This is a genomic window from Streptomyces sp. NPDC019937 (assembly GCF_040631655.1).
GTDB lineage: Bacteria > Actinomycetota > Actinomycetes > Streptomycetales > Streptomycetaceae > Streptomyces.
Genome location: NZ_JBEYAL010000022.1, coordinates 1 through 115,343, shown reverse-complemented (window position 1 = coordinate 115,343; position 115,343 = coordinate 1). Strand labels below are relative to the sequence as shown.

The following is a 115,343-nucleotide window of genomic DNA, read 5'->3' as shown; positions in this document are numbered from 1 at the left end:
CCGCCCTGTCGGCTTCCTGGGACGACGCCCTCGCCTACCGCTACGGCGCGGTCATCGCCCAGGAGGCCCGTCGCAAGGGCGTCGACGTGGCGCTCGGCCCCACCATCAACCTGCACCGTTCCCCGCTGGGCGGGCGGCACTTCGAGGCGTTCAGCGAGGACCCGCTGCTGACCGGCAGCCTCGCCGCCGCCTACGTACGAGGGATCCAGGACAACGGGGTGGCCGCGACGCCGAAGCACTACATCGCCAACGACTACGAGACCGACCGCTTCACGGCCTCGACGGACGTTTCCGAGCGCACGCTGCGCGAGATGTACCTGCTGCCGTTCGAGAAGACCGTGACCGAGGCCCGGGCCTGGGCCGTGATGAGCGCCTACAACGCCGTCAACGGAGTCACCGCGACGGAGAACGACCTCTTGGAGACCCCGCTGAACTCGGAATGGGGTTTCGACGGAGTGGTGGTCAGCGACTGGACGGCCGTCCGCTCGACGAATGCCGCCAGGGCCGCCCAGGACCTGGAGATGCCCGGTCCCCGCGGAGCCTGGGGCGACGCCCTGCTCGCCGCGGTCGAGTCCGGTGCCGTCGACGAGGCGGACATCGACCGCAAGGTCCTGCGCATCCTCACCCTCGCGGCGCGCGTCGGCGCCCTGGAGGGGACCACGGCGGTGGAGCCGGTGACGGCCGACTCCGGCGCCGGGTTCGCCCGCGAGGCGGCGGCGGAGGGCATGGTGCTGGTGCGCAACACCGGGGTGCTGCCGCTCGATCCCGGTGCGGTGACCAGGATCGCCGTCATCGGGCACAACGCGGACCGCGCCCGCACCCAGGGCGGCGGCAGCGCCACCGTCGTGCCGGAGAAGGTGGTCAGCCCCCTCGACGGCATCCTCGCCGCCTTCCCCGAAGCCGAGGTCGAGTACGCGCTCGGCGCCGTCGCGCAGGAAGGTGTCGCCGAGCTGCCGCTGGACACCCTCACCAACCCCGCCACCGGTGAGCCGGGGGTGCGCGTACGTTTCCTGAGCGAAGGGCGGGCACTCTTCACCGAGGACCGCCGCGCCACCCGGCTCGTCTGGTTCGGCGGAGACGCGCCGGTCGAGCGCTCGGACACCCTGGAGATCACCACCCGCTACGCCGCCCCCCGCACCGAGACGCTGCGCCTCGGTGTCGCCGCCCCGGGAGTCTCGCGCATCTGGGCCGACGGGGAACTCGTCCTGGACGCCGATGCGCGGCTCGCCGACGAACAACTCGGCGCCGCGTTCCTGCACCCGCCGACCACGTCCGCGGCCGTCCCGGTGACCGCGGGCCAGGTGGTGGAGATCCGCGTCGAGTACGAGATCCCCAAGGACACCGGCCTCACCGGAGCCCTCGCGTACACCCTCGGCGCGGAGGCGGACGACTCCGACCCCGAGGGGCTGATCGAGCGGGCGGCCGCCGCGGCGGCGCGGGCCGACGTGGCGGTGGTCGTCGTCGGGACGAACAGCGAGGTGGAGTCGGAGGGCTTCGACCGGACCTCACTCGCCCTGCCCGGCCACCAGGACGCACTCGTCACCGCCGTCGCCCGGGCCAACCCCCGCACGGTGGTGGCCGTCAACTCCGGCTCACCGGTCGAACTGCCCTGGCGCGACGACGTCGCCGCCGTCCTGCTGACCTGGTTCGGCGGCCAGGAGTACGGCAACGCGCTGGCCGACGTCCTCACCGGGTCCCGCGAGCCCGGCGGCCGGCTGCCCACCACCTGGCCGGCACGCCAGAGCGACGTGCCCGTGCTCGACGTCACGCCGGTGAACGGCGTGGTGCGGTACGACGAGGGCGTCCACGTGGGCTACCGGGCCTGGCTGCGGTCCGGCGCCACTCCCGCCTATCCGTTCGGGTACGGGCTCGGCTACACCACCTGGGCAGTGGACCGGGCCACCGCCACCGCGGAGGTCGCCCCCGACGGGGCGGTGGAGGTCCGCGCCGAGGTGACGAACACCGGCGGCCGCGCGGGCAAACACATCGTGCAGGTCTACGCGTCGCGCACGCACACGGCCGTCGACCGTCCGGCGCGGTGGCTGGTCGGCCACGAGGTGGTCCGCCTCGCCCCGGGCGCCACGGAAACCGTGAAGATCAGCGTCCCGGCCCGCGCCTTCGCACACTGGGAGGAGGGCGCGTGGGCTTACGAACCGGGAGAGTTCACGCTCCACGTGGGCTCCAGCGCCGACGACCTGCCGGCCACGGTGCCGGTGCGCATGCGCTGACCACCGGTCGCAGCGGGGCCCGCGGCGGCCGGGCACCGCGCCCGGCCGCCGCGGACGACTCAACGGAACGCCTGGACCACCGGCTTTCCGGACTCATGGACCCGTCAGCAGGGACCGGCCGGGCGGCAGCCGGCGGCCGAGCGCGGCGGCCACGCCTGCGGATCGAGGATGCCCAGTACGTACGCCCGGCTGACCAGCGCCAGCCGGGTGGGTGCCGCCAGCAACTCCCGCAGCCGGCCGAGGTGGTAGTCCAGGGTCTGCCGGGAGAGCCGGAGCGAGGCGGCGATCTCGTTGTTGCCGTGCCCGGCGGACAGCAGGGTGAGGATGCGCAACTGCGCCGCGGTGAGCGGTGGCAGCGGCGGGTGCGGCAGGGTGTGGCGGGGGAGTACCGCCCAGACGCCGCGGGCCCGCCGCGAACCGCTGCTGACGGCGGTGAGCAGCACCTGGGCCCGCCACTCGTCGCCCCGGGCGTCGAGGAAGACCGCGGAGGTCTGGAACCGGCGCCGGCGCCGGTTCACCAGATCCCGCCAGGCGTGGCGCAGTCCGGCCAGGTCCTCGGCGGGGGCCAGATGGCGGTGGGCGGGGTGGCCGAGCAGATCGGGCACAGGGACCCGGAGCAGTTCCGCGGCCGAGGCGCTGACCCGGCGGATCCGGCCGCCCGGCGAGAGCAGGGCGCAGGGCAGACCGCTGTGTTCGGTGAGCGCCTGCAGGTCCTCCTCGGCGGCGCGCCGCCGGCTCAGGGCGAGGGTGTAGTCGGTGATGTCGATGTAGATCCCGGCCACACAGGTCTGGCCGCCCTCGGCCACCGGGAAGCGGTGGCCGACCGCGCGCCCGGGTGAGCCGTCGGGGCGGTGGTAGCCGATGGTGTGCCGCACCGGTTTGCCCGAGCTGAGCACCTGCCGGTCCAGGGTCTGGAAGGCCGTCACGTCCTCGGGGGCGTCGACATCGGTGACGCTGCTGCCGATCACGGCGTCGGGGGTGGTGCCGTACAGATGGGCGTAGGCGTGGTTGGCCCACAGGTAGCGGCCGCGGGCGTCGCGGATGAACGCCGCGGCGGGCGTCAAGTCGGCGAAGTCGGTGAACGCGGCGTAGCCGTGGTGTCCGAGCTCCAGGGCGCTGATGTCCACCGCGAGCCCGCTGACCCCGCCCCGGCCGTCACCGGCCAGTCGGCCGGAGTAGGAGGTGACGTCGAACAGCCGCCCGCCGAACCGGACCTGGCGGCGGTCGATCCCCGGCTCCCGGCCCTCGGCGGCCGCCCCTTCCGGCGCGGCGTCGGCCGTGCCGCCGAGACTGTCGACGAACCGCTGTGCGGTGCCGGGGTCGTGGAAGGCGCCCCCGCCGCAGTTGACGATGCGCAGCCCCTCATCGGCTTCCCACCATGACACGGGCATGCGCTCGAGCAGCGTACTCAGGCCCATATCGGACACCAGTCGCCTTTCCGGTCCGGCCTCCGGGTGCGGACGGCCGGAGGCATGACCAAGGATTGCCCAGGCCCCGCGCTCACATGCGGCGTAACCAGCCGGAACGCGAAACGTGCGGAGAAGGGCCGAAACTCATGCCCGGCGGTCTCGCTCACGGTGAGCCTCTCGTGACACTCAGGCATTTGCCTGAGCGCCCACCCCTGATTCGGGGGGTACGCGTCATGCCCGACTGGTTCGCTTGACGGGCCCGGATCGCGGCGGATGTGCCGGCCCGCCGGTTCTCGCTGAGCCATCGAGAAACTCTGAACCGAGGAGTCGTTGTCTGTGAGTAAGGTGCTGTTTGTCTACGCCAAGGGCGGGCCGCCGCTGGAATACGCGCTGTCCCGGGTCGCCGCGAAGGCCGAAGTGCATCTGCTCGTGCTCAGTCCCCTTCCGCCCTCCGCCCGCGAGGTGGTCACCCGGCTGTGCGCCTCGGTGATCACCCCCGTGGACACCGCGTCCCAGGACCTCGTCGCGCTCATCACGGCTCAGGCACAGGCCGTCGGCGCCGACGCGGTGTTCACCCCGTCCGAGTACGCCGTGGTGGCGGTGGCGGACGCCTGCGAGCGGCTGGGTCTCGCCGGGGCCGGCGCACACTGCGTGCTGGCCCGGGACAAGCGGATGATGCGCCGCACCTGGGACGCGCACGGGGTGCCCCAGCCACGGTTCCGCTCCGTGGCCACCGAGCGCGACCTGCACGAGGCCGCCGCCGAGATCCCGTACCCGATGCTGATGAAGGCGGCCTGGAGCGCCGGGTCCACCGCCCATCAGATCCTGCGCGGCCCGGAGGACATCGCGCCCGCCTGGTCCCGGGCCCGTGAGGTGATGGAGGACTCCGCCCGCCAGGGCTACGCCGAGCTGCATGTGGCCGGGGCGGACGCCGATTTCCTCGTCGAGGAGATCGTGACGGGCACGGCCGCCGACTGGTTCGAGGAGCCGGGCTGGGGCGATTACGTCAGCGTCGAGGGCGTCGTGGCCGAGGGCGTCTATCACCCGGTGTGCCTGAGCGGGCGGATGCCCACCGTCGAGCCGTTCACCGAGCGCGCCGGAATCACCCCCGCCCTGCTCCCCGAGGACGCCCAGCGCACGGTGGTGGAGCTGACGACGGCCGCCGTGGACGCGCTCGGCCTGCGCACCTGCGGCACCCACACCGAGATCAAGCTGGGCGCCGACGGACGGATGTGGGTCATCGAGACCGCCGCCCGGTTCGGTGGCGCGATGACCGTCCCCCAGATCGAGGAGGTCTTCGGGGTGGACGTCATCGGCATGCTCGTCGACCGGCTGCTCGGCCGCGAGGTCGACTGGCCCGATCCGGGGCCCGGTTCGGTGCTGGGCGCCGCGGACGCCAAGGGCGCGGCCGGCTCGCTGGTGGTGCTGGCCGTGGACGGCTCGGGCGTGCCGTGGCCGGATCGGCGGCTGTGGGACTTCGACGCCGTCCAGCGCTCCGGACTGATCTCCACCGGGGCGCGGCTGACGCAGGTGGCCGGGCACTCGCTGCCGGACGGCACCCCGGTGCCGGTCTACGACCCGGCGGCGGGCGCGAACACCATGGCGGCGCTGTGTCTGCTGGTGGCCGACGATCCGGTCACGGTGATACGTGACTTCGAAAGGCTCAACGACGCCCTGCCCACCGTCCTGCCGCCCGTCCCGGCCACCGGGAGGCCGTGATGACCGCCATCAGCGCGCTTTCCAGCCCGGCCACCGCGCCCGGCACCGATGCCACCGTGGTCGGCGAGAACCTGTCGCTGCCGCTGTTCCGGTCGCTGTCCGGAGTGCTGGCCGGACACCCGTATCTGAAGGTGGTGGTCGACCGCACCGAGCACACCTGGCATCTGCTGGACACCGCCGTCCACCCCTTCCACGTCAACTATGTGGCCACCCGCATCCTCGGGATGGACCTGGACGAACTCGACGCCGGGCTCGACGCGTTCAACGCCTCGGTGTACACCGACCCCGGCCGCCGCTTCCTGCTCGGTGTGCTGTCGCTGCACGCCGACGAGGACACCGAGGGCCGGGACCGGCCGTTCCTGGTTCTGGAGACCACCGAGGCCGACACCATGGACGGCGCCCTGCTCCAGGAGTTCTACGACTTCGTCCGGGAGCGGGTGGACGGTCGGCTGCCATTGCTGCTGAAACCCGCCAACCACGGCCAGGAGGCGGCACTCGCCCCCGTGAGCGACGTGACGCTGCCGCGGATCCTCAGCCACGAGCTGTTCGTCAGCCGCCCCCGCACCCCGCTGAACACCGGGGAGGCCATCGGCCGCCTCCGCTGGTTCGCCTCGCTCGAGGAGTACCGCGAGCACGCCGGGGACCTCGACTGGTCGGACATCGTGGCCATGGACCGTCTGCCCGACGATGTGCCACGGGTGGCCGGATTCATCAACGCCGCCCCCATCACCCCGCTGTCCCACACCAATGTGCTGGCCTCCGGCTGGGGCATCCCGAACGCCATCGTGCGCGACATGGCCCGGCTGGTGGAGTCGGAGGAGCTGGACGGGGCGTGGGTGCGCTACCGGGTCCGGGACGACGACGTGAGCCTGGCCCGGCTGCACGAGGTCCCGGAGCTGGACGAGCCCGCGTGGCACCAGCAGCGGATTCGGCTGGAGCCGCCGTTGCTGGAGGACATCCCCGTCCTGGAACTGCGCCGGCTGCGCCGCGAGGACCGCGACCGCTACGGCACCAAGGCCGCCAACCTCGGTGAACTCCACCATGTGCTGGACAGCCGCACCGCCGATCTCACCGCCTTCTACGGCCGCGCCCGGCCGCCCCGGAAGGACCTGTACGGCCATCTCGCCTCCCGTCTGACCGCGTCCGCCGACCCCGAGGCGCTGCGCCAGGCGGCCTCGGAGTTCGTGGCGGACACCGTCACCGCGCCCGACGGCGTGGCGCTGCCGTTCGCCCTCCAGCACCGCTTCCTGATCTCCTCGCCCGCTCTGCAACAGGGCATCGGCAAGCTGAAGATGGCGCTGGAGCTGGGAGCCACCGATGTGCTGGACCCGCTGTGCCTGAGCCTCCAGCAGCTGGTGCGCGCCACCCCGGTGCCGGAGGACGTGGCCGCGCGGATCACCGGCCCGTTCGCGGACCGGGTGTGCCGCAAGCGGCTGGTGGTGCGGTCCTCCTCCAATGCCGAGGACCTGCCCGGCTTTTCCGCCGCCGGGGTCTACGACTCCATCACCACGGTGCACGGCACGGACGAACTCCTCGACGCCGTACGGCAGGTGTGGGCCTCGCTGGTGTCGCCGCGCAGTGTCCGGCTCCGTCACGAGGCGGGCATCTCCCTGGACGACACCTACATGGGCGTCATCGTGCAGGAGTACACCCCGGCCGAGCTCGGCGGGGTGCTGGTCACCTGCAACCCCACGCGGCGCGAGGACTTCCGCAACGTCTACATCAACTGCACACCCGGTTCGCCCGAGAGCGTCGTCGACGGCACCGCGCTGCCGTTGCAGTACCTCTACAACACCGTGGAGGGCGGGGGCCGCACCGTGGACCTCGGTTCTTCGGGTGAGGACCTGCCGTCCTCGGCCCGGGCGCGGCTGGCGGATCTCGCGCTCACCGGGCGGCTGCTCCAGTCACACTTCGCGGACGATCCGGATGATCCGGACGATCCGCTGGACATCGAGTGGCTGATGACCGAAGAGGGCGGTTTCAAGCTGGTCCAGCTCCGCCCATACGCGCTGTGAAGGGCCGTGTGCCGTTCCTCCGCCGCTCCCCGGCGGAGGAACGGACCCCGCTCACCGCCGGGGCACGCCGGGTCATCGCCCTCAACAACGGTTTCCAGCTGCTGTTCAACCTGCTGTGGTGGATGCCGGTCTTCTACGCCTACCAGCGGCAGGCCGGGCTCTCGGACGCGCAGATCTTCGGCATCCAGTCCCTCTACTACATCGCGTTCTGCCTGTTCGAGATCCCGACCGGACTGGTGGCCGACCGGATCGGCGCCCGCAACTGTCTGCGCGCGGGCGCCGTGGTGATGACCGCGGCGAACCTGGTCCCGGTCGTCTCCCCCGACTACACCGGCTTCCTGGTCCACTTCCTCGCCATCGCCGCGGGCCGCTCCCTCACCTCCGGGGCGGCCAGCGCCTACCTCTACGACGCGCTGCACGCGGAGGGCGCGAACGACCACTATCTGCGCGCCGAGGGCACCGCGCGGGCCCTCGGGCTGGCCGCGAAGGTCATGTGCTGGCCCCTGGTGGGACCCCTGATGGCGCTGTCCCGGCCCACCCCGTACCTCCTCAGCGCGGCCAGCGCAGCAGCGTCGCTGGCCTGTGCCATGGCCCTGCCCCGGCTGGTGGGCGCGGAGTCGGGGACACGCCGGTCGGGGGTGTGGCGGGAGGCCGGGCGGGCGCTGCGCCGGCTGCGCGGCTCCCCGTGGCTGGCCCTGGTGATGGTGCAGGGCGTGGCGGTCTTCACGCTCTCCCGGATCTGTCAGGTGAACCTGTTCCAGCCGATCCTGATCGACCAGGGCATTCCGGAGCCCTCGCACGGCACCGTGCTGGCGGCGGTGACGGTGGCCGAGGCCGTGGGCGCGGCCCGGCCACAGTGGCTGGGCCGCAAGCTGAAACCGCTGACGATGGTGTCCGTCCTGAGCCTGGCGATGGCGGTGTCCCTGGCCGGGATCACCCTCGGCGGGCCGGTGGCGGCGGTGGCGCTGCTCTGCCTGTTCTCGGCGGTCACCGGCTTCGCGTATCCGATCCAGCGCAAGCTGGTGAACGACGCGGTGCCGCCGGGCGCTCCGCGCGCCACCCTGCTGTCGGTGGAGAGCATCATCGACCGCGCGGTGTGCGCCCTGGCGGCGGTGGCCGCGGGCGCGTACCTCTCGGCGGGCCGGATGGACGCGCTGCTGTGGCACAGCGCCGCCGTGACCGCTGTGGTGATGCTCGCCGTGCACCTGGCCGTGCTGATCGGACGGCCACGGCGCCCCCGCCCGCCACGGGCCGCCGGGGGTCATCGGCGCCAGACTCCGGCCGCCGCGCCCCGCAGGACGTAGTCCTCGAAGGTCCGGGGCGGGCGTCCCAGCACGGTGGCGACGCCGTCCGTCGTCCCGGCGATCACCCCGCGCTCCATCAGCACGAACATCTCGGTGACGTGATGGGCGTCGGCCTCGTCCCAGCCCTCCTTCACCAGCGCCGCGGTGTACTCGGCCGGGGAGATGCGGGTGTAGGCGATGGGCAGACCGGAGGCCCGGGAGATCAGCTCAACGGCCTCGGCGAAGGTCAGCGCGCGCGGCCCGGTCAGCTCGTGGACCCGTCCGGCGTGCCGGCCGGGGTCGGCGAGCACCGCGGCCGCGACGTCGGCGACGTCCTCGAGGTCGATGAACGGCTCGGGGACCGCGCCGGCCGGAAGCGCCAACTCGCCGGCGACCAGCGGCGCGTGGAAGAGGTCCTCGTCGAAGTTCTGGTTGAAGTTCGACGGGCGCAGGATGGTCCAGTCCAGTGCCGAGCCGCGCACAGCGTCCTCGGCGGAGCGCATGTCCAGCCCGAACGCGGAGTCGCCCCAGGTGTCGGCGCCGTGCCCGGAGAGCAGGACCAGGTGCCGCACACCGGCGGCCTCGGCCCGCGCCACGAACTCGTGCACCGGGCCCGGCACGGGCGGCGGCACCACGTAGGCGGCGGTGACGCCCCGCAGGGCCGGGCCCCAGCCGTCGGGGTCGGACCAGTCGAACCGGGTCCTGCTGGATCGGGAGGCGGCGCGCACCCGGGTGCCGCGCAGCCGCAAGCGGGCGGCGACCCGCCGGCCGGTCTTGCCGGTCGCGCCGAGGACGAGGACGGTGTCGTTGCTGTCGCTGTCGTTGCTCATGGCAGCAGTCAACGGCGCCCGCCCGGACGAATCCATGGGCGAGAAGCCGGATCGCCTTTGCCATCGTCTAGCCTCATGGGGATGGACGCGTTCGGTGACCTTTTGCGCGGCGTACGGGCCCAGGGCTCGTTGTTCGGCAGCTCGACCCTGTCCCCGCCCTGGGCGCTGCGCTTCGTGGACGGCGCGCCGCTGACGTTGTGCACCGTCCTCGTCGGCGGGGGCTGGATCGTGCCGGAGCATCGCCCGCCCGAAGAGCTGCGCGCCGGTGAGACGGTCATCGTGCGGGGCCCCGCGCCGTTCACCTTCGTCGACGAGGTCGGCACCCGGGCCGAACCCGTCGCGTGTGGCGAGCACTGCGCGACGCCCGAGCAGGGCGGAACCCGGCACCGGCGCGGCTGGAACGACCGCGGCGACACCGCCGACGGCGCGACGACGCTGATCGTCGGCGCCTATCCGGTGCACGGCGAGATCAGCCGCAGGCTGCTGGACGCGCTGCCCGTGGTGCTGCGGGTGCCTCCCGGCGGCGAATCCGATCCCATATGGGACCACCTCGCCGCCGAGGTGGCCGCCGACACCCCGGGCCAGCAGGTGGTCCTCGACCGGCTGCTGGACTGGATGCTGGTGTGCGCGCTGCGCGAGTATTTCGACCGGCCCGGCGGCGAGCCGCCCGCCTGGTACGCCGCCCAGCGGGACCCGGTGGTCGGCGACGCGCTGCGCCTGCTGCACACCGAACCGGCGGCGCCCTGGACGGTCTCCTCGCTGGCGGACCGGACGGGCGTGTCGCGTTCCACGCTGGCCAAGCGGTTCGCCGAACTGGTCGGTGAACCGCCGCTGACCTACCTCACCCGCTGGCGCATGACGCTCGCGGCGGACCTGCTGGCCGAGCGCGAGGCCGCCACCGTCGCCGAAATCGCCCGGGCCGTGGGCTACTCCGACGCGTTCGCCTTCAGCGCGGCGTTCAAACGGATCCGGGGCATCAGCCCCAGCGGGTTCCGGCGCACCGCCACCGCCGTAGCCCGGCAGCCGACCGCGACACCCACCGGGGCACACTGAACGGGCCGTACGCTCGAGCCCACGGAACAGCAGCCGCGGTCGGAGGAACCATGTCAGGCGCATGTTGCGCCCCCAGCTCAGGGGGCGGCCAGGAGATTCCCGAGCCGTCCGCCGCGCCGGGGCTCCGGGCACCGGAGCGCGACCGGGCCCAAGCGCTGCGCGCCATGCTGCGCATCCCCGGAGGGGCGTATCTGATGGGAGGCGACGACGCCGACGCGTTTCCCGAGGACGGCGAGGGCCCGGTCCGGGAGGTACGGCTGTCGCCGTTCCTCATCGACGCGACCGCCGTCACCAACCGGCAGTTCGCGGCGTTCGTGCGCGGCAGCGGCTACCGGACCGATGCCGAGCGCTACGGCTGGTCCTTCGTGTTCTACGCGCTCGTCCACCCCGGCGCCCGGCGCATGGTGCGGGACGGCACGGTGGCGCAGGCACCCTGGTGGCTCGCGGTGGACGGGGCGTGCTGGCGGGCCCCCTACGGGCCGGGATCGTCATGGACCGAGCTGGAGAACCACCCCGTCGTCCACGTCTCCTGGCGCGACGCGGCCGCCTACGCGGCATGGGCGGGCAAGCGCCTGCCCACCGAAGGCGAGTGGGAGAGGGCGGCGCGTGGCGGTCTGGAACGCTCCCGCTTTCCCTGGGGCGATGAGCTGCTGCCCCGGGGGAAGCACCGCTGCAACATCTGGCAGGGGAAGTTTCCGCAAGTCAACACCGGTGAAGACGGATATCTGGGGACCGCGCCGGTCAAGACCTACCGCGCCAACAACTTCGGCCTGTACAACACATCGGGCAATGTGTGGGAGTGGTGTTCCGACTGGTGGAGCACCACATGGCACGCCGCCGACCGCCCGGAGACCCGCCAGGACCCGGCCGGGCCTCCCACGGGGGAGGCGAAGGTGATCCGCGGCGGCTCCTATCTGTGCCACGCGTCGTACTGCAACCGCTACCGCGTCGCCGCCCGCACCTCCAACACACCTGACAGCAGCACCGGACACATGGGGTTCCGCTGCGCGGCGGACCTGCCACCGGTCCGCTGACGGCGCCTTGGTTGACACCGCCAGGGGAGCGGGTGAAACTTGCACAGCCTACTGGTAAGACCAGTTAACTGGAGCCTCCTCGGGAATAGGAGCGTCCTGCATGACCAACGCCTCCCCGCATCCGCCGTCCGCGAGCGGGACCTTCCAAGGCAAGATCGGCACCACCTACGACGAGTCCACTCCGTGGTGGCCCGAGCAGCGGACGCCTCCCGAGGACACGCCCAACGTCGTGGTCATCGTGCTCGACGACGTCGGCTTCTCCGACCTCGGCTGCTTCGGCTCGGACATCGACACCCCGGCCATGGACGCCCTCGCCACCGGTGGCCTCCGCTACGCGAACTTCCACACCACGACGCTGTGTTCGCCGACCCGTGCCTCCCTGCTGACCGGCCGGAACCACCACTCGGTCGGCATGCGCATGCTGTCCAACTTCGACACCGGCTTCCCCAGCGGCCGCGGCCGGATCACCACGGCCGCCGCGACCCTGCCCGAGGTGCTGCGCGACAGCGGCTTCAACACCATGGCCGTGGGCAAGTGGCATCTGGCGCCGATGGAGCAGACCACCCCGTCCGGGCCGTACACCCAGTGGCCGCTGTCGCGCGGGTTCGAGCGCTACTACGGATTCCTGGAAGCCGAGACCGACAGCTTCCATCCGGAGCTGTTCTACGACAACCACGCCGTGGACCCGCCGAAGACCCCGGAAGAGGGCTATCACCTCAGTGAGGACCTGGTCGACCGGTCGATCGAATTCGTCCGCGACCAGACGTCCGTCACCCCGGAGAAGCCCTTCTTCCTGTACTTGGCATTCGGCGCGGCGCACGCCCCGCACCAGGCACCCCAGGAGTACCTGGACAAGTACCGGGGCCGCTTCGACCACGGCTGGGACGCCGAGCGCGCCACCCGGCACGCCCGCCAGATCGAACGGGGCATCCTGCCGCCCGGCACCGAGCTGGCGCCGCGCAACCCCGGGGTCGTTCCCTTCGACGAGCTGTCGGACGACGAGAGGAAGCTGTCCGTACGCCTCCAGGAGGCGTACGCGGCGATGCTCGACCACACCGACCACCAGATCGGCCGGCTGATGGAGTTCCTGGAGCGGATAGGCCAGATGGAGAACACCATCACCATCCTGCTCTCGGACAACGGGGCCAGCCAGGAAGGCGGCCAGAAGGGTTCGCTCAACCCCACCGCGTTCCAGAACGGCATCGCCGAGGACCTGGACGAGATGGTCGCGCGGATCGATGACATCGGCACCGAGCGCGCTCACGCCAACTACCCCTGGGGCTGGGCGCAGGCCGGGAACACACCGTTCAAACGCTACAAGCAGAACACCCACGAAGGCGGTGTCCGCTGTCCGCTCATCGTGCGGTGGCCCCGGGGGCTGCCGCGCACCGGCGAGGTCAGGCAGCAGTTCCACCACGTCAACGACATCGTCCCGACCCTTTTCGACCTGCTCGGTGTGCGGGCGCCCGAGGTCTACAACGGCATCCCGCAGCTGCCGATCCACGGCGTCAGCATGGCGTACACCTTCGGCTCGCCGACCGCGCCGACGCGCAAGGAGGCCCAGTACTTCGAGATGTTCGGGCACCGCGCCATCTGGCACGACGGCTGGAAGGCCGTCGCCTTCCACCAGCGCGGTACGTCCTTCGACGCGGACGAGTGGGAGCTGTACCACCACGACACCGACTTCTCGGAGTGCAAGGACCTGGCACGGACCCGGCCCGAGCAACTGCAGAAGATGATCGCCCGCTTCTGGGTGGAGGCGGGGAAGTACGACGTGCTGCCGCTGGACGACAACGGATTCGCCTACCGGGCGAAGATTCCGCGCCCCGGCTCCCCGCGCAGGCGCAGCACCTTCACCTACTACCCCGGCATGGCCCATCTGCCCATCGCCGCGGTACCACCGGTGATGAACCGCGCGCACCGCATCACCGCCCACGTCGACCGGGCCGCCACCTCGGACGAGGGTGTCCTGGTGTCCCTGGGCAACATCAGCAGCGGATACGTCCTGTACGTCAAGGACAACCGGCTGGTGTACGAGTACAACTTCCTCGGCACCCGGTACACGGTGACCTCGACCGGGGAACTCCCGACCGGTCCGGCGGAGCTGACCTTCGAGTTCGTCAAGACCGGTGACATGCGAGGCGTCGGCCATCTGTACGTGTCGGGCACGCCGGTCGGCAGCGAGGACATTCCGCGGGTGCTCCCGCACTTCCTGGGATGGCAGGGCCTCGACATCGGCCGGGACACCCTGTCGCCGTCCTCGCCCAACTACGAGGGGGAGTTCGCGTTCACGGGCGCGTTCGAGAAGGTCGTGTTCACGGTCGCGCCGGACGAAGAGGGCACCGTACCCTTCGAGCGCATCGACTGATCCGCGCGCCTGACATCTCAAGGCCCCTCTTCCGGTGGTGAAACACCCGGAAGAGGGGCCTTGAGGTGTGCCCGGCGCCTGTCAGCTGGGGGGCGTATAGCGTCCGTCGATCGCCGTCCAGCCGCCGTCGACGAAGAGCTGGCTGCCGGTGACGAAGGACGACGCGTCCGACGCCAGGTAGACGACGGCACCGGCCAGCTCGTCCGGCCGGGACCAGCGGCCCAGGGCGCTCTTGGACGCGTAGGCCTCCGACCACTCCGGCACGGCCCTGATCTGCGCGGTCAGCGGGGTGTCCACGATGCCCGGGGCGACGGTGTTCACCCGCACCCCCGAGGGGCCCAGTTCGGCCGCCGCGGTCCGCAGCATCTGGACCAGGCCCGCCTTCGTGGCCGCGTACACGCCCTGTCCCGGCTCGACGGCCACCGCGCGGATCGAGCTGAAGCCGATGATGCTTCCGCCGCCGCGTGCGGCCATGCCACGGCCGAACGCCCGCACCAGGTCGAAGGAGGCGCGCAGATTGAGCGCCACGACCCGCTCGAACTCCTCGGCCGTGTAGTCGAGCAGGGGCTTGCGCACGTTCGTCGCCGCGGTGAAGACGAGCACGTCGACGGGGCCCAGCTCCTCGGCGGCCCGCGCCACCGCCTCGCCGTCGAGCACGTCGAGGGCGTGCGGGGAAAGGCCCGGCCCCATCGACGCCGTCTCCGTGGCCGCCGTCAGGTCACGGTCGGCGCACACGACCGTGGCGCCGTGCGCGGCGAGGGCCAGGGCGCTCTCGCGGCCGATTCCGCTGCCCGCGCCCACGACGACGGCCTTGCGGCCGTCGAGCCGGAACAGGCGGGAGTACGCGTCCACCGGATCGGTGTGGTCCTGTGCTTGCACTGTGGTCCTCACGGCTTCTGTGTCGTCGGGCGGATCACTGCCATACGGGTGACGGTCAGCTCTTCGATGGCGAACCTCGGGCCTTCCCTACCGGCCCCGGAGTCCTTGACGCCGCCGTACGGCATGACGTCGGAGCGGAAACCGGGGACCTCGTTGACGACCACCCCGCCCACCTCCAGGCGGTCGAGAGCGGTGAACGCCGTGTCCAGGGCGCTGGTGTAGACGCTCGCGTGCAGTCCGTAGCGCGAGTCGTTGACCACGTCGAAGGCGGTCTCCAGGTCGGGGACGGACCGTACCGCGACCACGGGGCCGAACACTTCCTCGTCCCAGACGGAGAGGGCGCGGTCCACATCGAGCAGTACGGTGGGCTCGATCACCCCGTCGGTGACCCGGCCTCCGGCCGCCAGTGACGCCCCCGCCTCCACCGCCTCCGCCAGCCACGCGCGCACCCGCTCGGTCGACCGCTCGTCGATGAGTGCCGAGACACGCGTCGCCGGATCCCGGGGATCGCCCACGGCCACCCGGGCGACTCGCTCCGTCAGCCGGGCCACGAACTCCTCGCGTACGGCGTCCACCACGATGACCCGCTGCACGCTGATGCACGCCTGGCCCGACGCGTAGTAGCCGCCGCGTACGACCGCGTCGGCGGCGGCGTCGAGGTCGGCGTCGGCGGCCACCACCAAGGCGGCGTTGGAGCCGAGTTCGAGCAGCACCTTCGTGGGGGCGGCGTCCCGGGCGATCCGGTGGCCCACGGCGGCGGAACCGGTGAAGGACACCGCCCCGATCCGGCGGTCGGTGGTCAGCGCGACACCCACCTCGGGCCCGCCGGTCACCAGCTGCACCGCCGCCTGCGGCGCGTCGTGGGCGCTCAGGGCCTCGCGGAGGAGGTGCACCAGCCACAGGGTGGCCAGGGGTGTCTGCGGGGCGGGCTTGGCGATGACCGGGCAGCCGGCGGCCAGCGAGGGCGCGATCTTGTGCGCGGCGAGCAGCAGCGGGTAGTTGAAGCCCGCGATGCCCACCACCACACCGATCGGCTTACGGGTCCAGAAGCCGAGCAGTCCCTCGCCCGACGGCAGCAGGTCCAGCGGCACCGTCTCCCCGTGCAGCCGGGCCACTTCCTCGGCCGCGGTCAGCAGGGTCAGCAGGGTGCGATCCACCTCGACCCGGCAGTCGACCAGCGGCTTTCCGGTCTCCAGCACCAGAAGCCGCTCGAAGTCCGCGCGCCGGGAGGTGATGGCCTCGTGGGTGGCGAGCAGCGCGGCCCTGCGGGTGTGCGAGGGGAGCCGTCCGACCCGCTCGCGTACCCGCAGGGCCGCGTCCACCGCCCGGCGTGCCAGGCCGGTGTCCCCGACGGGGGCCCGGGCGACGAGCGTCCCGTCGTAGGGGAAGCGGACGTCCTCGGTGGCGGCTGCCTCGACCCAGTGGTCGCCGATGGGAAGGCCCTCGGGGAACTCCTTCCCCACGGGGGATGCGCCGTCGGCGGAGGGGACTTGGGTGGTCACGGTCGCTACTCCCGGTTGAGGTCGGCCGCCGACACCCCGGACAGTGCCTTGCCCAGGGTCGGAACGGCGGCGATCAGCCTGCGTGTGTAGGAATGCTGCGGGTCCTCGTACACCTGCTCCGTGGACCCGGTCTCCACGATCTGTCCGGCGTGCATGACCGCGACCCGGTCGCACACATGGCGGACCACGGACAGATCGTGGGAGACGAAGACCAGCGTGAGGGACAACTCCTCGACGAGGTCGGCGATGAGGTTGAGCACCTGTGCCCGTACGGACACGTCCAGGGCGCTCACCGGCTCATCGGCCACGATGATCTTCGGACGGGGGGCGAGGGCGCGCGCGATCGAGATGCGCTGCCGCTGGCCGCCGGAGAACTGGTGCGGATAGCGGTCCGCCGCGTCGGCGCGCAGGCCGACCGCCTCCAGCAGCTCGGCCACCCGCTCCCGACGGTTCCCGTGCCCCTGCGCGACCAGCGGTTCGGCCACGATGTCGCCGACGCGCATGCGCGGGTCCAGCGAACTCATCGGGTCCTGGAACACCAGCTGGAGCCGCTCGCGGACGAACTTCAGCTGTCTTTCCCGGAGCCCGGTGATGTCCCGGCCGTCGATCGCGACACTGCCGCTGGTGGGCCGGTCGAGCCCGGCCAGGATCCGCAGCAGGGTCGACTTGCCGCATCCCGACTCGCCCACGATGCCGAACCGCTGGCCCTGGGGGACGGTGAAGCTGACACCGCGCAGGGCGTGCACCGGCGGACTGGGATGGCGCAGCGAGGTACGGGCCCGTCGGTAGTCGCGCGTGACGTCGCGGACGCTGACGGCGTCCACGGGGCCGGTCCGCGGACCGGACGCGAGGGGGGTGCTGGTCGGCTGCTCAGCCACGGCCGGCCTCCAGGTTCGCAGGGGTGCCGGTCCCCGGTGCGGCGCTCTCGGGTACCGGGTGGAAGCAGGCGTGGCCGGAATCCGGCCCGGTCGGGACCCATTCCGGCCGGGTGGCGCACACCTCGGTCGCCTGGGCGCACCGGTTTCTGAAGACGCATCCGGCGGGGAACTGCCCCGCCGGTGGAACCGACCCGGGGATCGTGGCCAGCCGCCCTCGGTCGTCGACCGCGGTCAGGTCCGACGCGCCGATCAGGCCCTGGGTGTAGCGGTGCCGGGGGCGCGTGAACACCTCCCGGACCGGGCCGGACTCGACCAGCCGCCCGCCGTACATGACCATGACCCGTTCGCAGGCGGTGGCCACCACGGCCAGGTCGTGGGTGATGAAGAGCATGGCCGACCTGCGGTCCTGGACGCCCCGCACGATCAGGTCGAGCACCCGCGCCTGCACGGTGACGTCGAGCGCGGTGGTGGGTTCGTCGCAGACCAGCAGTGCGGGGTCGTTCGCGAGGGCGATGGCCAGCACGATCCGCTGGCGCTGACCGCCGGAGAACTGGTGCGGATAGGCGTCGGCGGCGGTCTCGGGGTCGGGAAGCCCCACCTGGGCGAGCAGTTCCACGGCGGCGGCGCGGGCGGACGCCCGGTCGGGCCTGGTCCGGTGGATCAGCAGCACCTCGGCGATCTGCCGCCCGACCTTCATGGTGGGGTTCAGAGCGGTCATGGGCTCCTGGAAGACCATGGCGATCTCCTTGCCCCGCACCCGGGACATGCGCCCTTCATCGGCGCCCACCAGATCGTGGCCGACTCCGGCGAGCCGTACCGAACCGGTGGCACGGACCCCCTCGGGGAGCAGTCCCATGACGCTCAGCGCGGTCAGCGACTTGCCCGAGCCCGACTCGCCGATCAGGCCGACGCGTTCGCCCGCCCTGATGGTGAAGCCGACATCTTCGACGAGCGTGCGGCCGCCCACGGTCACATCGAGGTTCCGTACGGCCAGGACGTCTTCGGGGGAGCCCTGGGCGGCGGCGGCCGGTCCCGTCTCGGGTACCGGGGTCATCGGCGGTCCTCCAGCTTGGGGTCGAAGCGGTCGCGCAGCCCGTCACCGAGCAGGTTGAACCCGAGCACCGCCACCGCGATCGCGACGCCCGGGAACACCGCGAGCCGGGGAGCGATGGACAGCAGCTCCTGGCTCTCCTGGAGCATCCGGCCCCAGGACGGTGTGGGCGGCGGGGTGCCGAAGCCCAGGAAGGACAGCGCGGCCTCGGCGAGCACGGCGATGGCGAAACCCACCGACGCCTGAACGATGACGAGACTGCTGACGCCTGGCAGAACGTGCCGCACCGCGATCGCGAACGGCCCGCGCCCCGCCGCGCGTGCGGCGGTGACGTACTCGGTCTGCATCACCTGCAGGGTCCCGCCGCGGATCAGCCGGGCGAAATGAGGGATGGACGCGATGCCGATAGCGATCATCGCGACCAGCGTGCCCGCGCCGTACACGGCGGCGAACATGATGGCCAGCAGCAGCGCCGGGAAGGCGAGCAGCAGGTCGTTGCCGCGCATCAGCAGCTCGCCGAACCAGCGGGGCCCCATCCCGGCGAGGATGCCGAGGGGCACCCCGATCAGGGCGGCGACCCCCACCGCCACGAAGCCGACGAAAAGCGTGGTGCGCGAGCCGATCAGGATCTGGCTGAACACATCGCGGCCGAACTTGTCCGTGCCGAACCAGTACTCGGCCGACGGCTCCTGCAACCGCACCGCCGGATCGACCAGGGTCGGGTCGTGCGGGGTCCATGCGAAGGACAGCAGCGCCATGCCGAGTACGAGCGCCACGATGAGCCCGCCCACCAGGAGGCTGCCCGTGACCGGGCGGCGCCGTCGGCGGGCGGCGGGCCCCGCGGACGCGACGGTGGCCTCGGCGTCGAGAGCACTCATGCCGCACCTCCCCTGAGCCGCGGGTCGATCAGGAGATAGACCATGTCCACCACGAAGTTCACCAGCAGCACCGCCATTGCGATGATCATGACCACGTCCTGCACCACGATGAGGTCCCGGTTGGCGACGCTGTCCAGCAGCAGGCTGCCGAGCCCGGGGATGACGAAGACCCGTTCGATGACGACGGAGCCCACCAGCAGCGTGGCGAGCTGCAGCGCCAGAACGGTGACCACGGGCACCGACGCGTTCCGCAGCCCGTGCCGCAGCAGCGCCCGCGTCGGGCGGAGCCCCTTGGCGCGCGCGGTGCGCAGATAGTCCTCCCGGAGGACATCGAGCACGGCGCTGCGCACATAGCGGGTGAGCACCGCCGCCTGCACCATGCCGAGGGCCAGCGCGGGCATGGCCAGTTGTTTGACGAACAGCACCGGATCCTCCACCGGAGGTGTCCAGCCGTTCGCCGGCAGCCATCCGAGCCCGACCGCGAACACGGTGATCAGGAGGATGCCCGCGAGGAACGCCGGGACGGCCACGCCGACTTGGGAGACGGCCGAGAGGAGGAGCCCGGAGGGCTTGCGGTGCCGCACGGCCATGAGCGTGCCCATGGGGACGGCCAGGATCAGGGCGATCACCATGGCGGTGCCGACGAGCCACAGGGTGACCTGGAGGCGGTCGGCGAGCTGCGGACCGATCGGGGCCTGGGAAATGTAGGAGTTCCCCGGGTCGAAGGTCAGCAGCCCGTGTATCCAGTGGAGGTACTGGGCCACGAGTGGCCGGTCGAGTCCGAACTGCTCGCGCAGTTGCGCCACTGCCGAGTCCGACGCACTGGTTCCGAGGGCGACGCGCGCCGGGTCCCCCGGCAGCACCGCCATGAACGCGAACACCAATACGGAGCTCACGGCCAGGCTGGCCAGGAGGATCCCGGCCCGCTGTACGAGACGGACGATCATTGGTTCACGCCGCCTTTCAGGACCGGCCCAGGCCGGTGAGGTCCAGTGACTCGGTCACGGAGTTCACGGGCAGACCGGTGATGTCCTTGTCCGCCACCATCAGGTTCGGCAGCAGGAACAGCCAGTCGGCTGCCGCGTCCTTGGAGAGCAGCCGGGCGGCCGCTCGCATGTGGGTGATCTGCTGCTCCCGGGTGCCCTCGTCCGCCTTCGCCAGCAACGCCCGGAACGTGGGGCTGTCGTAGCGGATGTAGGACTTCTTGTTCCCGAACACCGTCTGCATGTCGCGGGGCTCCACGTGGCCGATGATGGACATGTCGTAGTCGGCGTTCTTGAAGACGGTGGACAGCCAGGCGGCGGGGAACTCCAGCTGGTCCAGCTTGACCTTGAACCCGACCTGTTCCAGCTGGCTCTTGACCACGGTGCCGCACGCGGTGGCATACGGCAGTGTCGGAATCCGCAGCCGCAGCGTACGCCCGGCTTCGCCGGACTCCTTCACGAGCTTCTTGGCCTTGTCGCGGTCGTACGGATACAGGTCCGTGAGGTTCTGATACCACGGGTCGGTCGGCGGGACCATGCTGCCGATGAGCTTGCCCCGGCCCGCCCAGCAGGTGTCCATCAGGGCCTTGTGGTCGATGGCGTAGCGGACCGCCTGGCGGGCCTTTGGATTCTTCATCGGGCCCGAGCCGTTGTTGAGGGAGAGGACCACCTCGCCGTTGGTCGTGCCCTCGATGACCTTGTACTTGGAGTTGTGCTGGAACCGGTACAGGGACTCCGGGGACTGCATCTGGCCGATCACGTTGATGGTGCCCGTGAGCAGCGCGTTGTTCATCGCCGTCGGGTCCTTGAAGTACTTGAGGGTGACCGACGCGAAGTGCGGTTCGCGCCCCCAGTAGCCGTTGCGACGGGCCAGCGTGATCGAGTCGCCGCGATTCCACTTCTTCACCACGTACGGGCCGGTGCCCACCGGTTCGGTGGCCAGCTTGCGCACGCCGGTCCGGCTGAACATCGCGCCGACGCGGGTGGTCATCCGGTACAGCCAGTCGTTGCTCGGCCTCTTCAGGGTGACCTTGAGTTCAGTGGGCGACACCGCCCGCGCCGAGTCCACGACATCCATCTGGGTCTTCTGCACCAGCGTCCAGTCGGTCTTGACGCGTTCGATGGAGAATGCGGCGTCCGCGGCCGTGAACCGTGCGCCGTTGCTGAACGTGGCGTTCTTCACCAGGTGGAACGTGTACGTCCTGCGGTCCTTGGACAGGCTCCAGGACGTGGCCAGTTGGGGCCGGATTTTTCCGGACTGGTCCAGCTTCACCAGGTTCTCGTAGACGTTGTTGAGCAGTGCCTGCGGAATGGCGGCACCTTCGGTCCTGGTGAAGTCGAAATTGGCCGGCTCGGCGGTGAGGCCGATGTTCAGGGAGTTCTTCCCCGCGCCGCCGGTTGCCGTGGACCCGGCCGAACAGGCTGCCAGCGGCAGGCATGCGAGCATGGCCGCTATCGCCCCGGGGCGCCGCGCCGGCCGCTTGTGAAGTCTCATCCGTGCTACTCCTGGCCTTCCATCGCGTGCAGAACGGCTGTTGCGACGTCCGCCGTGGTGGCGTTGCCGCCGAGATCGGCCGTGTGGTGCCTGGTATCTCGCAAGGTGTCCGCCACCGCCTCCCGGATGCGGCGCGCCGCGGTGGTGTGCCCGAGGTCGTCGAGCAGCATCGCGCCGGAGAGCATGCAGGCCACCGGATTCGCCACGCCCTTCCCGGCGATGTCGGGCGCGGAGCCGTGGACCGGTTCGTAGATGCCCGGCACATCCGCGCCCGGAAGGACGTTGGCGCTGGGCGCCATGCCCATACCACCGGCGAGCACCGCGGCGAGATCGGAGAGGATGTCGCCGAACAGGTTGCTCGCGAGCAGCACGTCGAGGGAGCGCGGCGCCTGGATCATACGGGCGGCCATCGCGTCGACCAGCACGGTTTCCAGCTCCACCTGCGGATACCGCTCGCCGACCTCGCGCACCACCCGGTCCCACAGCGGATAGCCGTACCGCATCGCGTTGGACTTGGTCACCAGGCACAGGCGGCCCGACCGCCGGCCGGCCAGGCCGAACGCCTGGTGCGCCGCCCGCTCGATGACCCGGCGGGAGTGCACGGCGACCTCGATGCCGAGGTCGTGTCCGCTGCCCGCGTGCGCCACCCCGCCGGCGCCGACGTATTCGCCCTCGGTGTTCTCGCGCACGATCACCAGGTCCACGCCATCGGTGTCGCGCACCTTGGTGGGGACGCCGGGGAACGCGCGCACCGGGCGCAGGTTCACGGCGAGGTCGAGCTGCTGCCGCAGCCCGATGATCAGGCCCCGGACCAGTTCGTGCTCGGGCACGTCGGGGCGTCCGACGGCGCCGAACAGCACGGCGTCCGTCTTCTTGACCTGGTCGGCCGCGTCGGCCGGCATCGCCGCCCCCTGCCGGAGGAACCGCTCGCCTCCCCAGTCCAACGAGGTCACATCGAGCCGGTGGCCGTCGGCCTCCAGGGCGGCCCGGATCGCGGGCACGGTCGCCGCGACGACCTCCGGGCCGATTCCGTCGCCCGGAATGACCGCGAGCCGTACGACTGTGGTGTTCCGCGTCATCGACGCCACCTTCCGCTATGACTGGCCTGACCAGTAAGCTCACTTGCCAGGTACCGTGGCGACTGAAGCTGTTCCTGTCAAGGGTTCGAGCGCCACGGGTATCGCGACCGAAGGAGAGTGCGGGTGCTCACGGAACAGAACCTGGCCGCCATACCGGCCGTCGAGATGGTCGCCGGATTCGCCGACCGCACGCTGTCGCCGGTCGAGGTGCACGACGCCGTCCAGTCGGTGATCGAGGCGCGGGAGGGTGTGCTCAACGCGTTCTGGGTGCGCGATCCGGACGAGTCCCGCAAGGCGGCGCAGGCCAGCGAGGCCAGGTGGGCCGCGGGCGAACCGCTCGGGCTCATCGACGGCGTGCCGGTGACCCTGAAGGAGAACGTCGCCCGCAGGGGCGTGCCCATGCCCTCGGGCAACGCGGGCACCGAGCCGGTCCTCCCCGAGGCGGACGCGCCCATCACCGCGCGGGTCCTGGAATCCGGCGGGGTGATCCTCGGGTCGACCGTGATGCCGGACTGGGGCATGCTCTCCTCCGGGGTCTCCAGCCGTCACGGCATCTCGCGCAGCCCCTGGAACCCCGACTGGACCACCGGCGGTTCCAGCTCCGGCGCGGGGGCGGCGGCCGCCGGGGGATACGGCCCGCTCCACGTCGGCACCGACATCGGCGGGTCGATCCGGCTGCCGGGCACCTGGCTGGGCCTCGCCACGCTCAAGCCCAGCTACGGGCGGATCCCGCTGGACGCCCCGTACCTGGGGCGCGCGGCCGGTCCCCTGACCCGCACCGTGGCGGACGCGGCCCTGTTCATGCGGATCCTGAGCCGGCCGGACCCCCGGGACTGGTCGAGCCTGCCGCCGCAGGACATCGACTGGTCGGCGCTGGACGGTGAGGTGCGCGGACTGCGGGTGGGGGTCCACCTGGAGGCGGGCTGCGGGGAGCCGTGCGACGCCGAGATCCTGGCCGCGGTGAACCACGCGGCCGAGGTCTTCGAGGCGGCGGGAGCCGTCGTGGAGCCCGTCGAGCGGTTCATGACCCAAGAGCTCCTGGACGACCTGGACCTGTTCTGGCGGGTGCGGTCCTGGAACGACTTCCGCGAGCTGACCCCCGAGGCCCGGATGCGCGTCCACCCCCACATCATCCGATGGTGTCAGGGCGGCGCGGACATCCCCGGCACGAAGGTCCTCCAGTGCTACCAGCAGATCATGCGCATCCAGGCGCGGACCGTGGCGGCGACGCTCCCCTACGACCTGGTGCTCTCGCCGGTCGCCCCGGTGGCGGCGTTCCCCGCCGAGCGGCCCATGCCGTTCCCGGGGGACGCGAAGACCATGGCGCACATCGGCTTCACCGCGCCGTACAACATGTCGGGACAGCCCGCGGCCACCGTCAACTGCGGTTTCACGACCGACCACCGGCCCATCGGGGTGCAGATCTCGGGCCGCCGTTTCGACGATCTCGGCGTCCTGCGGGCGGCGGCATGGTACGAACGGAACCGGCCTGCCGAGGCGGTCCCGCACTGGCCGGACCACGCCCTCGGGGCGTCCACGGGGGAGAAGAAGACCACATCGACCACGCCCGAAGGGGAGAAGCCTTGAGCGACGGGGCACAGTTCCGGCAGGTCTCGCCGGTACGGCTCTACCAGCGCATCGTCGAGCAGATCGAACAGGCGATCGCGCGGGGTGACCTGAAGCCCGGTCAGCGGCTGCCGAGCGAGCGGGAGTTGGTGACACAGTTCGGGGCGAGCCGGCCCACCGTGCGGGAGGCCCTGCGCGTGCTGGAGAGCAACGGACTCGTCCGCTCGCGCCCGGGGGATCCCCACGGCCCGGAGATCCTTCCGTTCTCACCGGCCGGTCTGACCAAGGAGATGACCCGGCTCGTCCAGTTCGACAACATGTCCATGGCCGAGCTGATCTCGTTCCGCATGATCCTCGACGGGTCGGCGAGCCTGCTGGCGGCCCGGCTGCGCTCCGAGGAGGAGCTGGCCGCCATGGAACGGACGCTCGCCGTCATGTCGGAGGCGATCGAGACCGGGTACGAGGAGTTCAGCAAGGCGGACATCGCCTTCCACGAGGCGGTGGCGGTGGCCAGCCGCAACTCCCTCATCGAGGTCTGCAACCAGGTGGTCCGGGGCGCCGTCCTCACCCTGATCTCGGACAAGGTCGTCCACGCGCACAACAGCACGGCGCTCATGCGCGAGTCGCTCCAGCACCACCAGGAGGTGCTGGAGGCGATCCGGCAGGGGGACGGCCCGGCGGCGGCCCGCATCTCGCGGCGCAAGCTCTACGAGTACTACGCCGTCTACGTCCCCGAGGACGAGCGGGAGCCGCTGCTCGCGCTCATGGACGACGAAGAGGCCTGAGCGGTCCCGCACCGTGCCCTGACCCGCTCAGGGCACGGGCGTGCCGCGTTGCCAGGAGTCGATGACGATCAGCGTCTTCGTCTGCAGCACACCGGCGCCCTTACGGCGCAGCCGGTTGACCACCTTCTGCAGGTCGTCGACGCTGTCGACGTGCAGCCGGACGAGCGCGTCCACATCGCCGGTGAGCGTCAGCACCTCGTCGACCTCCGGCAGCGTCGACGCGAACTCCACGATGTCGTGGATGTCCGTGTCCCCCGTGAATCGCAGCTCGGTGACGGCCTGGAGGCCCTGGCCGAGCTTGGCCTGGTCCGTGGTGATCGTGTAGCCGGTGATGACCCCCGACTCCTCCAGGCGCGCGATGCGCCGCCGGACCGGCGCCGGGGAGAGCTGCACCAGGCGTGCGATGTCGCGAACGGTGCGCCGCCCGTCGGCTCGCAACAACTCCAGGATCCGCAGATCGACCGAGTCGAGATGTACGGGTGCCGACATGCCGCAAGTGTAAGCGGCACTTCCCACAACGGTCACTCCCCGCCCGGGTGGTCTTCCCGCAAAGAGCGTCCGCGCATCGCTGTGCGCACTTTTGTTGTGCGCGGCCCGGACCCTTGAAACCGTGTCCTCATGCCAGCCGCACCACACTCAGCAACGCTCCTGCGCCTCGATGTCGCCGCCGTGCCCCTGGCGGTGGCCCGGGTCGCCTCGATCCTGGCGCACCGCCAGTTCGACCTGCTCACCATGGACGTCGCCGCGCCCGTCGACGGGCTGCGGAGGATCACCATCGAGGTGGACACGGCGGACGAGATCAGGGTGCGGCAGCTCGTCGATTTCCTGAACCGGTCGCTCGACGTCGTCAAGGTCGTCTGAGGGGCGGCTGCCGTACGCGTGAGGGTGCCGTCCGCGCCGGACGGCACCCTCACGCGTACGGCGGCTACGCCGTGGCGCTCATCTCGGCATCTCGGCGGCCGTGCCGTTCAGCGACCCCGGGCCGTGCCCGGTGCCGTTCACCGGGCCGGTGGCCCGGGCGGGGCGTTCCAGGATTCCGCGGTCGGCGGGCGGGGTGTCCGCGGTGGTGGCGCCGGGCGGCGGGCCGGAGGTCTCGGTGCCGCTCTGCGAGCCGCCCTGACCGGCCCCGCCGTGCGTGGCCCCGTTCTGACCGCCGTTGGGGGAGGGAGCGGAACCGTTGATCTTGTCGATGGCCTGGCGGGCCTGTTCGCCGGGGGAGCGGGGCGCGGGCTGCGCCGAGGGGGACGGGGTGGGCGCGGGCTGGTTCCGCTCCAGCTGGGGCGGCTTGGCGTAGGCCGCGCCCATGGCCTGGGTGCGCAGCCGGTGGCTGACCGCCTCGTCCAGGCTCACCGGCCGGTGCATCTGGGCGGCCAGCCGCCCGGCCTCCTGACCCAGTGCGGACACCACGTCCCACGGCAGATGGAGCACCAGACGGACTTCGGCATCCCCGTCCGGAAGGGCTTGGATGGGAGGAGTGAACCGTTCACTCATGAGCTGGTCCTCCGTAGGGTTCTATCGCGTCCGCGCCCCGCCTGCCAGGGCGCGTACAGAGCCATACGGACAACCGCCGCGCCCCGTTCACCGGAAGCCGGACGGATCGGGGCGCCGCGTCAGGTGCGCAGCAGGATCGTGACCGTCGCCAGGATCGCCGCGAGGACGAGCGCTGCCACACCGTAGCCGATCCGCTGCGACCGCAGGCCCGGAATGAGCGCGTCGATGGCGATCCGGCCCGACCCGGTCAGCGCGAGCCCGGCCGCGCAGACGCCGATGAGCAGCGGAAACTCAAATCCGCCGAAGAGTCCGAGTTTCCAGGTGGCGGCGACCGCGTTGGCCATCGTGCCCGCCACGGCGGCTCCGGCCAGCGGCGTGAGCAGCCCCACGGCGAGCCCCAGCCCGCCCAGGGTTTCGGTGAGCCCCGCGCAGACGGCCATCGCCCGGGGCGCCGGGTAGCCGAGGTGGGCGAATTCCACGGCGGTCCGGGAGATCCCGAGCCCGTCCCACCAGCCGAACAGATGCTGCGCCCCCCGCGCGGCGACGATCAGCCCCACCCCGAGCCGTACCACCAGCAGGCCGGCGTCATGAGCGCGCAGGACGCCCGGCGCGCTCCTGGGGGAGGCGTGGACGGGCGTACCCATCGGGGGAGTGTTCTCGTCGTCGTAGTACGACATGGCGCCCTCGTCGCGTCGGGGTTCGGTGTGCGGCCACCGAGCCGGATAAGGGATATGAGCCCTATGTTCACTTTGTCGCAATCACGCCACGGCTTCAATCCGTACGCTCACCGGAGGGGCGTCAGGCCGCGGCGCGCCCCGGCGGCGAGCGGCAGGGCGGCGGCCAGGCAGCTCACCCCGGCCAGGGGCAGGGACGTCCCGGGGGCGGGAGCGCACAGGGCCACGCCGAGACCGGCCGCGGTCGTGATGGCCGTCTTGGTCACGCCGGACGCCTCGCCCGCCAGCTCCGGGCCCGCGGCCGCCTGGGTGGCGATGAGCGTCAGAGCACCCGCCATCCCGAGCGCGGCCCCGCAGCCCGTGGCCACCAGCACATAGCCCGTCAGCGAGGTCGCCGCCGGCGCCGCGCACAGCCCCGCCCCGCTCAGGCCCAGACACCCGGCCATCGCCCCGACCGCCCTCGCCGGACCGATCCGCCCGGCCAGCGGACCGGCCACGGACATGGCCACGGCGGGGGCGAGGAAGGCCGCCCCGGCGGCCGCCGCCGACAGCCGCCACGGCCCCTGCAGCGACACCGGCACCACGAAGAGGAACACCACGGTCGCGGCATTGGCCACCGCGCCCGCCGCCGTGAGCGCCACGAAGGGCCGGTTGCGCAGGAGGGCCGGGCTCACCAGTGGGCTCGGCGCCGCCCGTTCGCACCGCAGAAAGACCAGGAACAGGGCGACGGTCAGGGTCAGGGCGGCGGCCGTACGGCCCGACGCCCAGCCCCACACCGGCCCGCGGTCGATGCCCGCCGCGAGCGCCGCCACCGCCGCGGTCGCCGCGACCAGGCCCTTCCCGTCCACCGGGCGCGGCGCGCTGCCGCCCCGGGGCTCCGCCGCCCGCGCCGCGCAGCCCGCCGCGAGAGCGGCGACCGGCACATTGAGCCAGAACACCGCACGCCACGACACGGCCTCGGTCAGCACCCCGCCCACGAACGGGCCGCACGCCGTCGCGACACCCCCGACGCCCATCGCCCACCCCAGGGCCCGCCCGCGCAGCGCGGGCGGATAGGTGTGCGTCAGCAGGACCAGCCCCACCGGCATGGCCAGCGCGCCGCCCGCTCCCTGGACGACCCGGGCGCCCACCAGTACCGGCAGCGAGGGGCTGAGCGCGCACACCAGTGAGGCGCCCCCGAACACCGCGAGGCCCACCGTCAGCAGCGCGCGCCGCCCCAGCACATCGCCCAGCCGCCCGGCGCCCAGCATCAGCGAGGCCGCCGCCAGCAGATAGCCGCTGACCACCCACGACAGCCCGCCGCCGGCCCCCAGATCCCGGCCGATCCGGGGCAGCGCCGGGTTCAGCGCGAAGGCGTCCAGCTGGACGCAGAACATGGCCAGCGACACGGCGGCCAGCGCCGGGCGCCGGACGGAAGCAGCGCTCCGTACCGTCATCAGTCACTCCTCATCAGCACCACGGAAGGGGGACGGAACAGGGGCTGATGAAAGAAGTGAGCGCTCGACGAGAGGGCTCGACGAGAGGGCTCGGCGAGAGGTGAGGGGAACGGGCGGATGGGTCACACCCGGGGGAACGGCGGCTTCAGCGGCGGGGCGGCAGCCGGTGCAGTTCCACGGCGGTCAGCCGCCCGGCCTCGATCGCGGCCGTCAGATACGTACAGTACGGCTGCCGGCGCCGGTCGGTGGGGGAGCCGGGGTTGAGCAGCCGGAGCCGCCCGTCGGCCGATGTGGAGTCCCACGGGATGTGGCTGTGGCCGAACACCAGCACGTCCAGCTCCGGGAACCGCTCCGCGCAGCGCCGCTCACGCCCTTGCGCCGCGCCCGTCTCGTGCACCACCCCGAAGCGCAGCCCGCCCAGCTCCGCGTACGCCACCTCCGGCAGTCGCGACCGCAGTTCGGGCCCGTCGTTGTTGCCGTACACGCCGATCAGCCGGTGCGAGCGCGCCTCCAGCAGATCGAGGGTGGCGGCGTCGACCCAGTCGCCCGCGTGGATGACCACATCGGCGCGGGCCACCTGGTCCAGCAGCTCCCTGGGCAGTTCCTTGGCCCGGCGCGGGAGATGGGTGTCCGACATCAGCAGGAGACGCACGCGTCGACCGTACCGTGTGGATCGGCATCCATTGACCATCGCACAGGGAGAGAATGTGACCGAGCGCCCGCCGCTTCCGCCGTTCACCCGGGAAACCGCGATCCAGAAGGTCCGTCAGGCGGAGGACGCCTGGAATTCCCGCGACCCCGAAAGGGTGGCCCTGGCCTACTCCGTCGACTCCCGCTGGCGGAACCGTACGGAATTCCCGCACGGCCGTCCGGATATCGTCGACTTTCTGACCCGAAAGTGGGCGAAAGAGCTGGAATACCGGCTCATCAAGGAGCTGTGGGTCCACGAGGGCCATCGCATCGCGGTGCGTTTCGCCTACGAATGCCATGACGCGTCCGGGAACTGGTTCCGCTCCTTCGGCAACGAGAACTGGGAGTTCGGCGCCGACGGGCTGATGACGCGGCGCCACGCGTCCATCAACGACCTGGCCATCACGGAGGCGGACCGTAAGTTCCACTGGCCGCTCGGGCGCCGCCCCGACGACCACCCGGGTCTGAGCGAGCTGGGGTTGTGACCCGCCCGATGACATAAATAATGTGCCAAGCGGACGATCGGAAGAAGGTGACGGTGTGACGGCGCAAGCGGGCGGGACGGCTGAGACGGCCAAGGACCGGTATCCGCGTCCGGTGGTGTCGGCCGCGGAGGCGGAGTGGATCTGGCGGCTGCTGTCGGTGCAGGCCCTGGAGAGTGGCGCGAAGCCGGAGACGGTGCGGCTCGCGGTGATCGTGGGCCTGGCCCGGGCCAGCGGCGCCCGCTACGGCGGCCTGCTGCGCTGCACCATGTCCTCGCTCGACCTGGACGCGGGATGGGTGACCATCGAACACGGCAAGCACCGGATCCCCCGGCGGCATGGTCTGGACGCGGGGACGATCCTGGTCCTGCGCCGCTGGCTGCTGGTGCGCGAGGAGCTGTGCACCGAACTGGAGGGATCCGTCCCGGACGCGCTGCTGCTCACGGTGCACCACACCCATGACAACGGGGTGACCGTCGCCGCCGGGCTCCCCATCACCCGGCAGGGGCTGGTGCTCTCGTGGCGCCGCTTCGTCCACCGTACGAACGCCCGGTACGCCGCGCGCCGTCCGCCGCTGCCGACCCGCTTCGAACAGGTCCGCCGGGTCTGGGACACCTGACGCCGGTGGGGGCGGGGCCGCCGTGGCCCCGCCCCCACCGGCCCGTTCACGCCGCGGGAGCCCCGCCCCGGGCCGCCGCCGTGACCGCGAAGCGCGCCTGCGCCGTCGCGCCGTTCACGGTCACCGTGAGGGTCGCCGTACCCGGGCGCAGCGCGGTGAGCTTCCCGGTCGCCGGGTCGAACGCGGCGACATAGCGGGCCGGGTGACGGGCGTGGGTCACGTCGCCGACGTAGAGGTGCGGCGAGCCGGTCCAGTCCGCGCTGAGCGGCCAGCCGACCGGCACCGTGCGGGCACCGGCGCCCTCGCCCTGGATCACCGACGCCGTGACGTCCGCGTCCTGCCCGGTGCGCACCTCGGCCGGGGCGGTGACCGTCAGCCCGTCCACATGGGCCCGGGTCTGCACCGACACCCAGTCGGGCCCGCCCCGCCACGGGGCGTGGCGCGCCGCCGCCCGCTGCCGGGGCGGGACGGGATCGACGCCCACCATCGACCAGCCGGTGAAGCCGCCCCGCGCGGCCGGAGCAGCCGGGTTCTTGCCCGCGTTGCCGTTGATCAGATACGGAACGCCGTCCACCCGCGAGGCGTGGAAGGCGCCCACGTGGCTGCCGATGAACGCCGCGCCCTTGCCCGTCGTGCGGCGGAAGTCGGCCAGCCAGTTCTCCAGCAGCGCGGCCTCCTTGCGGTCGCTGAGCTGGCTGCCCTGCTGCGGGGTGGGATCACGCGGCGGGACGTGCTCGATCACCATGACCGAGCCGATGGCGGGATCGGCGGCGGCCGCGTCCAGCCGCTCGCGCAACTCCTTGATCTGGTCGAAGCCGCCGCCCCGGAGCCGCAGGCTCGATGTGTCGAGGGTGATGAACCGGGTGCCCCGGTGGTCGAACACGCGGTGTGCGGGACCGAATTCGGCCGTGAAGTCACCGATCGAGCCGCCCATCACCTCGTGGTTGCCCGGCACGTAGGTCCAGGGCAGGTCATCGCCCAGCTCCTCGGTGAGCACCCGGTGGGCGAAGGCGAGATCGGCGGGGGACCCCTCGTCGACCAAGTCGCCGTTGACGACGAGGAAGTCGGGCTTCGCCGCCTTGATCTCCCGCAGGGTGCGGCGGGCCTGGGCCACGATCGGGCTGTCCGGGGCGCGGGCCACGAACTGGGCGTCCGACATCACCGCGAACCGCCAGTCCCGGCCCCCGGTGCGCGCGGCCGTGGTGATGAGCGGGTCGGGGCGTACGTCCTCCTTCGGCAGGTCGACGGCGGGCGGCACCCGCGCGGTGAGGTCGTCGAGGGTGACACCGCCCGTGTACTGGCGGCCGGCGGCCGTCTCCGCGAGGTAGAAGCGGCTCACCTTCAGCGGATACGCCATCCCGGTCGGAACCGCGAAGTCGACATGTCGCCAGCCGGTCCAGGTGATGTACGGGCCGCGCAGCAACTGGTCCGAGCCCGCCGCGTCCTTCAGGTGGAGCGTCGGCCACGCCCCCTTGCCGTCGCCCTTGATCCACAGGCCGAACGACTGCGGCTGACCGTCCACCGCGATCGGCTCCGGCGGGGTGACATAGGCGGCGCGGGTGGCGGTGGACCGGCTGAAGTCGTAGGTCAGCTCCAGCCCGGTGCCGCTGTGGCCGTCGGGCGTGGCCTGCGCCGAACCGGAGGCGCGGGCCTGGCTGAACGTCCACCGCCCGGCGTCGTCGAAGGACGCCTCCGGCTGGTCGGTGAGGCCCACGGTGACGGCGAGCACGGTGGCGGCGCCGCCGACCGCGACCTTGACCTGGCCCGCGGCCCGGTCGCCGCGGGCCTTGACGGTGAAGTTCCCGGTCGCCGGGTCCGGGGCGATGTCGAACAGCGCGTGGTCGTAACTCAGCCGGACGTCGGACGGCTCGATGGGCGCGCTGGTGCCGTGCGCGTCCAGGCCGACGATCCCGAAGCGGCCGGTGGCCCCGGCGCCGGCGAGCCCGATCAGCCGGGTGGTGGGCCGGATCCGGTCCAGCTCGTCCAGCACGCTCAGCCGGAGCGAGCCACGGGCGGCCCCGCGCCGGGCGACGACCGCCGTGTCGCCGCCGTGGCGCGCGGTGAACGTGCCGTCGGCGCCGACCCGTCCGACCCGGGGGTCGGCCGTCTGCCAGTGCGGCGCGCCCTCGGCCGGGCCGTACGTCTCGTCGTAGCCCGCGGCGGTGAGACGGCGGGTCAGCCCCGGGAACACCCGCTCCGGGTGGCCGCCCCGGACCGGATCGACGGTGGGCGCGTCGGCCGCGCCGGTCGCCGTCTCCACCCAGAAGCCCCGGAGCCGGCCGCTGCCGTCGGGGGCTGTGAAGGCGAGCCCGTTGGGCACGGGCCGCTCGCTGCCGTCGGACGGGCTGTTCTCCACCTGGCCCGTGTCGCTGCCGGGTTCGCGCGCCAGAAGCGTGGACGAGCCGCCGCCGTCGAGGTTGAGCGCGCTGTAGGAGCCCGCGTCCTTCATCATCCGGCCCAGCTCGGTCAGGGTGACCCCGCCGCTGTCCGCCTGCCGCCCGTCCACGGTGAGGACCTGCATCGTCCGCCCGTCCCGGGAGAAGCCGACGGCGGTGCGCGGCGCCGCGGTGTTGTTGCCCTCGCCCTCGTGGCCGACCGGCGCGCCGTCCACGACGAGGAGTTCACGGCCGCTGACCGCCGTGCGCGGGGTGTCGCCGCTGTCGGTACGGGGCCGGTACTCCCACGACACCGCGTCCCCGACCGCCAGCCGGCCGAGGGCGTCCGCCCCGGCGTCGCGGCCGACCAGCACGGTGGCCCCCTCCGGGATCGCTCCCTTGCCGGGCGCCGTGGCCGCCGTGGTGACCTTGCCGTCCGCGACCGTGACCTCGGCGGTGCGCCGCGCCCCGTCCACGGTCTGCGCCCGGTCCGCCTCGCCCCACTGGGCGTTGTACGCGCCGATGCCGCCCGCCGGTACGTTGGCGGCGTTGATCGCCGCGAGCGGACGCCGGCCGTCCGGGAGGGTCAGCGTGCCGTCGAAGTACAGCTGGAGGATGCGCCCCGCGGCGTCCGGACCGATGCCGACCGCGTTGCCGGAGCCGGAGGCGGCGGAGTTGACGATCCGGCCGTCGCCGATGCCCGTGCCCTCGGGGGCGCCGGTCTGGTTGATGTCGAAGAAGTCGCCGTTGATCGCGGCGACCGTGCGGCGCCCCGGCCCGGCGTCGTGTTCCTGGGCCAGTCGGGAGACGGGCTTGCGCAGGGCGACCTTGTCCGGGTGCAGATAGTCGACCTTCGTGCCGCCGGTGAGGTCCACCGACAGCGCGTCGGCGCGCAGCCACTTGTCCGACTCCAGCCGGTCGTACGAGGTCAGCCGCACCCCCGGGGCCACCGGCCGCGACGAGCCGGCGGTCCGGATGCCGTCGCCGTCGGCGATCGACCGCGCGCCGGGAGCGGGGTTGACGGCGGCCGGCGGGGCGACCGGCCGCAGCATCTCCGACGAGGAGCGGGGGAGGGGTTCGGGCGCCGGGGCCGGGGTGCCGTCGGCGGCGGCCTGGTCTACGGCACCCAGCACGAGGGCACAGGCGGCGGCCAGCGCCGCCACGGGTCTGGTGAACGCGACAGGGGACATGGCAACTCCATGGGGCCATGGGACGCGCGTGGTTCCCACGCACAGCGCCCCAGCATCGCCATGGAGGTGACGGCGCGCCAGAAGGCGTGGGCGACATCATGGAGAACAAACGCCGTTCGGCCGCCGCCGATGGGGGCGCGTCAGGGCAGGGGCACCCCGTCCACGTACACCCACGCGCCCCCTTCCCGGGTGAAGCGGCTGTTCTCGTGCTGCTCGCCCGTGCGCCCACCGTCCACGTAGTGCGCGCGGAACTCCACCGTGCCCGTCGAATGGAACGCGCTGCCGTCCGTCGTCCCGAGGATCTCCAGCCGCACCCACCGCGGCCCCGGGTCGAGTTCGAGCCGGGGCGGCCGGGTCGTCGAGTGCCAGCTGCGGAGCAGGTACGCCTCGTCCCCCACCGCGAAGGCGCTGTACCGGGAGCGCATCAGCTGCTCCGCCGTGGCCGCCCGGGCCTCCCCCCGGTGGAGGCGGCCGCAGCAGTCGGCGTACGGCGCGGGCAGTCCGCAGGGGCAGGTCACGGGGGCGGTACGGCGCGTGCGTCGGGACATGGACCCATTGTGACGTCCTCGGCGACACCCTCGGCGACGGCCCGGGCTCAGGCGGCGGACATCCGCAGGGGTTCGACGCGCTTGATGACCAGGCCGTAGGTGAGGGCGCCGACCACGCACAGCGCGCCGGACAGCATCAGCGGGGCGACGAACGAGTGGTTGAAGAAGCCCAGCAGCAGTCCGGTGGTGGTCGAGCCGAGCACACCGGCCAGGTTGGACGCGAAGTTCTGGATGCCGCCGAGCGAGGCCACATGGCGCGGGGTGGGCGCGACGTCGGCGGGCAGGCTGGCCACCGAGGCGGCGGAGAAGGCGAGGCTCGCGTAGCTGACGGACAGCAGCACCAGGGCCCACATGGCGCTCGGGACGAGCACGGCGAAGGCGATGACGGAGGAGAAGAGCATTCCGCACACCAGGCAGGTCTTACGGGCCCGGGTCACCGACCAGCCGCGGCGCAGCAGGGTGTCGCTGGTCCAGCCGCCGAGCAGACTGCCGCCGATGGCGACGACGCCGGGCAGGGCGCCGTAGAAGCCGAGCTTCAGCAGGTCGAAGCCGCGGGCGTCGACGAGGTAGCTGGGGAACCAGGTGATGAAGAAGTAGATCACGTAGTTGAGGCAGAAGAAGCCGATCATCATGCCCCAGACCGTGCGGTACCGGAACAGGTCGCGCCAGCGCACCGCGGGCTCTTCCGGCGCCGCGTCCTCGGGCTTGTCGGCGGTGTCCTCGGCAAAGGCCTCTTCCAGCCGGGCGCCGCCCGCCGCGACGTAGGCGCGCTCCTCGGCGCTGATCCCGCCGGCCGCCGAGGGCTCCCGGTACGCCTTCAGCCACAGCGCGACCCACAGCAGGGCGATCGCGCCGGTGACCCAGAACGCCATCCGCCAGCCCTGCCAGGCGATCAGCGCGGTCACCACCGGGGCGGCGACCGCGGTACCGGCCCGGGCGCCGTTGTCCCAGACGCTGTTGGCCAGCGCCCGTTCGCGGACCGGGAACCAGCGGGAGACGGACTTGGCGCACGAGGGATACGCCGGTGCCTCGCCCGCGCCGAGCGCCAGCCGCGCGAACAGCAGGCTGCCGATGCCCCGGACGAACCCGGTGGCGATGGTGACCACCGACCAGATCAGCCCGCCGATCGCGAACATCTTCTTCTCGCCGTACCGGTCGATCAGCGCACCGGCGGGCAGCTGGCCCAGCGCGTAGGTCACGAAGAACATGCTGAGGATGACGCCCTGCCACTCGGGGCCGATGTGCAGGTCATCGGTCATGTAGGGCAGGGAGATGGAGATGGTGGCGCGGTCGACGTAGTTGACGGTCATGCCGAGGAAGCAGAGGAAGACCATCAGCCAGCGGGTGTTGTGCCGCAGGCCGCGCGGGCGCGGTGGCGCGGCGGCGGCCTCGCCCTGGGGTGGTGGGCCGGTGGGGGCGGTGGCGGCTTTGGGGGTCTTCAAGGCGGCTCTCCTTCGAAGGTCCTCGGTGGGAGGGTGCGTGAGGTCAGCGCGTCCGGGCGCCGGAGGGCAGCTCCGCCGCCACGGAGGCGACCAGGGAGGTGTCGTCCGCCAGGTCCCCGGCGCCCAGCAGGCTCAGCAGACGGCGCAGGGCGTCGCGCGGGGGCCGGGCGTCCCAGGCCCGGCGCAGCGCTTCGGCCTCGGGGTCGTCCAGGGGGTGGTCGCGGGTGACGCGGGCCCAGGCGGCGAGGGCCGCCACCAGTTCCGGGGTGTCCCGTCCGGCGGCGCGCAGCTCGCGCAGCGGGGCCAGCCACCGTTCGGGGATCTTGCGAGATCCGTCCATGGCGATCTGCCGGATCCGGTGGTGCATGGCGGGGTTGGCGAAGCGGACGACGAGGCTGTCGATGTATCCGGCCAGGTCCAGGCCCTCGGCCGGCGGCAGGCTCTGCGCCGCCTCCGCGCAGTAGGCGCGCACGGCCGCCTCGCCCCAGGGCGTGGCGAGGACGTCCGCCACGGTCTCACAGCCCTCGGCGAGGCCGCGGTAGGCCAGAGCCGAGTGCGCGCCGTTGAGCAGCCGGAGCTTCGCGGACTGGTACGGGGCCACATCGGCGACGAACCGGGCGCCCGCCTCCTCCCAGCGCGGGCGGTCGGTGGCGAAGATGTCCTGGAGCACCCACTGGGTGAACGGTTCGCCGGTCACCGCGCCCTCGTCCGCCACGCCGAGCGCACGGGCCGCGGTCTCGCGGTCGGCGTCGGTGGTGGCGGGCACGATGCGGTCGACGACGGTGGCGGGGAAGGCCACCGAGCCGGTCATCCAGTCCAGGAGGCGATCGCGCTCGTCCCACGCGCTCGCCGCCACGAAGTCCCGTACCAGCCGCCGCAGGACCGCGCCATTGCCCGCCATGTTGTCGCAGGACACCACCGACAGCGGCGCACCGCTCGCCCGCAGCCGGGCGCGCAGCCCCGCGGCGAGCTGCCCGACGACGGTCGCGGGGGCGGCGCCTTCGAGGTCGGCCCGTACGAGCGGGTCCTCCAGCGCCAGACCGCCGCCGGCCGGGTCGCGCCGGTAGCCCTTCTCGGTCACGGTGAGGGTCACCACGGTGACGTCCGCCGAGGCCAGGAGCCCGGTCAGCCGGGCGCTGTCGTCGGCGGCGTGCAGCACCTCGGTCACCGCGCCGACCACGCCGGTGGCCGGGCCCTCGGGCCGCCGCTCGGTGAACGAGTACAGCCCGTCCTGCGGGCGCAGCGCGTCCACCACCGCGCGGCTGCGCTGGGTGACCCCGGCGATGCCCCATCCGCCGCCGTGCGCCGCCTCGGCGGTCTGGGTGGCGAGCGCCTGGTGGGCGCGGTGGAAGGCGCCGATGCCCAGGTGCACGATCCGCGGGCGCAGCGCGCGCGGATCGACCGGCGGGCGCAGGCCCGCCGGCACGGTGGGCAGGGTGGCCAGGGACAGCCGCTGTGTCGCGCTCACCAGTCGTGCACCGACCCGTCGGTACGGCGGCTCACCGGCAGGTACTTCGGGTCGTACGGGAAGCGGGCGGCGGCCTCCTCGTCCAGCTCGATGCCGAGGCCGGGCGCCTCGGAGGGGTGCAGCGCGCCGTCGCGCAGCTCGTACGTCGGCCGGAACACCTCATGGGTGAGCGGGTCGTGCGCCATGTACTCCTGGATGCCGAAGTTGGGCACGGTGACGTCCAGATGGACGGCGGCGGCCATGCTCACCGGCGACAGGTCGGTGGCGCCGTGCGAACCGGTGCGCACCTGGTACAGCTCGGCGAGGTGGAAGATCCGCCGCAGATGGGTGATGCCACCGGCGTGTACGACCGAGGCGCGGATGTAGTCGATGAGCCGTTCGGTGATGAGCTGCTGGCAGTCCCAGATGGAGTTGAACACCTCGCCGACCGCGATCGGGGTGGTCGTCGACCGGCGGATCTGCCGGAAGGAGTCCTGGAGTTCGGCGGGGGTGGGGTCCTCCATCCAGAACAGCCGCAGATCCTCCACGCTGCGGCCGAGCCGCCCCGCCTCGGTGGGGCTGAGCCGGTGGTGGACGTCGTGCAGCAGGTGGAAGCCGAAGCCGAACCGCTCGCGGACCGCCTCCAGATAGCGCGGCGCGAAGTCCAGATACGCCTCGGTCGACCACGGCTGCTCCTCGGGGAGGGCGCCGGTGGCGGGCTCGTAGACCGTGGCGACCGTGCCGTGGCGGATGCCGTAGGTCCCGGGTGAACCGGGGACGGCGGCCTGGGCGCGGATCGCGCGGTAGCCCATCTCCTGGAACTGGGCGACGTCGTCCAGCAGCTCGGGGATGTCGCCGCCGCTGGCGTGGCCGTAGACCATGGCCCCGTCGCGGGCCTTGCCGCCCAGCAGGTCGTACACCGGCATCCCGGCGACCTTGCCCTTGATGTCCCACAGCGCGGTGTCGACCGCCGAGATCGCGGTCATGGTCACCGGGCCGCGGCGCCAGTACGCCCCCTTGTAGAGGTACTGCCACATGTCCTCGATGCGGGCGGGGTCGCGGCCGATCAGCAGCGGTACGAGATGGTCCTCCAGGTAGGAGGCGACCGCCAGCTCGCGGCCGTTCAGTGTCGCGTCGCCGAGACCGGTCACACCGTCGGACGTGGTCACCTTCAGGGTCACGAAGTTGCGACCGGGAGAGGTGACGATGACCGTCGCCTCCGTGATCGTGGCCATGCGGCTGCTCCTCACTGCGCCGGCTCCGGGGTGGAGCCCGGGCTGCTGGTCGGCTACCATACAAGTACGTCAGCGAGTTCGGTCAAGGGTTCGGAAGGGGTCGGATGGGATCGGCGGAGGGACTGCACGCGGCACGCTCCCGGGGGCGCAACACCCGGCAGCTCGTCCACGAGGTGCTGCGCGCGCGCATCGTCGGCCTGGAGCTGGCCCCCGGCTCGGCCGTATCGGAGAACGACCTCGCGGCCGAGCTCGGCGTCAGCCGCACCCCGGTCCGCGAGAGCCTGATCCTCCTCGCCGACGAGGGGCTGGTCGACATCTATCCGCAGATGGGGACGTTCGTCTCGCGCATCCGCGAGCGCGATGTGGCATCCGCCCAGTTCATCCGGGAGGCACTGGAGCGCGCGGCGCTGCGCGACGCCGTCGGCCGGGTCACCGCGCGCGATGTGGCGGAGCTGCGGGTGCTGCTCATCGCGCAGGAGGAAGCCGACGCGCGGTCCGACATGGCGGGCTTCTTCCAGCTGGACGAGCAGTTCCACCAGCGGCTGATGGCGGTGAGCGGACACGGCTCGGCGTGGCCGGTGGTCAGCCAGGCCAAGGCCCAGCTGGACCGGGCCCGCCGCCTCTCGCTGCCCATGACCCAGCAGATGTCGCTGCTCATCGGCCAGCACCGGGAGGTGGTCGACCTGCTGGAGGAAGGCGATCTGGAGCGGGCCGACGGGGCGCTGCGCTCGCATCTGCGGCTGGTCTTCAGCGATGTGGAGAAGATCCGCGCCAAGCACCCGGAGCTGTTCAGCGATCAGGACGCCCCGCTCAAGCCGCGCCGCGACAGCGCCCGGCGCGCCGCCGCCCGCGGGGACTGAGCACATGACAGCGGGGCGGGCCCGTGGTGGACCCGCCCCGTGACCTGCCCGTATCAGCGCTTGGTCTTGATCCTCATGAACGTGACCGAGTCCGCCGGGAAGGTGTACGTGAAGGTGTTCGCCACCCCGTCCAGCTTCGACCGGACCGGTGTGACCGGCTGCTCGGAAGCGGTGTTGACCGCGTCCGGCGCGCCCTGGAGCGTGGTCAGCCGCGCCGTCCGCGCCACCTTCTCCCCGCCCAGGTCGATACGGGTGCGGGCGGCCGTGCTCTGCGCGTTGACGACCTTGACGATCAGCTCACCGGTGGCCTTGTCCCGCGTCACCACCTGGCGGAACGGCTCGGCCACCTTGTCGTCGGTGAAGCCGCCCCACTTCTTGCCGTCCAGGTACAGCGTCACCTGACGGCCGCGCACCTCGACGCGGGCATCGTAGGCGCGCCCGGTCTCGATCTTCGTGCCGTCCTCGACCATCGTCTGCTTGGCGCCGCCGACAGCCTTCTCCACGGCGGAGCGGGTGTTGCCCCAGCCGCCGAGGTTCCACCAGTAGTAGTTGCCGGTGTCCTTGACCCCGAACGCGATGAGGAAGCCTTCCTTGCCGGACCTCTTCGTCGCCTTCACCCGCAGGTCGTAGTCGCGCCACGTCTTGTCGCCCGCCGTGACCATGGGGTTCTCGGCGGCGGTGTCGGACTGGACGTACGCGCCGTCCCGGACCGTCCACGAGCCGGTGCCGGTGGCCTTGGCCCACTGCCCGTCATCGCCCGAGAAGTCGTCGCTGAGCAGCGTCGAGCCGTCCGCGGCGGTCACCTTGACGTCGTCGTACGCCGCGCTCGTGGCCCAGGTCGACAGGCCGACCGCGCCGCTGATCGGCTCGCTCGGGGCGGGGGTGGCGGACGCCTTGCTCGGCACCACCTCGTCCCCGACGTTGTTCATGAACAGCTTCTGCGTCTCGTAGCTGGTCGAGCCCCAGGAGGAGGAGTTGTCGAACCAGATCATGTCGGGCCGCCACTGCACCGCGTTCTCGTTCGCCAGCAGCGGCGCGTACGACGCCAGCTTGACCACGTCGGCGTTGCGCTCCAGGCCCGTCATGTACGCCGCTTCGGTGAGCGAGTTGTACCACTTGTTGTCCTGCGAGGCGTACTCACCGAGGAACACCTTCGGGCCCGAGCGGTCGTAGGAGTCGTAGCGCTGGTTGTTCTCCAGGAACCACTGCGGGCTGTTGTAGTAGTGCTCGTCGACCATGTCGACGCCCGCAGCCCGGTTCAGCGCCCAGGCGCGGTCGAAGGTCTGCCCGCTGTCGTCGGGACCCGCGTTGCTGATCACCGTGATGCCGGGGTACTCGGCCTCGATGGCCTTGCGGAACTCGGTGAACCGCGCGAAGAACTCGTCCGGCAGGTTCTCCTCGTTCCCCACCTCCAGGTGGGTCAGGCCGAACGGCTTCGGGTGGCCCATCTTCGCCCGCAGCTTGCCCCACGTCGAGGTCACCGGACCGTTGGCGAACTCGATGAGGTCCAGGGTGTCCTGGATGTGGCGCTTCAGCAGCGCCGGGTCGTCGGTGGCCTTGTTCTGGCCGCAGCCGGTGACCAGCGCGGGCACCACCGGCAGCGCCATCGCGCCGATGTCCTCGGCGAACTGGAAGTACTCGTAGTAGCCGATGCCGTAGGACTGGTTGTAGCCCCAGAAGTTGGCGTTGACGGCGCGCTGCTCGACCGGGCCGACGGTGTCCTTCCACTGGTAGGACCGCTTGCGCGGCCAGTTGGGCGCCTCGTACGCCTCGTGGCTGCCGGTGTTCACCAGGCAGCCGCCCGGGAAGCGCAGGAAGCCCGGCTTCAGCGCGGCGATCTTCTGCGCGAGGTCCTTGCGCATGCCGTTCGGGCGGTGCTTGTAGGTGTCGCGGGGGAAGAGCGAGACCATGTCGAGGCGGAGCGTGCCGCCGCCGCCCGCGGCCACCGTGAGCCGTCCGGCGGTGCTGGAGGCGGTGGCGGTGAGGGTCCCGGTGTACTTGGCCCAGCGGTCGCCGCGCACGGTCGTGCGCAGCGGACGCGCCAGCGTGGCGCTGCCGGAGCCGTCGCCGAGGCCGATGGTCAGCGGTGTGCCGGATGCCTGGTCGGTGCGCGCCCACACCGAGAAGTCGTAGGTCTCGCCCGCCTTGACGGCCATCCCGGTGGTGTAGCCGGAGTTGGTCACCCCGTACCGGGCCGCCGATCCGCCGCCGTCGAGCGACAGCCGCAGATAGCGCCGGTTGCGCTCGTTCAGCCGGCCGTCGTCGTCCACGACCTCGGCCTTCCCGGTCGCGCCGCCGGTCGCGGTCTCGGTCCACGCGGTCATGGGCCGGTACGAGGCGTGGTCGGCGGGGTCGTACTCGAAGGACCGGTTCTGGACCAGCTCGGCGTACAGACCGCCGTCGGCCGCGCGGTTGATGTCCTCGTAGAACACCCCGTACATCGAGTCGTCGATCGCCGGGCCCTTGGCGGCCGGGTCGACGGAGAGCGTGTAGTCGGTGGTGTCCGCCGCCGGGTGCGCGGGAGCGCCGGTGGCGGCTGTGGGGACGGCGGTGACGGTAGCGGCGAGCAGGGCGCCGATGGTGAGGCCGAGTCTCCGGCGTGTGCGGGGCATGCGTCTCCCGTTCCGAATCATGTCGTTCGAAATCCCGTACGTCGCTCAGAACTTCGAACGAAAGATATGGGGGAGGGAGGGGCGCGTCAACGCCATGGACAGCCCCTCAGCTCTGCCGCGCCTCCGACGGCTCCCGTGCCGCCAGCCGCCCGCGCTGCGGAACGACGGTGTACTTCGGATCCTCGGCCAACCGCATGCCGGCGTGGAACACACCGAAAGCGTGCACGCCGAGGCCGCCGGCAGGGCCCTGCCGCTGAGGACCGCGGCGGTACGGCTGCGGCGGCCCAGCAGCGCCCCGCCCAGCGCGCCCGCCGCGCCGAGCGCCTTCGCGGTGCGCAGGAGACGGCCCGCCGTCCCCTCGCGATATGTCTCGGCCACGACCCCGAGCCGCCGTTCCAGCGCCCGCACGGCCCCGGCCTCCAGCGCCGTACCGAACAGCGCGGCGCTGCGCGCCGGGGCGTTCTCCGCGCAGCCACGAACCGACGCTCATCGGCGACGTCGGCTCGAACACCCGCAGCATGTTGGCGAAGCGCTCGGGGCGTCCGAGGTCGTGGACCAGGGCCGCGGCGGACCCCGTGATGGACACCATTGACGAGACCTTCAGCGCCCGGGCCATGCGGGGGGCGGCCGGTCAGCCCGGCGCCGCCCGCGAGCACCGACCCGGCGCCCGCCAGACCGCCCAGGAAGAAGGACCCGGCAATGTCCCGGGCCTGCCAGGTGGGCGGATTGAGGACCGGCTTGCCGTAGTACGAGGTGAACTCGGCCTCCGGCACCATCAGCTGCTCGCCCCGGCGCCCCTTGCGCCCCTTGCGCTCGCCCATCAGCGCTTCCTCCCGTTTCCGGCCGTGCGCCGCGAACACCGCGGCCATTCCGCCGAGCAGGGTCAGCGCCACGGCCCCGGCGTGCCGCCACACCGGGGGGCAGATCGCGGGTGGTGACGACCGGGTCCGGCGGCAGCCCGTACACCTCCGGCTCGTCCAGCAGCAGGGAGAACGCGCCGTCGCCACCCACCCCGTCCTGCGGGTCGTGGCCGTACAGCCGGGCGTCGGACACGCCCGCCCCGTGCAGGTCCTCCCGCTCGGTGACCAGCACAGCTCGGCGGCCAGCTCGGGGGAGACCTCGCAGAACAACTCCGGCTGCAGCTCGGCGAGGTACGGGGTCCAGCGCGTCATGCCGCCCGCCGCGAGGTGGCGCCGCCGAGGCTGGCCAGCCCCGGGGTGCGTTTGACGCGGATGCCGTCCTGCTCCCACTGCCAGGTTTCGCGGCGGGTGCGGATGACCCGCTCGGTGACCATGTCCAGCGCGGTGTCCAGGTCCAGCGGCTCCCAATCCGTGCCGTACGGACGGCGGTAGAGCACTTGGTGGCGGCGGGACTCACCGGTGGTCAGCTGGAGGGTGGCCGACCCCTGGGGGCACAACCGGCCGCGGCTGATGGGCGAGTCGGGGTCGCCCTCGATCTGCACCACCCGGTCGTCCTTGACGTACACGTTCTGGGCGCAGCCCACCGCGCAGTAGGGGCACACCGACTTCACCACCCGGTCCGCGGTGGCGGTGCGGGGCCGCAGCTCACGGGTGGTGGCCGAGGCGGCGGCGGCTCCGCGGCCGAGCGGATCGGTTCCGGTCAGCTGCCGGTAGACGGGTCACTCCTGGACCCAGGTACGCACGCCCATCGCCTGTCCTTCCCACCGCCCGGGCCCCCTGGCATGGCCGGGTACGGCGCATGGGTTCCCGTCGCGACGGGTTCACACCCCGCCTGGCGCCGGATGCGTCCGCTCCGCGACCCGAAGGTGGGAGAGAAGATCATCGGCCGCCGGGTAGGGGCGCTCCTCGGGAAGAAGCCCGGCCGCCGTGTCGAGGTGACCCGCCCGCACGAGGGCGTGGACCTCGCGGGCCAGCGGCGTGACATCGGTGATGGACACCGTCCACTCGTCCGCGTACCGGCGGGCCGCCTCGCCCGCCAGGCCGAGCTGGAGGGAGCGGTACGGCAGCGGCCGCAGGTGGAGGTCGCGTTCCGGGTCCCACTGGACCCGGGTGGGGGACCGGTGCAGCCGGCGCTTCCAGGCCGCCTGGTCGGGGTGGAGACCGCGTACGTAATGGGAGAGGCACGCGTTGCGCAGCGCCCAGGCGAAGCCCTCGTGAGTGATCTCGACGGCCAGGACCGTTTCCTGGCCCTCCTTCAGACCCCAGCCGCAGCGGTACATCATCCACAGGAACGACGGTTTGATCCAGGTCATCCGGTCCCGCTTCCAGGCGGCGGGGAACCGGCCGTCGCGGGCCGCGGGCAGGCCGATGTGCGGGCCGTACGCCTGGTAGACGGTGACCGTGGTCGAGGTGTGCTGTGCGCGGATCTCGTGGGACGGGTGTTCCATGACCAGCAAGCGTGTCGGGGCGGACGGTGTCCGGCCACCGAATTTCCAGGCGGGCGTGCGTGGCCGGCCGACGGCGGCCGCACCGCCCTACGGCCCGTCAGCGACTGTGTACGGTGAGCCCCATGTCCGACGCGTCGCGCCACCCCGAGCCGTCCCGCCCCCCGGTTCCGCGCCCGGCCGTCGTCGGGGTGGACGCCTGCCGCTCCGGCTGGGTCGCGGTGACCCTGCGCGGTGGCGCGTTCGCCGGTGCCGAGACGGCCGGCGGGCTGAGCGATCTGCTGGCCCGGGTGGGGGACGTGGCCGTGGTCGCGGTCGACATGCCGCTGGGGCTGCCGCGGTCCGGGCGGCGCCGTGCGGAGGAGCTGGCGGCCGAGCGGCTGGGGGCGCACCGCTCGCGGGTCTTCCCGGTGCCGCCGCGGGAGGTCTGGGAGCAGCCCGGCTACGACGCGGCGAACGCCTGCTGCCGCCGGCTGACCGGCGCCGGGCTGAGCCGCCAGTCGTGGGGGCTGGCGGCGAAGCTGCGCGAGGCCAACGCCTGCCGGGACGGTGGCGACCACCGGCTCCACGAGGTCCATCCCGAGGTCTCCTTCGCTGCCATGCGGGACGGCGAGCCGGTCGGCTGGAGCAAGAAGGGCTGGAACGGCCAGGCCGTACGCCGCCGTCTGCTCGAAGGCCAGGGCATCGTCCTGCCCGACGACCTCGGCCCGGCCGGGCGGGTGCCGTCCGACGACGTGCTGGACGCCGCGGCGGCCGCCTGGAGCGCACACCGCGTCGCGCTCGGCACGGCCATGAGCCTGCCCGCCCCGCCCGAGGTGTCCGACACGGGGCTCCCCATCGCCATCTGGTACTGACCACGCCCTTCGGTGAAAGACGGCGGGAGGCCGCCCGAGCCGTGCCTCGGGCGGCCTCCCTTTCCCCCACCCCCGGAAATGGTCCTCAGGCGCCGATGCCGTACGGGCGCAGATGGTCGAGCGGGTCGACGTCCGACCCGTAGCGCGAGGTGGTGCGCACCTCGAAGTGCAGATGCGGACCGGTGGTGTTGCCGGTGTTGCCGGACCGGGCGATCCGGCGGCCCGCCTCGACGGCCTGCCCGCTGCGCACCGTCAGCGCCGACAGATGCCCGTACTGGGTGTACAGCCCCTCGGCGTGGCGGATGATCACCTGGTAGCCGAAGGCACCGGCCCAGCCCGCGGCCACCACGGTGCCCGGGGCGACCGTGTGCACCGGGGTCCCGACGGGTACCGCGTAGTCCACGCCGGTGTGGTGGCCGCTCGCCCAGCGCGGGCCGCGCACCCCGTACGCCGCGGTGATCGGGCCGCTGACCGGCGCCGCGAGCCGAGGGGCCGCGGACGTCCGCGCGGCGGACTGCCGGGCAGTGTGGCGGGAGGCGGCGGCCGCGCGCTGGGAGGCGGCCCGGTGGGCCTTGCCCGAGGCCAGGGTGAGCCGCTGCCCCGGGTGGATCAGGTCCGGATTGGCGCCGATGGTCCGGCGGTTGGCGTGGTACAGCGCCTTCCAGCCGCCGCTGACGGAACCGCGGGTCGCGATGCGGGACAACGTGTCGCCGCTGCGCACCGTGTACGAGCCGGACCCGGACCCGGCCGCCCGCCGGGGGCTGTGTTTACCGGATGGCTTGACCATGCGCTTCGGGTGGTGCTTGACGGGTGGCTTGGCGCTGCGCGCGGCGCCGCGGTTCGCCGCCTCGGCGGCGGGCGGACCGGACCGGGACAGCCGGCCACGCACCGAGCAGACCGGCCAGGCGCCCGGGCCCTGGGCGCGGAGCACCGCCTCGGCGACCGCGATCTGCTGGCCCCTGGTGGCGAGGTCGGCCCGCTGGGCGTACCGGGTGCCGCCGTACGCGGCCCAGGTGTGCTGCGAGAACTGCAGCCCGCCGTAGTAGCCGTTGCCCGTGTTGATGCGCCAGTTGCCGCCGCTCTCGCATGCGGCGACCTTGTCCCAGCTGCCGACCGGAGCCGCCTGGGCGGCACCGGTGTTGAGGAACGGCAGGACGATGCCGACGCTGCCCGCGGTCAGGACCGCGCACAGCGGGGAGACCCGGCTGGGCGATGCGGGGCGGCGGTGACTTCCTCGTACGGCCATGAGGCTGGTTCCTCTCCACAACGGCTCTCGACGTCGCCCCCGGAGGTCCCGGCGGGCTGTACGAGTACCGCAGCCGGGGGCGGCCGGTCACAAGGCGCGGGGGTGGTCACGGGCCGCCGCGCGCTCCCGGGATCCGCCCCCTGGTCGGGTGACGCTCCATCAGCTGTGCGAGGCAAGGCGCGTGGAGGACCGGGGGGCGCACGGACAGGTCCGGGGCTGACGGGACGGCCGGGGGCACGCGGCCCGAGATCACTTTCCGCCGCCTGCCGCGTGCGGACCCGCGGCGGCGGGAAATGATTCGTCGGGCGGCCCCGATGAGGCGTCGCTTTTCCGGCGGATTGGTTTCCTGTTGGACCAACGGCCGATCATCTTCGCGGGGGCGGCCGAATTCCGCGCCGGGGAGCGGCGGTTCGGCCCGGACCGGTCCATGGGCGGTCCAATGCGGGGGAGTGCGGCCGTTGGGCGTGCCGGGCGGATCTTGTGGTGCGGTAATGCGGCTGCCGCCGGGCCAAGATCGGTTGCTTGGCAGTACGGGGGACCGGGTGGGGAACAGCGCGTACGGCCCGGGCCCATCACCGGGCCCGGCGAAAGCAGCGAAGGGCGGGAGAAGGGATATGGAGGCAGGGCCGATGAAGCCGATGAAGCCGATGAAGAGGGGAGGGCGGCAATACGGGCGGAGAACGGCGGTCGCGGCGTGCCGGGGGCCAGGCCCCCGCTGTCGGGGTGCGGGGACGGCCTCGGGGGAGGGGGCCCGTGGACATCGGCCTCGGCGTCGTCCTGGGAGCCGGCTCGGACATCGGCCGGGCCCCCGCGGCCCGTCCGGCCGGGCACGCGGGGGCCCATCGGCGCGGGATACGGTACGCGGCGGCCGGAGAACCCCCGGCCGTAACGGCTCAGTCACTCACCCGGCTTTGCCCCAGCTGGTTCCGGCTCCGGACAACCCGACGCTTCACAAGCGGACTTGACGTGCCCTTTGCCGAATCTCCCGCCGCTCATCGCCTCCCGGACCGCCCGTGTACCGCTCCGGTTCTCCGAAAAGCGAGCTGTCCCGAGGCGGCGGGGAACTGGCGGAGAATCACGCGGCCTCCGTATAGCGGGAAGCGCGCCGACGGGCATACCATTGCCTTACATCGACTTCATCACGGTAGATCGCTCGCAGGAGCGGTTCCGAATAGTCACCTCTTGGCCCCGGATCGCCAGGAGCCCCCGCGGACGCCGATGCCGTCATTTCCGTACGGCATCGTCCGCCGCGTCGGCGGAATCGGTCGCGCGGCGGTCCGTAACCCAGGATGTGCGGTGTGTCTACGGCGCGTGCGGGTTGTCACCGCCCGTGCCCCATCGGCCTTCTGGCGTACCCGCCGCTCCTCCGCGCCGCTGGACGTCCGGCCGGGGGCGCACGCCGCCGCGGGGCGTGCCCTCGGACGCCGGTCGGCCCCCTCGGCCCTCGGCCCATGCGCCGCTGGTCCTCGGGCGTCAGCCCGCGACGACGAGCCGTCCGTCCTCGCGGCCGATCCAGTAGCGGCGCAGCACATCGAGCATCACGGACACCTCGCAGGCGGTGATGCCGGGGAGGGCGGCCAGGTCATGGGTGAGGAAGGCGGCCAGCCCCTCCTCGTCGCGGAACACCCCGTGGTGGATCACCGATGAGGTGCCCGCGACGATCGAGACGTACCGTGCGGAGGGATGCCGGGCGAGGGCGTCGGCCACCTGCTGGATGGCTCCGGGGGCCGCGTGCAGTTCGACCACCGCCTCCAGCGCGTACCCCAGCAGCGCGGGCTCGATTTCCACTCGGGGCCGTACGAGCCCGCGCCGCAGGAGCGACTGGGTGAGCCGGTAGGCGGTGGAGCGGTTGATGCCGAGTGCCCGGGCCACTTCGGCGGCGCTGGCCCGCCCGTCGTGGCGCAGCAGTTCGACCGCGCCCAGCTCCTCGGCGCTGAAGCCGGCCGCGGTGGCGGGTTCGTCCAGCGGATCGGCCACCTCGCGCAGCGCCCGCAGCTGGTCGTCGCCGAGCCGGCGCAGCCGCCAGGAGTCGGACTTGGCCGAGGCCCGCAGCACCAGTTCGGTGTGGGCCGACCGGACGCCGGGGACGGTCGGGATCCGGTTCATCAGCAGCTCCCGCGCCCCGGTGCCGCGCGTGGCGTGCAGGGAACAGTAGACGTCGGCGCGTCCCGTGATCGTCGCCACGAACGGGATCTCGGGCAGTTCGGCGAGCCGGCGGGCCACCTGCCGTGCCTGCCCCGGGACGGTCGCCACCCAGATGTGCATGGGGTTGCCCTCGGCCAGCATCGGCCAATCCACCTGCCCGATCACCCGCAGCAGCCGCTCGTCCGCGAGCCGGGTGAGCCGCCGGCCGACCGTGCTGGCCGAGCTGCCGAGCACATCGGCGAGCGCGCTGAGCGGGGCCCGCGGGGCCATCTGGAGGGCGGCCACCAGGTCGAGGTCTGCGTCGTCCAGGGGAGAGGTCTCGGACATGGACCGAATCTATCGTGCGATTGGTGCTCTATCGGTGAATCATTCTTGCGTTACAAGTCTTTTACTTGCCTCATTCCGTCAGAGCCATCTCTAATGGGCGACCACGCTTGCGTCATCCCGACGAAGGAAGTGCGGCCGGTGAGCTCGAACGACACCACGACCACGCCCGACAACACACCACCCGGAACGCCGCCCGGGACGCCCACGGAGGGTTCCGCGGCGCTGTCCGGTCTGCTCCGGGTGCTCGGCGCCATCGAACGGGCGGGCAACAAACTGCCCCATCCCTTCTGGCTGTTCGCCATCCTCAGCGCGCTGCTGGCGGTGGTGAGCTGGGGACTGGCCGCCGCGGACGTGTCCGCGAACAATCCGGCCGACGGCAAGTCCGTGGTCGTACGCAGCCTGATCTCGGTCGACGGCGTCCGTTCGATGATCACCGACGCGATCACCAACTACGCCACCTTCCCGCCGCTGGGCACCATCCTGGTGGTGATGCTCGGGGTCGCCGTCGCCGACAAGTCGGGGATGCTCACGGCGATGCTGCGGGCCGGGGTCTCCCGGGTGCCGGCGCGCTGGATGACGTTCGCGCTGGCCTTCACCGCGATGGTCGCCCACATCGCCTCCGACGCCGCCTATGTGGTGCTCGTCCCCCTCGGCGGCCTGGCCTTCCGCGCGGTCGGACGCAGCCCGGTCCTCGGCATCGTGGTCGCCTTCGTGGGGGTGTCCGCCGGATACGACGCGAGCCCGCTGATCACGCCGATGGACGCCGTGCTCTCCGGGCTGACCACGGCGGCCGCGCACACGGTCGACCCCGGATACACCGTCACCCCGCTGTCGAACTACTTCTTCTCGATCGCCTCCTCCGTGGTCCTGGCCTCCGTCATCACCCTCGTCACCGAAAAGGTGCTGGCCCGGCAGGTGGCGGCGCTGCCGCCCGAGACCGAGACGGCCGACGCCGGCGCCGACCCGGTCGCGCTCGACCTGCGCCCCGAGGAGCGGCGCGGACTGCGCCGCAGCGGACTGGTCTTCCTGCTCTTCCTCGCGGCGATCGTGGTGGCCATGATCCCCACCGGGTCACCGCTGCGCGGTGAGGGCGGCAGCATCGTCGAGTCGCCCGTGCTCTCCGGTATCGCCGTGGTGCTCGGAGTGCTCTTCGCGCTCCTCGGCACCGTGTACGGGCGGGCCGCGGGCACCGTACGCGGCAGCCGCGACATCCCCGACTTCATGGCGCAGGGCATGCGGGAGATGGCCCCGATCCTGGTGTTGTTCTTCGCCATCTCCCAGTTCCTCGCCTACTTCACGTGGACGGGCGTGGGCCAGGTGCTCGCCATCCGGGGCGCGGACCTCCTCAAGGACCTCGGGGTGACCGGGCCGGTCGCGTTCCTGGGCATCGTGCTGGTGTGCACGGTCATCAACCTGGCGATGACCAGTGGATCGGCCATGTGGGCGCTGGTCTCCCCGGTGTTCGTCCCGATGCTGATGTTCCTGGACGTCCCGCCGGAGGCCACCCAGGCGATCTACCGCATCGCCGACTCCTGCACCAACGCCATCACCCCGATGAGCGCCTACTTCGTGATGGCGCTCGGCTTCCTCCAGCGCTACCGGCGCTCCGCGGGCATCGGCACCCTCGCCTCGCTGACCCTGCCGCTGTCCGTGGCCATGCTGGTGACCTGGACCCTGCTGTTCTACGCCTGGTGGGCGCTGGGCATCCCGCTCGGCCCCGGCGCACCCGTCCGCTGAGCCACCGAACCCCCTCCCGGAAGGACCCCTTGATGACGCTCTCCGACATCGCCGCCGCGACGGAGCGGGCGCTGCCCGAGATGACCGAAGACCTGCGGACGCTGGTGGAACTGGAGACGCCGAGTGACGACAAGCAACTGCTGAACGCCGGGCTCGCCGCGATCCACGGATGGCTGGTGGCGCGGCTCGGCGAGCCGGACGAAACGGAGCGCCACGACTGCGGCCCGCACGGCGACGTGCTGGCCGTCACCTACCGCGGCACCGCGCCCGGCACCGCGTTGCTGCTGTGCCACTACGACACGGTGTGGCCCGCCGGAACCCTCGCCGAGTGGCCCTTCGAGGTGGCCGACGGCAAGGCGAGCGGGCCGGGCGTCTTCGACATGAAGACCGGTCTGGTGCAGGCCGTATGGGCGCTGCGGCTGCTGCGCGAGCTGAATCTGCCGCACCCGTCCGTCCGGCTGCTGCTCAACGGGGACGAGGAGATCGGCAGCCCCGCCTCCCGGCCGCACATCGAGCGGCTGAGCGAGGGCGTCCTCGCCACCCTGGTGTTCGAGGCGGCGCAGAACGGGGCGCTCAAGACCTCGCGCAAGGGCGTCGGGCTGTTCGACGTGACCGCGCACGGCGTCGAGTCGCACGCCGGGCTCGACCCGCTGGCGGGAGCCAGCGCGATCCACGCCCTGGCCGAGGTCATCCCGCACATCACCGCACTCGGCGCCCCGGAGCGGGGCACCACCGTGAACGTGGGGCTGATCAGCGGTGGCACCGGCCGTAACGTGGTCGCCGCCCAGGCGCGCTGCGGCATCGACATCCGGATCACCGAACCCGCCGAGATGGCCCGCCTCGATGCCGCTTTCGGCGCCCTCGCCCCCTCCGACCCGCGGGTGCGGCTGACCGTCAGCGGCGGATGGAACCGGCCGCCGATGGTTCCGAACGAGCCGTCCCGACAGCTGTTCAAGCAGGCCCACGCCATCGCGGCCGAACTGGGCTGGGAGCTGGAGGAGACCGCGGTCGGCGGCGCGAGCGACGGCAACTTCGTCTCCGCGCTCGGCCGCCCGGTCCTCGACGGCCTCGGCGCCCTCGGCTCCGGCGCCCATGCCCGCCATGAACACACCCTGCTCGACGCCGTCCCGGCCCGCACCGCACTCGCCGTGGGGCTGTTGCGCTCCCTGGCGTCCGACGCCTCGTAACAGCAGGTCGTGCGAACGCCGCCGCCCGCCGCCGTGATGGTCACATCCGGCGGCGGGCGGTCGGTTCCTGGGAGCGGGGTTCAGGACACCAGGAAGTCGGCCTTGCCCTCCTTGGCGCCCTCGATGAACGCGGTGATCTCGTTGCGGGTGTAGATGAGCGCCGGACCGTCCGGATCCTTGGACTGACGGATCGCGACCCGGCCGTCGTCCAGCTTCATGACCTCGACGCAGTTGCCGCCGTTGCCACCGCTCCACGGCTTGCGCCAGCCTTCGGTGCCGAGGTCGGTGGCGCGCATGCCGTTGTAGATGCGATCCATGCAGATCAGAGCTCCTTGCGGAAATCGTGGAGGATTTCCTTTGTGCGTCGTGCGGTTGCCGCCTGGGCCGCCATGCGGTCCATGGCCTCCAGATGTGAGGCCACCTCGATGCGTTCATCGAGGTAGACGGCGCCGGTGAGGTACTCGACGTAGACCATGTCCGGCAGTTCGGGAACAGCGAAGCGGAAGAGGACGAAGGGCCCGTAGGTGCCCGGATGGTGGCCGGAGGCGAACTCCGAGATCTGCAGCGTCACATGCCGCATCTCGGTGCTCTCCAGCAGCCGGTCCACCTGTCTGCGCATGACCGCGGGCCCGCCGACGGGTCTGCGCAGCACGGTCTCGTCCATCACCACCCACAGCCGTGGCGCCTCCGGGCGGTTCAGCAGGGACTGGCGCTCCATGCGCAGGGCGACATGCCGCTCGGCCTCCTTGGGCCCGGCCCTGCCGATGGCGCCGGTCTGCATGACGGCGCGGGCGTAGTCCTCGGTCTGGAGCAGGCCGGGGACGAAGTGCGGCTCGTACGCCCGGATCATCTCGGCCGCGCCCTCCAGGCTGACGTGCACGCTGAACCAGTCCGGCAGGATGTCGTGGAACCGCTGCCACCAGCCGGGTCGGTTGGCTTCCTCGGTGAGGGCGATGAACGCCTCCAGCTCCGCGCCGACGACCCCGTAGGCGTCCAGCAGCATCCGCACATAGGGCACCTTGAGGGCGACCTCGGCGGTCTCCATCCGGCGGACGGTGGCCGGGGCGACCCGGAGCACCTGCGCGGCCTGTTCGCGCTTGAACCCCGCCTTCTCACGCAGCTCCTGCAGGCGCTTGCCGAGGACGACCTGGCCCACGGTCGGAGCCGACCGCGGTTCGCTCACCTTGCTACCTCCCCTGTCCCCCGTGGCTGATGCGAGCAGTCTGCCACGTCCAGTGCGGCCCGGACACACTGCACAAGCAACTCTGCACAATTCAGAGTGCTCTTTGCCAAGTATGCCCGGCCATCGGGACAGTTGCTTCATGACAGCCCCGGGAGGGAGAACGGGACCAGGCGGACGCGGGATCGTGCCGTCTCAGCCGGACGTCGGCGTCAAGCGGCTCTCAGGACCATCGCCGTCCGCGCGGTGGGCCGGGGTCTCCCCGGCCCGGCCGCGCGAGGGACGGCGTGCCGGGTCATGACGTGCCGTCGTCCGTCTGCAGGTACGCGGCCGGGCGCGGGTAGCGCATCAGCGCCGGACCGGAGCCGTCCGGGTCCTTGTCGGCGTCGGCGGGCCGGGAGGGCCGGGCGGACCGGGCCGGGGCGGCGGCCCTCAGCTCGGCGGGGTCGTAGTCGATGACCTGGGTCTGCTCCGCCGGGGCCGGCTCCGGCACGGGGTTCGGCTCGGGCCGGTAGAGCGGGATCTGGTCGAGCGCGGTCTGTTCGGCGGGGGAGGGTCCCTGGGCGTACCCGGCCATCGCGCCCTGCGCCGGAGCCTGCGGCTGCACGACCGGGATCTGACCGGTCTCGGCCTGCGCCATCTGCATCTGCGGGCTCTGCATCTGACCGCCCTGCATCTGGCCGCCCTGTATCTGCGGGACCTGCATCTGGCCGCCTTGCATCTGCGGGACCTGCGCCTGCGCCATCTGCATCTGCGGGGCCTGGGCCTGCGGGGTCTGGGCCATCTGCATGTACGACGGCTGGCTCGGCGCCGCCTGGGGCTGCGGCGCCGGGGCCTGCTGCATCTGCCCCATCTGGCCCATCTGGGGCTGCTGCATCGCCGCCTGCTGCATCTGCCCCATCTGCGGGACCTGCTGCATCGGCTGCATCTGCTGCTGGGGCATCTGCGCTTGCGCCGGTGCCTGGTACAGGGGCGTCTGGACCGGGGGAGTGGCGACGTACGCGGGTGCCAGCTCGGCGGGCGGCTGCGACGGCGACTGCCCGGACGACACCGACTGCCCGTACGGGTCGGACTGCCCGTACCCGTCCGACGCCACGCCCTGCGGCGCGGGCAGAGCGTTCGCCGAGTACAGCTGCTGCTGCGGTACCTGCTGCATCTGCTGCATTTGCAGGATCTGCTGCATCTGCTCCGGGGTCTGCTGGATCGGCGGCTGGGGTTCGGGGGCGGCGGGCGCGGCCGGGGCCAGCTGCGGCATCTGCTGGTACTGGTACTCCAGCTGCTGGGCCGGGGCGGAGTAGAGCGGCGCCTGGAGGTCCCAGCCGCGCTGCTGCTCGTAGCTGACCTGGGGGGCGTAGTAGGAGGTCCCGTAGAGCACCGTGCTCAGCCCGGTCAGCAGCCGCTGCACATCCGGCTGGGAGCGCACCACCAGCCGCATGAACTGGCTGCTGCTGCCCAGCTTGTTGCCGCATTCGCGCACCAGGACACCGTGCTGGGTGAGGAGCTGGTCCCGTACCCAGGAGCCGTCCGTGCCGCCCGGCAGCTTGACGAAGACGAAGTTGCCCTGGGAGGGGAAGACCGTCATCCCGGGCAGCCCGGCCAGCTGGGTGGTCATCTCCTGGCGGTCGCGGCTGAGCATGCGCAGGCTCTGCACGTACTCCTGCCGGTACCGCTTGAGCATGAAGACGATGACCTCGGCGAAGGAGTTCAGATTCCACTTCGGCAGCCGGGAGCGGACCTGCACGGCCAGCGCCGGATTGGCGACGAGATAGCCGAAGCGGACGCCGTGCAGGCCGAAGCTCTTGCCAAGGCTGCGCAGGACGATGACGTTGGGCCGCAGGATCGCCTCGTCCACGACGCTCGGATACGCCTCGGCGTCGGCGAACTCCAGGAAGGACTCGTCGATCACCACCAGATCGAGATCGGACAGGGCGTCCATGAGGCCGATGACGGCCTGGCGGGAGAGCAGCCCGCCGTCGGGGTTGTTGGGATTGCAGATGACGGCGACCCGCGATCCCCGGGACCGGACGAATTGGACGAAGGCCTGTGGGTCGAGCGCGAATCCGCTCATCTCCGGGAGCTGGAACATGTCGACCCGCTTGCCGGTCTCCATCGGCTGGTCGGTCCACCGGCCGAAGGTCGGAATCGGCACCGCGAGGCTTTCCTTCACCAGCAGGTGGTCGATCCAGGTGATCAGCTCGGTCGAGCCGTTGCCCATCGCCATGGTCTGCGGCTGAAGGCCCAGCACATCGGCGAGTTCGGCGGTGATGGTGTCCGCGGAGCTCGGGTAGTACGTGAGGATCTCCCGCAGCCTGACCGCCATCACGGCGAACATGGCGGGGGTGGGGAAGTACGGATTGCAGGGGATGCAGAAGTCCACAAGCTCCTGTCCGCCACCCGTGATCCCGGCGCGGTTGAGCGCGAAGAAAGACGGGCTGTGGGCGGTGCCACGGAAGAGTTCCATGGCATCACCGGAATTGCCGACTGCGGCAACAGTCACGGCGGGACCTCCTCGGTCGCGTGGGTCGTGCAATCACGACCGTTGCGGCTCGTCCCTCGAGCCTGACGCATGATCCCAAAAACGTGGGGGACCTGAGGATTTTCGTGGTGTGTGAGCGAAACCGAGGGACAGGTGTGGCCTGATCGAATAAAATTCCGCCCCTCGCTCATCCTGTCGCCCGCTCTTCCGGCGGGGCGGCGGCGGTCGGAGCGTCAGACGGGATCGTCCGGCGGACGCTCGCCGTCGGTGAAGGCGGCCCGGTCCTGGTGCGCTACCCACACAGCTACCTGAGCACGCGAGGTGAAACCAAGTTTGCTCAGAATGTGCTCAATATGGCCCTCGGCGGTGCGCTGTGCTATGACCAGTGTCGCGGCGATCTCCTTGTTGCTGAGCCCCCGCGCGACCAGCTGGGCGATCTCGGCTTCCCGGGGTGTCAGCGGCGACGGCCGCTCGGGCACGGCGGCCTCCCCGGTGGGCAGTTCGTCCTCCAGGGCGTAACGCAGCGCCTGGTCGTAGCGGAGCCGCGCCCCCTGTTTGACGGCCGCGTTGTACGTCGGCCTGCCCAGCGCCCGGGCCACGTCCGCCTCGCACTCGTCGTGGTAGTGGACCAGGTGGCCGTAGCCGGACAGCGAGGCGCCGATCGACTGCCAGACCGTCCGTACGACGCCCAGCAGCCGCGCCGACCGCCGGTAGTCCCGGTCGGTGGCGGCGATCCAGGCCAGCACCTCCAGGTTGACCCCGACGCCGAGGGGGTCGTCGAGCGAGCGGTTGAAGGTCAGGCTGTCCTTCTCCAGGGCGGCCGCGCGGGCGGTGTCGCCCTGGCGCCACACCTCGACGCCGAGCGCCATCATCGTGTACGCCCGGTGCCAGCCCTCGCCGTAGGCGTCGCACACCTCCAGCGACTCCTCGCCCAGCGCGATGGCGCGCGGCGAGTCGCCGATGAAGGAGTGGGCCAGGGAGAGCCGGATGAGGGCCAGCGCGAGCCCGACCGGATCGCCGGTGGCCCGGTGGCGGGCCACCGCCTCCTCGTAGAGGGCGATCGCGGTGGGGGCGTCGCCCCGGTACATGGCGACCATGCCGGAGTAGAGCGCCGCGTACGCCAGGACCGGGGCCAGGCCGAGCCGTTCGCCGATGGCCCGGCTCTCCGCCAGCATGGCCGCGGCCGCCTTGGTGTCGGACTGGATGATGGCCAGCCAGCTGTTGGTCCACAGCGCGCGGGCCCGTACCTCGGTCGGCTCCGGGCAGGCGGCAAGCCCCTCGTCCAGCCAGCGCCGCCCCTCGCCGAGGTAGTAACTGGTGATCCAGTGGTAGAGGAGGTCGGCCGCGATCCCCAGACCACAGGTGGTCTCCTCCGGCTCGGCGAAGCTGGACTCCAGGGCGCTGCGCAGATTGGCGTGCTCCAGCTGGAGCCGGGTGAACCACTGCGCCTGGGCCGGGCCGAACAGCGCGGCGCGCGCGTCGGCCGCCAGCTGCCGGTAGTAGTCGCGGTGCCGCCGCAGCCGGTCGGGCTCCTCCCCGGAGGCGGCGAGCCGTTCCCGGCCGTACTGGCGCAGCGTGTCCAGCATCCGGTAGCGCACCGTGGTGTCGTGCTCCTCCCGGAGCAGCACCGACTTGTCCACCAGCTCGGCCACCAGGTCCAGCACGTCCTCGCGATCGATGCCGTCGCCCGAGCAGACCGCCTCGGCCGCCTCCAGGTCCAGGCTTCCGGCGAAGACCGAGACCCGGGCCCACAGCAGCCGCTCCCGCTCGGTGCACAGCTCATGGCTCCAGTCGATCAGCGCCCGCAGCGTCTGGTGGCGGGGGAGCACCGACCGGGAGCCGGTGGTCAGCAGCCGGAAGCGGTCGTCGAGGCGGTCCAGCAACTGCTGGACGGACAGGGCGCGCAGCCGTACGGCCGCCAGCTCGATCCCGAGCGGTATGCCGTCCAGCCGCCGGCACACCCGCTCCACGGCGTCCCGGTTGCTCTCGGTGACGGCGAAGCCCGGCAGGATCGCCCCGGCCCGTTCGACGAACAGCCGCACCCCGTCGCACTGGGCCAGCGCCGCGGTGGACAGCCGCGGCCCGGCCGCGTGGGGCAGTGCCAGCGCCGGGACGGCCAGGGTCTGCTCACCGGCGGTGCCCAGCGCCTGCCGGCTGGTGGCCAGGATCCGCAGCCGCGGCGCCGCCCGCAGGAGCCGGTCGGCGAGCAGCGCGCAGCCCTGGACCAGATGCTCGCAGTTGTCCAGGACGATCAGCGCCTGCTTGTCGCGCAGATGGTCGACGAGGACGTCCAGCGGCGGCCGGGCGGACTGATCCCGCACCTCCAGGGCCTCGGCCACGCTCTGGGCGAGCAGATCCGGGGTTTCCAGGGCGGCCAGTTCGACCAACCAGACCCCGTCGGCGAACGCCCGGCGGGCGTCCTCGGCGACCCGCAGCGCCAGCCGGGTCTTGCCGACCCCGCCCACTCCGGTGAGGGTCACCAGCCGGGACGCGGACAGCATCCGCTTGGCCTCGGCCGCCTCGTGCCGACGCCCCACGAAAGTCGTCACCTCGGCCGGCAACCGGCCTGTCTGCCGCCCGGTCGGGGTGCCCGTCGCCACCGCACCCATCGATGCCTCGCACCAGCTCGGGCGGGCGGGGTTCCCCGCTCGTCCCGAACGGTTACTGTCCAGGCTATGCCCGAGGGGCGGCCCTCGCAGCTCCCTCGCGGGTGCCACCGAGGGTGAGAGGCGGTCGCCCAGGGTGATCGCGGTGTCGGCGGGGCAGGTCAGGTAGCCATCCGGGGAGTTCTCCCCTCCTCCCGGGGCGGTCCGCCGTTCCATGCTGGTGACCTCGCGAAGAGTTCCGCCGAGCCCTCGGTGGAAAGATCGAAGGTTCGCCATGTGCCTCCACCAGCCCCCTTGTCCCCCCGCCGACGCACCCGATCACGATTCGGCGCGTCTGGTGGCCTCCCACCCCGAGCAGGGGTGGAGCCTGCTCTGCAATGGAGTGGTGATCTTCGCGGACACGGGGGAACTGCTCCCCGACGGGCGCGTCATCCCGGCGCCCCGCGCCTGCCCCGACCAGGCGGGATGAAGGCCGACGAAGGGAGATGCCATAGACGACTCCACGCCTCGTACCCACACGGTGATACGAAACGGCCCGGGACGGAACGGTGAACGCCCTCACCACACCTTCCGCCTCCCGGGCCTCCGTGTCTGTCGCCTCCGCACACCTCCGCGATCGACATTGATCGCCAGGATGCTGTTCGTGTAGCCTGATGATCGCTTCAAGCAGCTTATTTATGCGGAATTCCATACCATCGGGGGGTGCGAGGGGGCCACTGTGCTGGACCGGGCCAACGATTCCGGTTTACCCAGCATGCTGGTCGGCCGCACCGGTGAGCTGACCGTGCTGGCCAGCCACGCGGAGGCCGCCTGTGCCGGGCGTTCCGGTCTGGTGATGCTCTCCGGGCCCGCCGGAATCGGCAAGACCAGCCTGCTGCGCGCCTTCCTCGACAGCGACACCTGCCGGAAGATGACCGTCCTGCACGGCACCTGCGGCCAGGTCGTGGCCGGCTCCGGCTACGGCGGCGTACGGGCCCTCTTCGGCCCGCTCGGGCTGACCGCCGACGACGCGCACGACTCCCCGCTGCTCCAGGGCAGCGCCCGCCGCGCCCTGCCCGCGCTCGCCCCCAGCCCCGGCGAGGACGAACCGGCCTCGCCAGCGACCTCCTACCCGGTGCTCCACGGGCTCTACTGGCTCGCGGTGAACCTCATGACCCAGGGCCCGCTCGTCCTCGTCCTCGACGACGCGCACTGGTGCGACGAACGCTCGCTGCGCTGGATCGACTTCCTGCTGCGGCGCGCCGACCACCTGCCACTGCTCGTGGTGCTCGCCCAGCGCACCGAGGCGGAGCCCGTCGCGCCCGCCGTGCTGGACGACATCGTCGCCCAGCCCCGCTCCTCGGCGATCCGGCTCGGCCCGCTGACCGACGCCGACGTGGCCGAGATGGCCCGGCAGACCTTCCCCGCCCCCGTCGCGCCGTCCTTCGCCGAGCGTGCCGCCGCCGTCTGCGGCGGCAACCCCCTCACCGTCACCCGGCTGCTGCACGAGCTGCGGGCCAAGGGGGCGCGGCCGGACGACACGGGAATCCGCGAGATCGCCGAGGTCGGCCAGTACGTGGTCGCCCAGTCGGTGCACGACCTGTTCGAGCGCCGGCCCGGCTGGGTCCGGGATGTGGCCACCGCGATCGCGGTGCTCGGCGAGGAGGAGCCGGAGCACATCGGCGCGCTCGCCGGGGTGCCCGCCGCCCGCGTCGAGGAGGCCGTGACGCTGCTGCGCGGCGCCGAGGCGGTGGCGCCGGACCGCCCCGACCTGGCGCACGACGTGGTGCGCTCGGCCGTGCTCGACGCCGCCGGGGCCGACGCTTTGGCCGGCCTGCGCGCACGGGCCGCCCAACTGCTCAGCGACATCGGCCGCCCCGCCGAAGAGGTCGCGGGCCAGGTGCTGCTGGTGCCCGGCACCACCGAGCCGTGGATGCGCGGGGTGCTGCGCGAGGCGGCCGCCCAGGCCGTGACCCGCGGCGCGCCCGAGGCCGCCGCCCGCTATCTGCGCCGGGTCCTGGAGGCCGAGCCCGACAGCGTGTCCGCCCACGTCCAGCTGGCCGGGGCGCTCGCCGAGACCCACCCGGCGGAGGCGATCGGGCTCCTGAAGGACGCCCTCGACCTCACCACCGACGTACGGGCCAAGGCGCCGATCGCGGTCCAGCTCGGCATGACCTGCCTGACGGTGCAGCAGTCACCGGCCGCCGTACGGACGCTCGGCGGCGTGCTGGACGCGCTGGAGGCCGAGCTGGGGCCCGACCCCGAACCCCGCGACGGCGAACTGCTCACCCTCGTCCGGTCCGCGTTGCTGATCAGCGGCTGTGACGAGAAGGCGACCATCACCACGGTCCGGGAGCGGTTCGCGCGGCTGGCCGAACCGGCCGGGGACACCCCGGCACAGCGGCAGCTGCTGGCCATGATGACCGTGCTCAGCGCGATGGAGGGCACCTCGGCGGAGCGTACGGTGCGTCAGGCCCGCCGCGCCCTCCACCCCTCGGGGGTCGCCCTCGGCAACTGGTCGCTGCTCTTCTCCGCGTTCACCCTGGGCCTCGCCGACGAGGTCGGGGACGCGATGGAGGCGCTGGACCGCTCGCTGCGGTACGGCCAGGAGAACGCCGCGGTGTGGAGTTACGTCCTCAGCCTCTCCACCCGGGCCCTGATGCTCCACGGCCTCGGCGCGATCCCGGACGCGCTGGCCGACGCCCAGACCGCCGTGGAGATCGTCGGCCACGAGCGGTGGGGCAGCCATATGACGATGCCCCAGATCGCCCTGGCCACCGTTCTGATCGACCGCGGCGAGCCCGAACGCGCCGAGGAGTTGCTGGGCCAGGTCACCCGGCCGAACCTGGACGGGTTCGTCATGGAGTACCACTGGTACCTGATGGCCCGCGCCCGGGCCCGCTGGGCGCTCGGCGACGGCCGGACCGCGCTGCGGCTGCTGCTCGACTGCGGCTCCTCCCTGGAGGAGACCGGGTTCGCCAATCCGTGCTTCATCCCCTGGTGGGCCGAGGCGGCTTCGGTGTACGCCGCCGAGAAACGCGCCGACGAGGCCCGGGACATCGTCGACCACGGAACCGAACTCGCCCGCCGCTGGGGCACCCCGCGCGCCCTCGGACTCGCCGCGCTCGCCCGCGGCGTGACCACCCGTGGGGAGGCCGGCGTCGGCCTGCTCACCGAAGCCGTCGCGCGGCTGTCCGCTTCCCCCGCCCGCGCCGAGCACGCCCGGGCCGAATTCATGCTCGGCACCGCCCTGCTGGACGCCGGGGACTCCCGCGGCGCCCGCGAACACCTGCGGACCTCGGCCGACCTCGCCCAGAGCTGCGGCGCGCTGGCGCTCGCCAAGAGCGCCCGGCGGCGGCTGGTCGCCGCGGGCGGCCGGATGCGCGAGATCACCGCCTCCCCGGTGGACCTGCTCACCGGCACCGAGCGCAAGGTCGCCACCCTCGCCGCGGCCGGGGCGGGCAACCGGGAGATCGCCCAGTCGCTCTTCGTCACCGTGCGCACCGTCGAGACGCATCTCACCAGCGTCTACCGGAAGTTGGGGCTGACCCAGCGGGCCGAACTGGCCTCGGTGCTGCGCACGCCGAGCGTCCCGCATCCACAGGCTCCGGCGTGGGTGTCCGCGGCACGTGGCCGTCATTGAGCTCGACGTCCCGGCGCTTCTCCGCACTCCGAATAAGTGCTCGACATATAGTCGTTCCATGCAGCTCAACGGGCTTCCGTTCCCCGGGCGGGAACGAGAGCAGGCGGTGCTGACGTCGTTCATCACCGAGCTGGCGGCGGGGCGCCCGGCCGTCGTCACCGTGTCCGGCAGTCCCGGATCCGGCCGGGGCCCGCTGCTGCGCTGGACGGCCCGGCTCGCCGAGGAGCGCGGGCTGCGCACCCTGACCGCCCGGGCCACTCCGGGCGAGAGCGAACTGCGGTACGGCGTGGTGCAACAGCTCCTGACGACGCTGGACGGGATCAGCGACCGCACCCTCGCGGCCCTTGCCGAACCGGGCCCGCACAGTGGACTGCCCGGCCTGGCCGAACTGCTGCGCAGTGCCCACCACCGGCCGACGCTGCTCGTCGTCGAAGGGGTGGAATGGCTGGACCCGGCCTCACGGCGCTGGTTCGACGCCCTGGTGCGGCGGCTGCCGGGGAAACCGGTCGCGCTGCTGTCGAGCGGCAGCGGTGTCAGCCACCACGGATGGTGCGGCGGCTCCGCCCTCCCCGGCCCGGTCCCCACCCGGCAGCTCGCGCTGTCCGCGTTCACTGTGCGGGAGGTCGCCACCCTGATCGCCGCGGTCTGCGGACGGCCCGGTGAGGAAGCGTTCACCGGGGCGGCCTGCGAGATCGGCGCCGGCAACCCCATGGTGCTCCACGAGGCGCTGGGCCAGTTCACCGCCCGCGGACTGGAACCGGTCGCCGGACGGATCCCGGAGCTGCGCGCGCTCATCGACGCCATCCGCGGTGAGTACGCCGTCCGCGCCCTCAGCGGACTGTCCGACACCGCCGTCGCCGTCGTACGCGCCCTGGCCGTCTGCGGCGAACTCCTCCAGCTGCCCCTGCTGTACGCACTCGCCGGACCCCACGCGGCGAGCGAACCCGGCCTGGGCGCGGCGCTGGAGGCCAGCGGTCTCGCCACCACCTCCGGCACCGGGCTGCGGCTGTGCTGCCCGGAGGTACGGAACTGGATCCTGGAGGACATGTCCGGCGACGAACGGGCCGAACTCCACGCCCGGGCCGCCGAACTCGCCCACCGGGCGGCCGTCCCCGACGAGGACGTCGCCCGGCTGCTGCTCGCCGCCCGCCCGCTCGGCGAACCCTGGGTCGTCCCCGTGCTGCGCCGCACCGCCACCGCCGCCCTGCGGGCCGCCCGCCCCGGCCACGCCATCGCCTGCCTGTCCCGCGCCCTTCAGGAGCCGCTGGACCTGGACGGGCGCGCTCAACTCGGCCTGGAACTGGCCGCCATCGAGGTGCTCGGCGCGCCCGAGGCGAGCGACCGGCGGCTGACCGAGATCATCCGCTCCGGTACCGGCGCGTCCGCCCGGGACCGGGTGCGCGCCGCCGACCTCGGCCTCACCCGCGGCGGTGTGGAGACCCTGCGGTCCGCCGTGGCGAGCGCGCTGCCCACGGCCCGCGACGGCGAACGGGAGGCCCTGGCCGGGCTGTTCCGGCTCACCGAACCGTGCCGCGACGACGACGCCGACCTGCTGCTGCCCGAGATCCCCGCGCTGCCCGCCCGCCCCACCGACCCGGCGCAGGCCGCCGCCCGCGCCCGTCAACTCGCCTTCCTGGGCGAGGACCTGCCCACCGCCAGGGCGCTGGCCCGGCGCGCCTTCACCGACGAGCCCGGCACCGACGCGCTGATCCTGCCCCGGCTCACGGCCGGCCGGATCCTGCTCCTGACCGACGACCTGGACGAGGCCGAGGCCCGGCTGGACGCCCTCCACCTCGACCTGCGGCGGCGCCACGCCCGGGCCGCCGCCGGGCTGGTGCTGGCCATCCGGGGTGAACTGAACCTGCGGCGCGGCCGGCTCGACGCCGCCGAACGGGACACCGCCGCCGCCGGGCGGGCGTTGCCCCACGCCCACTGGCATCCGTACCACGCCCCCTATCTGACCGCGCTGCGGATCACCGTCGCCCTGGACGGCGGCCACGCCGACCAGGCCAGGGAGCTGGCCGCCGCGCCCGTCCCGGCCGAGGCCCCGGACGGCGCGTCCTTCGCCCATCTGCTCTTCGCCAGGGCGACGGTGGCCTTCCGGGACGGCCGGCACGCCGAGGCCGTGGAGCTGTTCCTCGGCTGTGGCAGACGGCTGCTGCGCCGCGGCCGGGCCAACCCCGCCCTGATCCCGTGGCGTTCCATGGCCGCCGCCGCGTGCCACGCGCTCGGGGACCACGAGGAGGCGCAGCGGCTGAGCCAGGAGGAGATCGCACTGGCCCGGCGGTGGGGCGCGCCCAGCACCCTGGGCCAGGCTCAGTTGGGTGCCGGGCGGGTGGCCCACGAGACCCGGGACCACCGGCTCCGCGAGGCCGTGCAGACCCTGCGCCCCACCCCGGCCCGGCTCGCCTACGCCAATGCGCTGATCGACCTGGCCACCACCGAACTGGACGCGGGGAACCCGCAGGCCGCCGCCCCCCTGGTGGCCGAGCTGTTCACGTTCACCACCACCCACCGCCCCTCCAGCAGGCTCACCGCACGGGTGCGCGCCCTCGCCGAACGGCTGGGACAGCCCGCAGCGTCCGGGCTCGGCCCGCACCCCGCCTGGGCGACGCTGACCGAACCCGAGCGGCGCACCGCCACCCTCGCCGGACTCGGCCACGGCAACCGGGAGATCGCCGAGATGCTGTCGGTGACCCGGCGCACGGTCGAGCTGCGGCTCAGCGGCGCGTACCGGAAGCTGCGGATCGCGGGGCGCGCGGAACTCCACGCGCTGCTCCGGGCGACGGAGGGATACGGCACCGATGTTGCTTGAGCGGGACGCCGAGGTGGCACAGGTGCGGGAGGCCCTGAGCGCCGCCGCCGCGGGCACCTCCTCGCTGCTGCTGCTCACCGGACCGCTCGGCATCGGCCGGACCGCGCTGCTGCAGCGGCTGTCCCTGCTGGCGGGGGAGGACGTCCGCGTCCTGCGCGCCAACGCCGCCCCGATGGAGCAGGACTTCGCCCTGGGCGTGGTCCGCCAGCTCTTCGACAGCCTGCTGACCGGCGACCCGTCCGAGACGTGCGAACGCCGGCTGCGGGAACACGGCGCATCCGCCCGCATGCTCCTCACCGACGACGCCCTGCCGCTGGACGAGCACGGCTTCGTCGCCCTGTCCGAGACGGTGCTGAACGGGCTGCGCTCCCTGCTGGCCGACGTCGGCGCCGACAAACCGCTGCTGATCCTGGTGGATGACCTCCAGTGGGCCGACGCCCCCTCGCTGCGCTGGCTCGCCTACCTCGTCAAACGGCTGCACGGGCTGCGCGCCGTACTCGTCTGCGCCCTGCGCGACGGCGACCCGGGGGGCCGGCAGGTGACGCTGCGCGAGATCACCGACTCCGCACAGCGGGTGCTGCGCCCCGCGCCGCTGTCCCCCGGGGCCGTGGGGGAGATGGTCCTCGGCCAGTTCGGCGAGCCGGGCGACGAGGAGTTCGCCCGCGCCTGCCACGAGATCTCCGCGGGCAACCCCCTCTTCCTGAGGTCGGTCCTGGCGGCCCTCGCGGTCGAGAGCCACCGCCCCACCGCCGGACACACCGAGGCGGCCCGCCGCCAGCGCCCCGCCCAGCTGCGCGAGCGGCTGGCCCGCTGCATGCGCACCCAGCCGCCGCCGGTACGGGACCTGGCCGCCGCGATCGCCACCCTCGGCGACCAGGTCGGCGAACCCGAACTCATGGCCCGGCTGGCGGGCCTGGACCCGATCGGCTTCGGGGCCGCGCTGCGCACCCTCGGCCAACTCGGCCTGCTGACGGCCGAGGGGGAGCCGCGCTTCCGGCACCGCGTGGTGCAGGACGCCGTCGAGTCCTCGATGACCGTCGCCGAGCGCGAGCGCCTGCACGACACCGCCGCGGCCCTCCTCTACCGCAACGGCTCCCCTGCCGAATCGGTCGCCGCCCAGCTGATGGCCGTCACCGCCTCACAGCACCCCTGGGCGGTCGAGGTGCTGCGGACCGCCGCCGACACCGCGCTGCGCCGGAGCGCGCCGGACATCGCCACCCGCTACCTGCGGCGCGCGCTGCTGGACGCCGCGCTGTCCGGCGAGAGCCGCGGGCGGCTGCTGATCGACCTGGCCACCGCGGAGCGCGGATTCGACCCGGCCGCGTGCGAACGCCACATCTCCCAGGCGATACCCCTGCTGACCACGCCACGGCACCGGGCCGCCGCCGCCCTGCGGATCTCCCCGACCGTCGTCGGCGTGCCGCCGCCCGCGGTCGTCGACCTGTTCCACCAGGTCGCCGAGGAGCTGGGCCCCGCGTCCGCCCTGGAGGGCTCGGCGCGCGACGTGGCGCTGCGGCTGGAGGCGCGGCTGCGGTACGCCGAGTACGAGGACCCGGCAGGGCTGGCCGCGTCGGTGGAGCGGCTGTCGGCGCTGGGCGACGCGCCCCCGCTCGGCTCGACCGCCGAACGCGAGCTGGCCGCCGTACTGCTCGACGCCGCGATGCTCACGACCCGGCGGTCGGCGGCCGAGGTCGCCCGGCTCGCGGGCCGCGTCCTGGAGCGGGAACCGGCCACCGCGGACCGGGCCCACTCACCGCTGCCGCTGGTGGCGGTCGCGCTGGTCGCCGCCGACTCGGTACGGGGCATCAACTCCTGGCCCGCGCCCGAGCGGCACTCCCCACGGCAGGACGTCACGCCCGTCGACGCGCTCGTCCACGCCGAGCAGGCGCTGATGCTGGTGGCGCGGGGGCGGGCGGCCCGGGCCCGGGAGCCCGCCGAGCGCGCGATGCGGCTGGCCGGCGGGCACTGGCCGGAGGCCGGGATCCTCGCCACCGTCGCCCTCACCGGCGTCGCCCTGGAGCTGGACGACCCCGAACTGGTCGAAGGGCTGCTCGACGAGGCCGGCCGGCGCCGGTCCGCCAACCTGGCGCTCACCACCTCGCTCCAGCTCCTCAAGGCGTCCCAGGACGAGCGGCACGGCCGCTGGGCCAGCGCGCTGGACACCCTGCTGGCCTGCGGCCGGCAGCTGGAGGCGGCGGGCTGGCGCAATCCCGTCCTCTTCCGGTGGCGCCCCTGGGCGGCCGCCCTCCAGCACCGCATCGGCGACTCCCGCGCGGCGCTGGCGCTCGCCGAGGAGGAGCACGCCCGGGCCGAGGCCTGGGGCGCCCCCGTGGCGCTGGGCCGCGCCCTGCGGCTCAAGGGCCGGCTGCACGAGGGCGCCCGGGGAACGAACCTGCTGCGTGAATCGGCCGACGTGCTGCGCGCCTCGGCCAACGAACTCGAATTGGCCCGCTCACTCATTCTGCTGGCCCGGCGGATGGACGGCGGCGCCGAGGCGGCGGCCCTGCTGCGGGAGGCCGGAGCCCTCGCCGCGGCCTGCGGCGCGCCCTGGCTGGTCGAACGCGCCGAGCAGGGACGCGGTACGCCCGCCCCGCCGCCGGAGGCCGCGCTGACCCGTACCGAACGCACCGTGGTCTCCCTGGCCGGCGGCGGCCTCACCAACCAGGAGATCGCCGGCCGGCTCGGCGTCACCTCCCGCGCGGTCGAGAAGCACCTCACCCACGCCTACCGCAAGCTGGACATCTCCGGCCGTCGCCAGCTGATGGAGATCCTGCCCCGCCTGGATTCGGAAATCCTGCGTTAACGGGGCTAATTCAACGAGTGTCCAACCGGCTTCGGCCGGGCTTCCCGCATGCCCGCGCACCGGCGGGGGACCGTTCGATCCGGGCAAGTTTCCCGGCTCACCGAACCCACCGAACCGACCACCGAAACCCCGGGGTGCGGACCGAACCTCCAGGGTGCGGTACCACAGGATTGGGTGACGCGCCCCCTGCTGACGTTGACTCATGCACAAGGATCTCCCTAGTCTCCATTGTGCAAAGAGCGTTCGAATTGAATAGCCGCGGCTTTCGTTCCCGGGTATTCGCATCCGGTCCTTCGTGCCCGGTCATTGATAAACAGGAAGGGATGGCAGTCCCTTGGCAGTCTCCGCACTCGCAGATTCAGCTCGGCCAACCCCCCACGATCTTGAATGTGCTCAGATCGAGCACGCGGATCTTCTGTGCCAATTCGACCAGCCCGGGGCCTGCGTGGTCTGCCTCGACCCGTCCCTGACGGTCCAGCAGGCGAATCGGGAGTTCTTCCGGCAGTTCGGCGACGACTCCTCCTCGAGCGTCTGCGGCCGTGATTTCTGCGACCTGGCACACCCCAGCGCGCGGCAGGCGCTGCACCGGCAGCTCTCCCAGCTGGCCGACGGCACCCGCCACCGGTTCGCCGGCCATGTGATCGTCGTCGGCTCCCAGGGCACCGCCTTCACCTGCGCGCTCAGCGCCGTCGCCGTACGCGAGGGCACCTCGCACGTCGCCTCGCTGCTGGTGGTGCTGCGGCCCGTGGCGGGCGGCCAGGAGCTGGACATGGTGACCAACCGCAGAAAGATTCTCAGCGAAATCGAGGCACGCATTCTGGAAGGAATCGCGGCCGGGCTCTCCACCGTTCCGCTGGCCTCCCGGCTTTATCTCAGCCGGCAGGGCGTCGAATACCATGTGACGCGTCTGCTCCGTAAGCTGCGGGTTCCCAACCGGGCGGCCCTGGTATCCCGCGCCTATTCCGTGGGCGTTCTCAAGGTGGGTTCCTGGCCACCGAAGGTCGTCGACGATTTCGTGAAGTGATCCGCGCCCTCTTGTGAGGTGACCCGCTGGGCCGTGACGCGGTAGACGCGGCGGCGCTCGGCTCGCACATGGCCGAGGAGGGCCGTGCGTCACCGCGTCACGGCGCCAACCGCGTCAGGAGGGGCCCGAACCGTGGGCGAGGCGCAGCACGCTGAACGCGGTGAGCGCCACATGCAGCTGGGTGCGCTGCTCACCCGACTCCAGATCGCAGCCGAGCACCCGCTCGATCGCGTGCAGCCGCTGATAGAACGCCTGCCGTGACAGGTTCGCGCGCTTGGCGGCCACCGTCTTGTTGCCCGCCGCGTCCAGATAGGCGTGCAGGGTCGTCACCAGATCGGTGCCATGCCGCTCGTCGTGCTGCACCAGCCGGCCGAGCTGCCGTTCCACGTACTCCTGCACCCGCACGTCGCCGCGCAGCGCGTACAGCAACTGTCGCAGCCCGATATCGGTCAGTTCATGGAACGGTTTGTCCGGCGTCCCCGGAACGGCGGCGTCCGCGACCCGCGCCGCCTGCTGGAAGGAGCGCGCCGTCTGCGACAGGTCCGACACCTCGGAGCCCACGCTCACGACCGCGTCCGGATGGGACTCCCGTACGGTACGGCTCAGCCGCTCCACCAACGGCCGCCAGGGAGTGGCCGGGTGGAACGCCAGCAGCACGCCCAGGTGATCGCCGGGCACCACGCCGATCAGCACCGCGGCGCCGGCCGCGGCCATCTCCTCGGTCAGCCGCTCCTCCAGCTCCCCGGACTCCCCGCCGCCGGGCCCCCGGTCCAGGGTGACGAGCACGACGATCAGCCGCCGCCCCATGACCCGCATGCCCAGCGCCTCGGCCCGGGCCCGCGCCTCCCCGGCCGAGCGGCAGCGCTGCTCGACCAGGTCCAGCAGCAGCGTGCGCTGCGCGCGCCGCTCCCACCGGGTGTGCTGGGTCAGCCGGGCGATCGTCAGGGCCGTGGCCGTACGCTCCAGGACCATCGCATGCTCGGGACCCACCGCCGGGACGCCCGCGGCGTCCGGCAGCATGACCAGCCGCCCCCAGCGCTCACCCCGGTACTCCACGGCCGTCACCAGCCAGTTCTCCGGACCACGCAGCTCGGTGCGGTCGGGTGAGGGCGTGGCGCGGGACCGCCGCTCCCATTCGGTCAGCATCCCCTCGACGCCCTGGCCCGGCGGCCCGCAGATCACGGCCCGGTGGACCAGGTTCTCCAGCACCACCGGATGGCCGCTCAGCTCGGCGGCCATGCCCACCACCTCGTCCGGCTCGGCGCCGCGCAGGGTCAGCGCGGTGAAGGTGTCATGGACGTCCTGCGCCCGCCGCAGGGTCTCGATCTGACTACCGATGATCATGGAGTGGACGATCTGGGTGACCTCCACGAAGTTCACGTTCCGCGACAGCAGCACCAGCGGGAAATCCCGGGCCCGGCAGGCGTTCACCAGCTCCGACGGCGGCTCGTGATACCGCCGGACCAGCTCGATGACCAGGCCCGCGGCGCCGACGTCGGCCAGCTCCTCCACATACCGGCGCACCAGCGCCGGGTCCTCCGGCAGGGGCATCCCGGTGGTGAGGACCAGTTCCCCGCCCTTGAGGAAGGAGGCCGGATCGAGCAGTTCGGTGATGTGCACCCAGCGGACCGGACGGGACAGCTGATCATGGCCGGATACCACCTCCGGCCGCCCGGCGGCCAGCACCGGCAGCCGCAGCGCGTCGTCGAGGGTGAGCGGAGCGGAGCCGTTCATGCCGGTCACTCTGGCATCGCCTTGACAAAGTGTCCACCCGGTCCCGGTTGACAGAACGTCCATCCCGATCACCGGCCCGCGACACAATGATCATTGTCTTCGGCCGGTCCGCTCCCGCACGCTCGAAGAAGTCCCGAAGAAGTCCCGAAGCAGTCCGGTCACCGCCGTTCCGTGGGTGTTGGGAGAGATCATGACCAATCTGTCGCCGCAGCTCCGCCAAGCCACTCCGGTGGTCGCCGTCCGCGGGGAGGGCGTCTACCTCCACGGTGAGGACGGACGCCGCTATCTGGACTTCACCGCGGGCATCGGCGTCACCAGCACCGGACACTGCCACCCGCGGGTCGTCGCCGCCGCCCAGGAGCAGGTCGGCACGCTCATCCACGGCCAGTACACGACCGTCATGCACCAGCCGCTCCAGCGGCTGACCGCCAAGCTCGGCGAGGTGCTGCCCGAGGGTCTGGACAGTCTGTTCTTCACCAACTCCGGCAGCGAGGCCGTGGAGTCCGCGCTGCGCCTGGCCCGCCAGGCCACCGGGCGGCCGAACGTCCTGGTCTGCCACGGCGGCTTCCACGGCCGCACCGTCGCCGCCGCGTCCATGACCACCTCCGGGACCAAGTTCCGCTCCGGTTTCTCGCCCCTGATGAGCGGCGTCGTGGTGACCCCGTTCCCCACCGCCTACCGGTACGGCTGGGACGAGGAGACCGCGACCCGGTTCGCGCTGAAGGAGCTGGACTACGTCCTGCAGACCATCTCCTCGCCCGACGACACCGCGGCGATCATCGTCGAGCCGGTGCTGGGCGAGGGCGGCTACGTGCCCGCCACCGAGGGCTTCCTGCAGGGGCTGCGGGAACGGGCCGACCGCCATGGCTTCCTGCTCATCCTGGACGAGGTGCAGACCGGCGTCGGCCGCACCGGCCGCTTCTGGGGCCATGACCACTTCGGGATCCGCCCCGACATCCTGATCACCGCCAAGGGCCTGGCCAGCGGCTTTCCGCTGTCCGGCATCGCCGCCTCCGAGGAACTGATGGCCAAGGCCTGGCCCGGCTCGCAGGGCGGCACCTACGGCGCCAACGCGGTGGCCTGCGCCGCGGCCGCGGCCACCCTCGACGTCGTACGGGACGAGAACCTCGTCGTCAACGCCGACGCCATGGGCGCCCGACTGCGTTCCGGTCTGGAGGACATCGCCGCGAAGACCCCCGCCATCGGCGACGTCCGCGGCCTCGGCCTCATGCTGGCCAACGAGTTCGTCACCGAGGACGGCGAACCCGACCCGGCGACCGCGTCCCGCGTGCAGCGCGCCGCCGTCGACGAGGGACTGCTGCTGCTCCTGTGCGGCGCCTGGAACCATGTGGTCCGCATGATCCCCGCGCTGGTCGTCGACGAAGCGGCGATCGACGAGGGGCTGCGCGCCTGGTCCGCCGCCGTGAGCGCCGGAATCGCCGGTACCTCCTGACGCGCCTCGCCCTGTCACTCCCGTGAGCCCCGGCCGCCGCCCGCATCGCCCGGGCGGCGGCCACCGAAGGAGATTGCCGCTATGTCTGCCCTGCCCACCCCGTCGTTTCCCGCAGCGGGCGATGTCCTCGCGACGGTGTCCAAGAAGCTGTACATCGCCGGCTCCTGGTCCGACGCGGCCGGCGGCCTGACCATGCCGGTCGACGACCCGGCCACCGGCGAGGTGCTGTGCGAAGTCGCCGACGCGAGCCCCGCCGACGGACAGCGCGCGCTCGACGCCGCCCTGGACGCCCAGGAGAAGTGGGCCGCCACCGCGCCCCGCGCCCGCAGCGAGATCCTGCGCCGCGCCTACGAACTCATCCTGGAGCGCGCCGACGCGCTCGCCGCCCTGATGACGGCCGAGATGGGAAAGCCGCTGGCCGAGGCGCGCGGCGAGGCCGCGTACGCCGCCGAGTTCTTCCGCTGGTTCTCCGAAGAGGCCGTCCGCGTCGACGGCGGATACGCCACTATGCCCGACGGCAAGAACCGCATGCTGCTCATGCGCCGCCCCGTCGGCCCCTGTCTCCTCGTCACCCCGTGGAACTTCCCGCTGGCCATGGGCACCCGCAAGATCGGCCCGGCGATCGCCGCCGGCTGCACCATGGTGCTCAAACCCGCCCCGCAGACGCCGCTGTCCTCGCTCGCCCTCGCGGGCATCCTGGAGGAGGCCGGGCTGCCCGCCGGGGTGCTCAACGTCGTCACCACCTCCCGGGCCGGCGAGGTCGTCGAACCGCTGCTGACCGGCGGCCACATCCGCAAGCTGTCCTTCACCGGCTCCACCCAGGTCGGCCGCGTCCTGCTCGGCCAGTGCGCGCCCGCCGTGGTCCGCACCTCCATGGAACTCGGCGGCAACGCCCCCTTCATCGTCTTCGACGACGCCGACCTCGACGTCGCGGTCGAGGGCGCCATGACCGCCAAGATGCGCAACATGGGCGAGGCGTGCACCGCCGCCAACCGCTTCTTCGTCCACTCCTCCGTCGCCCCCGAGTTCGCCGACCGTCTCGCCCGCCGCATGGGTGCTCTCGACGTCGGCCCCGGCAGCCGCCCCGGCGTCGAGGTGGGCCCGCTGATCGACCGGGCGGGCCGCACCAAGGTCGAGGAGCTGGTCGCCGACGCCGTCGCGCGCGGCGCCGAGGTCCTGGTCGGCGGCAGCACCCCCGAAGGTCCCGGCTGCTTCTACCCCCCGACCGTGCTCACCGGCGTGTCCCCCGCCAGCCGTCTCATGGAGACCGAGATCTTCGGCCCGGTCGCCGCCATCCTCACCTTCGAGGACGAGGACGAAGTCGTCGCCACCGCCAACAGCACCGAATGGGGGCTGGTGGGCTACGTCTTCACCCAGGACCTCAACCGCTCGCTGCGGGTGAGCGAGCGGCTGGAAGTCGGCATGGTCGGCCTCAACACCGGCCTGGTCTCCAACCCGGCCGCCCCCTTCGGCGGCGTCAAACAGTCCGGCCTCGGCCGGGAGGGCGGCCGCGTCGGGATCGACGAATTCCTGGAGTACAAGTACATCGCCACCCCGGCGTGATGGGGCAGGGCTCCCTTCCCCACCCGGCCCCCGCCGGGCCCGGGAGGCGGGGTTCCTGCGGTTCCAGCCCGTCCGCGGCCTCCCCGGGCCCGGGACGCCTGCGGCTTCAGCGGGTTCGGCGCCCGTGCCGGCACAGGGCCTGGGGCGGTTGGTTCGGCCGGTCGTGGGCTACCGGGGCCGGGGGCGGGGCTCCTGCGTTCCGGCTTGTGCGGTGCGTACCGGTACCCAGGCCGGGGCGTGGCAGCCCGTGCGGCGCCCGTGGTGGGGCAGGCCCCCGGGGCGCTGGTTCGGCCGTCCATGGCCTACGGGGCCGGGCGTGTCTGCGGTGTCCGCCCGTGCGGCTCTTCCGGGGCCGTGGTCCGGGGCGGAACACTCGCGGATTCGGCCTGTCCAACCCCGGGCCCGGCCTCTGCCGCTGCCGGGCCCGGGACCGCGTTCCGGTGCGTGGGGCGTCTCTCCGTGCCGGCGTTCCGGGCCGGGCGCCCGCATCGCAGCCCGTCCGGCGCTTGAGGACCGGGGGCCGGGGCGGAGCCCCGGGTGCGGGGAGGGGCGGGGAGGGGAGACAGCCCCAGCCGGGAACCGCCACCGCGGGCGGGCCGTTGGCCTGGTGGATCCGTGGTGCGCAAGGAGGGGACCCATGGCCGAGCTGGTGCCCGGCGGCAACCAACCGCTGCCGGACGGCACGCTGACCATCCGCGTCCCGGGCCCCTTCGACCTGTCCGCGCTGATCACCGGCGACGACGGAAAGGTGGCGGGCGACGGCGACTTCGTCTTCTTCAACCAGCCCACCGCCCCCGGCGTCCGAGTCGACGCGGACACCATCACCGTGCGGCCCGGCCAGCTGCGCCCCGGCGCGAGCCGGGTCACCGTCGTCGTCAGCCCCGCCGACCCCGGCACCCCGCTCGGCCGGCTGCCCGCGCCCGTCATGAGCGTCACCGGAAGCGGCGGCGCTCCGCCGGCCCGGTTCGCCCCGCCCCGCCCCGGGGCCGAGACGGTGCTGCTGCTCGCCGAGATCTACCGGCGCGGCACCCGGTGGAAGGTGCGGGCGATCGGCCAGGGGTACGCGGACGGGCTGGCCGGGGTGGCGCGCGACTTCGGTGTCGACGTCGCGGACGACGGCACCGCGGACCACCCGGCCGCGCCGGAGCCCCCGCCCACCGGCGGCGACGGGATCCTGGGGCTCGTCAACGCCGCCCGGTCACGGCACGGCGTACCACCCGTGGCCCTCGACCCGCGGCTCACCCGGGCCGCCGAGGCCCACGCGGCGGCCATGGCCGCCCAGGGCGCGCTCGGTGCGCAGGACCCTGACGGGACGTCGCTCTTCCACCGGATCGCGGCCAGTGGCTACGCCCCGCTCACGGTCGCCGAGCACCTGGTCTCCGGGCCGCGCACCCCGGACGCGTTCGTGGACTACTGCCTGTCCGGTGAGGAGCGCCGCGGCCCGTTCCGGGACCCGGCGGTCGCCCATGTGGGCATCGGCCGGGCATCCGGCGCCGGAGACGTGTTCTGGACGGCGGTATGGGCGCGGCCCTTCACCGCGGACGGTCTGCGGCGCCTCGCGTCGGAGGTGATCGCGCTCACCAACGCCGAGCGCGCCGCCGCCCGGCTGGCGCCGCTGGCCCCCGACCCGCGGCTGACGGTGGCCGCGCAGGCGCACAGCGACGACATGGTCGCCCGCGACTTCTACGACCACATCAGCCCCGAGGGCAGCCGGCCCTGGGACCGGGCCGCCACCGCCGGGGCCACCCACCCCGGCATCGGCGAGAACATCGCGTGCGGGCAGCGCGGCCCGGCGGAGGTGGTCCGCGGCTGGATGGACAGCCCCGGCCACCGCGCCAACATCCTCAAGCCCGGCTTCACGCACATAGGCGTCGGCTACGCCACCGGCGGCCGCGCCGGCACGTACTGGACCCAGGTCTTCGGCGCGAGCCGGTAGCCGCCCGGGGAGCCGTCAGGTGACGGTGCCGGTACGGGACTCCAGGTCGCGCCGCGTGGCGTCGCCGTACACCCCGTCCTCGTCGCCGCGGATCCCGTACCACAGCTGGAATCGGGCCACGGCCTCGGTGAGCGTCCGGTCGTACCGGCCGTTGACCTGTCCGTCCCGGTAGACGTCGGGAATCTTCAGCAGACGCGTCTGGAGCTCGGACACCTGCGGACCGCTGTCCCCCTGGCTCAGCACCCCGGCCTGGTTCCCCGGTGGCGCCGGGACCGCCGTGGTGGGGGCGGCGGACGCGGTCGGCGGGCGGCCGGCGTCGGACGCCGTGGGGCCGCCGCCCGGTGCGGCGACGTTGATGGCCGCGCCGCCGGGGAGGAGCAGAACGAGGGCGAGGGCGACGCCCAGCCCGACTCCCGCGACGATCAGCACGGCGGTCCGGGGGTGGCGCCGTAGCGTCGCGGGCGGGGGAGCGGCGGGCTCGGTCGGCGGGCCGACCGCGCCCCAGGAGTCGGATGCCGGGACGCGGGCATCCATCTCCTGGGTCTCGTCCTCGGCGAGCCGGTGCGCCTCCGGGGGGAGCGCATCGCCCTGTTCGCCCGGAGGCCGGAACAGATCCAGGTCCTCCATCCATTCCTCCACCGGCCCGTCCGCGTCCTCACCGCCCTCCGCCCCCGGACGGAAGATCGCGGTCGGCTCGATCACGTGACGCCCGCCGGTCCGGTCGGGATCGGTTTCGGCTGCCATACAGACCTCCTTGTGCCCCACGCCGTTCAGCGGGGGATACGGACGGAAGTCCGGGAAGACTCAAGCCGATCGCCATTCGGCGATCGCGGGGCCGTGACGTTCACCCGACTGCCGCGCCCGGTGCCGGGCGTCCGGGGGGAAGCGATACGGAGCGGCCCCGGAACCCCGAAGGGAGCACATCGATGGAGCGGACCACATGTTGCGTGGTGGGCGGCGGTCCCGCCGGGATGGTCCTCGGGCTGCTGCTGGCCCGGGCGGGCGTGGACGTCACCGTCCTGGAGAAACACGGGGACTTCCTGCGCGACTTCCGCGGCGACACCGTGCATCCCAGCACCCTGGCGCTGCTGGAGGACCTGGGCCTGGCCGAGCGGTTCGCCGCGCTGCCGCAGCGTCATGTGCACTCCGTCCAGCTGCCGATCGGCCCGGACGGCGAGCTGTTCACCGTCGGCGATCTGAGCGCGCTGCCGGGCCCGTACAACTACGTCGCGATGGTGCCGCAGTGGGATCTGCTGAACCTGCTGGCGGACGAGGCCGGGAAGGAGCCGTCGTTCCGGCTGCGGATGAACACCGAGGCCACCTCCTTCCTCCAGGAGCGCGGCCGGATCACCGGGGTGCGCTACCGCACCGCCGACGGCGGCACCGGTGAGCTGCGGGCCACCCTCACCGTGGCCTGCGACGGCCGTGGTTCGCTGGCCCGTCGGCTGCCCGAGCTGGGACTGCGGGAGTTCCCCTGCCCGATGGACGCCTGGTGGTTCCGGCTGCCGCGGCACGAGGGCGATCCGAGGGGGCTGGTGGGCAACGTCGGCGACCGCTTCCTGACCGCCATGATCGACCGCGGCGAGTACTGGCAGTGCGCCGTGCTGATCCCCAAGGGAGCCGACGCCACCCGGCGGGCAGGTGGCCTGGACCGGTTTCTGGCCGCCTTCGCGGACGCCACCCCGTGGATGGGGGACCGCGAGCCGGAGCTGCGCTCCTGGGGCGAGGTGAAGCTGCTGGACGTACGGCTGGACCGGCTGCGCCGCTGGCACCGCCCCGGGCTGCTGTGTATCGGCGACGCGGCGCACGCCATGTCGCCCGTCTTCGGCATCGGCATCAACCTCGCCGTCGAGGACGCCGTCGCCGCCGCCCGGCATCTGGCCGGACCGCTGCGCGAGGGCACCGTGGGCCTGTACGACGTCCGCGCCGTCCAGCGCCGCCGCTGGCCCACCGCCGCGGGCACCCAGGCGCTCCAGCGGATCGCCCACGCCCGGGTCATCGCGCCACTGCTCGCGGGGCGGTCGCCGCTCGGCGACGGCAGGAGGCCGCTGCGGCTGGCGGAGGTGCTGACCAGGGCGCCCTGGCTCAAGCGGGCCCCGGCGTACTTCCTCGCGTACGGCGCGAAGCGCGAGCGGCCCCCGGTCTCATCGCTGCTGCGCGGGGAGTGAGGGCGCGCACGACGGCGGGGCCGGGTGCGCAGATACGTTTCTGCGCACCCGGCCCCGCGGGGCGCTCGGCTCGGTGGAGAGCCCGTCTCGGACGTCGCCCTCTCGGGCGGTGCCCCGTCTCGGACGACGCCCGTCTCAGACGATGCCCTCGGCGATCTCGGCCTCCTCACGGGCGGAACCGTAGGCGGAGGGCGTGTTGTACGAACGGCGGGCGACGAACCACCAGACGGTGGCCAGGATCAGCACCGCGGCCAGCGCGATCGACGCGTAGTTCATCGAATCGACCGTCACCGGGCTGGACTGCGGCAGGCAGAACAGCACCGTCACCAGCGCCACCCACACCACCGCCACCCAGCCGATCGGCTTGCTCCAGCGGCCCAGGTGCCACGGCCCCTTGGTGAACCGGTCCCCGGCGCGCAGCCGCAGGAAGACGGGGATCGCGTAGGCGGGGGTGATGCCGATGACGTTGATGGCCGTCACCGCGCCGTACGCGGTCTCCGAGTACAGGGACGGCAGGGCCAGCAGGCACGCCACCGCGACCGACAGCCACACCGCGAGCACCGGGGTCTGGGTGCGGCCGCTGACCCGCTGCCACAGCCGGGAGCCCGGCAGCGCGCCGTCCCGGCTGAACGCGAACACCATCCGGCTGGCCGCCGCCACCTCCGCGTTCCCGCAGAACAGCTGCGCGATGATGACGATCAGCAGCATGGCCGTGGCCCCTCCGGTGCCGAGGGCGTCGATGAGGATCTGCGCGGGCGGCACCCCGGTGGCGCTCTTCTGCGTCCCGGCGTAGTCCTGGATGGCGAAGGTCAGTCCCGCCAGCAGCACGAACCCGGCCACCCAGGACACCCAGATGGCGCGGACGATGCCACGGGCGGCGGACACGGAGGCGTTGGACGTCTCCTCGGACAGATGCGCCGAGGCGTCGTATCCGGAGAAGGTGTACTGGGCGAGCAACAGGCCGATGGCGGCCACATAGAGGGGATTCGACCAGCCGGTGTTGTTGACGAACTCGGTGAACACGAATTCCGGGGACTGGTGGTGGGACGGAATGATCGCCAGCGCGCCGACGATGACCGCGACTCCCGCCAAGTGCCACCACACGCTGACCGAGTTGAGCAGACTGACCAGGCGCACTCCGAACAGATTCAGTGTGGCATGCAACAACAGAATGCAGACGAAGATGACCATGGTCGACTGCGGGGTGGGGGTGAACCCCCACTGCAAATTGAGCAGGGCGCCGGTGAATTGGGCCGCGCCGTAGTCGATACCGGCGATCGCGCCCAGCAGTCCCAGCAGGTTCAGCCAGCCGGTGTACCAGCCCCAGGCGCGGCCACCGAGCCGGTCGGCCATGTAGTAAAGGGCGCCGGAGGTCGGATAGGCGCTGGTGACCTCCGCCAGCGCCAGGCCCACGCACAGGACGAACAGCCCGACACCGGCCCAGCCCCACAGCATCACCGAGGGGCCGCCGGTGTCCAGCCCGAACCCGTACAGGGTCATGCAGCCGGACAGAATGGAAATGACCGAGAAGCTGATGGCGAAATTGCCGAAGCTCCCCATCCGGCGGGCCAGCACCGGCTGGTATCCCAGCTCGCGCAGTCTTTGTTCTTCGTCCTGCTGTGGTGTCGAAACGGAACGGGACCAGGGTGTGGACATGACATACCTCCGGAAGGGGAAACGGGACGGTCAGCAGAGGTCGGAAAGAGTGGGAGAAAGGGATCGGCCGGGGAAGGGACGGCTCAGCCGCCGTAGCCGGGTCTGTTTCCGCGGGCGCCCGCCAGACAGCGGACCCGGGCGCGCAGGAACATGTCCTCGGCCTGCGCGCGGTCATTCGCGTCGGACGTGCGATAGGCCCAGGGGAGCGGGGTGAAATACGGCCCCAGCGCCTCGAAGACCCGGGCCGCCTCGGTGAATTGCAGCGCGCCCCACAGCGCGTGCGCCAGGTGGTTGAGATCCAGCAGCGAGCTGGTTTCCGGGTCCGCGTGGTCGAACCAGAGGCGCAGCGCCTTGTCGGCGTCGCGCGCCGCGTCCTCGGTGGCCCAGTGCAGGTCCAGCGCCTTCTCGTAGCCCCGCTCCTCGCGGTACCGCTCGACGTGGACGTACAGCGGCAGCACATGCAGCGGGGAGCCCTCGGGCGCCCCGGAGACCACCCACTGCACGAAGTTGACCGCCTCGGCCAGCGAACCGCCCGCCCGCCGCGCGTACACGAACTGCAGCATGCGGTGGTACGCCTCGCGGTTGTACGGATCGCGCCGGTCGGCCTCCGCCAGCAGCCCCCACGGGCCGGGGAACAGCAACGGCCCCGGCGGGTCCGTGCGGTGGTCCGGCAGCCGCTGCTCCTTGTCGAGCTGGGCCAGCGCCAGCTGGCACACCCAGGGCACCGGATCGGCCGGGGAGTTGTGCGCGGCCAGCTGGCAGGACTCCCACGCCTCCCGCCACAGCTCGCGGGTGCGCTGGTGCCCCTCGCGGTGCGCGCGCATGGTTCGCTCCACCACCACCCGGGTGTACATCACCAGCGCGGCGACACTGTGCGGCTCCTCGGCGCGCCACGCCTCGACCACATTGGACCCGGCCGCCACCGCGGCCAGCACCTGGGTGCGCTGCGTCCACCGGTCCCAGGTCGGTGTCGCCGCCAGCAGGTCGCGCATGGATATCCACCGGCCCGTACGCACGTCCTGCAACGCGATCCGCAGTCCGCTGTCGTAACCCGCGGGGTGGTAGACGGGGCGGAACACTTCCTCGGGCATCGGATGACTTTCGGACGGAGCGTGATGTACCGGGCGCGACGGATTCCAGGGCCTGACGAGTGGATGTCCGGGATCCTATAGCCATCCCGTCATGACTCAAGGGGGCCAGGGTCCGCATCCGGCGCGCCCACGGACCGGGTGTCCGGCAACCGGACACCGGGCATGGGCTCTTGACGCGGCCTCGCCGCTGCACCACGCTTTCAGCCAAGATCTCCGCTGCCACGGAACGATCCCACCGAAGTACGTCCCACCGAAGTACGTCCCGCCGAAGAACACCCCGCACACGAAGAACGACCGCCCACCGAAGAACCGGACATGCTGTCTGCAGAGCGTCCCCACCGCACACCGGCCGGCCCCGCGACCGGAGCGGTGCTCGCCGTCGACCAAGGCACCTCGGGCACCAAGGCGCTGGTCCTTTGCCCGGAGCGCGGTGTGCTCGGCTCCGCCGAGGTGCCCGTGCACACGCGCCACCTCGCCGGCGGGCTGGTCGAGGCCGACCCCGCCGCACTCCTGGCGTCCGTCGTCGACGCCGGACGCCAGGCCCTCGCGCGGGCCGGTGAGCCGGTCGTGGCGATCGGCCTCGCCAACCAGGGCGAGACGGTGCTGGTGTGGGATCCCGCGACCGGCGCCCCGCTGACCGATGCCCTGGTGTGGCAGGACCGGCGGGCCCGGACGGTGTGCGCGGACCTCGAGGAACACGCCGACACCCTGCGCGAGGTCACCGGACTGCCCCTCGACCCGTACTTCGCGGCGCCCAAGATGGCCTGGCTGCGCCGCCACCGGACCGGCGAGGGTGTCGTCACCACCAGCGACGTCTGGCTGATCCACCAGCTCACCGGCGCGTTCGTCACCGACGCGGCCACCGCCGGGCGCACCGGGCTGCTCGACCTCGACCGCGTCGCATGGTCCCCGGAGGCGCTGGAGGTCTACGGACTGACGGGCGAGCAGATGCCCAGGGTCGTCGACGCGGACACCGTCACCGGAACCACCACCGCCTTCGGGGACGAGATCCCGCTCACCGGCGTCCTCGTCGACCAGCAGGCCGCCCTGCTGGCCCAGAGCGTCACCGAGCCCGGCGCCGCCAAGTGCACCTACGGCACCGGCGCCTTCCTGCTCGCTCAGACCGGCTCCCGGCCCCGCCGCGGCACCAGCGGCCTCGTGAGCTGCGTGGCCTGGCGGCTCGGCGGGAAGACCAGCTACTGCCTCGACGGACAGGTGTACACCGCCGCCTCCGCCGTACGCTGGCTCACCGGCCTGGGCGTGATCGGCGGGCCCCAGGACCTCGACCGCGTGGGCGGCTCCGTGCCGGACACCGGGGGAGTGACCTTCGTGCCGGCGCTCGCCGGGCTCGCCGCTCCCTGGTGGCGCGGCGACCTCCGGGGCTCGGTGACCGGACTCGGCCTCGACACCACCGCCGGCCACCTGGTGCGCGCCCTGTGCGAGGGTATCGCCGCGCAGGTGGCCGAGATCGCCGACGCGGCCGCCGCCGACCTGGGCGCACCGCTCACCACCCTCCGGGCCGACGGGGGCCTCACCCGCTCCGCGCTGCTCATGCAGGCCCAGGCCGACCTGCTGCAACTGCCCGTCGAGGTGTCCGCCCTGCCCGATGTCACCGCCCTCGGCGTGGGCGCCGTCGCCCGGCTGGGACTCGACCCCGGCCTGCCGCTCGCGCGGGCCGTCCCGGAGTGGAAACCGGCCGCCGTCTACACACCCCGGATCAGCGCGGACGAGGCCGCCGAGCGCCGGGCCGGTTTCCGGTCGGCCGTGGCCACGCTGCTGACCCACCCCTGAGCAACCGCCACAAGGAGCCAAGGAACCCAGCATGACCGTAACGACCACGGGTGACCTCCCCGGCGAGGTCTACGACGTGGCCATCATCGGCGCCGGGGTGGTCGGCACCGCCATCGCCCGCGAACTCGCCGCGCACCCGCTGCGCATCGCCCTCGTGGAGGCCTCCGACGACGTCGGCGACGGCACCTCCAAGGCCAACACCGCGATCCTGCACACCGGTTTCGACGCCACTCCCGGCACCCTGGAGGCCGGGCTGGTGCGCGAGGGCTACCGGCGGCTGAACACCTACGCCGCCGAGGCCGGCATCCCGGTCGAACCGCTCGGCGCCCTGCTCGTCGCCTGGGACTCCGAACAGCTCGCCGCCCTGCCCGCCCTCGCGGAGAAGGCCGCGCGCAACGACTGCCACGACACCCGGATCCTCGACGCGGACGAGGTGTACGCGCGCGAACCGCATCTGGGGCCCGGCGCCCTCGGCGCCCTCGAAGTCCCCGGCGAGAGCATCATCTGCCCCTGGACCACCACCCTCGCCTACGCCACCCAGGCGGTGCGCGCCGGAGCCGACCTGCACCTCAACTGCACCGCCGGAGCCATCACCCCGAGCGGCACAGCCGGCCATCACGAGATCGCCACCACACGCGGCCCGTTGCGCGCCCGCTACCTGGTCAACGCCGCCGGACTGCACTCGGACGAGATCGACCGGCGGCTCGGCCACACCGAGTTCAGCGTCACCCCACGGCGCGGCCAGCTCATCGTCTTCGACAAGTTCGCCCGCGACCTGGTCGGCCACATCCTGCTGCCGGTGCCCACGGCACGCGGTAAGGGCGTGCTGGTGGCGCCCACCGTGTACGGCAACGTCATGCTCGGCCCCACCGCCGAGGACCTCGACGACAAGCATGCCACCGGCTCCTCTGCCGCCGGGCTGACCCTGCTCCGCGACAAGGGCGCCCGGATCATGCCCGAGCTGCTGGACGAGGAGGTCACCGCGGTCTACGCGGGGCTCCGCGCCGCCACCGAACACCCCGACTTCCAGATCCGCGCCCACCCCGAGCAGCGTTACGTGGCCGTGGGCGGCATCCGCTCCACCGGGCTGACCGCCTCGATGGCCATCGCCGCACACGTCCGGGACCTGCTCACCCGCTGCGGCCTCGACCCGGGCCCCGCGCGGGAACTCGAACCACCCCGGATGCCGAACATCGGCGAGGCGTTCCCGCGCCCCTACCAGCGCGCCGACCTCATCGCGGCCGACCCCGCGTACGGCACCGTCGTGTGCCACTGCGAGCGCGTCACCCGGGGCGAGATCCGCGACGCGCTGCGGGCCACCGTGCCCCCGGGGTCGCTCGACGGACTGCGGCGCCGCACCCGCGCGCTGGGCGGCCGCTGCCAGGGCTTCTACTGCGGAGCCGCCGTACGCGCCCAGTTCGACGAGGCCCGCGCCACCCCCGCCGCCACACCCACCGAGGCCCGCCGATGAACGCCACCACCGACCGCACCCACCGCACCGTGGACGTCCTGGTCATCGGCGCCGGACCCGCCGGACTCGCCGCCGCCACCCGGCTGGCCGGGGCCGGAGTGGACACCGTCGAGGTCATCGACCGTGAGCAGCACGCCGGAGGCATCCCGCGCCACTGCCATCACACCGGATTCGGGCTGCGCGATCTGCGCCGGCTGCTCAGCGGCCCGGACTACGCCCGCCGCCACGTCGCCGCCGCGCTGCGCGCCGGGGCCGTCCTGCGCACCGGCGTCACCGCCACCGGATGGGCCGGGCCGCGCACCGTGGACCTCACCGCGCCGACCGGGCTGGAGCGCGTGACCGCCAGGGCCGTGGTCCTGGCCACCGGCGCCCGCGAACGCCCGCGCAGCGCACGGCTGGTGCCCGGCACCCGGCCCGCGGGCGTCTACACCACCGGGCAGTTGCAGCAAGCCGTCCATGTGCACCACCAGAACATCGGCCGCCGGGCGGTCGTCGTGGGCGCCGAACGCGTCGGCTACTCCGCGGTCGACACCCTCCGCGGCGCCGGGGTCGAGGTCGCCGCCATGGTCACCGGCCTGCCCCGCCACCAGGCCCACCCGGCGCGCCACCTCGCCGCCCGGCTGCGCCACGGCATCCCGCTGCTCACCGACACCACCGTGACCGGGCTGACCGGCCGCGACCGGCTGACGGGCGTCCGCGTGGGGCACCGGGACGGCCGGAGCGCGACGATCGGCTGTGACACCGTGGTGTTCACCGGCGACTGGATCCCCGACCACGAACTGGCCCGCGGCGCCGGAATCCCCCTCGACCCCGGCACCCGGGGGCCGGAGACCGACGCCGGGTTCCGTACCCGCGAACCCGGGGTCTTCGCCGTGGGCAATCTGCTGCACCCCGTCGAGACGGCCGCCACCGCCGCGCTGGACGGCCGGTTCGCCGCCGGTCCGGTGCTGCGCCATCTGGCCGGCGAGCCGTGGCCGGGGGCCCCGCTGCCGGTCCGGACCGACGCGCCCCTGCGGTGGGTGGCGCCGGGCCGGATCGCCCCGGACGGCCCGCCCCCGCCGCACCGCCGCTTCATCCTGCGCACCGCCGCGTTCCTCACCCGGCCGGTGCTCGTGGTCCGCCAGGACGGCCGTACGTTGCACCGGCAGCGCGTCCCGCACACCGTGGCCCCGGGCCGCCCGCTCCATCTGTCCGCCGGCTGGATCGCCCGGGCCGACGCGCACGGCGGCCCGGTACGGATCGGCGTGGAGTGACCGGGCCGGCCGGTGGCGCGGGCCCCGGTGTCACAGCCCGCGCAGCCGCTCCATCTCACGCCGGTCGCGCTTGGTGGGGCGGCCCGCGCCACGGTCCCGCAGCCCGATGGGCACGGTCTGCTCGCGCGGCGGCGGAGGCGGGCTGTTGTCCACGTAGCACTCGACCGCCACGGCCGCCCCGACCCGCTTGCGCACGATCCGCGACACCACCACGACCCGGTCCCGCCCCGCGTGGCGCAGCCGCACCTCGTCACCCTGCCGCACCGCTTGGGCGGGCTTGACGCGCTCACCGTTGACGCGGACGTGCCCGGCCCGGCAGGCCGAGGCGGCGAGCGAACGCGTCTTGGTGAGCCGCACGGACCAGATCCAGCTGTCGACCCGAACGGACCCCTCGTCTGAAGCCATACCCCGACTCTAATGTCTAAGGTGCGACGCATGAGCGCACATTTTGACGTCGTGGTCCTGGGGGCGGGGTCGGGCGGCTATGTGGCGGCGATCCGCGCCGCGCAGCTGGGCTTGCGCACGGCCGTCGTCGAGGAGCGGTTCTGGGGCGGCGTCTGCCTGAACGTGGGATGCATCCCGTCCAAGGCGCTGCTGCGCAACGCCGAGCTGGCCCATCTGCTCACCCATGAGGCGCACACCTTCGGCATCCGGGTGAACGGCGAACTGGGCCTGGACTACCGGGCGGCCTACGAACGCAGCCGGAAGGTGGCGGACGGCCGGGTCAAAGGCATCCACTACCTGATGAAGAAGAACCAGATCACGCAGTACGACGGGCGGGGCGTCTTCACCGACGCCCACACCCTGCGGGTCACGCTCGCCGACGGCCGGACGGAGGCCGTCTCCTTCGACCACTGCGTCATCGCGACCGGAGCCACCGCCAACCTGCTGCCCGGCACCTCGCGCGGCGAGCGGGTGGTCACCTACGAGGAGCAGATCCTCGCGCCGGACCTGCCCGGCAGCGTCCTGATCGCGGGCGCGGGCGCCATCGGCGTGGAGTTCGCGTACATCATGCACAGCTACGGGGTGCAGGTGACGCTCGTGGAGTTCCTGGACCGGATCGTCCCCCTGGAGGACGAGGACGTCTCCGCCGAGCTGACCCGCCGCTACCGCAGGCTCGGCATCAACATCCTCACCTCCACCCGGGTCGAGGCGATCAACGACGCGGGACCCGCCGTCAAGGTCATGGTGACCACGGGCGGCCAGCGCCAGACCCTGCAGGCCGGGCGGGTGCTCCAGGCGATCGGCTTCCGGCCGCGGGTGCGGGGGTACGGGCTGGACCGTGCCGGGGTCCGGCTGACCGACCGGGGCGCCATCGACGTCGACGGCCGGTGCCGCACCAGCGTGCCGCACATCTTCGCGGTCGGCGACGTGACCGCCAAGCTGATGCTCGCCCATGCCGCCGAGGCCATGGGCATCGTCGCGGCGGAGACCATCGGCGGCGCGGAAACCATGGAACTCGACTACGTGATGATTCCCCGGGCGACGTTCTGCCAGCCGCAGATCGCCAGCTTCGGCTGGACCGAGGCCCAGGCGCGCGAACGCGGCTTCGACGTCAAGGTGGCCACCTTCCCGTTCACCGCCAACGGCAAGGCCCACGGCCTCGGCGACCCCGGCGGCTTCGTGAAGCTCATCAGCGACGGCCGCCACGGTGAACTGCTCGGGGGCCACCTGATCGGCCCCGAGGTCACCGAACTGCTGCCGGAACTGACCCTCGCTCAAGCGTGGGACCTGACGGTCCACGAGCTGGCCCGCAACATCCACGCCCACCCCACCCTGAGCGAGGCGGTGAAGGAGGCCCTGCACGGCCTCGCCGGACACATGGTCAATCTGTGAGCGGAGCGGTGAGGCGCGTGCGGGCCGAGCTGGTCACCGGCAGGAGCTGGAGTCCGACGCGCCCAGGAGATTGACCGGGACGGTGACGAAGGAGAACTTGTTGCTGGCGCACACGCCGGGGAAGGCCGTGTTGCTCGAGTTGTAGACGTTGACATCGGGTCCGTCGTCCGCGGTGGCACCGGTCGCGCCGACCGCCAGGAAAGCGGCGGCGAGGGCGAGCGTGGACAGGGCCGTCTGGATGCGCATGGGAACTCCTTATGGGGATGAGTAGCCGGTTATACCCGGCTTGCCGCGCGGAGTTCGCCTTGTGCGGGGGATGGCGGCCCGGCGTCCCTCCAATGGGGGGAATCATCACCAGGTGTGATGTATGTCTATATGTGAGATAAAAACCCTGTGAAGGTGCGTTCGACCCTGGGGTTGCGCAGCGTCGCCGGGCAGGTGTGCGCCCTGATGCTGGTGATCGTGACGCTGCTGGTGCTCGCCACCGGGGCCACGCTGGTCCTCCAGGCCCGCGCCGGCCACGAGAGCCAGGCCCGGGGGCGTGCCCTCACCGTCGCGGAGACCTTGGCGACCGCCCCCGGCGTCCGGCGGGCGCTGGAGTCCCGCCACCCCTCCGCGATCCTCCAGCCCTACGCGATGCGGCTCCGGCGGGAGTCCGGTGTCGACTACATCGTGGTGACCAGCCCCCGGGGCATCCGGTACACCCACCCCGACCCGAAGCTCATCGGCACCCGCGCCGACCTCCCCCTCTACCCGGCCACGGCCGGCAGACCCTTCACGGACAAGGTCTCCGCCGTCGCCCTCTCCGCCCCCTCGATCCGCGCGGCCGCCCCCGTCGCGGGGGCCGGGGGCCGGGTCATCGGCATCATCAACGTCGGGGTCGCCCTCCACAGCGTGGCCGCTTCGGTGAATCGTCAACTGCCGATGCTCTACGGCTCCACGGCGCTGGCCCTCGTCCTCGGAGCCGGGGGCGCGGCGCTGGTGGGGAGGCGGCTGCGGCGCCAGACCCACCGGCTGAACCCCGCCGAGATCACCAGGATGTACGAACATCACGACGCCGTGCTGCGCGCCGTCCGGGAAGGCGTGCTCATCCTCGACGGCGAGGGCCGGATGGTGCTCGTCAACGACGAGGCCCGGCGGCTGCTCGGACTGCCGCCGGAGGTGCGTGGCGGGCGGATCACCGAGGCCGGCCTGGCTCCGGAGACCGCCGGACTGCTCGCCTCCGGCCGGCCCGTCACCGACGAGGTCATCCAGGTCGGGGACCGGCGGCTGGCCGTCAACCAGCGGCCCGCCTCGGGCCGCGGACAGCTCTGGGGCAGCGTCGCCACCCTGCGCGACACCACCGAACTCCAGGCGCTGACCGACAAGGCCGACGCGGCATGGGCGCGCCTGGAGATCCTTTACGGCGCGAGCGTGGGCGTGGGCACCACCCTCGACATGACGCGCACCGCCGAGGAGCTGGCCGGTGTCGCGGTCCCGCGCTTCGCCGACATCGCCACCGTCGACCTGCTGGAGTCCGTGCTGCGCGGCGAGGAACCGGTCGACGCGCGGTCCCGGATGCGCCGCGTCGCGGTCAGCGCCGTACGGGAGGAACGGTTCCGCCCGCCCTCCGGCCACACCCTGCTGACCGTCCCGCTCAGCGCCCGCGGTGTGCTGCTGGGGCAGGCCGAGTTCCGGCGTCTGGAGGGGGCCGCCCCCTTCGACGACGAGGACCGGTCCTTCGCCGACGAACTCGTCGGCCAGGCGGCCGTCGCCATCGACAACGGCCGGCGGTACGCACGCGAGCATGCCACCGCACTGGCCCTGCAGCAGAGCCTGCTGCCCCGTGGCCGCCCCGAACAACAGGCCGTCGACGCCGCGTACCGCTACCTGCCCGCCCACGCCGGAGTGGGCGGCGACTGGTTCGACATCATCCCGCTGTCGGGCGCGCGGGTCGCCCTCGTCGTCGGCGACGTCGTCGGCCACGGACTGCACGCCGCCGCCACCATGGGCCGGCTGCGCACCGCGGTCCACAACTTCTCCGTCGTCGACCTGCCGCCCGATGAACTGCTCACCCGGCTCGACGACGTGGTGGCCCAGCTCGACCAGGAGGAGGCCGCCGGATGGGGCGGTATCGGCGCGGCCGGGGCCAGCTGTCTGTACGCCGTCTACGACCCCGTCGCCCAGCGCTGCACCATGGCGCGGGCCGGCCATCCGCCGCCCGCGGTCGTCGGTCCCGGCGGCGCCGTGACCTTCCCGGACCTGCCCGCGGGGCCGCCGCTGGGGCTCGGCGGGCGGCTCTTCGAGGCGTCCGCGATCCCGCTGCCCGCGGGCAGCCGACTGGTCCTCTACACCAACGGACTCGTCCAGGACCGCGAACGGGACATCGACACCGGACTCGGCCTGCTGCGCCAGGCACTCGCTGCCACCGACGACCCCGACCCCGAGCACACCTGCGACGCCGTGACGCGCGCCCTGCTGCCGCCGCGCCCCACCGACGACGTGGTCCTGCTCGTCGCCCGCACCACCGCCCTGGACGAGCGGCACGTGGCCTCCTGGGACCTGGCCCCGGACCCCGCCGTGGTCGCCGGAATGCGGTCCGCCGTGGCCCGCACGCTGGCCGACTGGAACCTCGAGGAGGCGGTCTTCACCACCGAACTGGTCGTCAGCGAACTCCTCGGCAACGCCATCCGCCACGCCGGCGGCCCGATCCGCCTGCGGCTGCTGCGCAACCGCACGCTCATCTGCGAGGTCGCCGACGGCAGCAGCACCTCCCCGCATCTGCGCCGCGCCGCCCTCACCGACGAGGGCGGCCGGGGCCTGTTCCTGGTCGCCCAGATGGTCCAGCGCTGGGGCACCCGCTACACCGGCGAAGGAAAGATCATCTGGGCCGAACAGGATCTCCCGCCGGCGCTCGGCTGACGGCGGCGGCGACGGTGGCGCTCAGCTGACGATGGCGGCCGCCGTGGTCAGCAGCTCGGGGAAAGTGCCGGTGAAGTCGGGCAGCAGCCGCAGCGCCAGCGCCCACGCCTCCGGATCCTCGCCCAGATGGGTGGTGGCCAGCTCCAGGGCCTTGCGGCTCGCGGCGAGCCCCGCCGGGTCCGGCCCGTCCTGCCGCGCGCGGTGGTGGCGGTACGCCAGATAGGCGGCCGCGTCCCCGGCGGGCCTCGCCTCGTACAGCACGTCCAGCGGGGTCAGCGCGCCGAGGCCGACCGCCTTGTCCAGCCAGTCGTTCCGGCGGTGGGGCGGCGGTGGCAGCGGATGGTGGCGCACCAGGTCCAGGGGGGGCCGGCCGCGGCCCGGTGGACGTGTGCGGATGCGCGTGGTGCTCCAGCCGCAGCGCCGCCACGCCGCCCGCGGTGCGCAACTCCGCCGGGCAGTCGCCCGCCTCGGCGAGCACCACCAGCAGGGCGTCGGGGAGCGGATCGCGCTCATGCTCCCGGGCCAGCTCCGCCCAGGGCAGTCCCGGCCCGGCCTCCTCGGCCAGCCGCTCCAGCGCCGGTGTGACGAGGTCCCGGGTGGCGCCCTGGGCGCGCAGGAACGCCACCCGGCCCGCGGACCCCCGGGAGCGGTCCAGCTCCGCGCGCAGCACGGCCGGACCGTCCGCCGCCTCCAGCGCTTCCCGGACGATGTCATGGGTCGCCTTCGGCAGCGGATGCTTGCGGCTGCGGCGCTCGGGGAACTCGGTCTCCTCCAGCAGCCCTCGCACCTCCTCGGCACCGCCAGCGCCGCCACCACTCCACCCGCCGGGTCCGCTGTGTCTCCCCGCGCAGCGCGCCCAGCCCCATCCGCCCCCACAACGTCTCCAGCCGCTTGCCGCCGCCGGTGGTGCGGTCCGCGAGGGCCAGCAGCTCCTCCCGGGCGAGCCCTTCACCGCGCAGCGCGCCGCGCGTCACCTCGGCCAGCGTCTCCTCGACGGCCGAGGCCACCGCCTCCGCGTCCATCGGCAGCTGGTGCCTCACCCCGTCCGCCTCGCCGTCCCCCGCCGGGGCTCATGTGGACGCACAGGACCGGCGGCACGGGAGGGGTGCGCATCCGCTTCAGCTCCCCGTAGATGCTCAGGTCGGTCTCGGTGAAGTCCCGGTAGGACAGCGGCTCGAAGCCCTGCTCGCGCAGATCGGCCACATACCGCCGGTGCACCTCGTGCGGATCGACGCCCACCGGCTCCCGGCGGGTGCCGCCCGCGCCGTCCGGCACCGCACGGGTCGGCAGGCCGCCCTGCGCCAGCCGGACCAACGCCACATGGTTGATCGCGACTTCGGCCGCCAGGTCGAAGACCGGGTCGGCGCGCAGCTCCTCGTCCACGTACAGATGGCGGTGGATCAGATGCCGCGCCTCGTGGAACAGGACGAACCGCACTCCGCTCGGCCCGATCGCGACGAAGAACTCCGGGTGGTACAGCAGCAGACAGCTGCCGTCCCCCGTGGCCACCACCGCCGCCGTGTCCACCGCCGTGGTGGGGATCTGGTGGTGGCACTTGGCGTACAGCCACGAGGACACCACGCTGTCCTCGACCCCGAAGTCCAGCAGCGCCGCCTCCTTGAGCCTGCGGCCCTCCTCGGCCACCGCCGGATCGTCGGGCCGGCAGGCCAGCAGCGCCCGGCGGTCGGCAAGGTCGGTCACCCGCCGGCCCGGCGCGTGCCGGCTTTCCCCCGCTACCTGTGCCACTGCCTTCCCTCCGCTCCGACCGCACGGGAGCGTAACCCCTCGCCGTGAGCGGCCGGTCGCCGCCCACTACCCGAAAGCGTTATCCGCCGGGTACGACAACGCGGCCGGGAAGCGCAGGCGGCCACCGCGCGCTCAGTCGCCCGCTCAGCCCTGGCGCAGATCCCAGGCCACCTGGGCGACATCGGCGATCATGGCGACGATGTCCGGCCGGTCCTCCCCGCCGTTCAGATGGCGGTACTCGGTACCCACCGTGATCACCATGCGCTCGGGCAGCCCCGGCAGCGGGTGGGCGTTCTCGGCGATGATCTTGCGGGCCGCCTCCAGCGCGGGGACCCCGGCCGTGTGCAACTGCCGCGCCCGGTCCCGGATGTGCTCCAGATAGCCGATGTGGCCGCGGACGCCCTCCCGGTCCAGCACCGGCCCATGGCCGGGGACGATGATCTCCGCCCCGGTGGCCAGCACCCGCTCACAGGCGGCGATCACACTGTCCAGCGGACCGGCCCAGTGCACCGCGTGGTCGCCGGGGTCCCGCGGGCTGGAGGCGAAGATGACATCGCCGGTGAACGCCACCTTCTGCCGTGGCAGATACGCGATGAGATCGCCGGTGGTGTGCGCGGCGGGCAGCGCGGTCAGCTGCACCGGCACCTGCCCGATCCGCAGGTCCAGCTCGCCCGTGAAGGTCGTCGTGGGCTCGACGACCTCGGTGTCGGCCCAGTCGAAGCGTCCGAAGTGGCTCTGGAGATACCACCCGAGCGGCGTCGCCGGGTCGCTGCCGCGCACCATGGCGTGCAACTGCTGCGGAGCCGGTTCGTACTCGATGTGGCCGAGCGCCTCGCGGGTGGCCACGATGTCGGCGCCGCGCACGACCTCCGCGCCCCACAGATGGTCACCGTTCGCATGGGTGACGATCACTCGCCCGATCCGGCCTCCCTCGGGCATCAGCGACCGGCTGCGGTCCAGGAAGTCCCGGGCCATGTGCCGGTCGTAGGGGGTGTCGATCCAGGCGGCGGCGCCATCGGGGGACACGATCAGTCCACAGTTGGCGAGCCCCCATCCGGCGCTGGGCGTGGGGGACCACAGGTGAACACCGTCGGCGAGGTGGTGGAGCGGCGCTTTCGCATTCATGCCCGCACAGTACTCATGGAGAGCCGGACGTTCACTCCAACCCGTCCCGTCCCGTCCCGCCCCGCCTCGGTCGGGGCTCAGGCCGTCATGGGCCGGTCCGCCGGTCCGACCGGGGCCGGGAGGGCGGTCTCGCCGGTCAGATAGCGGTCCACCGCGGCCGCCGCCGAACGGCCCTCGGCGATCGCCCACACGATCAGCGACTGCCCGCGTCCCGCGTCACCGGCCACGAAGACCCCGTCCCGGCCGGTTCCGAAATCGGCGCCGCGGGCGATGGTGCCGCGCGCGTCCAGCTCCAGACCGAGCGGGCCGAACAGTCCCCCGTCCCGCTCCGGGCCGCGGAAGCCGAGCGCGAGCAGCACCAGATCGGCCCGCAGCACCCGCTCACCGCGTCCGTCCCCGGGCGCCACCGCCCGGCCCTCCCCTTCCGCCCCGACCAGGCGCAGCGCCCGGACCCTGCCGTGCGGCCGCCCCGGGCCCGGCGCGTCGCCCTCGAAGCGGACGGTGGTGGCCGAGAACACCCGGGCGTCCACGTCCGCCTCCGGGGAGGCCGCCAGTTCCCGCGCCTCCTCGTGCGCGGCGGACATCCGGTAGATCTTGGGGTACGTGGGCCAGGGCTCGCCCTCCGTCCGCTCGTCACCGGGCCGGGGGTGGATGTCCAGCTGGGTCACCGAGGCCGCGCCCTGCCGCAGCACCGTGCCCAGGCAGTCCGCGCCGGTGTCCCCGCCGCCGACGATGACCACGTGCTTGCCCTCCGCGGTGATCGGCGGCCGGTCGTAGTCGCCCTCCTGGACCCGGTTGGCCAGCGGCAGGTACTCCATCGCCTGGTGGATTCCGGCCAGCTCCCGGCCCGGCACCGGCAGTTCGCGCCAGGCCCGCGCGCCCACCGCTATCACCAGCGCGTCATAGCGCGCCCTCAGCTCGGCGGCGTCCACATCGGTGCCCACGCCCACGCCGGTGCGGAACTTGGTGCCCTCCGCGCGCATCTGCCGCAGCCGCCGGTCCAGGTGGTGCTTCTCCATCTTGAACGAGGGGATGCCGTACCGCAGCAGCCCGCCCACCCGGTCGTCCCGCTCGTACACCGCCACCGTGTGCCCCGCGCGGGTCAGCTGCTGGGCGGCGGCCAGCCCCGCGGGGCCCGAGCCGATCACCGCCACCGTCCGCCCCGACAGCCGCTCCGGTGGCTTCGGGACCGCGTAGCCGCTCTCCCAGGCCCGGTCGGCGATGGCGACCTCGACGTTCTTGATGGTCACCGCGGGCTGGTTGATCGCCAGCACGCACGCGCTCTCGCAGGGCGCCGGGCACAGTCGTCCGGTGAACTCGGGAAAGTTGTTGGTCGCGTGCAGCCGCTCGCTCGCCCGCCGCCAGTCGTCGCGGGACACCAGGTCGTTCCAGTCGGGGATGAGGTTCCCCAGCGGGCAGCCGTCGTGGCAGAACGGGATCCCGCAGTCCATGCAGCGGTCCGCCTGCGCGGTGACGATCGGCAGCAGCCCGCCGGGGACGTACACCTCGTCCCAGTCACGCACCCGCTCGTCCACCGGACGGCGCGGCGGGAGGCGGCGTGGTGTGGTGAGAAAGCCCTTCGGATCGGCCATGACCTCCTCCAGTACCCATGTCCGGTCTGGCCGCTTTCACCCCACTGTACGGCCGCCGGGCATCCGGTCCAGGGCCGCGGCGGCCTCGGCCATGATCCGCTCCACCAGCTCCGCGCACGACGGCAGATCGTCGATCACCCCCGCCACCTGTCCGGAGGCCATCACGCCGGTGTCGGTGCGGCCGTCCACCATCGACGCCTTCAGCAGCATCGGGGTGTTGGCGGCCAGCAGCACCTGGCTCCAGGAGAGCCCCTTGCCCCGTCGCATCGCCCGGCCGTCGCGCACCATGCGCGCCCAGCCCAGCCCGGACAGCCGCCGGAAGGCCGCGGCGTGGCGCACGGCGCGCACGAGCGCGGCGGCGCGCCCGGAGCGTTCGAGGGAGGCGACCAGTTCGCTGCGGAGCATCCGGTGGGGGAGCCCGTCCACCGCGGTGGTGACCGTGACGTCCGAGGCGGCGGCCGCCAGATAGCGCGCCTTCACCGCGGCCGGGACGGTGCTGTCGGAGGTCAGCAGGAAGCGGGTGCCCATGGCGATCCCGGCCGCCCCGTACGCGAGCGCCGCCACCAGGCCGCGCCCGTCGTGGAAGCCGCCCGCGGCCACCACGGGGATGTCCACCGCGTCCACGACCTGGGGGAGCAGCACCGTGGTCGCCACCTCGCCGGTGTGCCCGCCGCCCTCGCCGCCCTGCACCACCACCGCGTCCGCGCCCCAGCCCGCCACCTTCTCGGCGTGCCGCCGGGCGCCCACGGAGGGGATGACCACCACGCCCGCGTCCTTCAGCCGGGAGATCAGCTCCGGTTTCGGCGCCAGCGCGAAGGACGCCACCCGCACGCCCTCATCGATGATGATCCGCACCCGTTCCCCGGCGTCCCCCGCGTCGGCCCGCAGATTGACGCCGAAGGGCGCCTCGGTGCGGGACGCCACCTCCCGCACCGCCGACCGCAGCCGCTCCGGGGACATGGTGGCGGAGGCGAGGATGCCCAGCGCTCCGGCGTTCGCGGCAGCCGAGACCAGCCGGGGGCCCGCCACCCACCCCATGCCCGTCTGGACGATCGGATACCGGACGCCGACGAGCCGGGTCAGCGCGGTGTCCATCAGGGCCGTACCTCCCGCTCGCGCAGCCCCGCCGGATCGATGACCTCCCGGACCAGCCGCAGCTCCTCGGCGGTCGGCTCCCGGGTGGCGGGAGCGCCGTCGGCCACGGCGAGCGGGAAACCGGTCGCCTCCCGTACCCGCTCGGCGGGCACGCCCGGGTGCAGGGAGCGCACCCGCATGGTGCGCCCGGGCGTCTCGAAGTCGAGCACCGCGAGGTCGGTCACCACGCGGGGGATGCGGTGGAAGCGGGTCGCGGCGGGACCGGCGGCCGCGGCCCGGTCGTAGCCGACGCCGCACACCATGTCGACGCGCTCGACGAAGACGCGCGGGGAGTGCCGGGGCACCCAGTAACTCGTCGGATTGTTGAGGGTGTTGACGGGCGCTCCGCGCACCCCCAGCAGCTGCCGCCGGGGCTGCTTCCAGTCGCCGATGCAGGAGATGTTCTGGTTGCCGTAGGGGTCGAGCTGGCTCGCGCCCATCATCACATGGCGCTTGCCGCCCATGACCAGCCCGAGGTGGCGGCGGTACGGCAGCCAGCCCTCCACGGTCTCGTCATCGGCGCCGGTCAGCAGCGCCTCGCCGTCGGTGAGCAGCAGATCCGGCGCGAAGGTGAGCCGCGCGAGCCGGGCGCCGAGCCGCGGTATGAGACCCATCGGGGCGGCCAGCACCTCCCCGTCGCCCCGCCAGGCCTCGGCGCAGGCCAGCACGCAGTACTCGGCCCGGGTGACGGTCATACGTCCCCGCCCTCCTTCGCGTACGCCGCGACCGCGGCCTGGTACGTGTCCTCGTCCCCCGCCAGGAACCGCCGGGTGAACGCCTGCCACGCGGCCGGGTCGGCGGCGGCCTTCGCGTAGGCGCGCTGGAACGCCTCGTCCCGTCCGTAGTCGGGGGCGCACGAGGTGAAGTGCGCGCCGTGCGGAGTCTCGATCACGCCGGTCACCGCATGGCGTCCCACCAGCAGCGTCTGCGGACCGGCCGCCGCCAGGAACTCCGAGGCGGCGACGACGCGTTCGCAGGAGAGGTACGCCTGCTCGGCCGCCTCGCAGAACAGGTCGTCGAAGTACGGATCGGGGCCCAGATACTGGCCGTTGCCCTGCGCGTCGGCCCGGTTGAGGTGGACGAGCGCGACGTCCAGCCGCAGCGCGGGCACCGCCACCAGCTCCTCGCCGTCCTCGTACGGCGAGAGCACCGTCCGCAGGAAAGGGTTGACCGTCATCACGTCCGATCCGAGCCCTGCCCGGATCGGCAGGAAGGGCAGCCGGTGCACGGCCGCGGTCAGTCCCCACAGGAGCATCGCCTCGTCCAGCTCCACCAGCTCGAAGTCCGCGCGCTCGCGCGCCGCCCGGAAGTGCGGCTCCAGCGGAATCGAGTCCAGCGTGGCGAAGGCCGTGACCAGCTTGCGGACCTTCCCGGCGGCGGCCAGCAGCCCGACGTCCGGTCCGCCGTACGAGACCACGGTCAGGTCGCGGACGTCCGAGCGCAGCAGCGCGCGCACCAGGGCCATCGGCTTGCGCCGGGAGCCCCAGCCGCCGATGCCGACCGTCATCCCGCTCTCGATCCGGCCGACGGCCTCCTCCGCGGTCATCCGCTTGTCGCTCACCGCCGCTCACCTCCGCCGATCCGGGATCCTTCGCCGGGCCGGGATCCGCTTCCCGCCCCGCCCGAGACGAACGCCTCCCGGTGCTGGTCGGAAAGCCCCGCGAGATTCGCCTCGAAGGTGAAGCCCTGCTCGTAGCGGTAGCTGCGGTGGACGTCGACCGGGTCGATGCCGTTGATGGCCGCCTTGGCGAGCCGCAGCAGCGCGCCGTCCTTGGCGGCGATCTCCCGGGCCAGCTCCAGCGCGGCCTCCCGCAGCGCGGCGCGGGGCACCACCCGCCACACCGAGCCGTGCCGGTGTAATTCCCCGGCGGTCGCGGTGCGCGAGGTGTAGTACAGCGCGCGCATCAGATGCTGGGGGACGAGCCGGGCCAGATGGGTGGCCGCGCCCAGCGCTCCCCGGTCCAGCTCCGGCAGCCCGAACGTCGCGTCCTCGGCCGCCACGATCGCGTCCGCGTTGCCCGCCAGACCGATGCCGCCGCCGAGACAGAAGCCGTGCACGGCGGCGACGACCGGGACCGGGCAGTCGTAGACGGCCGCGAACGCCGCGTGGCAGCCGTGGTTGGCGCCGATGAGCGCCTGGTGCCCCTCGGTGCGCTGCATCTCCTTGATGTCCACCCCCGCGTTGAACCCGCGCCCCTCGGCCGCCAGGACCACGCAGCGCACCCCCGGGTCGGCGCCCGCGGTGCGCAGCGCGTCGGCCAGCTCGTACCAGCCGCGCACGGGAAGGGCGTTGACCGGTGGGAAGTCCACGGTGACGACGGCGACGCCCGCTTCGGGAACGGAGGTGGAGACACCCATGAGCAGATCCGCTACCTTTCCACCAAACGTTTGTTAGGTTTGAAGGTAGCAGCGCCCGGCGCACAGCGGGAGGGTGAGAAAGGGCCATGGCCGTCGCCATCGACCTGTCCGGCCGCGTCGCCGTCGTCACCGGGGGCACTCGTGGCGTCGGCGCGGGCATCACCCGGGCCCTGCTCACGGCGGGTGCCGAGGTCGCGGTCTGCGCCCGCCGCCCACCGGACCATCCGGTCGCGGCCGCCGGGCGCACGGCCCGCTTCCGGCCGCTCGACGTGCGGGACCCGGCCGCCGTCGCGGACTTCTTCGCCTGGGTGCGCGAGACCTACGGCCGCCTGGACGTCCTGGTCAACAACGCCGGAGGCAGTCCGTACGGGCTGATGGCCGACTCCGGCCCGCGCCGCGCCGCGCGGATCGTCGAACTGAACCTGATCGCCCCGATGACGGTCGCCCTCGGCGCCCATGAGGTGATGCGCGATCAGGACGGCGGCGGATCGATGGTGATGATCGGCAGCGTCAGCGGCACCCGTCCCTCGCCGGGCACGGCCGCCTACGGAGCCGCCAAGGCGGGCCTGGACAACCTCGCCCGCACCCTCGCCGTGGAATGGGCCCCCGCGATCCGGGTCAACACCCTGGTCCTCGGCATGGTCCACACCGAACTCGCGCATCTGCACTACGGCGACGCCACCGGTGTGGCCGCCGTGTCCCGCACCGTGCCGCTGGGCCGCCTCGCCGACCCGGCGGAGGCCGGTGACGCGTGCGTCTTCCTCGCCTCGGATCTCGCGGCCTACATCACCGGCGCGAGCCTGGCCGTCCACGGCGGCGGAGAGCGCCCGGCGTTCCTGGCGGCGGCACGGCCGCCGGCGCACGCACCATCCGCAGAAGGAGGAACAGGATGACAGGCATCTGCACCGGACGCGTCGCCGTCGTCACCGGCGCCGGCCGCGGCCTCGGCCGGGCGCACGCGCTCGCTTTCGCCGCCGAGGGCGCCCGGCTCGTCGTGAACGACCTCGGCGTCGGGCCGGACGGCGCCGGGGAGTCCTCGGGCCCCGCCCAGGAGGTGGTCGAGGAGATCCGGGCCCACGGCGGCCGGGCCGTGGCCCACGCGGGCGACATCGCCACCGCCGACGGCGCGGCCTCCCTCGTGGCCACCGCCCTCGACACCTACGGGCGGCTCGACACCCTCGTCAACAACGCCGGATTCCTCCGTGACCGCATGCTCGTCAACCTCGGCGAGGACGACTGGGACGCCGTGATCCGCGTCCACCTCAAGGGGCACTTCCTACCCCTCAAACACGCCGCGGCGCACTGGCGCGCCGAGGCGAAGGCGGGCCGTACCCCCGCCGCGCGGGTGATCAACACCAGCTCCGGGGCCGGACTGCTGGGGAGCGTCGGGCAGGGCAACTACGCGGCGGCCAAGGCCGGGATCGTCGGCCTGACCCTCGTCGCCGCCGCCGAGCTGGGCCGCTACGGGATCCAGGTCAACGCCGTCGCCCCGGCGGCCCGCACCCGCATGACGGAGTCGACCTTCGCCGACACCATGGCGGCCCCCGACGAGTCCGGCGCGTTCGACGCGATGGCGCCCGGCAACGTCTCCCCGCTCGTCGTCTGGCTCGGCTCCGCCGCCTGCGCCGGGGTCACCGGACGGGTCTTCGAGGCCGAGGCCGGGCGCATCACCGTCATGGAGGGCTGGCGGCCCGGGCCGACCGCCGACAAGGGCGCCCGCTGGACCCCGGCCGAGGCAGGTGAGGCCGCGGCGAAGCTGCTCGCCGGTGCCCGGCCGCCGGGGCCGGTGTACGGGGCGTCCTGACGCGCCCGACTCAGGGCACGCATCCGGCGCGCCGCAGCACCGTCAGGAACCGGGAGGCGAAGACCGGGTGACCGTCGGCCGAGGGGTGCAGCCGGTCCAGCCCCTCCGGCTCGAGCAGCAGCCGTGCGCAGCTGGGCCCGAACACCTGCGGACCGTGGACGTAATGCAGGTTCTTGTCGCCGTGGTCGCGCAGCAGCGTCACGGCCCGCCGTATGTGCGCCCGGCACTCGCGCATCGTCATCCCCGACGGCCCGGGCACCTCCTCCCGCTCGGGCGCGGTGATGGTCGACATCACGGCGAACGGGGTGTCGGGGTGCCCTTCCCGCACGGTGCGCACGAAGCCGACGAGTGCCGAGGCCAGCGCGTCGCGGTTGTGGCTGCCGAGCGCCTGGATGTTGATGCCGACGCACATGGTGAGCAGCTCGGCCGGGAGGTCCCGCATCAGCCGCGCCGTCATCGGCTGGAGGCAGCAGGCCGCCCCGAGGGCCAGCGAGGTCAGGTCCCAGCCGGCACGGCGCGCCACCAGGGCGGCCCAGGTACGGCTCGGCGACGCGGCCCCGCGGCCCTGCGAGATGGAGCTGCCGAAGTGGACCCAGCGCGGCCGCCGCTCCGCGCTGTCGCGGCTCTCGGACTCGACGGCCGACCCTGCGTCCAGGGTCAGCCCCCGCAGCCGGAACCGGTGGTAGTACGGCAGCCACAGCTCGACCGCCGTCATACGCCCCGGCAGCCCCTCGATCCGGACCTCCGCGTCCCCGCCGTGCGTCTCCAGAGGGGCCGTGGCCGTCCGCCGCCCGTCGCACACCACATCGAGCCGGGCCCGCTCCTCGGGTCCGTTCAGCTTCGGCGGGGGATCGGCCTGGTAGCGGCAGACGAGCGAGGAGCTGTCGGTGCGCAGGGTCACCCGCACCCCGGACGGCATCGCGGCCCGCCCCAGCCCGCCCTCGGGGAGGTACAGCGCGGCGTCCTCGTACGGCAGCCGCCAGGGAGCCGTCCATCCGGGGCCGCGCTGGAGGGACACCGCGCCCCGGTAGGTCAGGCGCGGATCGTCGTCACCGATGTCGAGCGGGGCGGGCCGGTCGTGCATGACAGGGAGTCTGGCACGCCCCACCGACAACGAGGCGGCGGCGAGCGCGGCTCAGATGCTGATGCCGTGGGCGCGCAGGTAGCTCAGCGGGTTGATGTCCGAACCGTAGGCGGGCCCGGTGCGCACCTCGAAGTGCAGATGCGGGCCGGTGGTGTTCCCGGTCGAGCCCGAACGGCCGATCTGCTGGCCGACGGTGACGCCCTGCCCGGCCCGCACCGACAGCTGTGACAGGTGCGCGTACTGGCTGTACTTGCCGTCCGGGTGCCGGATGACCACCTCGTAGCCGTACGCGTCCGCCCAGCCCGCCGAGACCACCTGGCCCGTGGCCATGGCCTTCACCGAGGTGCCGACCCCCACGGGGAAGTCGATGCCGGTGTGATGGCCGCTCGACCAGCTGGACCCGGACGCCCGGTACGAGGTGGTGGGGCTGACGCCGCTGACGGGAGCGGTGAAACCGGTGGCGGCGGCGGGCTTCGCGGCGGACTTGCTCGCGTGCCGCTCGGCGTGGTGAGCCTTGGCCTGGGCTCTGTGCTTGGCCTGGGGCTTCGCTGCGGGCTTGGCCTTCGCCTCGGGCTCGGCCTTCGGCGTGGCCTTGGTCCCGCTCAGGGAGAGCTTCTGGCCGGGGTAGATCAGGTCGGGGTCGGAGCCCACCGTCGCGCGGTTGTTCTCGTAGAGCGCCTGCCAGCCGCCGCGCACATCCTGCGTGTCGGCGATCCGGGACAGGGTGTCGCCGCCCACGACCACATAGGGGCCGGACTTCGTGGTCGCGTTGCCCGGCAGGCTGGTGGGCGTCGGCTTGCTGTGCCGCACCCGCTCGGAGGTGCTCGCACTCTCCTTGGCCACCGTCTTGACGATCTTCGGGGCGCTCTGCGGCGCGGCGCCGCCCTGCGCCAGACCGGCCTTCCCCGAGCACACCGGCCAGGCCCGCGGCCCCTGGGCGTCGAGCACCTTCTCGGCGACCGCGATCTGCTGGTCCTTGGTGGCCAGATCGGCCCGCGCCGCGTAGGCGGTGCCGCCGTACGCCTCCCAGGTGCTCTGGGTGAACTGCAGCCCGCCGTAGAAGCCGTTCCCGCTGTTGATGTCCCAGTTGTTCGTGGACTCGCACTGGGCGACCTTGTCCCAGGTCTCGCTGGAGGCGGCGTTCGCGCCCGCGGCGGCGACGAGGGGAAGCGCGATGCCGGCGCCGCCCGCCGTGACGCTCAGCGAGGCACGGGAGATGCGGTTGGGCTTGTAACGGCGGTGGCGTCCCCGTAAGGGCATGGACGGCTCCTTCTCCTGCTGCCTGTGAGGTGCTGCCCGTGAGGCGGGCTGCCAAAGCGGGCCAAACATAAGGGGCCCGATTTGGCCACAACAAGAGGGAGTTCACACCGAAAAAGGGCCACAGCGCGCTGTGCTGCGGCCCTCTTCCGGTGATGTGATGTGCATCACATGATTTCGGTCGGTGGTTCAAGTGGAACACAGGGTGACGGGCGGGTGAGGCCGTGTCGCATCGGCCCCACAGGTCACACCCGTACCGCCAGGGACAGTGCGAAGCGGCCCTCCGCGTCGGTCCACCAGCGCCGTGACTCCAGCCCCGCGGCCGCCAGTTCGGTGCGCACCTTCTCCTCCCGGAACTTCGCGGACACCTCGGTACGGACCTCCTCCCCGGCCGCGAAGGACACCGCCAGATCCAGCGCGGGGATCTTCACGGCGAGGTCCTTGCGCGCCCGCAGCCGCATCTCGATCCACTCCCGCTCGGCGTCCCACACCGCCACATGGTCGAAGTCCGCGGGGTCCAGCTCGGCGCCCAGTTCGCGGTCCAGCACCCTGAGCACGTTCTTGTTGAACTCCGCGGTGACGCCCTGCGCGTCGTCGTACGCGGCGACGAGCGTGGCCTCGTCCTTGACCAGGTCGGTGCCCAGCAGCAGCGCGTCACCCGGCGCCAGCAGGGCGCTCACCGAGGCCAGGAACTCCGCCCGCTCGGGCGGCAGCAGATTGCCGATCGTGCCGCCGAGGAACGCCAGCAGGCGCGGCCCCGGGATGTCGTCGGGCAGTGTGAGCCCGCCGAGGAAGTCGGCGACCAGCGCGTGCACGGTCAGCTCCGGATGGTCGGCGAGGAGGGCGTGCCCGGCCGACTCCAGGGCGCTCTCGCTGACATCCACCGGGACGTAGGCGTGCAGATCCGGCAGCGCCTCGATCAGATGACGGGTCTTCTCGGAGGACCCGGAGCCCAGTTCGATCAGGGTCCGGGCGCCGGTGGCGTCCGCGATCTCCGCCGCGCGCGCGATCAGGATCTCCCGCTCCGCGCGCGTCGGGTAGTACTCGGGCAGCCGGGTGATCTCCTCGAAGAGTTCGCTGCCGCGGGCGTCGTAGAACCACTTCGGCGGCAGCTGTTTGGGGGTGCGGGTCAGCCCCTCGGCGACATCGGCACGCAGGGCCGCGGCCGTGGCGTCGGGGGGCAGGGTGCGGGTGACGGTGAAGGGGCTCACGCGGAACCCTCCTTGAGTGCGGTGAGAAGTACGTCGGTGCGGGTCGCGGTGAGCAGCGTGCGGTCGGGGACCTCGGTCCACTGCGGATCGTCGTCGTACGGCTCGGAGGCGACCACGACCGCGCGGTCCGGGCCGGTCAGGTACCACAGCGTGTCGCCCCAGGCGGTGGCGGCGATCGTCTCGCCGTCCATGAGCAGCAGGTTGAGCCGCGAACCGGGGGCGGCGGCGGCCACCGCCTCGGTGGTTTGGGCCAGCGCCTCGCCCGGCTCGTGGCCCAGCCGCAGCGCGTGCAGCGTCAGCGCCCAGACCAGCGCCGAATCGCAGCGCGCCTCCAGCCCGAGCAGATCGGCGGGCGGCAGGGACGTGGCGAGCCCCGCGAGCGTGTGCGGCCAGCCGCGGACGGCCCCGTTGTGGCTGAACAGCCAGGCGCCGGAGGCGAAGGGCGAGGCGCCCGCCTCGCCGTCGGCGCTCGCCTCGGTGGCGTCCCGCACCGCCCCCATCAGCGCCTCGGCGCGTACCACCCGGGCGAGATCGGCGAACGACAGGTCGCCCCAGATGGGCCCGGCGCGCCGGTAGCGCGCGGGCACCGGGTCGCCCGGGGCGTACCAGCCGACGCCGAACCCGTCGGCGTTGACGGTGCCGTGCGCCTGCCGCCGCGGCGCCCAGGACTGCGTGAACAGGCTGTGCTCCGGTGCGATGACGACCTCGCCGATGGGCCTCTCGGGCCCCAGGTACGCCAGATGCCTACACACCGGCGCCTCCGGTGAGCCTCCGCGTACGTCGCGTTCCGGCGCGTCGGCGCGCGCTCATGAGACCTCCGCCGGGGACGCGTCGCGGGCGGTGCGGAAGCCCGAGAAGATCTGACGGCGGATCGGCAGGTCCCAGTTGCGGAACGTGCCGCGGCAGGCGACCGCGTCCACGGCGAACGAGCCGCCGCGCAGCACCTTGTACGCGGGCCCGAAGAAGACCTGTGAGTACTCGGGGTAGGGGAAGACGGTGAACCCCGGGTAGGGCAGGAAGTCGCTCGACGTCCACTCCCACACGTCCCCGATCAGCTGCCGTACGCCCAGCGGCGAGGCGCCCTGCGGATAGCTGCCCGCCGGTGCGGGCCGCAGATGGCGCTGGCCCAGGTTGGCGTGGTCGGGGGTGGGGTCCGCGTCGCCCCAGGGGTAGCGCCGGGACCGGCCGCTGCCGGGGTCGTGGCGGGCGGCCTTCTCCCACTCCTCCTCGGTGGGCAGCCGGCGCCCGGCCCAGCGGGCGTAGGCATCCGCCTCGTACCAGCTCACATGGACCACCGGCTCCTGTGGCGGCACCGGCTCGGTCACCCCGAAGCGCCGGCGCAGCCACTGGCCGCCCTCGCGCCGCCAGAACAGCGGGGCGCTCAAGGCCTGCTCCTGGACGTGGGCCCAGCCCTCGGCGGTCCACCAGCGCCGCTCGGTGTAGCCGCCGTCGGCGATGAAGTGCGCGTACGCGCCGTTGGTCACCGGGGTGGTGTCGATGAAGAAGGGCGGCACCAGCCGGTGGTAGGCGGGGCGCTCGTTGTCCAGCGCCCAGGGCTCGGACGAGGTGCCCATGGTGAACGGGCCGCCGGGGACCAGCACCTCGTCCGGCAGGGCGCCGCCTGAGGTGTCGGGCGGCGGCGGGGCGGTGAGAGCGGCCGGGCCGCGGCGCAGCTGATGGGTGATGAGCATGGTCTCGTCGTGCTGCTGCTCATGCTGGGCGATCATGCCGAAGGCGAAGGCCGCGTCGACGAGCGGGGCGCCGCGCAGCTCGGTCCGCTCCAGGACGTCGAGCACCCGGTCGCGGACGTCCGCGACATAGCCGCGGGCCTCGGCGGGCGCCAGCAGTGGCAGCGTGGGGCGTGTCGCGCGCGGATGCTCGAACGCGTCGTACACCGAGTCGATCTCGGGGCGCAGGGCGTCCTGGCCGCCGACGGCGCGCAGCAGCCACTGCTCCTCCTGGTTGCCGATGTGCGCCAGGTCCCAGACCAGCGGCGACATCAGGGGGGAGTGCTGGGCGGTGAGGTCGTGTTCGTCCACGCAGGTGGTGAGGGTGTGGGTACGGTCGCGCGCGGTACGCAGAACCGATTCGGCGCGCTGCCGCAGCGCCTCGGGGTCGAGTGCGGGGCCGGAAGCGGTCATGACCGTTCCTCCTTCCCGGGAAGGGAGGCGAGCAAATCGTCGGCCGGACATCGGCCGCGGGCGACATACCGGTCGGCGAAGCCGGCGACGGCGGATACGACGGCGGGGGAGGCCCCGATCCGGGGCAGCGCCTCCAGCGCCGCGTCGAAGCAGGCCATGGCGGCGGCGCGCAGCTCGGGGTCGGTCAGGGCGTCACGGGTCGCCGCCATCCACAGCGGGCTGCACGGCGCGGGCCGGGCGCCCGCCGTCTCGGCGAGCGGTTTCACCACGCGGTAGACGGTCTCCGCGGCCTGGGGGTCGTCGAAGAGCGCCACGGTCACGGCGAGCGGCACGATCCATCCGTCGTCGCCGCTCTGCGCGTCGATCATGCGCAGTTCGAGGTGGCCGCGCGGGCGGACGGGCGGAAAGAGGGTCGAGACATGGAAGTCGAGATCGTCCTGGGTGGGCGGCCGCGGCAGACCGGTCCGGGCCCACTGACGGAAGGTGAGGCCGTCCGGCACCGCCCAGCGCGTGCCGTCGTCCCGGATGGCCATCACGGGCGCGTCCAGGACGTACCCGGTCCAGGCGGCGCGCGGATCCCTGCCGTCGGGCGGGGCGAGCGTGCGCCCGGGGTCCATCGCCGCCCACAGCGCCTGCCGGGTGGACCGGAAGCCGGTCGGGCGGCCCTCGCGCAGCGGAGAGTTGGCGAACGCGGCGGTCAGCACCGCGCCCAGCAGATGGGCCAGCCGCCAGCGCCGCCCGAGGCCCAGCGGACCGGGCTCCTCGTGCCCGGCGTCCACGCAGACCTGCACGGAGGCGGTGTTGCACATCATGGAGCGCCCCGCCGGTCCCCGGCGGTTGAAATAGGCCTCCATGGACTCGTAGCGGGGTGTGGTGAGGATCCTGCGCGGCGGGCGCCAGGGGTCGTGTCCATGCCCGGCGATGCCGAGGCCCAGCTCGGCGAGGAGCGCGCGGACGAGGACCAGATCGGCGGCGGCGGACTCCACGCACGCGGTGAGGGAGTCGGCCGGGAGGGAGCTGAGCTCCAGCTGACCGCCGGGTTCGAAGGTGAGCGCGGAGCTGAGGCGCAGTCCGCGCAGCGCGGTGACCGCGGCTTCCAGCCGGGCCGCCTCGACGGGTCGTGCGGGGTCGTGCGGGTCGTACATGAACCATTCGAGCTCGACGCCGATGCGTCGCGGGGGACCGGTCTTGAAACAGATGCCGTGGAGTCTGGCCTCCATCTCGGCCTCGTCGATCGCCTTGCTGTCGGGCACAGTCGTCATCTCCCGTCCCGTTCCGGCCATCGGATCGCTGCGATACGAACCGATATGTCGGCGCCCACTCTTGTCTCTCGAGGTCCCGGGCTCAAGGGTGCCTCCAGAGTTGCACAAGAGTTCACCGGGCGCCGGGTGGGGAAGGCAGGATGGCTGAAGCCTCCGTACGAGCCGGTTCCCCTGTTCCTACCGACTGGTTAGTATGTGCGCCCCGACGCGTGAGGGGGTGTCTTGTTGATCAGGCTGGATCAGCGAGCGGCGTCTGGTGCGGTGCCTCGCAACCCGCGTGAGGAGAGCGCAGCGGCGCTGCGTGCGACGAGCGCGGGGCCGCGAGGTGCCGTGCCAGGCGTCGGGAGCCCGGCATGATCGGCAAGACACCCCCTACCGCGCCCCTATCGAAAGCTTCTGGAGGCCACCGGATGCAGGCATGGCGAGTGCACGACAATGGCGAGCCGCGTGAGGTGATGCGCCTCGACGACGTGCCGGATCCGGTGGCCGGTCCCGGGGAACTGCTCCTGCGGGTCCGCGCCGTCGACGTCAACTTCCCGGACGCCCTGCTGTGCCGCGGCCACTACCAGGTGCGGCCACCGCTGCCGTTCACCCCGGGCGTCGAGCTGTGCGGCGAGATCGCCGCCGTCGGCGAGGGGGCGCGGGGCGAGGTGGGCGCGCGCGTCCTGGCCACCCCCACGCTCCCCGCGGGCGGCTTCGCCGAGTACGTCACCGTGAACGCGGCCACCGTGCTGCCCGCGCCGGACGCGCTGGACGACGCCCAGGCCGCGGCCCTGCACATCGGCTACCAGACGGGCTGGTTCGGCCTGCACCGCCGGGCCGGACTGCGGGCCGGTGACACCCTGCTGGTGCACGCCGCCGCGGGCGGCGTCGGCAGCGCCGCCGTCCAGCTCGGCAAGGCGGCCGGGGCGCGGGTGATCGGCGTCGTCGGCGGCGAGGACAAGGCCCGGGTCGCCCGCGACCTGGGCTGCGACGTGGTGCTCGACCGGCGCGCCGACGACATCGTGGCCGGGGTCAAGGAGGCCACCGGCGGCCGCGGCGCCGACATCGTCTACGACCCGGTCGGCGGCGACGCCTTCGCCCAGTCCGTCAAATGCATCGCCTTCGAGGGCCGGATCGTGGTGGTCGGCTTCGCCAGTGGCGTCGTCCCGCAGGCCGCCCTCAACCACGCCCTGGTCAAGAACTACGCCATCCTCGGCCTCCACTGGGGCCTCTACAACACCTACGACCCGGCCGCGATCCGCGCCTGCCACGACGAGCTGACCAAGCTCGCCGCCCAGGGCGCCATCAAGCCGCTGGTCAGCGAGCGGGTGCCGATGGCAGGAGCCGCGGACGCCGTCCAGCGCGTCGCCGACGGCGTGACCACCGGCCGTCTCGTGGTCGTCCCCGGACAGCCCGAGGGGGGCGCCCGATGAGCACTCCCGGGAACACCACCGCACACGACACCACGGCCGACGGGCTGCGGCGCCGCACCCGCGCGCTCCTCGAGGCCCACCCGCCCGCCACCACCGACCGCCTGGACTTCCTGCGCGCCCGCTTCGACGCCGGACTCGCCTGGGTGCACTACCCGGTGGGGCTGGGCGGCCTCGACGCGCCCCGCTCGCTCCAGGCCGTCGTGGACGCCGAACTCGAGGCCGCCGGGGCGCCCGACAACGACCCCCGCCGCATCGGCATCGGTCTCGGCATGGCCGCGCCCACCATCCTCGGCTTCGGCACCGAGGAGCAGCGGCAGCGGCTGCTGCGCCCGCTGTGGACCGGCGAGGAGGTGTGGTGCCAGCTGTTCAGCGAGCCCGGCGCCGGTTCCGACCTCGCCGCACTCGCCACCCGGGCGGTGCGCGACGGCGACGTCTGGGTGGTCGACGGGCAGAAGGTCTGGACGTCCAGCGCACACCTCGCCCGCTGGGCCATCCTCATCGCCCGCACCGACCCCGACCTGCCCAAACACCGCGGCATCAGCTACTTCGTCTGCGATATGACCGACCCCGGTGTCGAGGTCCGGCCGCTGCGCCAGATCACCGGCGAGGCCGAGTTCAACGAGGTCTTCCTGACCGGCGTACGCATCCCCGACAGCCGCCGCCTCGGCGAGATCGGCGAGGGCTGGCGGGTCGCTCAGACCACCCTGATGAACGAGCGCGTCGCCATCGGCGGCGGCCGCGTCCCCCGCGAGGGCGGCATGATCGGTCTGGTCTCCGGGACCTGGCGCGACCGCCCCGAACTGCGCACCCACGATCTGCACCAGCGGCTGCTGCGGCTGTGGGTGGACGCCGAGGCCGCCCGGCTCGCGGGCGAGCGGCTGGGCCAGCAGCTCGCCGTCGGTCAGCCCGGCCCCGAGGGCTCGGCCATGAAGCTCGCCTTCGCCCGGCTCAACCAGGAGCTGAGTGCCCTGGAGGTCGAACTGCTGGGGGAGGAGGGCCTGCTCTACGACGACTGGACGCTGCGCCGCCCCGAACTCGTCGACTTCACCGGACGCGAGGCCGGCTACCGCTATCTGCGCGCCAAGGGAAACTCCATCGAGGGCGGCACCTCCGAGGTCCTGCTCAACATCATCGCCGAACGCGTCCTGGGCCTGCCGCCCGAGCCGCGGACCGACAAGGACGTCCCCTGGAAGGAACTGCCCCGATGAGCACCCCGGACCTGCTCTACACCGAGGCCGAGGACGATCTGCGCGCGGCCGTGCGCTCGCTGCTCGCCGACCGCTGCCCGCCCGGCGCCGTGCTGTCCGAGGCCGAGAGCGGCCGGGCACACGACCCCGGGCTGTGGCGCTCGCTGGGCACCGAGATGGGCACGGCGGGGCTGCTCGTGCCCGACAAGCTCGGCGGACAGGGCGCCACCGCGCGCGAGGCGGCGGTCGTGATGGAGGAGCTGGGCCGGGCCGTCGCCCCCGTGCCGTACCTCACCAGCGCCGTCCTCGCGGTCGGCGCCGTGCTGGGCTGCGACACCGGCGAGGCCGCCGTGGCGCGGCTGCTCGGCGGCCTCGCCGAAGGCCGCACGGTCGGCGCGCTGGCGGTTCCGGCTGCCACCACGCCCGGCGACGGCGCCCCGGCCGCGACCGTGCGGGTGGACGGCGACGGGACGCTCAGCGGACGGATCCCCCATGTCGCGGGCGCGGCGGGCGCCGATGTGCTGCTCGTCCCCGCCGACGGACCGGAGGGATACCGCCTGTACGCCGTGGAGACCACGGAGGCCAGCGTCTCCGTGGAGCCCCTGACCTCGCTCGACCTCACCCGCCCCATCGCCGCGGTGACCCTCACCGGCGCCCCCGCGCGCCGGCTGGCCGGGCCCGACCGCGCGCGGGCCGTCGTCGTGCGGGCGCTGCTGACCGGCGCCGGACTGCTCGCCTCCGAGCAGCTGGGCGTGGCCGAGTGGTGTCTGACCGAGACCGTCCGCCACACCAAGGAGCGCCATCAGTTCGGCCGCCCCGTCGGGTCGTTCCAGGCGCTCAAGCACCGGATGGCGGCGCTCTGGCTGGAGCTGGTCTCGGCCCGCGCCGCCGCCCGGCACGCCGCCGACGCGCTGGCTGCCGACAGCCCGGACATCCCGGTCGCGGTGGCCGTGGCGCAGGCGTACTGCGGGCAGGTGGCCGTGCACGCGGCGGAGGAGTGCGTGCAGCTGCACGGCGGCATCGGCATGACCTGGGAGCACCCGGCGCACCTCTACCTCAAGCGGGCCAAGAGCGCCGAGACCCTGCTCGGCACCCCCGGCCGCCACCGCCAGGCGCTCGCCGCCCTGGTGGACCTCCCGGCCCCCACCGGCTGACCGGCCGGCGCCCGGTGGATCCGCCCCACGAGGGGGCCGGATTCACCGGGCGTCAGCGGCATCCGGAGGTCGAACGGGAAATCGGCACTCGTGTGGAGTACCCGCTTTGAGGGGATTCAGGGCGATTCTGGGCCACACTGACGGCCGGATCCCGATCCCCTGAAGCGGCCCAGGAGGCTCCCCATGGCCATTTCGATCTCCGTGGTCCTGCTCCTGCTGATCCTGGCGGTGGTCTTCCTGCGCAGCGGCGGGCTGCGCGTCTCGCATGCCCTGGTCTGCGTCACCCTGGGCTTCTACCTGGCGAGCAGCAGCATCGCCCCGACCATCTCCGAGGGGCTGTCCGCGACCGCGGACGTGGTCAGCAGCGTCCGCCCCTGACCGGCGCCCGCGACCGCGGTACGGCCACCGCTCAGCGGCCGATCTCGACGTCCTCCAGCACGCCCAGGGCGTCGGGCACGAGAACCGCCGCCGAGTAGTAGGCGCTCACCAGATACGACGTCACGGCTTGGTCGTTGATGCCCATGAACCGCACGTTGAGACTGGGCTCGTACTCGTCCGGGATGCCCGTCTGGTGCAGACCGATGACGCCCTGGCTCTCCTCCCCGGTGCGCATCGCGAGGATCGAACTGGTGCCGGACTCGCTCACCGGGATCTTGTTGCAGGGCAGCAGCGGCACCCCGCGCCAGGCGCGCACCGCGACCCCCGCCACCTCGGCGCCCTGCGGATACAGCCCCCGGCTGCTGCACTCGCGGCCGAAGGCGGCGATGGTGCGCGGATGCGCCAGCAGATACTGCGTCTTGCGGCGGCGGGACAGCAGCTCGTCCAGATCGTCCGGAGTCGGCGGGCCGCTGCGGGTGTGGATGCGCTGGGAGAGCGCCGCGTTGTGCAGCAGACCGAATTCCTTGTTGTTGACCAGCTCGTGCTCCTGACGCTCGCGCAGCGCCTGGATGGTCAGCCGGAGCTGCTCCTCGGTCTGGTTCATCGGCTCGTTGTAGAGGTCGGAGACGCGGGTGTGGACACGCAGAATGGTCTGGGCGACGCTCAGCTCGTACTCCCGCGGCTTCAGCTCGTACTCCGCGAACGTCCCCGGCAGCGTCGGCTCCCCGGCGTGGCCGGAGGTGACCGCGATATCGGCCTCACCCTTCCGGTTCTGCGCGGGCGCGCTCCGCTCGGACGCCTCCCGGAGGTGGCCGCGCAGCGCTTCGGACCGGTCGGCGGCCTCCTGGAAGACCCGGCGGGGGAGGGTGAGCACCGTGGTCCGGGTGACGGCCCGCGCGGTGAACTCCCAGGTGCCCTCCGGCCCGGTCAGCACCGAGTCGCCGAAGAATTCCCCGTCGGCCAGCAGCCCCAGCGCCGTGCCCTCGTCGTACGCCCCGGGCGCGATCTGCCGGACCTTGCCGTGGGCGATGAGGAACACCTGGTCGGCCGGGCGCCCCGCCTCGACCAGCACATCGCCGGGCGCGTACTCCCGCTGCACGCAGCCGTCCGCCAGCGTCTCCAGCACCGCGGTGTCGCCGAAGCCGCGCAGCGTCGGCAGCTCACCCAGCTCGGGCGGAATCACCCGCACCTCGGATCCGGTGCTGATGAACTCGATCCGCCCGTCCCCGACCGTGTAGCTGAGCCGCCGGTTCACCCGGTACGTACCGGCCGACACCTGGACCCACGGCAGCACGCGCAGCAGCCACCGGGAGGAGACGGCCTGCATCTGCGGCACGGACTTGGTCGTGGTCGCCAGATTCCGGGCGGCAGCCGTTCCCAGACTCTGCGGCTGCTCACCGGACTCCACGGAGGTGGTCATCTGTGTTCATCACCCATTTCGGTAGATGTAGGGGCGTTACGGGAAGGCCGTGCGGGCGGCCGGTGGCGTGGCCGCCGGGCCGTCAGAGTCCGATTTCCACGTTCTCCAGGATTCCGAGCGCGTCCGGGACCAGGACGGCCGCGGAATAGTAGGCGCTGACGAGGTAGGAGATGATGGCCTGGTCGTTGATTCCCATGAACCGGACGGAAAGGCTCGGCTGGTATTCATCCGGAATTCCGGTCCGGTGGAGGCCGATGACGCCCTGGTTCTCCTCGCCGGTGCGCAGCGCCAGGATCGAGCTGACCCCGCTGCGGGTCACCGGGATCTTGTCGCACGGGAAGATGGGCACCCCGCGCCAGGCCGGCACCGCGTGCCCGTCCACCTCCGCGTGCTGGGGCACGATGCCGCGGCTGTTCAGCTGCCGGCCGATGGCGGCGATGGCCCGCGGGTGGGCCAGGATCAGCCCCGGGTCCTTCCAGACGGTGGACAGAAGCGCGTCGAGGTCGTCGGGGGTGGGCGGGCCGCCGCGGGTGTGGATGCGCTGGGAGAGGTCGGCGTTGTGCAGCAGACCGATCTCGGCGTTGTTGACGAGCTCGTGCTCCTGACGCTCCCGCAGGGCCTCGATGGTCAGCCGGAGCTGCTGCTCGACCTGGTCCATCGGCTCGTTGTAGAGGTCGGCGACGCGGGTGTGGACGCGCAGGACCGTCTGGGCGACGCTCAGCTCGTATTCCCGCGGCTTCAGCTCGTACTCCGCGAACGTCCCCGGCAGGGCCGGTTCGCCCACGTGCCCCGAGGTCAGCTCGATGGCCGCCTCACCGTGCTCGTTCTGCGCGGCAGCCGGCGCCGAGCGCACCGCCTCCACATGCGCCCGCAAGCTCCGGGACCGGTCCAGCTGCTCCTCGAACTCCTGCCGGGACAGGGTCAGCGCGGTACAGGAGGTGATCGCCTTGACGGTGATGCCCCAGGTGCCGGGCTCGGCGGCGGCCAACTCCCGCTCGCCGAAGTGGTCGCCGCCGGCGGCCGAGCCGACCACCGAGGGCTCGTCGAACGCCCCCTCGGCCAGCTTGTCGACCTTGCCATGGGCGAGCAGGACCAGCTCGTCGGCCGGGTGACCGGCCTCCACCAGCAGCTCTCCGGGGGCGAACTCGCGCTGGGTGAAGCGGTCCGCCAGCGCCTCCAGCACGGCGGTGTCCTCGAAGGCGCGCAGCAGCGGCAGCTCGCGCAGCTCGACGGGGATGACGCGCACCGACGATCCGGTGGTGGTGAACTCCACCCGCCCGTCGCCGAGCGTGTGCGACGCCCGGCGGTTCACCCGGTACGAGCCACCCGGCACCTGCACCCACGGCAGCATGCGCAGCAGCCACCGCGAGGTGATGCCCTGCATCTGCGGCACGGACTTTGTCGTCGTCGCCAGATTCCGTGCCGCCTCCGTACCCAGACTGGTGGGCGGCTGCGGATTGCCGATACCGGAACCTGATTCAACGGACGTCGTCATCGTGAATGCTCACCCATCCCTGATACGGACTTGAAGAGATATTCCGCTCGAGCAACTGCCAAGCTAGCAGCGGACTTTGGACGGTGCATTCACTCAAAAGAGTGCGCCATCAGGGGTTTGCGGAATTAGCGGCGGGTGAATACTCCGCTCCCATTCTGGGCGGCCGTTCGGTCAGCGGGGCGAGCGAGATGTCCGGGCCCGGTATGCGACACCCGGCGCGATGACGGCGCTTGGGGCGAAACGCGGCGCGCGGGCGTCGATGTGCTCCGACGTCCGATCCCGCCGCCACCGGACGTCGCCGCCCGCCGCCCGGATCGCGGGAACGCCGTGGAAATGGCCGGGGACCACCTGCCGAACTCTTCGCACGCCCCTGCCCACGGGGCCCGCCGCCCCCCGATACTCACTGGCGTCCGAACGCGCAATCCGGCACCACGCCGGAACGAGAGCCGGGAGGCCCCATGGTCCGCCGTACACGCCGCGCCTTTGTCGTCACCCTCGGAGCCGCACTCGCGGGCGGCGCCGCCGCCCCGGCGTTCGCGGACTCAACCGGCCCACGGCCCAAGCCGCCGCTGGCCAGAGCCCACGCGCACAACGACTACGAGCACCCGCACCCGCTCACCGACGCCCTGTCGCACGGCTTCGGCAGCGTCGAGGCCGACATCTGGCTGGTGGACGGCCAGTTGCTGATCGCCCACGACGCGACCGAACTCGACCCCACCCGCACGCTGGAGTCCCTCTACCTCGACCCGCTCTTCCAGCGCGTCACCGCCAACGGCGGCCGGGTCTACCGCGGCTACGACCTCTCGCTGCAACTGCTGATCGACATCAAGACCCCCGGCGAGGCCACCTACCTCGAACTCACCAAGCGGCTGCGCCGCTACAGCCGGATGCTCAGCACCGCCTACGGCGGCGTCGGCGGCCGGGTGCGGCGCGGCGCGGTGACCGCCGTCATATCGGGCGACCGCGGAGCACGCGCCCCCATGGAGGCCGAGAAGGTGCGCCACGCCTTCTACGACGGGCGGCTGGAGGACATGGGCACCGGCGTGCCCGCCTCCTTCATCCCGCTCGTCAGCGCCGACTGGACGAAGACCTTCACCTGGCAGGGCGTCGGCCCGATGCCGGCGGAGGAGCGGGAGAAGCTGTACCAGATCACCGTCGCCGCCCGCGCGGCCCGGCAGAAGGTGCGCTTCTGGGCCACCCCCGACCTGGCGGGCCCGGCGCGCGACGCCGTCTGGCGCGAGCTGCTGGCCGCGCACGTCGACTACCTCAACACCGATGACCTGGCGGGTCTGGAGGACTTCCTGCGCGGCGCGCACTGACGCGGCACGGGGATCCCGGCGGACGGGCCCGGCGGACGCGCGGAAATCGGTTCGCGGAACGCCGGCCCGCACCGTCATGCTGGCCGTCATGCTCATCAGGACCGCCACCCCCGAGGACTGGCCCGCGATCTGGCCCTTCCTGCACCGCATCGTCGCCGCGGGCGAGACCTACACCTATCCGCGCGACCTGGACGAGCGCCGGGCCCGCGAGATCTGGATGCTGACGCCCCCGGGCCGCACCGTCGTCGCCACCGACGCCGACGGCGCGGTGCTCGGCTCGGCCAAGATGAACCCCAACCAGATGGGGCCCGGCGCGCACGTGGCGGGTGCCAGTTTCATGGTGGCGCCCGAGAGCGCCGGGGGCGGCGTCGGCCGCGCCCTCGGCGAACACGTCCTGGAGTGGGCGCGCGCCGAGGGCTACCAGGCGATGCAGTTCAACGCCGTGGTGGAGGCCAACACCCGGGCGGTCGCGCTGTGGCGCTCACTGGGATTCGAGGTGGTGGGCACCGTCCCCAAGGCGTTCCACCATCCGGCGGAGGGCTACGTCGGGCTGCACGTCATGCACCGCTTCCTGTGACCGCGGCCGCCTCCCTGAGCCCCGCCGGATCGTCGAGGACGGCCTGCACCACGGAGTGCGCCGCGCCGAGCAGCGGACCGTCGGAACCCAGCCGCGAGACCGTCACCGCGCCCTGACCGGAGCGCGCCGGGTCCGCGACCCGCAGCGCCAACTCCCGCTCCATGGCGGGCAGCAGCCAGGGCGCGAGCGGGGTCAGCGCGCCCCCGAGCACCACCGTGCGCGGGTCGAGGAGGTTCACAGCCCCGGCCAGCGCGATGCCGAGCGCCGCGCCCGCGCCGCGCAGCGCGCGCCGCACTCGGCGGTCGCCG

At 72.9% G+C, this 115,343-nt stretch carries 90 protein-coding genes and 3 pseudogenes (1 of these 93 running past the window's edge); 38 read left to right on the top strand and 55 right to left on the bottom strand.

The features are described from left to right. Window positions 1-2,228 carry the 3' portion of a glycoside hydrolase family 3 C-terminal domain-containing protein gene (locus ABZ562_RS22745; protein WP_361482624.1) on the top strand. 214 nt of this gene lie to the left of the window's left edge, so only the last 2,228 of its 2,442 coding nucleotides appear in the window; its start codon lies off the left edge, out of view; its stop codon occupies window positions 2,226-2,228. A 104-nt stretch (window positions 2,229-2,332) separates the two neighbouring features. Here the strand turns inward: ABZ562_RS22745 and ABZ562_RS22740 are convergent, their stop codons facing one another. Then, window positions 2,333-3,619 carry a PAS domain-containing protein gene (locus tag ABZ562_RS22740; RefSeq protein ID WP_361482621.1) on the bottom strand — a complete coding sequence of 429 codons (1,287 nt, stop codon included), beginning with the start codon at window positions 3,617-3,619 and terminating at the stop codon, window positions 2,333-2,335. 354 nt (window positions 3,620-3,973) lie between these two features. Here ABZ562_RS22740 and ABZ562_RS22735 point away from each other — a divergent pair, with 354 nt between their 5' ends. Genes ABZ562_RS22735 through ABZ562_RS22725 form a run of 3 tightly spaced genes read left to right on the top strand, consistent with a single transcriptional unit; the run spans window position 3,974 to window position 8,675 of the window. Further along, complete coding sequence (locus ABZ562_RS22735) at window positions 3,974-5,356, top strand: ATP-grasp domain-containing protein (protein WP_361482618.1); 1,383 nt, start codon at window positions 3,974-3,976, stop codon at window positions 5,354-5,356. Then, a complete protein-coding gene (locus ABZ562_RS22730) occupies window positions 5,356-7,371 on the top strand; it encodes a PEP/pyruvate-binding domain-containing protein (protein ID WP_361482615.1) in 2,016 nt (671 codons plus the stop codon). The genes ABZ562_RS22735 and ABZ562_RS22730 overlap by 1 nt, the downstream gene beginning before the upstream one ends. Next, window positions 7,368-8,675: an MFS transporter gene (locus ABZ562_RS22725; protein WP_361482612.1), complete on the top strand. Its 1,308-nt coding sequence runs from the start codon at window positions 7,368-7,370 to the stop codon at window positions 8,673-8,675. Before ABZ562_RS22730 ends, ABZ562_RS22725 begins: the two co-directional genes overlap by 4 nt. On the opposite strand, the gene ABZ562_RS22720 is transcribed toward ABZ562_RS22725, so the two are convergent. Then, a complete protein-coding gene (locus ABZ562_RS22720) occupies window positions 8,633-9,484 on the bottom strand; it encodes an NAD(P)H-binding protein (RefSeq protein ID WP_361482609.1) in 852 nt (283 codons plus the stop codon). The genes ABZ562_RS22725 and ABZ562_RS22720 overlap by 43 nt on opposite strands. Window positions 9,485-9,565: 81 nt before the next feature. Here ABZ562_RS22720 and ABZ562_RS22715 point away from each other — a divergent pair, with 81 nt between their 5' ends. The 3 genes from ABZ562_RS22715 to ABZ562_RS22705 all read left to right on the top strand — a co-directional run bounded on the left by ABZ562_RS22715 (window position 9,566) and on the right by ABZ562_RS22705 (window position 13,939). Further along, complete coding sequence (locus ABZ562_RS22715) at window positions 9,566-10,537, top strand: AraC family transcriptional regulator (protein WP_361482606.1); 972 nt, start codon at window positions 9,566-9,568, stop codon at window positions 10,535-10,537. Between the two features lie 50 nt (window positions 10,538-10,587). Further along, window positions 10,588-11,571, top strand: coding sequence for a formylglycine-generating enzyme family protein (locus tag ABZ562_RS22710; RefSeq protein ID WP_361482603.1), 984 nt, complete (start codon window positions 10,588-10,590; stop codon window positions 11,569-11,571). Between the two features lie 100 nt (window positions 11,572-11,671). After that, window positions 11,672-13,939 carry an arylsulfatase gene (locus ABZ562_RS22705; protein WP_361482600.1) on the top strand — a complete coding sequence of 756 codons (2,268 nt, stop codon included), beginning with the start codon at window positions 11,672-11,674 and terminating at the stop codon, window positions 13,937-13,939. Between the two features lie 81 nt (window positions 13,940-14,020). On the opposite strand, the gene ABZ562_RS22700 is transcribed toward ABZ562_RS22705, so the two are convergent. From ABZ562_RS22700 to ABZ562_RS22665, 8 genes are read right to left on the bottom strand one after another with little or no spacing between them, the layout of a single operon-like run. Then, window positions 14,021-14,818, bottom strand: coding sequence for an SDR family oxidoreductase (locus tag ABZ562_RS22700; protein WP_361482727.1), 798 nt, complete (start codon window positions 14,816-14,818; stop codon window positions 14,021-14,023). Between the two features lie 8 nt (window positions 14,819-14,826). Beyond that, window positions 14,827-16,320, bottom strand: coding sequence for an aldehyde dehydrogenase family protein (locus tag ABZ562_RS22695; RefSeq protein ID WP_361482598.1), 1,494 nt, complete (start codon window positions 16,318-16,320; stop codon window positions 14,827-14,829). A 5-nt stretch (window positions 16,321-16,325) separates the two neighbouring features. Next, on the bottom strand, window positions 16,326-17,198 hold the full coding sequence (locus ABZ562_RS22690) for an ATP-binding cassette domain-containing protein (RefSeq protein WP_361482595.1): 873 nt from the start codon (window positions 17,196-17,198) through the stop codon (window positions 16,326-16,328). Next, entirely contained in the window at window positions 17,191-18,252 is a 1,062-nt protein-coding gene (locus ABZ562_RS22685; protein ID WP_361482592.1) for an ABC transporter ATP-binding protein, read from the bottom strand. The genes ABZ562_RS22690 and ABZ562_RS22685 overlap by 8 nt, the downstream gene beginning before the upstream one ends. Then, a complete protein-coding gene (locus ABZ562_RS22680) occupies window positions 18,249-19,127 on the bottom strand; it encodes an ABC transporter permease (protein WP_361482589.1) in 879 nt (292 codons plus the stop codon). Before ABZ562_RS22680 ends, ABZ562_RS22685 begins: the two co-directional genes overlap by 4 nt. Next, a complete protein-coding gene (locus ABZ562_RS22675; RefSeq protein ID WP_361482586.1) occupies window positions 19,124-20,074 on the bottom strand; it encodes an ABC transporter permease in 951 nt (316 codons plus the stop codon). The genes ABZ562_RS22680 and ABZ562_RS22675 overlap by 4 nt, the downstream gene beginning before the upstream one ends. Window positions 20,075-20,090: 16 nt before the next feature. Further along, entirely contained in the window at window positions 20,091-21,605 is a 1,515-nt protein-coding gene (locus tag ABZ562_RS22670; RefSeq protein WP_361482583.1) for an ABC transporter substrate-binding protein, read from the bottom strand. Between the two features lie 5 nt (window positions 21,606-21,610). Continuing rightward, the gene (locus ABZ562_RS22665; RefSeq protein ID WP_361482580.1) at window positions 21,611-22,684 is read right to left on the bottom strand and encodes an isocitrate/isopropylmalate dehydrogenase family protein; all 1,074 of its coding nucleotides are present in this window, start codon (window positions 22,682-22,684) and stop codon (window positions 21,611-21,613) included. A 123-nt stretch (window positions 22,685-22,807) separates the two neighbouring features. Here ABZ562_RS22665 and ABZ562_RS22660 point away from each other — a divergent pair, with 123 nt between their 5' ends. Both ABZ562_RS22660 and ABZ562_RS22655 read left to right on the top strand, forming a co-directional pair. Further along, window positions 22,808-24,271 (top strand): amidase, encoded by a 1,464-nt coding sequence (locus tag ABZ562_RS22660; protein ID WP_361482577.1) that lies wholly within the window; start codon window positions 22,808-22,810, stop codon window positions 24,269-24,271. Beyond that, window positions 24,268-25,035 (top strand): FadR/GntR family transcriptional regulator, encoded by a 768-nt coding sequence (locus ABZ562_RS22655; protein WP_361482574.1) that lies wholly within the window; start codon window positions 24,268-24,270, stop codon window positions 25,033-25,035. The genes ABZ562_RS22660 and ABZ562_RS22655 overlap by 4 nt, the downstream gene beginning before the upstream one ends. A 27-nt stretch (window positions 25,036-25,062) precedes the next feature. On the opposite strand, the gene ABZ562_RS22650 is transcribed toward ABZ562_RS22655, so the two are convergent. Continuing rightward, on the bottom strand, window positions 25,063-25,524 hold the full coding sequence (locus ABZ562_RS22650) for an Lrp/AsnC family transcriptional regulator (RefSeq protein ID WP_361482571.1): 462 nt from the start codon (window positions 25,522-25,524) through the stop codon (window positions 25,063-25,065). Window positions 25,525-25,653: 129 nt separating this feature from the next. Between ABZ562_RS22650 and ABZ562_RS22645 the strand changes: the two genes are divergently transcribed. Then, window positions 25,654-25,896: a hypothetical protein gene (locus ABZ562_RS22645; protein ID WP_361482568.1), complete on the top strand. Its 243-nt coding sequence runs from the start codon at window positions 25,654-25,656 to the stop codon at window positions 25,894-25,896. A gap of 78 nt (window positions 25,897-25,974) precedes the next feature. Here the strand turns inward: ABZ562_RS22645 and ABZ562_RS22640 are convergent, their stop codons facing one another. The 4 genes from ABZ562_RS22640 to ABZ562_RS22625 all read right to left on the bottom strand — a co-directional run bounded on the left by ABZ562_RS22640 (window position 25,975) and on the right by ABZ562_RS22625 (window position 29,288). Then, entirely contained in the window at window positions 25,975-26,526 is a 552-nt protein-coding gene (locus tag ABZ562_RS22640; RefSeq protein WP_361482565.1) for a hypothetical protein, read from the bottom strand. Window positions 26,527-26,645: 119 nt separating this feature from the next. Further along, the gene (locus ABZ562_RS22635) at window positions 26,646-27,170 is read right to left on the bottom strand and encodes a DoxX family protein (RefSeq protein ID WP_361482724.1); all 525 of its coding nucleotides are present in this window, start codon (window positions 27,168-27,170) and stop codon (window positions 26,646-26,648) included. 140 nt (window positions 27,171-27,310) lie between these two features. Then, window positions 27,311-28,636: an MFS transporter gene (locus tag ABZ562_RS22630; RefSeq protein ID WP_361482562.1), complete on the bottom strand. Its 1,326-nt coding sequence runs from the start codon at window positions 28,634-28,636 to the stop codon at window positions 27,311-27,313. A gap of 145 nt (window positions 28,637-28,781) precedes the next feature. Then, complete coding sequence (locus ABZ562_RS22625; protein ID WP_361482559.1) at window positions 28,782-29,288, bottom strand: metallophosphoesterase; 507 nt, start codon at window positions 29,286-29,288, stop codon at window positions 28,782-28,784. A 55-nt stretch (window positions 29,289-29,343) separates the two neighbouring features. Here ABZ562_RS22625 and ABZ562_RS22620 point away from each other — a divergent pair, with 55 nt between their 5' ends. After that, window positions 29,344-29,811, top strand: a complete 468-nt coding sequence (locus tag ABZ562_RS22620) for a nuclear transport factor 2 family protein (RefSeq protein WP_361482556.1) — start codon at window positions 29,344-29,346, stop codon at window positions 29,809-29,811. A 55-nt stretch (window positions 29,812-29,866) separates the two neighbouring features. Beyond that, entirely contained in the window at window positions 29,867-30,427 is a 561-nt protein-coding gene (locus tag ABZ562_RS22615) for a tyrosine-type recombinase/integrase (RefSeq protein WP_361482553.1), read from the top strand. Between the two features lie 46 nt (window positions 30,428-30,473). Here the strand turns inward: ABZ562_RS22615 and ABZ562_RS22610 are convergent, their stop codons facing one another. The 5 genes from ABZ562_RS22610 to manD all read right to left on the bottom strand — a co-directional run bounded on the left by ABZ562_RS22610 (window position 30,474) and on the right by manD (window position 38,664). Next, on the bottom strand, window positions 30,474-33,992 hold the full coding sequence (locus tag ABZ562_RS22610; protein WP_361482550.1) for a phosphodiester glycosidase family protein: 3,519 nt from the start codon (window positions 33,990-33,992) through the stop codon (window positions 30,474-30,476). 140 nt (window positions 33,993-34,132) lie between these two features. Next, window positions 34,133-34,540, bottom strand: coding sequence for a YchJ family metal-binding protein (locus tag ABZ562_RS22605; protein ID WP_361482547.1), 408 nt, complete (start codon window positions 34,538-34,540; stop codon window positions 34,133-34,135). A gap of 47 nt (window positions 34,541-34,587) precedes the next feature. Further along, the gene (locus ABZ562_RS22600; protein ID WP_361482544.1) at window positions 34,588-35,982 is read right to left on the bottom strand and encodes an MFS transporter; all 1,395 of its coding nucleotides are present in this window, start codon (window positions 35,980-35,982) and stop codon (window positions 34,588-34,590) included. 43 nt (window positions 35,983-36,025) lie between these two features. Beyond that, window positions 36,026-37,450 carry a mannitol dehydrogenase family protein gene (locus ABZ562_RS22595; RefSeq protein WP_361482541.1) on the bottom strand — a complete coding sequence of 475 codons (1,425 nt, stop codon included), beginning with the start codon at window positions 37,448-37,450 and terminating at the stop codon, window positions 36,026-36,028. Then, entirely contained in the window at window positions 37,447-38,664 is a 1,218-nt protein-coding gene (gene manD / locus ABZ562_RS22590; RefSeq protein WP_361482538.1) for a D-mannonate dehydratase ManD, read from the bottom strand. The genes ABZ562_RS22595 and manD overlap by 4 nt, the downstream gene beginning before the upstream one ends. 104 nt (window positions 38,665-38,768) lie before the next feature. Between manD and ABZ562_RS22585 the strand changes: the two genes are divergently transcribed. Further along, on the top strand, window positions 38,769-39,524 hold the full coding sequence (locus tag ABZ562_RS22585) for a GntR family transcriptional regulator (RefSeq protein WP_361482535.1): 756 nt from the start codon (window positions 38,769-38,771) through the stop codon (window positions 39,522-39,524). A gap of 53 nt (window positions 39,525-39,577) precedes the next feature. Here ABZ562_RS22585 and ABZ562_RS22580 read toward each other — a convergent pair whose 3' ends face one another. The 5 genes and pseudogenes from ABZ562_RS22580 to ABZ562_RS22560 form a co-directional block, all read right to left on the bottom strand. Further along, window positions 39,578-42,136: an alpha-L-arabinofuranosidase C-terminal domain-containing protein gene (locus ABZ562_RS22580; RefSeq protein WP_361482532.1), complete on the bottom strand. Its 2,559-nt coding sequence runs from the start codon at window positions 42,134-42,136 to the stop codon at window positions 39,578-39,580. A gap of 106 nt (window positions 42,137-42,242) precedes the next feature. Next, window positions 42,243-43,048 (bottom strand): annotated as a pseudogene (gene nrfD / locus ABZ562_RS22575) (NrfD/PsrC family molybdoenzyme membrane anchor subunit). After that, window positions 43,009-43,204, bottom strand: a pseudogene (locus ABZ562_RS22570) (4Fe-4S ferredoxin); the annotation flags it as partial. The pseudogenes ABZ562_RS22570 and nrfD, both read right to left, overlap by 40 nt. Before the next feature lie 118 nt (window positions 43,205-43,322). Then, window positions 43,323-43,760 (bottom strand): annotated as a pseudogene (locus tag ABZ562_RS22565) (formate dehydrogenase); the annotation flags it as partial. A gap of 117 nt (window positions 43,761-43,877) precedes the next feature. Beyond that, window positions 43,878-44,504: a DUF4291 domain-containing protein gene (locus ABZ562_RS22560; RefSeq protein WP_361482529.1), complete on the bottom strand. Its 627-nt coding sequence runs from the start codon at window positions 44,502-44,504 to the stop codon at window positions 43,878-43,880. A gap of 122 nt (window positions 44,505-44,626) precedes the next feature. Between ABZ562_RS22560 and ABZ562_RS22555 the strand changes: the two genes are divergently transcribed. Continuing rightward, window positions 44,627-45,355, top strand: a complete 729-nt coding sequence (locus ABZ562_RS22555; RefSeq protein ID WP_361482526.1) for a DUF429 domain-containing protein — start codon at window positions 44,627-44,629, stop codon at window positions 45,353-45,355. Window positions 45,356-45,440: 85 nt separating this feature from the next. Here ABZ562_RS22555 and ABZ562_RS22550 read toward each other — a convergent pair whose 3' ends face one another. Together ABZ562_RS22550 and ABZ562_RS22545 are read right to left on the bottom strand one after the other, a co-directional pair. Continuing rightward, complete coding sequence (locus tag ABZ562_RS22550) at window positions 45,441-46,601, bottom strand: transglycosylase family protein (protein ID WP_361482523.1); 1,161 nt, start codon at window positions 46,599-46,601, stop codon at window positions 45,441-45,443. Between the two features lie 1,473 nt (window positions 46,602-48,074). Next, window positions 48,075-49,073: an Lrp/AsnC family transcriptional regulator gene (locus ABZ562_RS22545; protein WP_361482521.1), complete on the bottom strand. Its 999-nt coding sequence runs from the start codon at window positions 49,071-49,073 to the stop codon at window positions 48,075-48,077. 138 nt (window positions 49,074-49,211) lie between these two features. On the opposite strand from ABZ562_RS22545, the gene ABZ562_RS22540 reads away from it, so the two are divergent. Beyond that, a complete protein-coding gene (locus tag ABZ562_RS22540; protein ID WP_361482518.1) occupies window positions 49,212-50,810 on the top strand; it encodes an AbgT family transporter in 1,599 nt (532 codons plus the stop codon). 32 nt (window positions 50,811-50,842) lie between these two features. Next, window positions 50,843-51,997: a M20 family metallopeptidase gene (locus ABZ562_RS22535; RefSeq protein WP_361482515.1), complete on the top strand. Its 1,155-nt coding sequence runs from the start codon at window positions 50,843-50,845 to the stop codon at window positions 51,995-51,997. An 80-nt stretch (window positions 51,998-52,077) separates the two neighbouring features. Here ABZ562_RS22535 and ABZ562_RS22530 read toward each other — a convergent pair whose 3' ends face one another. The 4 genes from ABZ562_RS22530 to ABZ562_RS22515 all read right to left on the bottom strand — a co-directional run bounded on the left by ABZ562_RS22530 (window position 52,078) and on the right by ABZ562_RS22515 (window position 58,190). After that, window positions 52,078-52,314 (bottom strand): DUF397 domain-containing protein, encoded by a 237-nt coding sequence (locus ABZ562_RS22530; RefSeq protein WP_055553697.1) that lies wholly within the window; start codon window positions 52,312-52,314, stop codon window positions 52,078-52,080. Window positions 52,315-52,319: 5 nt separating this feature from the next. Continuing rightward, window positions 52,320-53,180 (bottom strand): helix-turn-helix transcriptional regulator, encoded by an 861-nt coding sequence (locus tag ABZ562_RS22525; protein ID WP_361482512.1) that lies wholly within the window; start codon window positions 53,178-53,180, stop codon window positions 52,320-52,322. A 292-nt stretch (window positions 53,181-53,472) separates the two neighbouring features. Then, window positions 53,473-55,674 carry an aminotransferase class I/II-fold pyridoxal phosphate-dependent enzyme gene (locus ABZ562_RS22520; protein ID WP_361482509.1) on the bottom strand — a complete coding sequence of 734 codons (2,202 nt, stop codon included), beginning with the start codon at window positions 55,672-55,674 and terminating at the stop codon, window positions 53,473-53,475. 212 nt (window positions 55,675-55,886) lie between these two features. Further along, window positions 55,887-58,190 (bottom strand): LuxR C-terminal-related transcriptional regulator, encoded by a 2,304-nt coding sequence (locus ABZ562_RS22515; RefSeq protein WP_361482506.1) that lies wholly within the window; start codon window positions 58,188-58,190, stop codon window positions 55,887-55,889. A gap of 343 nt (window positions 58,191-58,533) precedes the next feature. On the opposite strand from ABZ562_RS22515, the gene ABZ562_RS22510 reads away from it, so the two are divergent. The 5 genes from ABZ562_RS22510 (at window position 58,534) to ABZ562_RS22490 (ending at window position 68,523) form a co-directional block, all read left to right on the top strand. Further along, window positions 58,534-58,728, top strand: a complete 195-nt coding sequence (locus tag ABZ562_RS22510; RefSeq protein WP_009720665.1) for a DUF5999 family protein — start codon at window positions 58,534-58,536, stop codon at window positions 58,726-58,728. 285 nt (window positions 58,729-59,013) lie between these two features. After that, the gene (locus ABZ562_RS22505; RefSeq protein ID WP_361482503.1) at window positions 59,014-61,881 is read left to right on the top strand and encodes an AAA family ATPase; all 2,868 of its coding nucleotides are present in this window, start codon (window positions 59,014-59,016) and stop codon (window positions 61,879-61,881) included. A 58-nt stretch (window positions 61,882-61,939) separates the two neighbouring features. After that, window positions 61,940-64,696 carry a LuxR family transcriptional regulator gene (locus ABZ562_RS22500; protein ID WP_361482500.1) on the top strand — a complete coding sequence of 919 codons (2,757 nt, stop codon included), beginning with the start codon at window positions 61,940-61,942 and terminating at the stop codon, window positions 64,694-64,696. After that, complete coding sequence (locus tag ABZ562_RS22495; protein WP_361482497.1) at window positions 64,686-67,499, top strand: AAA family ATPase; 2,814 nt, start codon at window positions 64,686-64,688, stop codon at window positions 67,497-67,499. The genes ABZ562_RS22500 and ABZ562_RS22495 overlap by 11 nt, the downstream gene beginning before the upstream one ends. Window positions 67,500-67,914: 415 nt before the next feature. Continuing rightward, window positions 67,915-68,523 (top strand): LuxR C-terminal-related transcriptional regulator, encoded by a 609-nt coding sequence (locus ABZ562_RS22490; RefSeq protein WP_361482721.1) that lies wholly within the window; start codon window positions 67,915-67,917, stop codon window positions 68,521-68,523. A gap of 114 nt (window positions 68,524-68,637) precedes the next feature. Here ABZ562_RS22490 and ABZ562_RS22485 read toward each other — a convergent pair whose 3' ends face one another. Beyond that, complete coding sequence (locus tag ABZ562_RS22485) at window positions 68,638-70,257, bottom strand: PucR family transcriptional regulator ligand-binding domain-containing protein (protein ID WP_361482494.1); 1,620 nt, start codon at window positions 70,255-70,257, stop codon at window positions 68,638-68,640. Window positions 70,258-70,447: 190 nt separating this feature from the next. Between ABZ562_RS22485 and ABZ562_RS22480 the strand changes: the two genes are divergently transcribed. The 3 genes from ABZ562_RS22480 (at window position 70,448) to ABZ562_RS22470 (ending at window position 75,209) form a co-directional block, all read left to right on the top strand. Continuing rightward, the gene (locus ABZ562_RS22480) at window positions 70,448-71,710 is read left to right on the top strand and encodes an aminotransferase class III-fold pyridoxal phosphate-dependent enzyme (RefSeq protein ID WP_361482491.1); all 1,263 of its coding nucleotides are present in this window, start codon (window positions 70,448-70,450) and stop codon (window positions 71,708-71,710) included. Between the two features lie 81 nt (window positions 71,711-71,791). Next, the gene (locus tag ABZ562_RS22475) at window positions 71,792-73,273 is read left to right on the top strand and encodes an NAD-dependent succinate-semialdehyde dehydrogenase (protein WP_361482488.1); all 1,482 of its coding nucleotides are present in this window, start codon (window positions 71,792-71,794) and stop codon (window positions 73,271-73,273) included. 637 nt (window positions 73,274-73,910) lie between these two features. Beyond that, complete coding sequence (locus tag ABZ562_RS22470) at window positions 73,911-75,209, top strand: CAP domain-containing protein (protein WP_361482485.1); 1,299 nt, start codon at window positions 73,911-73,913, stop codon at window positions 75,207-75,209. Between the two features lie 15 nt (window positions 75,210-75,224). Here ABZ562_RS22470 and ABZ562_RS22465 read toward each other — a convergent pair whose 3' ends face one another. Continuing rightward, window positions 75,225-75,953 carry a peptidoglycan-binding domain-containing protein gene (locus ABZ562_RS22465; RefSeq protein WP_361482482.1) on the bottom strand — a complete coding sequence of 243 codons (729 nt, stop codon included), beginning with the start codon at window positions 75,951-75,953 and terminating at the stop codon, window positions 75,225-75,227. A gap of 182 nt (window positions 75,954-76,135) precedes the next feature. On the opposite strand from ABZ562_RS22465, the gene ABZ562_RS22460 reads away from it, so the two are divergent. Continuing rightward, window positions 76,136-77,377, top strand: coding sequence for an FAD-dependent oxidoreductase (locus ABZ562_RS22460; RefSeq protein ID WP_361482479.1), 1,242 nt, complete (start codon window positions 76,136-76,138; stop codon window positions 77,375-77,377). Window positions 77,378-77,512: 135 nt separating this feature from the next. Here the strand turns inward: ABZ562_RS22460 and ABZ562_RS22455 are convergent, their stop codons facing one another. Both ABZ562_RS22455 and ABZ562_RS22450 read right to left on the bottom strand, forming a co-directional pair. Then, window positions 77,513-79,033, bottom strand: a complete 1,521-nt coding sequence (locus ABZ562_RS22455; RefSeq protein ID WP_361482476.1) for an amino acid permease — start codon at window positions 79,031-79,033, stop codon at window positions 77,513-77,515. 83 nt (window positions 79,034-79,116) lie between these two features. Continuing rightward, window positions 79,117-80,124 carry a hypothetical protein gene (locus ABZ562_RS22450; protein ID WP_361482474.1) on the bottom strand — a complete coding sequence of 336 codons (1,008 nt, stop codon included), beginning with the start codon at window positions 80,122-80,124 and terminating at the stop codon, window positions 79,117-79,119. A 315-nt stretch (window positions 80,125-80,439) separates the two neighbouring features. On the opposite strand from ABZ562_RS22450, the gene ABZ562_RS22445 reads away from it, so the two are divergent. From ABZ562_RS22445 to ABZ562_RS22435, 3 genes are read left to right on the top strand one after another with little or no spacing between them, the layout of a single operon-like run. Beyond that, window positions 80,440-81,915, top strand: a complete 1,476-nt coding sequence (locus ABZ562_RS22445) for an FGGY family carbohydrate kinase (protein ID WP_361482471.1) — start codon at window positions 80,440-80,442, stop codon at window positions 81,913-81,915. A 31-nt stretch (window positions 81,916-81,946) separates the two neighbouring features. Beyond that, the gene (locus ABZ562_RS22440; protein WP_361482468.1) at window positions 81,947-83,386 is read left to right on the top strand and encodes an NAD(P)/FAD-dependent oxidoreductase; all 1,440 of its coding nucleotides are present in this window, start codon (window positions 81,947-81,949) and stop codon (window positions 83,384-83,386) included. Continuing rightward, on the top strand, window positions 83,383-84,639 hold the full coding sequence (locus ABZ562_RS22435; protein ID WP_361482465.1) for an FAD-dependent oxidoreductase: 1,257 nt from the start codon (window positions 83,383-83,385) through the stop codon (window positions 84,637-84,639). Before ABZ562_RS22440 ends, ABZ562_RS22435 begins: the two co-directional genes overlap by 4 nt. 30 nt (window positions 84,640-84,669) lie before the next feature. Here the strand turns inward: ABZ562_RS22435 and ABZ562_RS22430 are convergent, their stop codons facing one another. Then, complete coding sequence (locus ABZ562_RS22430) at window positions 84,670-85,044, bottom strand: S4 domain-containing protein (RefSeq protein WP_361482463.1); 375 nt, start codon at window positions 85,042-85,044, stop codon at window positions 84,670-84,672. 30 nt (window positions 85,045-85,074) lie between these two features. Here ABZ562_RS22430 and lpdA point away from each other — a divergent pair, with 30 nt between their 5' ends. After that, complete coding sequence (lpdA, locus tag ABZ562_RS22425; protein WP_361482460.1) at window positions 85,075-86,475, top strand: dihydrolipoyl dehydrogenase; 1,401 nt, start codon at window positions 85,075-85,077, stop codon at window positions 86,473-86,475. A 33-nt stretch (window positions 86,476-86,508) separates the two neighbouring features. Here the strand turns inward: lpdA and ABZ562_RS22420 are convergent, their stop codons facing one another. After that, a complete protein-coding gene (locus ABZ562_RS22420; protein WP_361482458.1) occupies window positions 86,509-86,721 on the bottom strand; it encodes a hypothetical protein in 213 nt (70 codons plus the stop codon). A 153-nt stretch (window positions 86,722-86,874) separates the two neighbouring features. Here ABZ562_RS22420 and ABZ562_RS22415 point away from each other — a divergent pair, with 153 nt between their 5' ends. Next, window positions 86,875-89,376 (top strand): SpoIIE family protein phosphatase, encoded by a 2,502-nt coding sequence (locus tag ABZ562_RS22415; RefSeq protein WP_361482455.1) that lies wholly within the window; start codon window positions 86,875-86,877, stop codon window positions 89,374-89,376. A gap of 21 nt (window positions 89,377-89,397) precedes the next feature. On the opposite strand, the gene ABZ562_RS22410 is transcribed toward ABZ562_RS22415, so the two are convergent. From ABZ562_RS22410 to ABZ562_RS22370, 9 genes are all read right to left on the bottom strand, one after another. Further along, complete coding sequence (locus ABZ562_RS22410; RefSeq protein ID WP_361482452.1) at window positions 89,398-89,727, bottom strand: hypothetical protein; 330 nt, start codon at window positions 89,725-89,727, stop codon at window positions 89,398-89,400. Window positions 89,728-90,086: 359 nt separating this feature from the next. After that, the gene (locus ABZ562_RS22405) at window positions 90,087-90,398 is read right to left on the bottom strand and encodes a hypothetical protein (RefSeq protein WP_361482450.1); all 312 of its coding nucleotides are present in this window, start codon (window positions 90,396-90,398) and stop codon (window positions 90,087-90,089) included. Further along, window positions 90,325-91,122: a hypothetical protein gene (locus ABZ562_RS22400; protein WP_361482447.1), complete on the bottom strand. Its 798-nt coding sequence runs from the start codon at window positions 91,120-91,122 to the stop codon at window positions 90,325-90,327. The genes ABZ562_RS22405 and ABZ562_RS22400 overlap by 74 nt, the downstream gene beginning before the upstream one ends. 144 nt (window positions 91,123-91,266) lie before the next feature. Then, window positions 91,267-92,247: an MBL fold metallo-hydrolase gene (locus ABZ562_RS22395; protein WP_361482444.1), complete on the bottom strand. Its 981-nt coding sequence runs from the start codon at window positions 92,245-92,247 to the stop codon at window positions 91,267-91,269. Window positions 92,248-92,324: 77 nt separating this feature from the next. Continuing rightward, window positions 92,325-93,839 (bottom strand): glutamate synthase subunit beta, encoded by a 1,515-nt coding sequence (locus ABZ562_RS22390; RefSeq protein ID WP_361482441.1) that lies wholly within the window; start codon window positions 93,837-93,839, stop codon window positions 92,325-92,327. 36 nt (window positions 93,840-93,875) lie between these two features. Next, the gene (locus ABZ562_RS22385; RefSeq protein WP_361482438.1) at window positions 93,876-94,934 is read right to left on the bottom strand and encodes a nitronate monooxygenase; all 1,059 of its coding nucleotides are present in this window, start codon (window positions 94,932-94,934) and stop codon (window positions 93,876-93,878) included. Further along, complete coding sequence (locus ABZ562_RS22380) at window positions 94,934-95,668, bottom strand: CoA-transferase (RefSeq protein ID WP_361482435.1); 735 nt, start codon at window positions 95,666-95,668, stop codon at window positions 94,934-94,936. Before ABZ562_RS22380 ends, ABZ562_RS22385 begins: the two co-directional genes overlap by 1 nt. Next, on the bottom strand, window positions 95,665-96,534 hold the full coding sequence (locus tag ABZ562_RS22375; protein ID WP_361482432.1) for a CoA-transferase: 870 nt from the start codon (window positions 96,532-96,534) through the stop codon (window positions 95,665-95,667). The genes ABZ562_RS22380 and ABZ562_RS22375 overlap by 4 nt, the downstream gene beginning before the upstream one ends. Beyond that, a complete protein-coding gene (locus ABZ562_RS22370; protein WP_361482429.1) occupies window positions 96,531-97,331 on the bottom strand; it encodes an enoyl-CoA hydratase family protein in 801 nt (266 codons plus the stop codon). The genes ABZ562_RS22375 and ABZ562_RS22370 overlap by 4 nt, the downstream gene beginning before the upstream one ends. An 86-nt stretch (window positions 97,332-97,417) precedes the next feature. Between ABZ562_RS22370 and ABZ562_RS22365 the strand changes: the two genes are divergently transcribed. Beyond that, on the top strand, window positions 97,418-98,224 hold the full coding sequence (locus tag ABZ562_RS22365; RefSeq protein ID WP_361482426.1) for an SDR family oxidoreductase: 807 nt from the start codon (window positions 97,418-97,420) through the stop codon (window positions 98,222-98,224). Then, window positions 98,221-99,135 (top strand): SDR family oxidoreductase, encoded by a 915-nt coding sequence (locus tag ABZ562_RS22360; RefSeq protein ID WP_361482423.1) that lies wholly within the window; start codon window positions 98,221-98,223, stop codon window positions 99,133-99,135. Before ABZ562_RS22365 ends, ABZ562_RS22360 begins: the two co-directional genes overlap by 4 nt. A 10-nt stretch (window positions 99,136-99,145) precedes the next feature. On the opposite strand, the gene ABZ562_RS22355 is transcribed toward ABZ562_RS22360, so the two are convergent. The 6 genes from ABZ562_RS22355 to egtA form a co-directional block, all read right to left on the bottom strand. Further along, entirely contained in the window at window positions 99,146-100,219 is a 1,074-nt protein-coding gene (locus ABZ562_RS22355) for an SGNH/GDSL hydrolase family protein (protein WP_361482420.1), read from the bottom strand. Between the two features lie 51 nt (window positions 100,220-100,270). Further along, complete coding sequence (locus ABZ562_RS22350; RefSeq protein WP_361482417.1) at window positions 100,271-101,479, bottom strand: transglycosylase family protein; 1,209 nt, start codon at window positions 101,477-101,479, stop codon at window positions 100,271-100,273. Window positions 101,480-101,721: 242 nt separating this feature from the next. Further along, a complete protein-coding gene (gene egtD, locus ABZ562_RS22345; RefSeq protein WP_361482415.1) occupies window positions 101,722-102,687 on the bottom strand; it encodes an L-histidine N(alpha)-methyltransferase in 966 nt (321 codons plus the stop codon). Then, entirely contained in the window at window positions 102,684-103,439 is a 756-nt protein-coding gene (gene egtC / locus ABZ562_RS22340; protein ID WP_361482412.1) for an ergothioneine biosynthesis protein EgtC, read from the bottom strand. Before egtC ends, egtD begins: the two co-directional genes overlap by 4 nt. Window positions 103,440-103,493: 54 nt before the next feature. Then, the gene (gene egtB, locus ABZ562_RS22335) at window positions 103,494-104,828 is read right to left on the bottom strand and encodes an ergothioneine biosynthesis protein EgtB (RefSeq protein WP_361482409.1); all 1,335 of its coding nucleotides are present in this window, start codon (window positions 104,826-104,828) and stop codon (window positions 103,494-103,496) included. After that, complete coding sequence (gene egtA, locus ABZ562_RS22330; protein ID WP_361482406.1) at window positions 104,825-106,090, bottom strand: ergothioneine biosynthesis glutamate--cysteine ligase EgtA; 1,266 nt, start codon at window positions 106,088-106,090, stop codon at window positions 104,825-104,827. Before egtA ends, egtB begins: the two co-directional genes overlap by 4 nt. 410 nt (window positions 106,091-106,500) lie before the next feature. Between egtA and ABZ562_RS22325 the strand changes: the two genes are divergently transcribed. The 4 genes from ABZ562_RS22325 (at window position 106,501) to ABZ562_RS22310 (ending at window position 110,224) form a co-directional block, all read left to right on the top strand. Then, window positions 106,501-107,505, top strand: coding sequence for an NADPH:quinone oxidoreductase family protein (locus ABZ562_RS22325; RefSeq protein WP_361482403.1), 1,005 nt, complete (start codon window positions 106,501-106,503; stop codon window positions 107,503-107,505). Then, window positions 107,502-108,713, top strand: coding sequence for an acyl-CoA dehydrogenase family protein (locus ABZ562_RS22320; RefSeq protein WP_361482400.1), 1,212 nt, complete (start codon window positions 107,502-107,504; stop codon window positions 108,711-108,713). The genes ABZ562_RS22325 and ABZ562_RS22320 overlap by 4 nt, the downstream gene beginning before the upstream one ends. Continuing rightward, entirely contained in the window at window positions 108,710-109,846 is a 1,137-nt protein-coding gene (locus ABZ562_RS22315) for an acyl-CoA dehydrogenase family protein (RefSeq protein ID WP_361482397.1), read from the top strand. The genes ABZ562_RS22320 and ABZ562_RS22315 overlap by 4 nt, the downstream gene beginning before the upstream one ends. A 183-nt stretch (window positions 109,847-110,029) precedes the next feature. Further along, entirely contained in the window at window positions 110,030-110,224 is a 195-nt protein-coding gene (locus ABZ562_RS22310; protein WP_009720740.1) for a hypothetical protein, read from the top strand. Window positions 110,225-110,255: 31 nt separating this feature from the next. On the opposite strand, the gene ABZ562_RS22305 is transcribed toward ABZ562_RS22310, so the two are convergent. Continuing rightward, on the bottom strand, window positions 110,256-111,644 hold the full coding sequence (locus ABZ562_RS22305) for a family 2B encapsulin nanocompartment shell protein (protein ID WP_361482393.1): 1,389 nt from the start codon (window positions 111,642-111,644) through the stop codon (window positions 110,256-110,258). 82 nt (window positions 111,645-111,726) lie between these two features. Then, window positions 111,727-113,139 (bottom strand): family 2B encapsulin nanocompartment shell protein, encoded by a 1,413-nt coding sequence (locus ABZ562_RS22300; RefSeq protein WP_361482390.1) that lies wholly within the window; start codon window positions 113,137-113,139, stop codon window positions 111,727-111,729. 458 nt (window positions 113,140-113,597) lie between these two features. On the opposite strand from ABZ562_RS22300, the gene ABZ562_RS22295 reads away from it, so the two are divergent. Then, window positions 113,598-114,458 (top strand): phosphatidylinositol-specific phospholipase C/glycerophosphodiester phosphodiesterase family protein, encoded by an 861-nt coding sequence (locus ABZ562_RS22295; protein ID WP_361482387.1) that lies wholly within the window; start codon window positions 113,598-113,600, stop codon window positions 114,456-114,458. Between the two features lie 88 nt (window positions 114,459-114,546). Beyond that, window positions 114,547-115,035 (top strand): GNAT family N-acetyltransferase, encoded by a 489-nt coding sequence (locus ABZ562_RS22290; RefSeq protein ID WP_361482384.1) that lies wholly within the window; start codon window positions 114,547-114,549, stop codon window positions 115,033-115,035. Here ABZ562_RS22290 and ABZ562_RS22285 read toward each other — a convergent pair. Next, the coding region (locus ABZ562_RS22285) for an ROK family protein (RefSeq protein WP_361482381.1) at window positions 115,016-115,343 on the bottom strand (328 nt) is incomplete at its 5' end. The two genes, ABZ562_RS22290 and ABZ562_RS22285, sit on opposite strands and share 20 nt — an antisense overlap.

Bases quoted from the DNA above. Each gene is read 5' to 3' on its own strand.
- ABZ562_RS22740 (WP_361482621.1), bottom strand. From the start codon at position 3,619: ATGCCCGTGTCATGGTGGGAAGCCGATGAGGGGCTGCGCATCGTCAAC.
- ABZ562_RS22730 (WP_361482615.1), top strand. From the start codon at position 5,356: ATGACCGCCATCAGCGCGCTTTCCAGCCCGGCCACCGCGCCCGGCACC.
- ABZ562_RS22720 (WP_361482609.1), bottom strand. From the start codon at position 9,484: ATGAGCAACGACAGCGACAGCAACGACACCGTCCTCGTCCTCGGCGCG.
- ABZ562_RS22715 (WP_361482606.1), top strand. From the start codon at position 9,566: ATGGACGCGTTCGGTGACCTTTTGCGCGGCGTACGGGCCCAGGGCTCG.
- ABZ562_RS22710 (WP_361482603.1), top strand. From the start codon at position 10,588: ATGTCAGGCGCATGTTGCGCCCCCAGCTCAGGGGGCGGCCAGGAGATT.
- ABZ562_RS22705 (WP_361482600.1), top strand. From the start codon at position 11,672: ATGACCAACGCCTCCCCGCATCCGCCGTCCGCGAGCGGGACCTTCCAA.
- ABZ562_RS22685 (WP_361482592.1), bottom strand. From the start codon at position 18,252: ATGACCCCGGTACCCGAGACGGGACCGGCCGCCGCCGCCCAGGGCTCC.
- ABZ562_RS22680 (WP_361482589.1), bottom strand. From the start codon at position 19,127: ATGAGTGCTCTCGACGCCGAGGCCACCGTCGCGTCCGCGGGGCCCGCC.
- ABZ562_RS22675 (WP_361482586.1), bottom strand. From the start codon at position 20,074: ATGATCGTCCGTCTCGTACAGCGGGCCGGGATCCTCCTGGCCAGCCTG.
- ABZ562_RS22670 (WP_361482583.1), bottom strand. From the start codon at position 21,605: ATGAGACTTCACAAGCGGCCGGCGCGGCGCCCCGGGGCGATAGCGGCC.
- ABZ562_RS22665 (WP_361482580.1), bottom strand. From the start codon at position 22,684: ATGACGCGGAACACCACAGTCGTACGGCTCGCGGTCATTCCGGGCGAC.
- ABZ562_RS22650 (WP_361482571.1), bottom strand. From the start codon at position 25,524: ATGTCGGCACCCGTACATCTCGACTCGGTCGATCTGCGGATCCTGGAG.
- ABZ562_RS22645 (WP_361482568.1), top strand. From the start codon at position 25,654: ATGCCAGCCGCACCACACTCAGCAACGCTCCTGCGCCTCGATGTCGCC.
- ABZ562_RS22640 (WP_361482565.1), bottom strand. From the start codon at position 26,526: ATGAGTGAACGGTTCACTCCTCCCATCCAAGCCCTTCCGGACGGGGAT.
- ABZ562_RS22635 (WP_361482724.1), bottom strand. From the start codon at position 27,170: ATGGGTACGCCCGTCCACGCCTCCCCCAGGAGCGCGCCGGGCGTCCTG.
- ABZ562_RS22630 (WP_361482562.1), bottom strand. From the start codon at position 28,636: ATGACGGTACGGAGCGCTGCTTCCGTCCGGCGCCCGGCGCTGGCCGCC.
- ABZ562_RS22610 (WP_361482550.1), bottom strand. From the start codon at position 33,992: ATGTCCCCTGTCGCGTTCACCAGACCCGTGGCGGCGCTGGCCGCCGCC.
- ABZ562_RS22605 (WP_361482547.1), bottom strand. From the start codon at position 34,540: ATGTCCCGACGCACGCGCCGTACCGCCCCCGTGACCTGCCCCTGCGGA.
- manD (WP_361482538.1), bottom strand. From the start codon at position 38,664: ATGGCCACGATCACGGAGGCGACGGTCATCGTCACCTCTCCCGGTCGC.
- ABZ562_RS22585 (WP_361482535.1), top strand. From the start codon at position 38,769: ATGGGATCGGCGGAGGGACTGCACGCGGCACGCTCCCGGGGGCGCAAC.
- ABZ562_RS22580 (WP_361482532.1), bottom strand. From the start codon at position 42,136: ATGCCCCGCACACGCCGGAGACTCGGCCTCACCATCGGCGCCCTGCTC.
- ABZ562_RS22560 (WP_361482529.1), bottom strand. From the start codon at position 44,504: ATGGAACACCCGTCCCACGAGATCCGCGCACAGCACACCTCGACCACG.
- ABZ562_RS22555 (WP_361482526.1), top strand. From the start codon at position 44,627: ATGTCCGACGCGTCGCGCCACCCCGAGCCGTCCCGCCCCCCGGTTCCG.
- ABZ562_RS22550 (WP_361482523.1), bottom strand. From the start codon at position 46,601: ATGGCCGTACGAGGAAGTCACCGCCGCCCCGCATCGCCCAGCCGGGTC.
- ABZ562_RS22545 (WP_361482521.1), bottom strand. From the start codon at position 49,073: ATGTCCGAGACCTCTCCCCTGGACGACGCAGACCTCGACCTGGTGGCC.
- ABZ562_RS22535 (WP_361482515.1), top strand. From the start codon at position 50,843: ATGACGCTCTCCGACATCGCCGCCGCGACGGAGCGGGCGCTGCCCGAG.
- ABZ562_RS22530 (WP_055553697.1), bottom strand. From the start codon at position 52,314: ATGGATCGCATCTACAACGGCATGCGCGCCACCGACCTCGGCACCGAA.
- ABZ562_RS22510 (WP_009720665.1), top strand. From the start codon at position 58,534: ATGTGCCTCCACCAGCCCCCTTGTCCCCCCGCCGACGCACCCGATCAC.
- ABZ562_RS22505 (WP_361482503.1), top strand. From the start codon at position 59,014: ATGCTGGTCGGCCGCACCGGTGAGCTGACCGTGCTGGCCAGCCACGCG.
- ABZ562_RS22500 (WP_361482500.1), top strand. From the start codon at position 61,940: ATGCAGCTCAACGGGCTTCCGTTCCCCGGGCGGGAACGAGAGCAGGCG.
- ABZ562_RS22495 (WP_361482497.1), top strand. From the start codon at position 64,686: ATGTTGCTTGAGCGGGACGCCGAGGTGGCACAGGTGCGGGAGGCCCTG.
- ABZ562_RS22485 (WP_361482494.1), bottom strand. From the start codon at position 70,257: ATGAACGGCTCCGCTCCGCTCACCCTCGACGACGCGCTGCGGCTGCCG.
- ABZ562_RS22480 (WP_361482491.1), top strand. From the start codon at position 70,448: ATGACCAATCTGTCGCCGCAGCTCCGCCAAGCCACTCCGGTGGTCGCC.
- ABZ562_RS22475 (WP_361482488.1), top strand. From the start codon at position 71,792: ATGTCTGCCCTGCCCACCCCGTCGTTTCCCGCAGCGGGCGATGTCCTC.
- ABZ562_RS22470 (WP_361482485.1), top strand. From the start codon at position 73,911: ATGGCCGAGCTGGTGCCCGGCGGCAACCAACCGCTGCCGGACGGCACG.
- ABZ562_RS22465 (WP_361482482.1), bottom strand. From the start codon at position 75,953: ATGGCAGCCGAAACCGATCCCGACCGGACCGGCGGGCGTCACGTGATC.
- ABZ562_RS22460 (WP_361482479.1), top strand. From the start codon at position 76,136: ATGGAGCGGACCACATGTTGCGTGGTGGGCGGCGGTCCCGCCGGGATG.
- ABZ562_RS22455 (WP_361482476.1), bottom strand. From the start codon at position 79,033: ATGTCCACACCCTGGTCCCGTTCCGTTTCGACACCACAGCAGGACGAA.
- ABZ562_RS22450 (WP_361482474.1), bottom strand. From the start codon at position 80,124: ATGCCCGAGGAAGTGTTCCGCCCCGTCTACCACCCCGCGGGTTACGAC.
- ABZ562_RS22445 (WP_361482471.1), top strand. From the start codon at position 80,440: ATGCTGTCTGCAGAGCGTCCCCACCGCACACCGGCCGGCCCCGCGACC.
- ABZ562_RS22440 (WP_361482468.1), top strand. From the start codon at position 81,947: ATGACCGTAACGACCACGGGTGACCTCCCCGGCGAGGTCTACGACGTG.
- ABZ562_RS22435 (WP_361482465.1), top strand. From the start codon at position 83,383: ATGAACGCCACCACCGACCGCACCCACCGCACCGTGGACGTCCTGGTC.
- ABZ562_RS22430 (WP_361482463.1), bottom strand. From the start codon at position 85,044: ATGGCTTCAGACGAGGGGTCCGTTCGGGTCGACAGCTGGATCTGGTCC.
- lpdA (WP_361482460.1), top strand. From the start codon at position 85,075: ATGAGCGCACATTTTGACGTCGTGGTCCTGGGGGCGGGGTCGGGCGGC.
- ABZ562_RS22420 (WP_361482458.1), bottom strand. From the start codon at position 86,721: ATGCGCATCCAGACGGCCCTGTCCACGCTCGCCCTCGCCGCCGCTTTC.
- ABZ562_RS22405 (WP_361482450.1), bottom strand. From the start codon at position 90,398: ATGGACGCGGAGGCGGTGGCCTCGGCCGTCGAGGAGACGCTGGCCGAG.
- ABZ562_RS22395 (WP_361482444.1), bottom strand. From the start codon at position 92,247: ATGAATGCGAAAGCGCCGCTCCACCACCTCGCCGACGGTGTTCACCTG.
- ABZ562_RS22390 (WP_361482441.1), bottom strand. From the start codon at position 93,839: ATGGCCGATCCGAAGGGCTTTCTCACCACACCACGCCGCCTCCCGCCG.
- ABZ562_RS22385 (WP_361482438.1), bottom strand. From the start codon at position 94,934: ATGGACACCGCGCTGACCCGGCTCGTCGGCGTCCGGTATCCGATCGTC.
- ABZ562_RS22380 (WP_361482435.1), bottom strand. From the start codon at position 95,668: ATGACCGTCACCCGGGCCGAGTACTGCGTGCTGGCCTGCGCCGAGGCC.
- ABZ562_RS22370 (WP_361482429.1), bottom strand. From the start codon at position 97,331: ATGGGTGTCTCCACCTCCGTTCCCGAAGCGGGCGTCGCCGTCGTCACC.
- ABZ562_RS22365 (WP_361482426.1), top strand. From the start codon at position 97,418: ATGGCCGTCGCCATCGACCTGTCCGGCCGCGTCGCCGTCGTCACCGGG.
- ABZ562_RS22360 (WP_361482423.1), top strand. From the start codon at position 98,221: ATGACAGGCATCTGCACCGGACGCGTCGCCGTCGTCACCGGCGCCGGC.
- ABZ562_RS22355 (WP_361482420.1), bottom strand. From the start codon at position 100,219: ATGCACGACCGGCCCGCCCCGCTCGACATCGGTGACGACGATCCGCGC.
- ABZ562_RS22350 (WP_361482417.1), bottom strand. From the start codon at position 101,479: ATGCCCTTACGGGGACGCCACCGCCGTTACAAGCCCAACCGCATCTCC.
- egtB (WP_361482409.1), bottom strand. From the start codon at position 104,828: ATGACCGCTTCCGGCCCCGCACTCGACCCCGAGGCGCTGCGGCAGCGC.
- egtA (WP_361482406.1), bottom strand. From the start codon at position 106,090: ATGACGACTGTGCCCGACAGCAAGGCGATCGACGAGGCCGAGATGGAG.
- ABZ562_RS22325 (WP_361482403.1), top strand. From the start codon at position 106,501: ATGCAGGCATGGCGAGTGCACGACAATGGCGAGCCGCGTGAGGTGATG.
- ABZ562_RS22320 (WP_361482400.1), top strand. From the start codon at position 107,502: ATGAGCACTCCCGGGAACACCACCGCACACGACACCACGGCCGACGGG.
- ABZ562_RS22315 (WP_361482397.1), top strand. From the start codon at position 108,710: ATGAGCACCCCGGACCTGCTCTACACCGAGGCCGAGGACGATCTGCGC.
- ABZ562_RS22310 (WP_009720740.1), top strand. From the start codon at position 110,030: ATGGCCATTTCGATCTCCGTGGTCCTGCTCCTGCTGATCCTGGCGGTG.
- ABZ562_RS22305 (WP_361482393.1), bottom strand. From the start codon at position 111,644: ATGACCACCTCCGTGGAGTCCGGTGAGCAGCCGCAGAGTCTGGGAACG.
- ABZ562_RS22300 (WP_361482390.1), bottom strand. From the start codon at position 113,139: ATGACGACGTCCGTTGAATCAGGTTCCGGTATCGGCAATCCGCAGCCG.
- ABZ562_RS22295 (WP_361482387.1), top strand. From the start codon at position 113,598: ATGGTCCGCCGTACACGCCGCGCCTTTGTCGTCACCCTCGGAGCCGCA.
- ABZ562_RS22290 (WP_361482384.1), top strand. From the start codon at position 114,547: ATGCTCATCAGGACCGCCACCCCCGAGGACTGGCCCGCGATCTGGCCC.